General features: G+C 35.7%; 122 protein-coding genes and 1 tRNA gene (2 of these 123 only partly in view). 68 read left to right on the forward strand and 55 right to left on the reverse strand.

Translation table 11 applies throughout. From position 1 onward, the window contains the following. From carA to PRO_RS03710, 7 genes are all read left to right on the forward strand, one after another. Nucleotides 1–372, forward strand: partial view of a glutamine-hydrolyzing carbamoyl-phosphate synthase small subunit gene (carA, locus tag PRO_RS03680; RefSeq protein ID WP_011124897.1) — the 3' end only. The gene continues 774 nt to the left of window position 1, outside the view; 372 of the gene's 1,146 nt are visible here — the last part of the coding sequence; its start codon lies beyond the left edge, outside the window; its stop codon occupies nucleotides 370–372. A gap of 22 nt (nucleotides 373–394) precedes the next feature. Further along, nucleotides 395–802 carry an STAS domain-containing protein gene (locus PRO_RS03685; RefSeq protein WP_413315675.1) on the forward strand — a complete coding sequence of 136 codons (408 nt, stop codon included), beginning with the start codon at nucleotides 395–397 and terminating at the stop codon, nucleotides 800–802. Next, nucleotides 799–1,212 (forward strand): Mini-ribonuclease 3, encoded by a 414-nt coding sequence (locus tag PRO_RS03690; protein ID WP_011124899.1) that lies wholly within the window; start codon nucleotides 799–801, stop codon nucleotides 1,210–1,212. Before PRO_RS03685 ends, PRO_RS03690 begins: the two co-directional genes overlap by 4 nt. A 4-nt stretch (nucleotides 1,213–1,216) precedes the next feature. After that, entirely contained in the window at nucleotides 1,217–2,473 is a 1,257-nt protein-coding gene (gene rlmB / locus PRO_RS03695) for a 23S rRNA (guanosine(2251)-2'-O)-methyltransferase RlmB (RefSeq protein WP_011124900.1), read from the forward strand. 147 nt (nucleotides 2,474–2,620) lie between these two features. Next, entirely contained in the window at nucleotides 2,621–2,851 is a 231-nt protein-coding gene (locus tag PRO_RS03700; RefSeq protein ID WP_011124901.1) for a DUF1816 domain-containing protein, read from the forward strand. Nucleotides 2,852–2,901: 50 nt separating this feature from the next. Further along, nucleotides 2,902–4,362, forward strand: a complete 1,461-nt coding sequence (gene gatA, locus PRO_RS03705) for an Asp-tRNA(Asn)/Glu-tRNA(Gln) amidotransferase subunit GatA (RefSeq protein WP_011124902.1) — start codon at nucleotides 2,902–2,904, stop codon at nucleotides 4,360–4,362. A 242-nt stretch (nucleotides 4,363–4,604) separates the two neighbouring features. Then, nucleotides 4,605–8,111 carry a DNA polymerase III subunit alpha gene (locus tag PRO_RS03710; protein WP_011124903.1) on the forward strand — a complete coding sequence of 1,169 codons (3,507 nt, stop codon included), beginning with the start codon at nucleotides 4,605–4,607 and terminating at the stop codon, nucleotides 8,109–8,111. Between the two features lie 5 nt (nucleotides 8,112–8,116). Here the strand turns inward: PRO_RS03710 and PRO_RS03715 are convergent, their stop codons facing one another. From PRO_RS03715 to PRO_RS03735, 5 genes are all read right to left on the reverse strand, one after another. Further along, nucleotides 8,117–8,494 carry a PAM68 family protein gene (locus tag PRO_RS03715; RefSeq protein ID WP_011124904.1) on the reverse strand — a complete coding sequence of 126 codons (378 nt, stop codon included), beginning with the start codon at nucleotides 8,492–8,494 and terminating at the stop codon, nucleotides 8,117–8,119. A gap of 34 nt (nucleotides 8,495–8,528) precedes the next feature. Continuing rightward, the gene (gene rpsO, locus PRO_RS03720; RefSeq protein ID WP_011124905.1) at nucleotides 8,529–8,798 is read right to left on the reverse strand and encodes a 30S ribosomal protein S15; all 270 of its coding nucleotides are present in this window, start codon (nucleotides 8,796–8,798) and stop codon (nucleotides 8,529–8,531) included. A gap of 68 nt (nucleotides 8,799–8,866) precedes the next feature. Further along, nucleotides 8,867–9,535: a Holliday junction branch migration protein RuvA gene (ruvA, locus tag PRO_RS03725; RefSeq protein WP_011124906.1), complete on the reverse strand. Its 669-nt coding sequence runs from the start codon at nucleotides 9,533–9,535 to the stop codon at nucleotides 8,867–8,869. 25 nt (nucleotides 9,536–9,560) lie between these two features. After that, the gene (locus PRO_RS03730) at nucleotides 9,561–9,950 is read right to left on the reverse strand and encodes a hypothetical protein (protein ID WP_011124907.1); all 390 of its coding nucleotides are present in this window, start codon (nucleotides 9,948–9,950) and stop codon (nucleotides 9,561–9,563) included. A 25-nt stretch (nucleotides 9,951–9,975) separates the two neighbouring features. Beyond that, a complete protein-coding gene (locus PRO_RS03735) occupies nucleotides 9,976–10,863 on the reverse strand; it encodes a DMT family transporter (RefSeq protein ID WP_011124908.1) in 888 nt (295 codons plus the stop codon). Between the two features lie 127 nt (nucleotides 10,864–10,990). Here PRO_RS03735 and dnaG point away from each other — a divergent pair, with 127 nt between their 5' ends. Further along, nucleotides 10,991–13,051 (forward strand): DNA primase, encoded by a 2,061-nt coding sequence (gene dnaG / locus PRO_RS03740; protein ID WP_011124909.1) that lies wholly within the window; start codon nucleotides 10,991–10,993, stop codon nucleotides 13,049–13,051. 49 nt (nucleotides 13,052–13,100) lie between these two features. On the opposite strand, the gene PRO_RS03745 is transcribed toward dnaG, so the two are convergent. The 5 genes from PRO_RS03745 to PRO_RS03765 form a co-directional block, all read right to left on the reverse strand. Beyond that, the gene (locus PRO_RS03745; protein ID WP_225866404.1) at nucleotides 13,101–13,574 is read right to left on the reverse strand and encodes a serine hydroxymethyltransferase; all 474 of its coding nucleotides are present in this window, start codon (nucleotides 13,572–13,574) and stop codon (nucleotides 13,101–13,103) included. A gap of 63 nt (nucleotides 13,575–13,637) precedes the next feature. Continuing rightward, entirely contained in the window at nucleotides 13,638–14,909 is a 1,272-nt protein-coding gene (locus tag PRO_RS03750) for a Y-family DNA polymerase (protein ID WP_011124911.1), read from the reverse strand. An 11-nt stretch (nucleotides 14,910–14,920) separates the two neighbouring features. Continuing rightward, nucleotides 14,921–15,352 (reverse strand): LexA family protein, encoded by a 432-nt coding sequence (locus tag PRO_RS03755; protein ID WP_011124912.1) that lies wholly within the window; start codon nucleotides 15,350–15,352, stop codon nucleotides 14,921–14,923. A gap of 70 nt (nucleotides 15,353–15,422) precedes the next feature. Next, nucleotides 15,423–15,860, reverse strand: a complete 438-nt coding sequence (locus PRO_RS03760; protein ID WP_011124913.1) for a 23S rRNA (pseudouridine(1915)-N(3))-methyltransferase RlmH — start codon at nucleotides 15,858–15,860, stop codon at nucleotides 15,423–15,425. A 30-nt stretch (nucleotides 15,861–15,890) separates the two neighbouring features. Next, on the reverse strand, nucleotides 15,891–16,274 hold the full coding sequence (locus PRO_RS03765; protein WP_011124914.1) for a hypothetical protein: 384 nt from the start codon (nucleotides 16,272–16,274) through the stop codon (nucleotides 15,891–15,893). A gap of 139 nt (nucleotides 16,275–16,413) precedes the next feature. On the opposite strand from PRO_RS03765, the gene rsmA reads away from it, so the two are divergent. The 6 genes from rsmA (at nucleotide 16,414) to secF (ending at nucleotide 22,216) form a co-directional block, all read left to right on the forward strand. Then, nucleotides 16,414–17,253 (forward strand): 16S rRNA (adenine(1518)-N(6)/adenine(1519)-N(6))-dimethyltransferase RsmA, encoded by an 840-nt coding sequence (rsmA, locus tag PRO_RS03770; protein WP_011124915.1) that lies wholly within the window; start codon nucleotides 16,414–16,416, stop codon nucleotides 17,251–17,253. Then, complete coding sequence (gene ispE / locus PRO_RS03775; protein ID WP_011124916.1) at nucleotides 17,250–18,209, forward strand: 4-(cytidine 5'-diphospho)-2-C-methyl-D-erythritol kinase; 960 nt, start codon at nucleotides 17,250–17,252, stop codon at nucleotides 18,207–18,209. Before rsmA ends, ispE begins: the two co-directional genes overlap by 4 nt. Next, nucleotides 18,206–18,562 (forward strand): DUF3082 domain-containing protein, encoded by a 357-nt coding sequence (locus PRO_RS03780; protein ID WP_011124917.1) that lies wholly within the window; start codon nucleotides 18,206–18,208, stop codon nucleotides 18,560–18,562. Before ispE ends, PRO_RS03780 begins: the two co-directional genes overlap by 4 nt. 207 nt (nucleotides 18,563–18,769) lie before the next feature. Further along, nucleotides 18,770–19,753 (forward strand): pyruvate dehydrogenase complex E1 component subunit beta, encoded by a 984-nt coding sequence (locus tag PRO_RS03785; protein WP_011124918.1) that lies wholly within the window; start codon nucleotides 18,770–18,772, stop codon nucleotides 19,751–19,753. Between the two features lie 3 nt (nucleotides 19,754–19,756). Continuing rightward, nucleotides 19,757–21,241, forward strand: a complete 1,485-nt coding sequence (gene secD / locus PRO_RS03790; RefSeq protein ID WP_011124919.1) for a protein translocase subunit SecD — start codon at nucleotides 19,757–19,759, stop codon at nucleotides 21,239–21,241. 9 nt (nucleotides 21,242–21,250) lie between these two features. Further along, a complete protein-coding gene (gene secF / locus PRO_RS03795; protein WP_011124920.1) occupies nucleotides 21,251–22,216 on the forward strand; it encodes a protein translocase subunit SecF in 966 nt (321 codons plus the stop codon). 241 nt (nucleotides 22,217–22,457) lie between these two features. Here the strand turns inward: secF and PRO_RS03800 are convergent, their stop codons facing one another. From PRO_RS03800 to mnmH, 3 genes are all read right to left on the reverse strand, one after another. Then, nucleotides 22,458–23,543 carry an AI-2E family transporter gene (locus PRO_RS03800; RefSeq protein WP_036892200.1) on the reverse strand — a complete coding sequence of 362 codons (1,086 nt, stop codon included), beginning with the start codon at nucleotides 23,541–23,543 and terminating at the stop codon, nucleotides 22,458–22,460. A gap of 5 nt (nucleotides 23,544–23,548) precedes the next feature. Further along, nucleotides 23,549–23,902, reverse strand: coding sequence for a photosystem II reaction center protein Psb28 (psb28, locus tag PRO_RS03805; RefSeq protein ID WP_011124923.1), 354 nt, complete (start codon nucleotides 23,900–23,902; stop codon nucleotides 23,549–23,551). A gap of 63 nt (nucleotides 23,903–23,965) precedes the next feature. Then, nucleotides 23,966–25,009: a tRNA 2-selenouridine(34) synthase MnmH gene (mnmH, locus tag PRO_RS03810; protein WP_011124924.1), complete on the reverse strand. Its 1,044-nt coding sequence runs from the start codon at nucleotides 25,007–25,009 to the stop codon at nucleotides 23,966–23,968. Nucleotides 25,010–25,046: 37 nt separating this feature from the next. On the opposite strand from mnmH, the gene PRO_RS03815 reads away from it, so the two are divergent. After that, nucleotides 25,047–25,772, forward strand: a complete 726-nt coding sequence (locus PRO_RS03815; protein ID WP_011124925.1) for a GUN4 domain-containing protein — start codon at nucleotides 25,047–25,049, stop codon at nucleotides 25,770–25,772. Nucleotides 25,773–25,885: 113 nt separating this feature from the next. Next, entirely contained in the window at nucleotides 25,886–26,329 is a 444-nt protein-coding gene (locus PRO_RS03820; protein ID WP_011124926.1) for an ATP-binding protein, read from the forward strand. Here the strand turns inward: PRO_RS03820 and PRO_RS03825 are convergent. Together PRO_RS03825 and PRO_RS03830 are read right to left on the reverse strand one after the other, a co-directional pair. Continuing rightward, nucleotides 26,279–26,515, reverse strand: a complete 237-nt coding sequence (locus PRO_RS03825) for a DUF6439 family protein (protein WP_011124927.1) — start codon at nucleotides 26,513–26,515, stop codon at nucleotides 26,279–26,281. The genes PRO_RS03820 and PRO_RS03825 overlap by 51 nt on opposite strands. A 21-nt stretch (nucleotides 26,516–26,536) precedes the next feature. Continuing rightward, nucleotides 26,537–27,268 carry a DUF1350 family protein gene (locus PRO_RS03830; RefSeq protein ID WP_011124928.1) on the reverse strand — a complete coding sequence of 244 codons (732 nt, stop codon included), beginning with the start codon at nucleotides 27,266–27,268 and terminating at the stop codon, nucleotides 26,537–26,539. Nucleotides 27,269–27,399: 131 nt separating this feature from the next. Here PRO_RS03830 and PRO_RS03835 point away from each other — a divergent pair, with 131 nt between their 5' ends. The 8 genes from PRO_RS03835 (at nucleotide 27,400) to PRO_RS03870 (ending at nucleotide 34,438) form a co-directional block, all read left to right on the forward strand. Beyond that, nucleotides 27,400–28,137: a 3'-5' exonuclease gene (locus PRO_RS03835; protein ID WP_036892203.1), complete on the forward strand. Its 738-nt coding sequence runs from the start codon at nucleotides 27,400–27,402 to the stop codon at nucleotides 28,135–28,137. Nucleotides 28,138–28,267: 130 nt separating this feature from the next. Then, the gene (locus PRO_RS03840) at nucleotides 28,268–28,507 is read left to right on the forward strand and encodes a hypothetical protein (protein ID WP_011124930.1); all 240 of its coding nucleotides are present in this window, start codon (nucleotides 28,268–28,270) and stop codon (nucleotides 28,505–28,507) included. Between the two features lie 144 nt (nucleotides 28,508–28,651). Then, nucleotides 28,652–29,917 carry a histidine--tRNA ligase gene (gene hisS / locus PRO_RS03845; protein ID WP_011124931.1) on the forward strand — a complete coding sequence of 422 codons (1,266 nt, stop codon included), beginning with the start codon at nucleotides 28,652–28,654 and terminating at the stop codon, nucleotides 29,915–29,917. 291 nt (nucleotides 29,918–30,208) lie between these two features. After that, nucleotides 30,209–30,547 carry a TIGR02450 family Trp-rich protein gene (locus PRO_RS03850; RefSeq protein WP_011124933.1) on the forward strand — a complete coding sequence of 113 codons (339 nt, stop codon included), beginning with the start codon at nucleotides 30,209–30,211 and terminating at the stop codon, nucleotides 30,545–30,547. 106 nt (nucleotides 30,548–30,653) lie between these two features. Next, nucleotides 30,654–30,893, forward strand: a complete 240-nt coding sequence (locus tag PRO_RS03855) for a hypothetical protein (protein ID WP_036892205.1) — start codon at nucleotides 30,654–30,656, stop codon at nucleotides 30,891–30,893. 619 nt (nucleotides 30,894–31,512) lie between these two features. After that, complete coding sequence (locus PRO_RS03860) at nucleotides 31,513–32,568, forward strand: chlorophyll a/b binding light-harvesting protein (RefSeq protein WP_011124935.1); 1,056 nt, start codon at nucleotides 31,513–31,515, stop codon at nucleotides 32,566–32,568. Between the two features lie 164 nt (nucleotides 32,569–32,732). Continuing rightward, nucleotides 32,733–34,115: a sodium/glutamate symporter gene (locus PRO_RS03865; protein ID WP_011124936.1), complete on the forward strand. Its 1,383-nt coding sequence runs from the start codon at nucleotides 32,733–32,735 to the stop codon at nucleotides 34,113–34,115. Between the two features lie 65 nt (nucleotides 34,116–34,180). Beyond that, on the forward strand, nucleotides 34,181–34,438 hold the full coding sequence (locus PRO_RS03870) for a hypothetical protein (RefSeq protein ID WP_011124937.1): 258 nt from the start codon (nucleotides 34,181–34,183) through the stop codon (nucleotides 34,436–34,438). A gap of 29 nt (nucleotides 34,439–34,467) precedes the next feature. Here PRO_RS03870 and PRO_RS03875 read toward each other — a convergent pair whose 3' ends face one another. Further along, nucleotides 34,468–35,199, reverse strand: coding sequence for a glutathione S-transferase (locus tag PRO_RS03875; RefSeq protein ID WP_164923225.1), 732 nt, complete (start codon nucleotides 35,197–35,199; stop codon nucleotides 34,468–34,470). A gap of 65 nt (nucleotides 35,200–35,264) precedes the next feature. Here PRO_RS03875 and PRO_RS03880 point away from each other — a divergent pair, with 65 nt between their 5' ends. Next, nucleotides 35,265–35,822, forward strand: a complete 558-nt coding sequence (locus PRO_RS03880; RefSeq protein ID WP_011124939.1) for a hypothetical protein — start codon at nucleotides 35,265–35,267, stop codon at nucleotides 35,820–35,822. 390 nt (nucleotides 35,823–36,212) lie between these two features. Here PRO_RS03880 and PRO_RS03885 read toward each other — a convergent pair whose 3' ends face one another. Beyond that, entirely contained in the window at nucleotides 36,213–36,923 is a 711-nt protein-coding gene (locus PRO_RS03885) for an SDR family NAD(P)-dependent oxidoreductase (protein ID WP_011124941.1), read from the reverse strand. Nucleotides 36,924–36,927: 4 nt separating this feature from the next. Then, complete coding sequence (gene crtL, locus PRO_RS03890) at nucleotides 36,928–38,214, reverse strand: lycopene beta cyclase (protein ID WP_011124942.1); 1,287 nt, start codon at nucleotides 38,212–38,214, stop codon at nucleotides 36,928–36,930. Nucleotides 38,215–38,483: 269 nt separating this feature from the next. Between crtL and PRO_RS03895 the strand changes: the two genes are divergently transcribed. Further along, nucleotides 38,484–39,488, forward strand: a complete 1,005-nt coding sequence (locus tag PRO_RS03895) for an SDR family NAD(P)-dependent oxidoreductase (RefSeq protein WP_011124943.1) — start codon at nucleotides 38,484–38,486, stop codon at nucleotides 39,486–39,488. Nucleotides 39,489–39,504: 16 nt separating this feature from the next. Here PRO_RS03895 and PRO_RS03900 read toward each other — a convergent pair whose 3' ends face one another. Together PRO_RS03900 and PRO_RS03905 are read right to left on the reverse strand one after the other, a co-directional pair. Further along, entirely contained in the window at nucleotides 39,505–40,521 is a 1,017-nt protein-coding gene (locus tag PRO_RS03900) for a mechanosensitive ion channel family protein (RefSeq protein ID WP_011124944.1), read from the reverse strand. Nucleotides 40,522–40,670: 149 nt separating this feature from the next. Next, entirely contained in the window at nucleotides 40,671–41,225 is a 555-nt protein-coding gene (locus PRO_RS03905) for an isochorismatase family protein (protein WP_011124945.1), read from the reverse strand. A gap of 203 nt (nucleotides 41,226–41,428) precedes the next feature. Between PRO_RS03905 and PRO_RS03910 the strand changes: the two genes are divergently transcribed. Next, the gene (locus PRO_RS03910) at nucleotides 41,429–41,881 is read left to right on the forward strand and encodes a Fur family transcriptional regulator (protein WP_036892330.1); all 453 of its coding nucleotides are present in this window, start codon (nucleotides 41,429–41,431) and stop codon (nucleotides 41,879–41,881) included. A 20-nt stretch (nucleotides 41,882–41,901) separates the two neighbouring features. Here PRO_RS03910 and arsS read toward each other — a convergent pair whose 3' ends face one another. Then, nucleotides 41,902–42,831 carry an arsenosugar biosynthesis radical SAM (seleno)protein ArsS gene (gene arsS / locus PRO_RS03915; RefSeq protein WP_011124947.1) on the reverse strand — a complete coding sequence of 310 codons (930 nt, stop codon included), beginning with the start codon at nucleotides 42,829–42,831 and terminating at the stop codon, nucleotides 41,902–41,904. A gap of 47 nt (nucleotides 42,832–42,878) precedes the next feature. Further along, a complete protein-coding gene (gene stpA / locus PRO_RS03920; protein WP_011124948.1) occupies nucleotides 42,879–44,108 on the reverse strand; it encodes a glucosylglycerol 3-phosphatase in 1,230 nt (409 codons plus the stop codon). Nucleotides 44,109–44,293: 185 nt separating this feature from the next. On the opposite strand from stpA, the gene PRO_RS03925 reads away from it, so the two are divergent. The 6 genes from PRO_RS03925 to PRO_RS03950 all read left to right on the forward strand — a co-directional run bounded on the left by PRO_RS03925 (nucleotide 44,294) and on the right by PRO_RS03950 (nucleotide 50,697). Further along, a complete protein-coding gene (locus PRO_RS03925) occupies nucleotides 44,294–45,826 on the forward strand; it encodes a hypothetical protein (RefSeq protein WP_011124949.1) in 1,533 nt (510 codons plus the stop codon). Between the two features lie 99 nt (nucleotides 45,827–45,925). Beyond that, nucleotides 45,926–47,077 (forward strand): phosphotransferase enzyme family protein, encoded by a 1,152-nt coding sequence (locus PRO_RS03930; protein WP_011124950.1) that lies wholly within the window; start codon nucleotides 45,926–45,928, stop codon nucleotides 47,075–47,077. A 78-nt stretch (nucleotides 47,078–47,155) separates the two neighbouring features. Next, nucleotides 47,156–47,860, forward strand: a complete 705-nt coding sequence (locus tag PRO_RS03935; protein ID WP_011124951.1) for a hypothetical protein — start codon at nucleotides 47,156–47,158, stop codon at nucleotides 47,858–47,860. Nucleotides 47,861–47,893: 33 nt separating this feature from the next. After that, nucleotides 47,894–49,222, forward strand: a complete 1,329-nt coding sequence (locus tag PRO_RS03940) for an O-acetylhomoserine aminocarboxypropyltransferase/cysteine synthase family protein (protein WP_011124952.1) — start codon at nucleotides 47,894–47,896, stop codon at nucleotides 49,220–49,222. Nucleotides 49,223–49,237: 15 nt separating this feature from the next. Next, the gene (locus PRO_RS03945; RefSeq protein ID WP_011124953.1) at nucleotides 49,238–50,131 is read left to right on the forward strand and encodes a homoserine O-succinyltransferase; all 894 of its coding nucleotides are present in this window, start codon (nucleotides 49,238–49,240) and stop codon (nucleotides 50,129–50,131) included. A 2-nt stretch (nucleotides 50,132–50,133) separates the two neighbouring features. Next, the gene (locus PRO_RS03950) at nucleotides 50,134–50,697 is read left to right on the forward strand and encodes an alpha-ketoglutarate-dependent dioxygenase AlkB family protein (RefSeq protein WP_011124954.1); all 564 of its coding nucleotides are present in this window, start codon (nucleotides 50,134–50,136) and stop codon (nucleotides 50,695–50,697) included. A 27-nt stretch (nucleotides 50,698–50,724) separates the two neighbouring features. Here PRO_RS03950 and PRO_RS03955 read toward each other — a convergent pair whose 3' ends face one another. From PRO_RS03955 to PRO_RS03965, 3 genes are all read right to left on the reverse strand, one after another. Beyond that, the gene (locus PRO_RS03955) at nucleotides 50,725–51,006 is read right to left on the reverse strand and encodes a hypothetical protein (RefSeq protein ID WP_011124955.1); all 282 of its coding nucleotides are present in this window, start codon (nucleotides 51,004–51,006) and stop codon (nucleotides 50,725–50,727) included. Between the two features lie 147 nt (nucleotides 51,007–51,153). Then, entirely contained in the window at nucleotides 51,154–52,731 is a 1,578-nt protein-coding gene (locus PRO_RS03960; RefSeq protein WP_011124956.1) for a SulP family inorganic anion transporter, read from the reverse strand. A 32-nt stretch (nucleotides 52,732–52,763) separates the two neighbouring features. Then, nucleotides 52,764–54,050: an FAD-binding oxidoreductase gene (locus tag PRO_RS03965; RefSeq protein ID WP_011124957.1), complete on the reverse strand. Its 1,287-nt coding sequence runs from the start codon at nucleotides 54,048–54,050 to the stop codon at nucleotides 52,764–52,766. Between the two features lie 86 nt (nucleotides 54,051–54,136). Here PRO_RS03965 and PRO_RS03970 point away from each other — a divergent pair, with 86 nt between their 5' ends. After that, nucleotides 54,137–55,186 (forward strand): sirohydrochlorin chelatase, encoded by a 1,050-nt coding sequence (locus PRO_RS03970; RefSeq protein WP_011124958.1) that lies wholly within the window; start codon nucleotides 54,137–54,139, stop codon nucleotides 55,184–55,186. A gap of 392 nt (nucleotides 55,187–55,578) precedes the next feature. Continuing rightward, a complete protein-coding gene (locus tag PRO_RS03975; RefSeq protein ID WP_011124959.1) occupies nucleotides 55,579–55,836 on the forward strand; it encodes a DUF2811 domain-containing protein in 258 nt (85 codons plus the stop codon). Here the strand turns inward: PRO_RS03975 and PRO_RS03980 are convergent. After that, the gene (locus tag PRO_RS03980; RefSeq protein WP_011124960.1) at nucleotides 55,820–57,460 is read right to left on the reverse strand and encodes a GMC oxidoreductase; all 1,641 of its coding nucleotides are present in this window, start codon (nucleotides 57,458–57,460) and stop codon (nucleotides 55,820–55,822) included. The genes PRO_RS03975 and PRO_RS03980 overlap by 17 nt on opposite strands. A 69-nt stretch (nucleotides 57,461–57,529) precedes the next feature. Further along, a complete protein-coding gene (locus tag PRO_RS03985) occupies nucleotides 57,530–57,832 on the reverse strand; it encodes a hypothetical protein (protein WP_011124961.1) in 303 nt (100 codons plus the stop codon). Between the two features lie 164 nt (nucleotides 57,833–57,996). On the opposite strand from PRO_RS03985, the gene PRO_RS03990 reads away from it, so the two are divergent. Then, the gene (locus PRO_RS03990; protein ID WP_011124962.1) at nucleotides 57,997–58,473 is read left to right on the forward strand and encodes a pentapeptide repeat-containing protein; all 477 of its coding nucleotides are present in this window, start codon (nucleotides 57,997–57,999) and stop codon (nucleotides 58,471–58,473) included. 4 nt (nucleotides 58,474–58,477) lie between these two features. Here PRO_RS03990 and PRO_RS03995 read toward each other — a convergent pair whose 3' ends face one another. From PRO_RS03995 to PRO_RS04005, 3 genes are all read right to left on the reverse strand, one after another. Next, a complete protein-coding gene (locus PRO_RS03995) occupies nucleotides 58,478–58,843 on the reverse strand; it encodes a hypothetical protein (RefSeq protein WP_011124963.1) in 366 nt (121 codons plus the stop codon). A gap of 2 nt (nucleotides 58,844–58,845) precedes the next feature. Beyond that, complete coding sequence (locus tag PRO_RS04000) at nucleotides 58,846–59,355, reverse strand: hypothetical protein (protein ID WP_011124964.1); 510 nt, start codon at nucleotides 59,353–59,355, stop codon at nucleotides 58,846–58,848. A 323-nt stretch (nucleotides 59,356–59,678) separates the two neighbouring features. Then, a tRNA-Ser gene (locus tag PRO_RS04005) sits at nucleotides 59,679–59,765 on the reverse strand. Nucleotides 59,766–59,951: 186 nt separating this feature from the next. Here PRO_RS04005 and PRO_RS04010 point away from each other — a divergent pair. Continuing rightward, a complete protein-coding gene (locus tag PRO_RS04010; protein ID WP_011124965.1) occupies nucleotides 59,952–60,146 on the forward strand; it encodes a hypothetical protein in 195 nt (64 codons plus the stop codon). A gap of 52 nt (nucleotides 60,147–60,198) precedes the next feature. On the opposite strand, the gene PRO_RS04015 is transcribed toward PRO_RS04010, so the two are convergent. Both PRO_RS04015 and nrdJ read right to left on the reverse strand, forming a co-directional pair. Continuing rightward, complete coding sequence (locus tag PRO_RS04015; protein ID WP_011124966.1) at nucleotides 60,199–60,465, reverse strand: hypothetical protein; 267 nt, start codon at nucleotides 60,463–60,465, stop codon at nucleotides 60,199–60,201. Nucleotides 60,466–60,690: 225 nt separating this feature from the next. Continuing rightward, nucleotides 60,691–63,069: a ribonucleoside-triphosphate reductase, adenosylcobalamin-dependent gene (nrdJ, locus tag PRO_RS04020; protein ID WP_413315188.1), complete on the reverse strand. Its 2,379-nt coding sequence runs from the start codon at nucleotides 63,067–63,069 to the stop codon at nucleotides 60,691–60,693. 75 nt (nucleotides 63,070–63,144) lie between these two features. Here nrdJ and PRO_RS04025 point away from each other — a divergent pair, with 75 nt between their 5' ends. Beyond that, complete coding sequence (locus PRO_RS04025) at nucleotides 63,145–63,837, forward strand: class I SAM-dependent methyltransferase (RefSeq protein ID WP_011124968.1); 693 nt, start codon at nucleotides 63,145–63,147, stop codon at nucleotides 63,835–63,837. A 72-nt stretch (nucleotides 63,838–63,909) separates the two neighbouring features. Here the strand turns inward: PRO_RS04025 and PRO_RS04030 are convergent, their stop codons facing one another. Both PRO_RS04030 and PRO_RS04035 read right to left on the reverse strand, forming a co-directional pair. Continuing rightward, the gene (locus PRO_RS04030) at nucleotides 63,910–65,163 is read right to left on the reverse strand and encodes a M16 family metallopeptidase (protein ID WP_011124969.1); all 1,254 of its coding nucleotides are present in this window, start codon (nucleotides 65,161–65,163) and stop codon (nucleotides 63,910–63,912) included. Then, complete coding sequence (locus tag PRO_RS04035; RefSeq protein WP_011124970.1) at nucleotides 65,164–66,441, reverse strand: M16 family metallopeptidase; 1,278 nt, start codon at nucleotides 66,439–66,441, stop codon at nucleotides 65,164–65,166. A 51-nt stretch (nucleotides 66,442–66,492) separates the two neighbouring features. On the opposite strand from PRO_RS04035, the gene PRO_RS04040 reads away from it, so the two are divergent. The 11 genes from PRO_RS04040 to PRO_RS04085 all read left to right on the forward strand — a co-directional run bounded on the left by PRO_RS04040 (nucleotide 66,493) and on the right by PRO_RS04085 (nucleotide 77,322). Further along, nucleotides 66,493–67,236 (forward strand): phycocyanobilin:ferredoxin oxidoreductase, encoded by a 744-nt coding sequence (locus tag PRO_RS04040; RefSeq protein ID WP_011124971.1) that lies wholly within the window; start codon nucleotides 66,493–66,495, stop codon nucleotides 67,234–67,236. Nucleotides 67,237–67,268: 32 nt separating this feature from the next. After that, a complete protein-coding gene (locus PRO_RS04045; RefSeq protein WP_011124972.1) occupies nucleotides 67,269–68,123 on the forward strand; it encodes an ABC exporter membrane fusion protein in 855 nt (284 codons plus the stop codon). Continuing rightward, complete coding sequence (gene devC, locus PRO_RS04050; protein WP_011124973.1) at nucleotides 68,123–69,295, forward strand: ABC transporter permease DevC; 1,173 nt, start codon at nucleotides 68,123–68,125, stop codon at nucleotides 69,293–69,295. The genes PRO_RS04045 and devC overlap by 1 nt, the downstream gene beginning before the upstream one ends. Nucleotides 69,296–69,309: 14 nt before the next feature. Then, nucleotides 69,310–70,020 carry a DevA family ABC transporter ATP-binding protein gene (locus PRO_RS04055; RefSeq protein ID WP_011124974.1) on the forward strand — a complete coding sequence of 237 codons (711 nt, stop codon included), beginning with the start codon at nucleotides 69,310–69,312 and terminating at the stop codon, nucleotides 70,018–70,020. 29 nt (nucleotides 70,021–70,049) lie between these two features. After that, complete coding sequence (locus PRO_RS09375) at nucleotides 70,050–70,199, forward strand: hypothetical protein (protein WP_011124975.1); 150 nt, start codon at nucleotides 70,050–70,052, stop codon at nucleotides 70,197–70,199. Nucleotides 70,200–70,297: 98 nt separating this feature from the next. Further along, on the forward strand, nucleotides 70,298–71,230 hold the full coding sequence (locus PRO_RS04060; RefSeq protein ID WP_011124976.1) for a glycosyltransferase family 2 protein: 933 nt from the start codon (nucleotides 70,298–70,300) through the stop codon (nucleotides 71,228–71,230). 135 nt (nucleotides 71,231–71,365) lie between these two features. Further along, complete coding sequence (rpsB, locus tag PRO_RS04065; RefSeq protein ID WP_011124977.1) at nucleotides 71,366–72,082, forward strand: 30S ribosomal protein S2; 717 nt, start codon at nucleotides 71,366–71,368, stop codon at nucleotides 72,080–72,082. A 76-nt stretch (nucleotides 72,083–72,158) separates the two neighbouring features. Continuing rightward, nucleotides 72,159–72,812, forward strand: coding sequence for a translation elongation factor Ts (gene tsf, locus PRO_RS04070; RefSeq protein WP_011124978.1), 654 nt, complete (start codon nucleotides 72,159–72,161; stop codon nucleotides 72,810–72,812). A 5-nt stretch (nucleotides 72,813–72,817) separates the two neighbouring features. Continuing rightward, nucleotides 72,818–74,014 (forward strand): hypothetical protein, encoded by a 1,197-nt coding sequence (locus PRO_RS04075; protein ID WP_011124979.1) that lies wholly within the window; start codon nucleotides 72,818–72,820, stop codon nucleotides 74,012–74,014. Further along, complete coding sequence (recG, locus tag PRO_RS04080) at nucleotides 73,972–76,497, forward strand: ATP-dependent DNA helicase RecG (protein WP_011124980.1); 2,526 nt, start codon at nucleotides 73,972–73,974, stop codon at nucleotides 76,495–76,497. Before PRO_RS04075 ends, recG begins: the two co-directional genes overlap by 43 nt. A 147-nt stretch (nucleotides 76,498–76,644) precedes the next feature. Next, nucleotides 76,645–77,322 carry a M15 family metallopeptidase gene (locus PRO_RS04085; RefSeq protein WP_011124981.1) on the forward strand — a complete coding sequence of 226 codons (678 nt, stop codon included), beginning with the start codon at nucleotides 76,645–76,647 and terminating at the stop codon, nucleotides 77,320–77,322. Here the strand turns inward: PRO_RS04085 and PRO_RS04090 are convergent. Then, nucleotides 77,277–79,073 carry an NADPH-dependent assimilatory sulfite reductase hemoprotein subunit gene (locus tag PRO_RS04090; RefSeq protein ID WP_011124982.1) on the reverse strand — a complete coding sequence of 599 codons (1,797 nt, stop codon included), beginning with the start codon at nucleotides 79,071–79,073 and terminating at the stop codon, nucleotides 77,277–77,279. The two genes, PRO_RS04085 and PRO_RS04090, sit on opposite strands and share 46 nt — an antisense overlap. Nucleotides 79,074–79,161: 88 nt before the next feature. Here PRO_RS04090 and glyS point away from each other — a divergent pair, with 88 nt between their 5' ends. Next, a complete protein-coding gene (glyS, locus tag PRO_RS04095; RefSeq protein WP_011124983.1) occupies nucleotides 79,162–81,327 on the forward strand; it encodes a glycine--tRNA ligase subunit beta in 2,166 nt (721 codons plus the stop codon). A 9-nt stretch (nucleotides 81,328–81,336) separates the two neighbouring features. Here glyS and chlP read toward each other — a convergent pair whose 3' ends face one another. After that, nucleotides 81,337–82,680, reverse strand: coding sequence for a geranylgeranyl reductase (gene chlP / locus PRO_RS04100; protein ID WP_011124984.1), 1,344 nt, complete (start codon nucleotides 82,678–82,680; stop codon nucleotides 81,337–81,339). Nucleotides 82,681–82,791: 111 nt separating this feature from the next. Here chlP and PRO_RS04105 point away from each other — a divergent pair, with 111 nt between their 5' ends. The 6 genes from PRO_RS04105 to ccsB all read left to right on the forward strand — a co-directional run bounded on the left by PRO_RS04105 (nucleotide 82,792) and on the right by ccsB (nucleotide 88,919). After that, nucleotides 82,792–83,550, forward strand: coding sequence for a M15 family metallopeptidase (locus PRO_RS04105; protein ID WP_011124985.1), 759 nt, complete (start codon nucleotides 82,792–82,794; stop codon nucleotides 83,548–83,550). An 86-nt stretch (nucleotides 83,551–83,636) separates the two neighbouring features. Then, nucleotides 83,637–85,439, forward strand: coding sequence for a translational GTPase TypA (gene typA / locus PRO_RS04110; protein WP_011124986.1), 1,803 nt, complete (start codon nucleotides 83,637–83,639; stop codon nucleotides 85,437–85,439). Between the two features lie 23 nt (nucleotides 85,440–85,462). Beyond that, nucleotides 85,463–85,816 carry a DUF309 domain-containing protein gene (locus tag PRO_RS04115; protein WP_011124987.1) on the forward strand — a complete coding sequence of 118 codons (354 nt, stop codon included), beginning with the start codon at nucleotides 85,463–85,465 and terminating at the stop codon, nucleotides 85,814–85,816. A 198-nt stretch (nucleotides 85,817–86,014) separates the two neighbouring features. After that, complete coding sequence (gene lptB, locus PRO_RS04120) at nucleotides 86,015–86,743, forward strand: LPS export ABC transporter ATP-binding protein (protein ID WP_011124988.1); 729 nt, start codon at nucleotides 86,015–86,017, stop codon at nucleotides 86,741–86,743. An 80-nt stretch (nucleotides 86,744–86,823) separates the two neighbouring features. After that, a complete protein-coding gene (locus tag PRO_RS04125; RefSeq protein ID WP_164923226.1) occupies nucleotides 86,824–87,951 on the forward strand; it encodes an LptF/LptG family permease in 1,128 nt (375 codons plus the stop codon). Between the two features lie 32 nt (nucleotides 87,952–87,983). Then, complete coding sequence (gene ccsB / locus PRO_RS04130) at nucleotides 87,984–88,919, forward strand: c-type cytochrome biogenesis protein CcsB (protein WP_165438633.1); 936 nt, start codon at nucleotides 87,984–87,986, stop codon at nucleotides 88,917–88,919. A 14-nt stretch (nucleotides 88,920–88,933) separates the two neighbouring features. On the opposite strand, the gene rpe is transcribed toward ccsB, so the two are convergent. Next, complete coding sequence (gene rpe / locus PRO_RS04135; protein ID WP_011124991.1) at nucleotides 88,934–89,677, reverse strand: ribulose-phosphate 3-epimerase; 744 nt, start codon at nucleotides 89,675–89,677, stop codon at nucleotides 88,934–88,936. A gap of 208 nt (nucleotides 89,678–89,885) precedes the next feature. On the opposite strand from rpe, the gene glpX reads away from it, so the two are divergent. The 7 genes from glpX (at nucleotide 89,886) to PRO_RS04170 (ending at nucleotide 96,963) form a co-directional block, all read left to right on the forward strand. After that, nucleotides 89,886–90,890 (forward strand): class II fructose-bisphosphatase, encoded by a 1,005-nt coding sequence (gene glpX / locus PRO_RS04140; RefSeq protein ID WP_011124992.1) that lies wholly within the window; start codon nucleotides 89,886–89,888, stop codon nucleotides 90,888–90,890. A 32-nt stretch (nucleotides 90,891–90,922) separates the two neighbouring features. Beyond that, a complete protein-coding gene (locus PRO_RS04145; RefSeq protein ID WP_011124993.1) occupies nucleotides 90,923–92,236 on the forward strand; it encodes a glutamyl-tRNA reductase in 1,314 nt (437 codons plus the stop codon). A gap of 113 nt (nucleotides 92,237–92,349) precedes the next feature. Continuing rightward, nucleotides 92,350–93,645, forward strand: a complete 1,296-nt coding sequence (locus tag PRO_RS04150; RefSeq protein ID WP_011124994.1) for a glucose-1-phosphate adenylyltransferase — start codon at nucleotides 92,350–92,352, stop codon at nucleotides 93,643–93,645. A gap of 155 nt (nucleotides 93,646–93,800) precedes the next feature. Then, nucleotides 93,801–95,219: an NADP-dependent phosphogluconate dehydrogenase gene (gene gndA, locus PRO_RS04155; protein ID WP_011124995.1), complete on the forward strand. Its 1,419-nt coding sequence runs from the start codon at nucleotides 93,801–93,803 to the stop codon at nucleotides 95,217–95,219. 7 nt (nucleotides 95,220–95,226) lie between these two features. Next, on the forward strand, nucleotides 95,227–95,940 hold the full coding sequence (gene pgl / locus PRO_RS04160) for a 6-phosphogluconolactonase (protein WP_011124996.1): 714 nt from the start codon (nucleotides 95,227–95,229) through the stop codon (nucleotides 95,938–95,940). Nucleotides 95,941–96,014: 74 nt separating this feature from the next. Further along, nucleotides 96,015–96,569: a CIA30 family protein gene (locus PRO_RS04165; RefSeq protein ID WP_011124997.1), complete on the forward strand. Its 555-nt coding sequence runs from the start codon at nucleotides 96,015–96,017 to the stop codon at nucleotides 96,567–96,569. After that, entirely contained in the window at nucleotides 96,556–96,963 is a 408-nt protein-coding gene (locus PRO_RS04170; protein ID WP_011124998.1) for a hypothetical protein, read from the forward strand. Before PRO_RS04165 ends, PRO_RS04170 begins: the two co-directional genes overlap by 14 nt. On the opposite strand, the gene ilvD is transcribed toward PRO_RS04170, so the two are convergent. From ilvD to PRO_RS04185, 3 genes are read right to left on the reverse strand one after another with little or no spacing between them, the layout of a single operon-like run. After that, nucleotides 96,964–98,640 carry a dihydroxy-acid dehydratase gene (ilvD, locus tag PRO_RS04175; RefSeq protein ID WP_011124999.1) on the reverse strand — a complete coding sequence of 559 codons (1,677 nt, stop codon included), beginning with the start codon at nucleotides 98,638–98,640 and terminating at the stop codon, nucleotides 96,964–96,966. 40 nt (nucleotides 98,641–98,680) lie between these two features. Further along, nucleotides 98,681–98,980, reverse strand: coding sequence for a membrane protein (locus PRO_RS04180; protein ID WP_011125000.1), 300 nt, complete (start codon nucleotides 98,978–98,980; stop codon nucleotides 98,681–98,683). 24 nt (nucleotides 98,981–99,004) lie between these two features. Continuing rightward, the gene (locus PRO_RS04185; RefSeq protein ID WP_011125001.1) at nucleotides 99,005–99,622 is read right to left on the reverse strand and encodes a uracil phosphoribosyltransferase; all 618 of its coding nucleotides are present in this window, start codon (nucleotides 99,620–99,622) and stop codon (nucleotides 99,005–99,007) included. A gap of 68 nt (nucleotides 99,623–99,690) precedes the next feature. On the opposite strand from PRO_RS04185, the gene PRO_RS04190 reads away from it, so the two are divergent. The 5 genes from PRO_RS04190 (at nucleotide 99,691) to purQ (ending at nucleotide 102,655) form a co-directional block, all read left to right on the forward strand. Continuing rightward, nucleotides 99,691–100,203 carry a pentapeptide repeat-containing protein gene (locus tag PRO_RS04190; RefSeq protein ID WP_011125002.1) on the forward strand — a complete coding sequence of 171 codons (513 nt, stop codon included), beginning with the start codon at nucleotides 99,691–99,693 and terminating at the stop codon, nucleotides 100,201–100,203. Between the two features lie 30 nt (nucleotides 100,204–100,233). Further along, on the forward strand, nucleotides 100,234–101,307 hold the full coding sequence (cobW, locus tag PRO_RS04195; protein ID WP_011125003.1) for a cobalamin biosynthesis protein CobW: 1,074 nt from the start codon (nucleotides 100,234–100,236) through the stop codon (nucleotides 101,305–101,307). Between the two features lie 99 nt (nucleotides 101,308–101,406). Continuing rightward, nucleotides 101,407–101,598, forward strand: coding sequence for a Zn-ribbon protein (locus tag PRO_RS04200; RefSeq protein ID WP_011125004.1), 192 nt, complete (start codon nucleotides 101,407–101,409; stop codon nucleotides 101,596–101,598). Nucleotides 101,599–101,713: 115 nt separating this feature from the next. Beyond that, the gene (gene purS / locus PRO_RS04205; protein WP_011125005.1) at nucleotides 101,714–101,986 is read left to right on the forward strand and encodes a phosphoribosylformylglycinamidine synthase subunit PurS; all 273 of its coding nucleotides are present in this window, start codon (nucleotides 101,714–101,716) and stop codon (nucleotides 101,984–101,986) included. A 12-nt stretch (nucleotides 101,987–101,998) separates the two neighbouring features. Further along, nucleotides 101,999–102,655, forward strand: coding sequence for a phosphoribosylformylglycinamidine synthase subunit PurQ (purQ, locus tag PRO_RS04210; RefSeq protein WP_011125006.1), 657 nt, complete (start codon nucleotides 101,999–102,001; stop codon nucleotides 102,653–102,655). A 56-nt stretch (nucleotides 102,656–102,711) separates the two neighbouring features. Here the strand turns inward: purQ and fba are convergent, their stop codons facing one another. The 15 genes from fba to PRO_RS04285 form a co-directional block, all read right to left on the reverse strand. Then, nucleotides 102,712–103,785, reverse strand: coding sequence for a class II fructose-bisphosphate aldolase (gene fba, locus PRO_RS04215; RefSeq protein WP_011125007.1), 1,074 nt, complete (start codon nucleotides 103,783–103,785; stop codon nucleotides 102,712–102,714). A gap of 150 nt (nucleotides 103,786–103,935) precedes the next feature. After that, complete coding sequence (locus PRO_RS04220; protein WP_011125008.1) at nucleotides 103,936–105,003, reverse strand: class I fructose-bisphosphate aldolase; 1,068 nt, start codon at nucleotides 105,001–105,003, stop codon at nucleotides 103,936–103,938. A gap of 148 nt (nucleotides 105,004–105,151) precedes the next feature. Then, nucleotides 105,152–106,264 carry a Gfo/Idh/MocA family protein gene (locus PRO_RS04225; RefSeq protein ID WP_011125009.1) on the reverse strand — a complete coding sequence of 371 codons (1,113 nt, stop codon included), beginning with the start codon at nucleotides 106,262–106,264 and terminating at the stop codon, nucleotides 105,152–105,154. 8 nt (nucleotides 106,265–106,272) lie between these two features. Then, nucleotides 106,273–106,659, reverse strand: coding sequence for a hypothetical protein (locus tag PRO_RS04230; RefSeq protein ID WP_036892224.1), 387 nt, complete (start codon nucleotides 106,657–106,659; stop codon nucleotides 106,273–106,275). A 5-nt stretch (nucleotides 106,660–106,664) separates the two neighbouring features. Further along, a complete protein-coding gene (gene accD, locus PRO_RS04235) occupies nucleotides 106,665–107,543 on the reverse strand; it encodes an acetyl-CoA carboxylase, carboxyltransferase subunit beta (protein ID WP_011125011.1) in 879 nt (292 codons plus the stop codon). A gap of 33 nt (nucleotides 107,544–107,576) precedes the next feature. Then, a complete protein-coding gene (locus PRO_RS04240; RefSeq protein WP_052044448.1) occupies nucleotides 107,577–108,104 on the reverse strand; it encodes a prepilin peptidase in 528 nt (175 codons plus the stop codon). Nucleotides 108,105–108,240: 136 nt separating this feature from the next. After that, nucleotides 108,241–109,140 (reverse strand): phosphoribulokinase, encoded by a 900-nt coding sequence (locus PRO_RS04245; protein WP_011125013.1) that lies wholly within the window; start codon nucleotides 109,138–109,140, stop codon nucleotides 108,241–108,243. A gap of 90 nt (nucleotides 109,141–109,230) precedes the next feature. Beyond that, a complete protein-coding gene (gene leuB / locus PRO_RS04250; RefSeq protein WP_011125014.1) occupies nucleotides 109,231–110,319 on the reverse strand; it encodes a 3-isopropylmalate dehydrogenase in 1,089 nt (362 codons plus the stop codon). 39 nt (nucleotides 110,320–110,358) lie between these two features. After that, complete coding sequence (gene lpxD, locus PRO_RS04255; protein WP_011125015.1) at nucleotides 110,359–111,396, reverse strand: UDP-3-O-(3-hydroxymyristoyl)glucosamine N-acyltransferase; 1,038 nt, start codon at nucleotides 111,394–111,396, stop codon at nucleotides 110,359–110,361. A 32-nt stretch (nucleotides 111,397–111,428) separates the two neighbouring features. Further along, a complete protein-coding gene (gene proB, locus PRO_RS04260; protein WP_011125016.1) occupies nucleotides 111,429–112,523 on the reverse strand; it encodes a glutamate 5-kinase in 1,095 nt (364 codons plus the stop codon). After that, nucleotides 112,520–113,032 (reverse strand): YqeG family HAD IIIA-type phosphatase, encoded by a 513-nt coding sequence (locus PRO_RS04265; RefSeq protein WP_011125017.1) that lies wholly within the window; start codon nucleotides 113,030–113,032, stop codon nucleotides 112,520–112,522. Before PRO_RS04265 ends, proB begins: the two co-directional genes overlap by 4 nt. 5 nt (nucleotides 113,033–113,037) lie before the next feature. Further along, entirely contained in the window at nucleotides 113,038–113,574 is a 537-nt protein-coding gene (locus PRO_RS04270) for a DUF3727 domain-containing protein (RefSeq protein WP_011125018.1), read from the reverse strand. A gap of 30 nt (nucleotides 113,575–113,604) precedes the next feature. Continuing rightward, nucleotides 113,605–114,066 (reverse strand): Holliday junction resolvase RuvX, encoded by a 462-nt coding sequence (gene ruvX, locus PRO_RS04275; RefSeq protein ID WP_011125019.1) that lies wholly within the window; start codon nucleotides 114,064–114,066, stop codon nucleotides 113,605–113,607. After that, on the reverse strand, nucleotides 114,059–114,961 hold the full coding sequence (locus PRO_RS04280; protein ID WP_164923227.1) for a hypothetical protein: 903 nt from the start codon (nucleotides 114,959–114,961) through the stop codon (nucleotides 114,059–114,061). The genes ruvX and PRO_RS04280 overlap by 8 nt, the downstream gene beginning before the upstream one ends. Nucleotides 114,962–115,183: 222 nt before the next feature. Then, on the reverse strand, nucleotides 115,184–115,343 hold the end of the coding sequence (locus PRO_RS04285) for a hypothetical protein (RefSeq protein ID WP_011125021.1). It continues 1,010 nt past the right edge of the window; the window shows 160 of its 1,170 coding nt (coding positions 1,011–1,170); its start codon lies beyond the right edge, outside the window; it ends in the stop codon at nucleotides 115,184–115,186.

A 115,343-nucleotide genomic window follows, 5' to 3' on the forward strand; every position in this document is an offset into this window, starting at 1 on the left:
AAGCGTTTAATAGAAGAGGTAGATGTACCTATGTTTGGAATTTGTTTAGGCCATCAAATTCTAGGATTGGCCCTTGGAGGAAAGACTTTTAAACTTGCATATGGTCATAGAGGTTTAAATCATCCATGCGGTAAAACAGGGCGAATAGAAATAACAAGTCAGAATCATGGCTTTGCTTTGGATGCCTTGTCTTTAGATAAAGATGTTGTTGAGATAACACATTTGAACCTGAATGATGGAACTGTTGCAGGCATCGCAATGTGTAACAGGCCAATCTTTGGCATCCAATATCACCCAGAAGCCAGTCCAGGCCCTCATGATGCGGATCACCATTTTTCCCGTTTTGTTGATCTAATGTCAGAACGTCGTTGAAGCGTGGTTGAGTTGCTTTTTGATCACTAATATTCTTTTGAGAAGTATTAGGGGGTTTGGTCCCATAACCGAATTACAACGATTGACCGTTTCTTTACGGGGTGGATTTGAAAGAAAAAAAGGCTGTTTAGTTTTTTATTTCACTGGACAGCTAGATGCTTACTCAGAGAAACAGTTTACAGATTTTGTAAATGATGTCCTTAGCTCCAACAAATTGCCGATTGTGCTTGATCTAACAAAAATAGATTTTATTGATTCTTCTGGCTTAGGAGCAATGGTGCATTCCGCCAAAAAATGCAAAAAGGATAAGAGATCTTTTGTTGTCGTGGGCAATCCAAGAGTTATTCAAACTATCAAGCTTGTTCGTTTAGAGGATTTTCTTCATGTAGCAGCTGATTTGAACGCAGCTCTCACTCAATTAGCAGCTTGACTGATTGGATTCGTCTCTTGAAACCATCTGGGAGCCCAGATGCTTTGGGCACTTTGCAATTAGCTTGGTTGGGAGATGCTATTTGGGAAATGCATCAGAGACTTCGTCTTTGTGAAAAGCCAGCTAAAAGTAAAGACCTTCATTTTTCTGTTGTTTCACTAGTAAGAGCTGAGGCTCAGGCTGCAGCCTTAGAAAATCTTGATTATTATTTGACAGATTTAGAGAGAAAATTCGTCAGAAAAGGACGTAATCGTGTTGGCCGTGGTTCTCGTAAGGTAAATATTGCTATTTATGGTAAGGCTACTGGCTTCGAAACACTTATTGGATGGTTGTTTTTGAAAGACCCCAATCGCCTTGCTCAGCTACTAGATCGATTAGATCAAATCGAATCTGATAAAAAAAAGGATTAAAAAAATGAGTTCTAATGATCGCCGTGGAGGCAATTTTTCTAGAGATTTTTCTTCTAAAGAAAGAAAGAATAATAAGAGAGGTTCCTCTGCTTCAATGAGATGGAAAAAAGGTAATAAATCAGAATGGAATCAAAGCGATCATAAAAAAGATTCTCCATATCGCAGAGATACGGAGAAAGTTAATTTTGATAGAGGTAATCAGAAGAAAAGAAATTTTGATAATGCAAGAGATTCTTCTGCTTCTAATAAAGCATCATTTAATTCAAAGAGAGCTTGGAGGAGTATTAATTCAGAAGAAACCCAAAACAGATCATCTAGTAACAAAAGACAGCCGAATCTTGTTCAAAGTAGAAGATTTACTTCTTTTTCAAGAAATAATCAAAATGATTTTAGTCAGAGTACACAAGAAATAGAGAAACCTAAGCAGAACTTTGTTTTTGAGAGTGAGTCAAATGATATTTTTTGGGGTAGACATTCAACTCAAGCAATTCTTGAGTCAGGTCGAGCAATTCATAGAATTTGGTGTACATCTGAGATAAGAAGTTCACCGCGCTTTTTTCAACTTCTAAAGGATGCAAAAGCCTTAGGTGTTCTTGTTGAAGAAGTTTCATGGGCAAGATTGGGACATGTTACGACTGGAGGAGTTCATCAAGGTATAGCCCTACAAACAGCAGCCTCGGAGACTTTTGATTTGAAAACACTTATTGAAGGCTGCCAATCTATAGATGAATCTCCTGTTTTAATAGCTTTAGATGGCCTTACAGATCCTCAAAATTTAGGAGCGATAGTTCGCTCTGCTGAAGCATTGGGGGCTCATGGATTGATTCTTCCGCAAAGACGAAGTGCTGGATTGACAGGTTCTGTTGCGAAAGTTGCCGCAGGAGCTTTGGAACATTTACCTGTTGCAAGAGTTGTTAATTTGAACCGATCTTTAGAAGAACTTAAAAAATCTGGATATACAATAATTGGCCTTGCAGGAGAAGGAGACAAAACAATTAATGAAATTACTTTTGATGGTCCATTGGTATTGGCAATAGGTTCAGAGGAAAAAGGCTTGTCTCTCCTTACTAGAAGGCACTGTGATTTCCTAGTGAAAATTCCTCTTAGAGGAGTTACAACTAGCTTAAATGCCTCAGTAGCAACCTCAGTGGTTTTGTATGAAGTAGCTAGACAAGGCTGGATGAAAGGGATTGCAGGGCAAGATCCTTCCCCTAAATTAGTAAGAGCAAAATTGGAAACTAAACCTTTTCAAACCAATTAAAGAAATCTAATCACATGATCTCAGTTTTTGAACAACTTATATTTTCAAATAAAATGGTTGATTGAACATTTAAGTCAAAAGAATCCAAGTAGGCGTTAGTTTTTTTTATACATAAGTACTAATATTGTAAAAGATCATTAATTAACTATGGGCCCATTTAGGGCGATTCGCGTTTTAGGTAACAGTTTTGGCTTCGCTTGGTGGGCTAAGATTGAGACTCAAAACCCTAATACCACTTATTGGTTTGGTCCTTTTTTAACGCAAAGAAGTCTTAGAAATAACGTGCCTATTTTCTTGGATGATTTGACAAGTGAAGGTATTGAATCTATAACCCATGATTTTGTTCGTTGTAGACGCATAGAGCCTTTAACCCTTTGACCCTTTTTTACTTAGTGCGATAGCTTCTTATATAAGTACACCAAATAATAATGTCCATAGCTAAATGGCGACAGAAATTAAACAAAGGAGAGGTTTCTTCTCTTGAGTTGATAAATCAACAAATCAATCGTATAGAAGAAGTTGAAAATACCCTTCATTCCTATCTGTATTTGAATCATGAAAAGGCTAGAGCTTCAGCCATCAAAATTGATGAGGCTAGAGCTGCGGGGGAAGAGCTGCCTCCTTTAGCAGGAGTTCCTTTTGCAATAAAAGATAATCTTTGTACAAAAGGTATACCTACGACTTGTTCAAGCAAGATGTTGGAGGAATTTATTCCACCTTATGAATCTACTGTTACGCAAAGACTCTGGAAGGCTGGAGGAATACTTTTAGGGAAAACAAATCTAGATGAATTTGCTATGGGAAGTTCAACCGAAACGTCAGCATTTGGCCCTACGAAAAATCCTTGGGACATAACAAGAGTCCCCGGAGGCAGTTCTGGAGGTAGTGCTGCTGCTGTTGCTTCAGGGTTATGTACAGCGGCTTTAGGCTCTGACACAGGCGGGTCTATAAGACAACCTGCTTCTTTTTGTGGTGTGGTAGGTCTAAAACCTACATATGGACGTGTAAGTAGATGGGGACTCATTGCTTTTGCTAGCTCTTTAGACCAGGTTGGACCTTTTTCTACAAATGTTTCTGATGCTGCTGAAATTTTACAGGTAATAGCTGGACATGACCCAAGAGATTCAACTTGTTTAGACGTACCAGTTCCAAAATATTCAGATCACATTTCTGAATCTATTTCTGGCCTTCGGATTGGGTTGATAAAAGAATGTTTTGATCAAGAAGGCTTGGATTTAGAAGTAAAGAAGTCGGTTCTTAAAGCAGCTGATCAGCTCCAATCTCTTGGAGCTGAATTAATAGAAGTCTCATGTCCTAGATTTACTGATGGAATAGCTACTTATTATGTGATAGCTCCTTCTGAAGCTTCTGCAAATTTGGCAAGGTATGATGGAGTTAAATATGGATACAGAGCTAAAGAGGTAGATAATTTATCAGACATGACGGCTTTTACTCGAGCTAGAGGTTTTGGCAGCGAAGTCCAAAGAAGAATCTTGATAGGTACATATGCATTGTCTGCAGGATATGTAGATGCCTACTACAGAAAAGCTCAACAAGTTAGAACACTTATTCGCAGAGATTTTGAAAATGCATTTAAAAATGTTGATATTCTTTTGACTCCCACTTCTCCTACAACAGCTTTTAAATCAGGTGCTCATCAAAATGATCCCTTGGCAATGTATTTGTCGGATTTATTGACTATTCCAGCAAATTTAGCAGGACTTCCTTCTATAAGCCTACCTTGTGGATTCGATGAAAAGGCTTTGCCTATTGGATTGCAATTAATAGCCAATGTATTAGATGAAACACGCTTGTTGCAAGTTGCGCATCAATATGAGCAGGCTGCAGAAATTATGAATTCAGCACCTGAAAGCAGCTTAATCAATTAGTAACTGTGAAGCACTTAAAGGCCTCAAGTTGAGGATTAATTGTTTCTCTACCCTTATGCTCATTTCTTGTTGAATTTTTTCTATCAGATTGATATTGCCCTGGCTTCCAAATCTCTTTTGACTCCACTTTCTTTTTCTTGTTTCACCACAAGGAGGCAGTGAGCATTGTTATTTCTCTATATGTAGCGTATATATTTTTTGAGCCACTGTATATTGAGTGCCTGACTAGCGAGAACAAGTTAATGGGGTTCGTTCCGTTACACAATCACAGTGATTACAGCCTGCTAGATGGAGCAAGTCAGCTTCCCTTAATGGTTGCCAGGGCAAAGGAGTTAGGGTTCCCTGCCCTAGCTTTAACTGATCATGGAGTCATGTATGGAGCAATAGAACTTTTGAAGTTGTGCAAGAAAGAAGGGATAAAGCCGATTATTGGTAATGAAATGTACGTCATAAATGGATCTATTTCTGATCCACAACCAAAAAAAGAAAAACGTTATCATCTTGTTATTCTTGCAAAGAATTCTACTGGATATAAAAACTTAGTTAAATTAACAACGATTAGTCATCTGAAAGGGATGCGTGGCAGAGGAATATTCTCAAGAGCTTGTATTGATAAAGACTTGCTTAAGAAATACTCCGAAGGACTAATAATTTCTACAGCATGTCTTGGTGGTGAAATTCCACAAGCTATTCTTCGAGGACGTTTAGATGTAGCTAAGGAAGTTGCTAATTGGTATAAGAATGTTTTTGGGGAAGACTTTTATTTGGAAATACAAGATCATGGCTCTATAGAAGATAGGATTGTCAATGTTGCTATTTCAAAAATAGCTAATGAATTAAATATTGAATTAGTTGCAACAAATGATGCTCATTATCTTACAGAAAATGATGTAGAAGCCCATGATGCATTGCTTTGTGTTCTTACTGGTAAGCTTGTAAAAGATGAGAAAAGATTGCGTTATACAGGAACGGAGTATTTAAAATCTGAGAGTCAAATGAAGAACCTATTTGTTGACCATCTAGATGAAGAAGTTGTTACTAAAGCGATCAAAAATACACTTATGGTAGCAAGCAAAGTTGAAGAGTATTCTATACTTGGTAATTATAAGATGCCTAAATTTCCAGTTCCCGAAGGTAATACGCCTATTGAATACTTAGAATCAGTAAGTGTAAATGGTCTGCTGGAAAAACTAAAACTAGATTCTATTGATCTTATTGATAATGAATATTCAGAAAGATTATCTACTGAAATTAAAATAATTGAAGAAATGGGTTTCCCTACATATTTTCTTGTCGTATGGGATTATATAAAGTTCGCAAGGGAACAATCAATTCCTGTAGGTCCAGGCAGAGGATCTGCGGCAGGATCTTTAGTTGCTTATTCATTAGGAATTACAAATATTGACCCAGTAAAGAATGGACTTTTGTTTGAAAGATTTTTAAACCCCGAGAGAAAGTCTATGCCTGATATTGATACCGATTTCTGCATTGAACGCAGAAATGAAGTTATTGATTATGTTACTAGAATGTATGGAGAAGATAAAGTTGCTCAAATAATTACATTCAATAGGATGACCTCAAAGGCTGTTCTTAAAGATGTTGCAAGAGTTTTAGACATTCCATATAGGGAGGCTGATCAACTAGCAAAATTAATTCCAGTAGTCAGGGGAAAACCGGCCAAATTAGATGCAATGATTTCTAAGAACTCACCAAGTAGTGAATTTAGAGATAAATATGAGAAAGATCCTTTAGTTAAAAAATGGATAGATATGGCTATTCGTATTGAAGGAACTAATAAGACTTTTGGTGTGCATGCGGCAGGTGTCGTTATTGCATCAGACCCATTGGATGAATTAGTCCCTTTGCAGAAAAATAATGATGGCCAAGTTATTACTCAATATTTTATGGAGGATATTGAATCTTTGGGCTTATTGAAAATGGATTTCTTAGGACTTAAGAATCTTACAATGCTCGAACGTACAGTGAATCTTGTCGAGAAATCTATAGGTGAACGAGTTGATTTAGATGAATTAAGTCTTGAGGATAAGAAAACATATGAGCTTTTATCTAGAGGAGATTTAGAAGGCATTTTTCAACTGGAATCTAGTGGAATGAGACAAATAGTAAGAGATTTGCAGCCTTCATCATTAGAAGATATTTCATCAATATTAGCTTTATATAGACCGGGTCCACTTGATGCAGGGTTGATTCCAAAATTTATCAATAGGAAGCATGGTCGCGAGGCAATTGATTTCCCTCATGCTTCTTTGGCTCCAATACTTGGTGAGACATACGGGATAATGATTTATCAAGAACAAATTATGAAGATAGCTCAAGATCTTGCTGGATATTCCTTGGGACAAGCAGATTTATTAAGACGTGCAATGGGTAAAAAAAAGGTTTCTGAGATGCAAAAGCACAGAGGATTTTTTATTGATGGAGCGAAGAAGAAAGGCGTAGATTCAAAGATCGCTAGTGAACTATTTGATCAAATGGTTCTTTTTGCTGAGTATTGCTTTAACAAGAGTCATTCAACTGCTTATGGAGCTGTCACTTATCAAACTGCATATTTAAAGGCTCATTACCCTGTTGCATATATGGCGGCATTGTTAACTGTCAATTCCAGTTCAACTGACAAGATTCAACGATATATTTCTAATTGCAATTCCATGGGTATTGAAGTTATGCCTCCAGATATCAATTCCTCTGGAATTGATTTTACTCCTCTTGAAAATAGAATTCTTTTTGGATTATCAGCAGTAAGAAATCTTGGAGATGGTGTTATTAGGCAGTTAATAAAAGCTCGAGTTAATGATGGCCTCTTTTTATCTTTAGCAGATCTTTGTGACAGAATCCCTTCTAATATTTTAAATAGAAGAAGTTTAGAATCGCTAATTCATTGTGGAGCACTTGATGCTTTTCATCCAGAGTCTAATCGTGCGCAATTGGTAAAAGACCTTGATTTGATTATTGATTGGGCTGGTGCGCGTGCCAGAGATCGAGCTAGCGGTCAGGGAAACCTTTTTGACTTATCCTCTGAGAAAGAAGAAAAAAGTGATATTTCATCAGCTCCTCAAGGCCCTATTGTTAAAGATTACCATCCCACTGAAAAACTTAAACTAGAGAAAGAGTTGTTAGGATTTTATTTATCCGACCATCCTTTAAAGCAGCTTTCAGAGCCGGCAAAGCTTATTGCTCCTATAAGTTTAATAAATTTAGATGATCAAAGAGATAAATCTAAAGTGAGTGTTATCGCGATGATAAAAGAGATGCGTATTGTTAATACTCGCAAGGGAGATAAAATGTCCATTTTACAAATTGAGGATTTAACTGGTTCATGCGAGGCAGTAGTTTTCCCAAAAAGTTTTTATAGGTTGTCTGATCATTTGCTAACAGAAACACGCCTTCTTTTTTGGGCTTCTGTTGACCGTAGAGATGAGAAAGTTCAATTAATAGTAGATGATTGCCGCTCAATTGATGACATGAGATTTGTCTTGATTGATCTATTGCCAGAGCAAATTAATAAGATTGAATACCAACACCGCCTTAGAGAATGTCTCTTCAAGCATAGACCTGGTAAAGACGAACTTGGAGTCAAAGTTCCTGTTGTTGCTTCTATCAAAGGTATTAATAGTATTAGATATGTTCGCCTAGGACATCAATTTTGTGTAAAAGATGCTAATGCTTTGGTTGAATCTTTAAAGGAGATTTCGTTCAATGCAAGTTGCAGCAAAAGTTTAGTTAAGTAATTAACTTATTCTTCTTTCGAAGTTATAGGTCTGAAGGCACTGCGCATTTTTTCTATATTAGGCCTTATATTTTCCAACCCTAAAATACTGCCTGGTATGTCTTCCCAGCTTGCTGAAAGTATTCCGTAACTTAATCCTAAAAGACCAATTAAAAAACATATTGCAGAACTTAATAGGGTGATAGAAGGAGGAACATCTGTTATCCCTTTTATGATGAGTAAATAACTCACTATAAAAACACCCATTCCTGATAGCGTTGGTATACCAGTAGTAATAGCAATCCTTCTTGCCATGCGGTTTGCTACTGGTTTTGGTATAAAAGATTCTCTCTTTCTTTTATCCTTTCTATTTTTTAATTTATATTTTTTTGAGGAGTCTTTCATATGAATAAGTTTATATTTTCAAATAGTTTGATTATTAGCCTCTAATGCCAAGTTTAGTAACTAGTGAACTGTATCTACTTTCGCTTTGCTTTTTAACGTAATTAAGCAATCGCTTCCTTTGACCAATCATTTTAAGAAGACCTTGTCTGGAAGAGAAATCATGATTATTACTTTGAAGATGTTTGCTTAGTTGGTTTATCCTTTCGCTTAACATCGCTACTTGTACTTCAACCGAGCCTGTGTCGGTTCCATGTGTTTGGTGCTTGTTGATGATTTTTTGTTTTGCTTCAGTATTTAGCGTCATGTTTGTTAAGGGGAATGCCTGGGGAGAAAGCTTAGATGATTTCTTAATCTAACTTGTCGAGTTGCTTCTTAACCACTTTCTGTATTTATTCTAATGAGAGTTTCTTTGAGGAGAGTTTCAAAATCAAGACCTTTGCTAACTTCAAAACTCTCTTGAGCTTTAGATCTAATTGATTTGGAACTTGTTTCAAACTCTAGAAAAGCTTTTTCAATTTCAGAATTCTTGTAGTCAAGATTAAGTAAAGTGCTTCTCACTTCATCTGCAACGTTCGTTTCATACTCTAGTTCTAAGTGATTGTTGGTTTTTTTTAGACTTGAGCCAATTAAATCAGAAAGCTTGTTTTGGAGTTCGATTACTAATCTTTCAGCAGTCTTTTTCCCTACGCCTGGACAACTAGTTAGTTGAGCAATCTTTTTTTTAGTTATTGCAGAAATAAGTTGTTCTGCTGGATTCTTTTCAAGTAGTGAAATTGCAAGTTGAGGACCTACGCCACTAACACTTATTAATTTGCGAAATAAGTCTCGTTCTAATTTGTTCAGAAAGCCTATTAATTGAGATCCATCTTCTCTATGTACTTCGTGAACCCAAAGTATTAATTCTTTTGACGTATTTAATAGCTGAAGGCTTCTACTCAAGAGTTGTACTTCATAGCCAACACCAGAGCATGAAATTAATACTCCTTTTCGAGTTCCGTTTTCCCAGATTTCTATTTTTAGACCATTTAACCAGCTAATCATGAGGGTATTTTATGCAGAGATCTACTTAACCTCCATCGATTGAACAACCAATCATTGCTCCAGCTGCGCCACCAGCAGGCACGGCCCACCATCTGTCTTTACCCCTTGTCCCTGACATTGTTATACCAGCACCAAGCAATCCTCCAATAAGTGAACCTTCCTTGCAATCATTAGTATCTTCTTCTTTAAGGACTGATCCTGTACGCTTAGCTGAACGTTTTGTCTTACAAGGTACTTCTGTTGTTTCAGTCCAGTGATTTACATAGCCTGGAGATTCTTGTGTGCCAGGAAAGTATTCTTCTCTATATTCGGTCTTTGTGCATGTTCTAGATCTTGAGTATCCAGCTTGATAATCATCAGCATTTGCAGTTGAAGAGAAGCTTAGTGCAAAGATTAATGTGAGCAAGAATTTCATGATGACAATCTTTTTACTAATTTTATTAGAAATTTGGTAAATCGCTAAGAGAAATTAATGTCGCGAGTAAAACGCATGTTGCTCCTACAAGTATATAAAACGTTAATGGTTCAGAAAAAATCAGCCATCCCCATAAAGTTGCAAATATAACTTGGGTGTAACTTATTGAACCTGCATATCCTGCAGGCAGGAGGCTAAGACCATTAGTAATTAGCAACTGCCCTAATTGAGTGAATATACCTATTCCTATAAGCCATGCCCATTCTGTTCCTATAGGTAAAACTGATTGATGAATTAAGAATGGCAAAGTTATTGGAATGGAAACTAATGGAAAATAAAAGACAATAACTAGTTGATGTTCTTGTTTAGATAACTTGCGAACTATTACGTAAGCAAGAGCAGTGAGCATAGCTCCACTCAAAGCAACTATTACCGATGGGAACGCTAGTTGTTGATGTGAACTGTTTTCCCATAGCGTATGTACTACAGCTTGAACCCCCAGCCATCCAAGAATTATTGCTAGAAAGATTCGCTTCCGTAATTCTTCATTAAGTATTAACCAAGCTAAAAAAGCAATAAAAGTAGGATAAGTGTATTGAATTATTGTTGCGGCGCCTAAAGGTAAAGAATCAATTGCTTTGAAAACACAAAATAAAGCGCTTGTACCAATTAAGCCTCTTGCTATAAGTAATCTCTTGTTAATACCCCAAGGGTATACTCCTGCATTCCTCATCATTAACCTTGTTGTCAATAAGCTGAATACAGATCTAAAAAAAACAAGCTCTGCAACTGGTATACGTCCCCTAAGATGTTTGATACAGACCGTCATAAGACTGAAAGCCAAGGCGCTTCCAACTAATGTTATAAATCCGTGTGTGTATTTTTTCTGTTTATTCCATAGCGTCCAGTTCATAGGATGTTTATGATTTCGTTCTTAGTAAGGCAATCCTTTAGTTTCATTTGATACATGAATTTTCTTAAGAACTTAAGACTCCTAACTAGAACTATTCCAATCACTTTATGTCCTTCATAATTAAATAATGGTTAATCCTAGGCTTCATCCACGCACTTTAGATGCCGTTAAGGAAAAAGCGGACATAGTCGATGTTGTCGGAGAGCATGTTGTTTTAAAGAAAAAAGGTAAGGAATTTGTTGGAATTTGTCCTTTTCATGATGACAACAGACCTTCTATGACAGTTTCACCTGCGAAGCAATTTTATTTTTGCTTTTCATGCGGGGCTGGAGGAAATTCAATCAAGTTCCTTATGGAGCTTCAACGTCAAAGCTTTGGTGAAGTTGTACTTGAATTAGCAAGAAAGTACCAATTGCCTGTTGAGACTTTAGATGGACCTCAGCAGGAACGTTTTCGTCAAGAACTTTCTCGTAAAGATAGATTGCTTCGGGTTTTATCTCTTGCGAAAAGCTGGTTCCAAGATCAATTGAGAAGTTCTGTGGGAGTTGAGGCGTTGAATTATCTAATGAAGACTCGTCAACTCAATAAGGGGACTATTGATTCCTTTGAGCTTGGTTATGCGCCTCAGAGTTGGGATGGACTTATTACATATATGAATCATGTAGAGAGTATCTCTTCTGAGTTGTTAGTGGAAGCTGGTCTTGTTGTTCCACGTAAGAGTGAGAATGGTTTTTATGATCGATTTAGGAACCGCTTAATTGTTCCAATTAATGACCGTCAGGGCCGTGTAATAGGTTTTGGGGGACGAAGCCTTGATGGATCTGATCCAAAGTATCTAAATTCACCAGAAACCGAACTTTTTGAGAAAGGAAAACATCTTTTTGGTTTAGATAAAGCTGCTAATGCTATTCGTAAGGCGGACAAGGCTATAGTTGTTGAGGGGTATTTTGATGTAATAGCTCTTCATTCAGCTGGTATAAATAATTCTGTTGCAGCATTAGGAACTGCTCTTAGTAGTCAACAAATTAAACAGCTATGTAGATGTAGTGATAGTAAACGCATAATTCTTAATTTTGATACGGATAGTGCGGGTATTCGTGCTGCTAATAGGGCTATTGGTGAGGTAGAGCATCTAGCGATGCAGGGGCAATTGGAGCTAAGGATTTTACAACTGCCTTCCAGTAAAGATCCAGATGAATATCTTCAAGATCATTCGGATTTAGATTACAAAGTTCTTGCAGACAATTCCCCTCTTTGGCTTGACTGGCAAATTGATCAGATTTTGAAGGATAGTGATTTAAGCAAAGCTGATCATTTTCAACGTGCTGTTAGTGGCTTGGTGCAATTGCTTGGAAAGCTGCCTCAGTCGGCATTACGCTCTCATTATCTTCAAAAAGTAGCTGAGTTGCTCAGTGGAGGACAGGCTCGCTTAGCATTGCAGTTGGAAGAAGATCTTCGAAATCAGATTAAAGGACAGCGATGGCATGGACGCTCTAGTCGCTTTGCACTTCCTAGCGAGACAAGTTTAAGAGAACGACTTGAGGCTCAGATCCTTCGTCTTTACCTCCATTTTCCTAATCACCGAGCCTGTATTCGCAATGAATTGAGGCAGAGAGAGCTTGAAGATTTTGCGTTGCATCACCATCGATTGCTTTGGATTGCTATTAGTGAATTAGAAGAGAAACATATCGGCGCAACACTTTTGGAATCTATTAGCCGGGGCGAGAGTAATTCTCAGCAGTTGTCAGAAATAGAACTTTCTAAGATTCTTTTGGATAAATTGGTTGCAGACAATGATGATTCACTTAGCTCTACGCTTACGCGGCTTTTGGAACCTGATGAGTTTCAGTTGGCTTTGATTAAAGAACCTCTTCTTGAATTAAGAGGAACACTTGCTGTCTTAGAGCGTCAGAAAGCTCTAAAGCGTTGTAGACATCTAATTGAGGCTTGGAGTGGACAGAGATTAGAAACCCTTGAAACTTGTATCTCTGCACTTATTGAGCAAGAACAGAAACACCCTAATGAGAAATATGATATGGAACTTAGGATTGATAAAATGTTTGAGCAGCTTAATATAGAAGCTCTAAACTTCCAAGAGTTATATTATGCAGAGCGTAAGCATATTCTTTATTTAGATCAACAACGATGCGCATTATCCAATGCAGGGAATGAAACATTAACGGCATAATTTTTCTTCCTGACATTTAGGTTAAAGATTTATAGACTAGTTATCTCTCTTAATTAACAAAGCAGAATTTCTTTAGGGCTGATATTATTTTTTTTGGATTGTCCTCCATAGCATAAGCTTCATACTCTTTATCTAGTTCCCCTGTCAGTTCAGTAGATGCTCTTAATGCTTCGAGTTTATACGGACTTATTTTTAATTTCTTCTTATCAAATATATTAATTAACTTACCATTATTGCATTCTTGAGCTATATGTACTGATTCATGTCTTAGGGCTCTTCTTATCATAAGACCTGTTTTAAATGATCCACCTGTAGATTTATCTTTTATAAAATTATAGCCACCATATCTTTTTGCATTTTCTGTACATATAACAACTTTTCTTTGTTGCTTTTTTAGAAATCCAAAGAATTTCTGCCCTATAAGACATAATGGCGTATTCTCTTCTACTTGATAGTTTGCTTTTTGTACTAAATCTAAGATTTTCTTTTCTGATGCGTCAAGAAATAGGATGAATTCCAACATATTATTTTTTAAATAATTTTTAGAGAACCACTCATTAGGTCAGTCAGATTTTACCTTAGGAGTTTAGGCTTTTACAATAGGGATTTCTTTGAAAAGTGTTGTTGCTGAAGGACTTAAGTTTCTTCGGCACATTTCCCATTCTTGTTGATTGATGCCACAAACAGCCCATTGTATTGTGTCCTTACCATATCGCGTATTTAGGTAGTCAATTGATTTCATTAAGCTTTTGTGTCTGGATATTTCCTTGGGATTAGTTAGTGAAAATAAAGATAGTTGAAGATAGTCTTCGTTTACAAGTCCTTGCATAATTACACCTGCTTTTATTAATAAACAATTGGAGCAGAATATTTTTTCTGTTAAAGAGAGAGTTGTTGAAAGAATAACTCTAGTATTATTACTAGGTAAACTTAGACGCTGTGTCGCTGATTGGCTATAAAAAGGTGACGTATATAAACTAGTACGAGTAAATACTGTAACTGCAGTAGCATGTTGATGCTGTTTGCGTAATTTTTCACTTGCACGTACTGCATGATTTGCTATTGCTTGTCGCAGCTCTTCTATGTTACTTACAGGACGGCTAAAGCTTCTGCTGACGCATGTTTCTTTTTTGGGAATAGATTTTATTAAGAGGTTGAGACATTTTTCCCCTCTTAATTCATGTTGTAAACGTATGCCTGTAACACCGAATTTTTGCCTTAGTTCATTACTGGGAGTGTCTCGTAATTGTCGAGCATTATTAATTCCGTGCATTCGACACCAGTAGGCTAATTTTCTTCCAATGCCCCAAACGTTTTCTATTGCAACTTGCTTAAGCCAATGGTCTTGATCATCGGAGGCTTCGAAATCAAAGATCCCTGCATGGCTTGCTGTTGTTTTTGCTAAGTGGTTAGCAAGCTTTGATTGGCTTTTGGTAGTTCCAATTCCAATAGCAATTGGTAAGCTTAGACTTTGATATATTGTTGTGCGTAGTCGATATGCCCAGGGATTGAGATCGTAGTCATGAGGACGGTTGATTTTTACGAATGCTTCGTCAATAGAATAAATTTCCAGCTCTTCACAGTTTGCTTCTATGAGACTCATTAAGCGCCGACTCATGTCAGCATAAAGTGCGTAGTTTGAACTTCGTATTTTTACTCCAAGATCTTTTAGCTTGCGACGTACCTTGAAATAGGGTTGTCCCATAGCGATCCCAAGGGCCTTGGCTTCTGCGTTACGAGCTATAACGCAACCATCGTTATTAGAAAGCACTATTAAAGGATGATTCCTTATGGAAGGATCCATGCTCTCTTCGCATGAAGCATAAAAATTATTACTATCAATTAGAGCTATAGACATAATTAGGTCTTTTATTTTCTACGGGGTAGCGTATGAATTGAATATATTGCGACCCCCCAGATTTGTACGGCTCCATATCGACGTAGATCGATTATTGGGTAGTTGTGATTCGCTGCTTCTAAATAAGGAATGTTTTTACGGTAAGTTAATTTTTTTAAAGTGAAGGCCCCATCAAGTATGGCGACAACGATATTGCCTGGTTTTGCGTCTAGGCTACGGTCAACAATTAGTAAGTCTCCGTCTAGTATTCCTGCATTGCTCATAGAGTCCCCTTTTACACGTAGAAAAAAAGTGCTTGCCGGGCGATGTATTAACTCTTCATTTAGGTCAATGTTATCTTCCACATAGTTATCAGCAGGAGAGGGGAAACCTGCTGTTACGGATTCACTCGGCAAAGGCAGCAGTAGATTTGAAGGATTGGGATGAGCACCATGTAAACGCAAAACAAAAAGATGGCAGATAGTACAAATGTACCATAACCATTGCGGCTATTAAGGTCGTTCTAGGGTGGATTTACTCTCTATGGTAAGGGCTCCCTTTAGCGATAGAGATTGCTCTATATAATTGTTCTGCCAGAATAAGCCTAGCCATTTCATGTGGAAAAGTTAGAGCTGAGAGACTAATGCATAAATCAGCACTAGTTTTTACTTCTTGAGATAGCCCATTGGTACCTCCAATAGCGAAAACAATGCGACTTGAACCCAAGTTTTGCAGCCAATGAGAAAAATCCATAGAAGTAAATTTCTCACCTTCTTCACAAAGAGCTATTAGTAACTCATCTTTTTTTATTGAGGAAATAATAGCTCTTGATTCTTTTTTTATATCACCATCACGTATTTCAGTGATTGATAATCCTGGAAGCCTTTTTCTATATACCTCTAGACCATTTTGTATCCATGATTTACGGACTTTCCCTATAGCAAGTATTCTAAATCTAGATGGATTAAGCACTGGTTTCTTGCTTTGAGCTATTAAAGAAAATCAATCTTCTTCTTCGAGCAATAATCGCTTGAAAGAAATATACATATCATTATTTTCATTATCGTATTTTGCTTCGGACTTAGTTTTATTCTTTGATGAGGACTGAGAAGAAGACTCTAGGAGAGTGTGTTTTTTGTTATGAGATTGTTTCTCTAAGTCAAAGTATTCAGCTTCTTTAAGGCGATCAATTAAATGAGAGGGGATTTTTCCGTCTGGGCTGGCTTTAATTAATTCTTCAAAAAGTTTTTTGGGATTTGATTCAGTTTCAATAGGATGAAGGTTTGAGCTTGGTGCTTGATTAGGTTTGGAAGGAGTGGGTAGTGATTTAGGAAGCTTTCGACCTAACTCTCGTAGACGTTCCAGGCTGTGGGAATCAAAGCTCATTGTTAAAAAGAAATATACTTTTAAAGAAGATTTTGATTAATACATACTCTATTTGAAAATGTTGATTGTATGAGATGCTTTTTTGCGATTTGATAGATGTATTGAGTTATTAGAGAATTACAAAAGGAGAAAATATAATATGCCATTTTCAGGACACGTTCCACGTAAGCGTTTTGGGCAACATTGGCTTCGTGATGATTCCATTCTAGAAAAAATTTTGCTAGCAGCAGATCTTCAAGAAGAGGATCGTATTTTAGAAATTGGGCCTGGACGAGGAGCTCTTACTGAGAAATTGCTTGAATCAAACGTAAAGTTAGTTCATGGGGTTGAATTAGATGCAGAATTGATTGTTGGGTTGAAACAACGTTTTGCTGGACAATCTAGATTTACTTTGCAAGAGGGAGATGCTCTTTCCGTGTCGTTATTGCCTCATGATGGTATTGCGGCAAATAAAGTTGTTGCGAATATTCCATACAACATTACGGGTCCTCTTCTAGAAAGATTGATTGGGAGGTTAGGACGTTCTTCTGAAGTAAAGTATCAGCGTTTGGTTTTGCTAGTGCAGAAAGAAGTTGCCAAAAGAATTTTGGCGTTACCTGGTCAGAGTAGTTTTAGTGCAATGAGTGTAAGACTTCAATTATTAGCAAAATGTCAAAGTGTTTGTGAGGTCCATCCCAGTTCATTTAGTCCGCAACCAAAAGTTTATTCAGAGGTAATTATTTTAGATCCATTGGAGAAAGATGAACGGCTTGACTTTTTAGTTGAAAGAAGAGTGGCATCCATTGTGCAAATAGCTTTTTTATCTAGACGAAAAAAATTAAGAAATACATTGACGAAGATATGTCCTTTAGATGAGTTGGAACCATTAGCTTACAGACAAGGTATTAATCTTAATCAAAGACCTCAAGAGTTAGCACCTATGATTTGGGTTCAATTAGCAAGGGAGTTGGAAAGATGGGATCGATCGAAAAAGAAATGAATATTAATTATTCTGAGCTGAGTTCATCAAGATCTTTAAGTGTAATTGCACCTGCAAAGATCAATTTGCATTTAGAAGTTCTTGGTTTTCGTAAGGATGGTTTTCATGAATTGGCAATGTTAATGCAGAGTATTAATTTGTTTGATGAAATTGATTTTTTAAAAACTGATAATGGTGAAATAACGCTGACATCTGACGACCCTAACTTAAGTACAGGCGATGACAATTTAATTTTAAAGGCTGCACAATTGATACAGACTTGCTCTAGTGATAAAAATGTGGGTGCCGAGATTCATTTGAAGAAGAATATTCCTATTGGAGCAGGTCTAGCAGGTGGTTCTAGTGATGCAGCGGCAACTTTAGTCGGTCTTAATTCCCTATGGGGGATAGGGTCTTCTGAAAAACAATTGGAAAAATTAGGATCTGAACTTGGCTCTGATGTCCCTTTTTGCTTAAGGGGGGGAACTCAATTTTGCTTTGGTCGAGGAGAATCTCTGGAAATGATCCCTGAGATAAAACAATCTATGGCTGTTGTTCTGGTTAAAGACCCTTTAGTTGAAGTCTCTACTCCTTGGGCTTATTCAAAATTCAAGGAGATATATGGCAATGATTATTTAAAGATGGAAGAAGATTTTGAAAAGAGGCGTCAATCACTTAGAGACGCGTCATGGTTGAATCCATTGAATTGTACAAATCCACCACCTTTGCAAAATGACCTTCAGAAGGTCATCGAACCCATTACTCCAGCGGTAAGAAATGCTTTGGAGTTTCTTTCTTCTCTTGAAGGGGTACTTTCACTTGCTATGAGTGGATCAGGACCAAGCTGTTTTGGTATTTTTGCTGATCTTAATGGAGCACAAATAGCATTAGAAGAAAATAGAAATAAACTAAAATTGTCAGGATTGGATGCGTGGTGTTGTGCATTTAAATCGTCAGGAGTTTCTTTAAGATTGTGATTGAACCTAATAAAGACTCTTCAAAAACATCTTCGGAATCTAGTTCAAAGATCATTAGTCAAGAGGGCTCTGAAACAGTTAAGAAAGGGCCGTTGAGCTTTTTGTCAGGAGCAATTTCAAGCATTTTTTTTTCATGGCTTTGTTTTTCGCTTAGTAAGAAGGTTATTGTTTATTTCGCTTTGCACTCGCCTCAGTACTCATCACAGATTGCTCAAAGTATTTCTTCGGCCATCAAAACATTGGCAATAGGGATGTGTTTTTTGGCTACCTTTACATTTGCGTTCATTGGACTGGGCCTAACAATTGTATTTATTCGCAGTTTGTTCACTGTCAGAAGCCCAAGAGATGATTAGTGTTTGGGTATTAAATCTGTTGTTTTTATTACATAAAGGAGGAATTAGATGACTCTTCATGACCTTGGATTGCTAGTTCTTTTGCTATGTCCGGGGATGTTGCTTTCGGTGCTTATTCTTTCTACATTTGCAGCAGGCGGATAATAGGGCACACTTTGTTATAGCTTGGCTTAGTTAAGTCGGTTCATCTGGGACTCCAAGAAAACTGTGGCAGGTACTCTTCTTTTCAATGCTCTTCGTGAAGCCATAGATGAAGAAATGGCTAGAGATCCTCATGTTTGTGTTATGGGCGAGGATGTTGGTCAATATGGTGGCTCTTATAAGGTCACCAAAGATTTATATGAAAAATATGGAGAGCTAAGAGTTTTAGATACTCCTATTGCAGAAAATAGTTTTACAGGTATGGCAGTAGGTGCTGCTATGACAGGGTTGCGCCCAATAGTTGAAGGAATGAATATGGGGTTCTTGCTTTTAGCGTTTAATCAGATTTCTAATAATATGGGAATGCTTCGATATACCAGTGGGGGCAACTTCAAAATCCCGACTGTTGTTCGTGGCCCAGGTGGTGTTGGAAGACAGCTTGGAGCTGAACATAGCCAGAGGTTGGAAGCTTATTTTCATGCAGTTCCTGGAATTAAAATAGTTGCATGTAGTACACCAACCAATGCAAAAGGTTTAATGAAGGCTGCTATAAGAGATGACAATCCAGTTTTATTTTTTGAACATGTTCTTCTTTACAATCTCACAGAAGAGTTGCCTGAAGGTGATTATTTATGTTCGCTTGATCAAGCTGATCTAGTTAGAGAAGGTAAAGATGTGACAATACTTACATATTCACGAATGCGTCATCATTGTTTAAAAGCAGTTGAACAATTGACAAAGAAAGATATTGATGTTGAGTTGATTGATTTGATCAGTCTTAAACCATTTGATATTAAAACTATTTGTAATTCAATAAGAAAAACTCATAGAGTAATTATTGTTGAGGAATGTATGAAAACAGGAGGGATTGGAGCTGAGTTGATGGCTTTAATTAATGAACACTGTTTTGATGATCTGGATTGTCGTCCAATAAGACTTTCTAGTCAAGATATCCCTACACCTTATAATGGTCAGCTTGAAAATTTAACCATAATTCAGCCTCATCAAATTGTTGAGACTGTAGAACAAGTGGTTAATTTAGGAGTTTAATTAATGGCACGTCAACAAGGTTGGTTTGCCCTTTTAATTGCATTAGTAATTTCTGCTTTTTTACTTTGTATTAATTTACCTTTTCAATTAGGATTAGATCTTCGAGGTGGAAGCCAATTAACACTTGAAGTTCAGGCTCTGAACCCTAATGAACAGATCAAGTCAGAACAATTAGAGGCAGTTCAGTCGGTATTAGATAGACGTGTAAATGGATTAGGAGTAGCAGAGTCATCACTTCGAACGATTGGAACAAATCAATTGATTTTGGAATTGCCTGGGGAACAAGAACCATCAAAAGCAGCTAGGGTTCTTGGCAAAACAGCATTGCTTGAATTTCGCAAACAGAAAATTAATACAAAATCAGAAATGCAAAGACTACAAAGGATTCGAAGTCAGGTTAATAATATTGATTTATACAAAAAAGCTTCTAAGGATAATAAATCAGAGTTAATAGAAAATAAAAAGATAGGAGAACAGGTTAATGATTTGAGAGTGGCTTTAGGCTTAGCCAATAGTTCATTAAATGAGCATGATCAGATTGATCAAATTAGACAAAAAGTAAATAGTGAAATAGTTGAATTGTTTGAACCTTCTTCTTTAACAGGAAGTGATTTGGTAAGCGCAGGTAGACGTCAAGAGCAGAATCTTACCTCTTGGGAAGTTACGCTTGCTTTCAATCAAGATGGTGGCGAGAAGTTTGCAAGTTTAACTAAGTCAATAGCTGGTTCAGATAGATTGCTTGGGATTATTTTAGATGGTGAATCAATTAGCGAGGCAAGTGTTGGTGAGCAATTTAAGGTAGCAGGTATTACAGGTGGTTCGGCGACTATAAGTGGTAATTTCACTGCCGAGTCTGCTAGAGAACTTGAAGTTCAACTTAGGGGAGGCTCTTTGCCTTTACCTGTAAGCATTGTTCAAGTAAGAACAATAGGTCCAACTTTAGGAGTTGATAATATTAGAAGAAGTTTAATTGCAGCACTCCTTGGATTGTCTTTAGTAGCAATATTTATGGTCAGTTTTTATCGACTTGCTGGCTTCATTGCTATCTTTGCGCTTTCTTTTTATGCTTTGTTTAACATTGCGATATATGCCTTAATTCCAGTTACTCTTACATTGCCAGGTGTTGCTGGTTTTGTATTAAGTATCGGCATGGCTGTTGATGCAAATGTTCTTATTTTTGAAAGAGTTAAAGATGAGCTAAGAAGAGGGAATACATTGATTAGATCTATAGAGACTGGCTTTTCCCAGGCTTTCTCTTCTATTATAGATGGTCATATAACTACATTGATTAGCTGCATATCTCTTTTCTATTTGGGGACAGGTTTTGTCAAGGGATTTGCTGCTACTTTAGGTATTGGTGTATTTATTAGTTTATTTACAGCTTTAAGTTGTACTAGAGTTCTTCTGAGATTTTTCATGAGTTATAAATCTCTGAGGAAAACAACTAACTTTTTGTCTGAAAATCAACTCCCCAAACAATTAACTTAAATAAAAACTGTGTCTTTTACACCTAAAAATCTCAATGTTAAATATACATTTAATGTATCCCGTAATCGAAGCAAGGTTTGGTTGATATCAGGCTTTGCGGTTTTAATAAGCTTTCTTGGTTTCTTCTTTTCTTGGACTAATCAATCAATAGGTTTCCCTTTAAGACCAGGTTTTGATTTTACAGGTGGTACTCAAATTATACTTGAAAGAAAATGTGATAGTGAATGTAATAAAATAACTACCATAAATATAAGTGAAGCCTTTAATAATGCTAAATTTTCAAATCAAGAGACTTCTCAAAAACTCTTTGATGCAAGAATACAATTTCTTGATGGGTATAAATCATTATTAATAAGATCACCAGAATTATCACCATCAGAAAGTAAAGAAGTAATTGAATCAATTGAGTTCGTGGCGGGTCCCCTTGAAGATGGTGGGCAATCAGTCGAAAGTATTGGCCCAACATTAGGGGCAAAATTACTTCAAACTACTTTAATATCACTTTTAGTAGCTTTCTCATGCGTTGCAATCTACATATCTATAAGATTTGATCGAATGTTTTCGTTATATGCACTTTTAGCCTTATTTCATGATGTTCTAATTGTATGTGGTGTTTTTTCATGGCTTGGAATAATAAATGAAGTCGAAGTAAATAGTTTGTTTGCTGTCGCATTGCTTACAATTGCTGGGTATTCTGTAAATGATACGGTTGTTGTTTTTGACAGAATTCGTGAGATCAATAAACAAGAAAGCAGGATGAATTTTAAGCAGAAAGTTGATTTTGCGGTTTCAGCTACGTTAACTCGAACTCTTTACACCAGTGGAACAACCTTATTGCCTTTAATTGCGTTAATATTTTTTGGAGGTACAACTTTGTATTGGTTCGCTATTGCTTTAGCATTGGGTGTAGTAGTAGGGAGCTGGTCAAGTATTGCTTTAGTACCTTCTTTACTTACACTTAGGAAAGAGAATTGAGCGTCAATAATAACAATAATTTGCTTCCAGAAAAGTCTCTTTTCTGGTCTAAGCCTAGGCAATTTATAAGATCTTTCGGCGTCCCAATAGGACTTGTTTTGTTATCACTATGGGATCTTAGAGTTGATTTAAGATTGCTATTTGAAAACTTTACATTTATAGCTCTAGCTTTTGCTGTTTACAAACATCCTCTTGCTATCTTTACCTTACTAATTGTACCTAGATTTTTATCTAGAAGAATTTAGTAGCTTCTTGCCGGTTTGCTTTTCAATCGTTTATCTAGAATATCATTAATTATAATTTCTTTTATTAAAACTTGTATTACTACTGCTAAAGGCAATGAAAGCAACAAACCTAGGGGACCAAAAATAACTGTAAATATAAATTGAGCAGTTAGAGTTAGTGCAGGCAATAGTTTTACTCTGGAATGCATAACCGAAGGTGTTATAAGATAACTCTCTAAGTTTTGTATTGTTATATATGAAACAAGTATTGCTATTGATTTCCAAGGTGCATCTAACAATGCAACTGAAATCGGAAAGATTGTACTTATTGTAGGACCTATGTTTGGAATTATATTTAAGGCGCCAGCAATTAATGCATTTGCTACAACTAGTTTTATCCCAAGAAGATATAAGGAAAGGCCAGCGAGTAATGCAACAAAAGAAGAACTTATAATTACTCCGACCATCCAATTGCTAAGAGCATTTCCACATTTTGCAAGAATTTTTCTTGCTCTTTTTCTGTACAAAGAAGGAGTTAACTGAATAATAATTTCTTTATATGAGTCTGGTTGAACTGCAATCATTAAGCCAATTGATAGTACAAATATAGTTTGTACTATGCCAGCTCCTAAATCACCAGCTATATCTAAAAGTCTTTTGAGACTATCCGTAATTCCATTTGCTAATGCCACACCATCGGGTAATGGTGCAAGATCTTTAAAAACAAGTCCTTCGGATGATAGTAAACTAGCATTTTCACCGTAAAAAATCTTAGTTATTTTCTCTATAGCGACTGTTATTATTCCCCAAAGTGCTTTTGCAGATGAAGGAAGTTGTATTATTAGTTGTTGGAATTCCTGGGTAAATTGTGGAATTACTATTACTAAAGATAAGCTCAGTATTAAAAGAACACTTACAAGGGTTATTAGAAGACAGATTTCTCTTTTTACAGGCAATATATTTTTTATTTTGCCTGTAATAGTGCAAAGTGCCATTGCTATTATAAACCCTGCAAAAATTAGAATAATTATTTCCCTTAAGCTCCAAAATAGAAAGCCAGTAGTGATTAAAAAAAATAGGTTTACCCAGTTATAAAATTTCAATTTAATTATTTCTCTGAATAGCCCATCCCATTACTAGAAGCATATCTCTTAGCAAATCGCATGAAGCGTTGAAAATCTGATTCGCTTTTCCAAACATAAGTAGCTTCCAAAGCACTTGGCGTCCCATTTACAAAACGAGCTTTTACTTCTCTGGTTTTAAGTTCACCTTCTTCATCGAACATACTCATTCCTTGAATCGACCCGTCTTTTACTGCTGATAAAGCTTGGGGCTCTTCGAAAGTAAAAAATGCTTGACCAGTTCTTCCATCACGACTTCTTGTTAAGCGTATCTCTGGTATAGATGTTTCATCAATACCTTCTAAAAACCTAATTGTCGCGTTTTTCTTTAATTCAGCCATGGTTTTTCGCGACTTGTATTAGATAGTACTTAAAATGTCATTCAAAACGCGAGAAATTAATTGTTAGTACACATGGCCTAGTTGTATTAGTTTTTCGGCAGAATGCTTATTGCTTAGGCCTGAAAGATCAATAGATGATTTTCTTATCACCTTTTCCAGCTCGTATTCATAGCATTTGTCATAGTAATCAAGCATTGCAAGACAAGCCTCTCTCCAATTGCCTTTATGAATTGATTCCAATGCTTTTTTTGTCCTTTGCGGGCCTAGGCGTTTGCTAATTCTTAAGGTTGCATTTTTAAGATCTTCATTTTTATGAGGGCTGTATTCATCTACGAGTCTGGTAATTCTTTCTTCTTTAGTTCTTATTACTTCTAGTAACGGAGCTTTTTTCATTTGTCTAATTATTGGGTTTGGAATTCTGCATTTTCCGAGATTGGGACTCTCTGCCTCTACCCAAATGCCTTTAGAAGGAAATTTTTTTGAATTATCTAAGGCTTCAGCTAGAAAATTTTCAAATTGCTCTGAACTCGGCTGAGGAGGTAGTCCAATGCCTCCAAAACTACTTCCTTTATGCATTGCAATGCCTTCTAAATCAATTATTGAGATTCCCCTTTTTGCTAGTTCTAAAAGCAAAGAAGTTTTGCCAGTGCCAGTTTTACCTCCAAGAAGTCTTAATGGCCATTCTTTTTCAAATTGATTTAAGGTCCATTTTCTATAGTTTTTATATCCACCACTTAATAAAATAGGATTCAAGTTTAGAATATTTGCCAACCACCCTAAGCTTGAAGATCTTAGGCCACCTCTCCAACAATAGATTCTGAGAAAAGAGTTTTCTTCGGTTACTTTTTCTTGCAATAGTTTTTCGACTAGATCTTTAAGCTTGGCTGTAGTAATTTCAAGTCCCAAATTAATTGCTTTTTGTTTTCCTTTTTTCTTATATGTAGTGCCAATTAAAGCTCTTTCTTCGTTGTTAAATAAAGGAATGTTCTTTGCTCCTGGCAAATGCCCCTGATTGAACTCTTTTGGACTTCTGATGTCAATTAATGGACCATTTGTATTTCTGAACTTATTGAGCGAATATGAAGCAGGTATTCCGATGCCTGACATAGTGGAATAAAGGTGACTAAGAGACCGTTTTCTAGTTATGCCATCTGACACATCAGCATCAGCCAATATAGCTATTGAAGAGTTGCTTGAAAAATTTTCAAGTGGCACATTGCGTCAAAGACGTCGGCTTGTTGATGAAGTTGAATCTAGATCTGATGAATTAAAAGGACTTGGATCAAAATTATTTGAAACCCTTCCAAAAGAATCTGATGATTGGTCAAAAGGTTGGATTTTACAAGTATTAAATAGGCATCACAATGATTATTTGAAAGACTTGCTTGCAAAAGATTCATCAATATTGTTTGATGTTCCTTCTTCTTCAGATATTGATTATGGCCCTTTACAGCAAAGTCTTATTGAAGAACGTTTTGAAGAGGCTGATCGTATTACTAGTGAAACCTTGAGGTGTCTTGCGGGCCCAAGTTCATTGGAACGAGGATATGTATATTTTAGCGAGGTTGAGGCAATGAGCGAAGTTGATTTGATTAGTTTAGATCTTTTATGGAACGCATTCTCTCAGGACAAATTTGGCTTTTCCGTTCAAGCACGTCTGCTGGAGTCTCTTGGCGGTCGTTATGACAAGCTCTGGTCTAGAATTGGTTGGAAGGTGGATGGAACCTGGACAAGGTACCCAATTGCTTTTACATGGTCACTGAAGGCACCGGAAGGGCATATGCCTTTAGTTAATCAACTGCGAGGTGTGCGATTAATGGACGCGTACCTAAATCACCCTTTTTTGAAATCTCGTCTTAAGAAAAGTTAGTTGCAGGTAAAAAAGTTAGATTAAAGCCCTAAGCTTTTTAAGCTTTTGACTTAAAAGGTTTTCTTTGGCAGCATCTTATTTGTCATTGAGTTTAAACATTCCTTTTTACTCTTTTGCGCTTATTTCGATGGACTGATTTTACTCTCCCTTCAACTCTGCAACTTAAATATTTTGTGAGTCTTTTGATAGAGCCAGTTGGTTCTCAGAAGAGAGAGAGTATTGAATTAGGATTGCATGAAGCCCTTGTTAATGCAGTTATACATGGGAATTCATCTGATCCTGATAAGTCATTAAGAGTGCGCAGAATTATTACCCCCAATTGGCTTGTTTGGCAGATTCAGGATGAGGGCTTTGGTTTAAAAGAAGCGAAAAGAGTATTTTGCTTGCCGTCCGATGCTGACGCTGAAAGTGGCAGAGGTCTGTTTTTAATTCATGAATGCTTTGATGATGTTCGCTGGAGCCCTAGAGGGAATAGACTTCAAGTAGCTACTCGTAGGCAAAAGCAATTAATGAGAAGGACATCCGGGATCTTTGATTTCACCTCGGATCCATTTTAGTGACTGCTCAATAAGATCTTCAATATCTGACTTTTCACCATTATTAACTATTTGTGATAACGCACTTGAAAGCATTTCTGCAGCTCTTAGTGATTTATTGGCTTTGAATTTATGCCAATCCTTATCATTTAAAGTTAATTCAGAATGTAGCTCTTTAATCAATTTTTTTGTATTAGAGGTCCACATGGATTCTTTTTATTATTTGATTCATTGGGAAGCGTACTTAGATATTAGGGCTATTAATTGCTCCAGGTTATTATTTTCATGAGAATTAGCATTAATTTGATTTAATAATATACTTTTAATTCCTGTATTCATAGGAGTTAGATGGTTGCCATTGCACTTTATCAATTGCGATTCATCATCTCCTCTTGCTTTTAAATGTTCTAAAAGCAATTCAGATTGATCTATATTGTCAGAGTTAAATTTAATTAATAGGTTTCTTTTTTGCATGTAATTCTTAGTAATTAAGTTCATTGTTTCTTTTGGGCTAGGACTAAATTCACTTTGTATTTTTAATTTCTGTTTAATTTTGCCAAGCATTGGTATTGATTTATCAGCTTTATAATTATTGAAGCACAATCCAATAAATGAATGACTTTTTCTTCCACCATCAGGTGCGAGTAAATGTAATTTACAGCCTAAGCTATGTCCTATCCTAATTGGCTCAAGGTTATTGCATCCAATTCTTGATTCAAGTTTGATTCTGCATTTTCTTAGGGCTTTCCAAGCTTGATTGGCTTGAGCTTGATGATCGAATCCAGGGACATAACTCCATGCATGAATTGCGAAATTTTCTTTTAAAAGCCTACCAAGAAGTTTTGAATAACTTAAATGAGGAGTAGCAGCTATATAGCTACCTCCAACCATCTCTATTAATGCTTTTGGCTTGGATGGCCAAGCACACCAGATTTGATCTATTTTCCTCCAGTTATTCATTGCAAAATACAGCTAGTTAAGTATTTAAAGAAGATGCTTGTTCATTGAAATTAATAAAATCAATATGTTTATAGGTATTGAGCGGAGATAATTGTATTGATTAACTATAATAGGCTTGGATCTTTTTAAGGATGCAAAAGGAACTAGATTTTTTGAATATGCCATTGTCTAGCGAGAAGAGCACTTCTCTTGAGACTTTGTTGATTGTTGATACTGAGACTACAGGACTAGATCCTGAGAAAGACCAATGTATTGAAGTAGGGGCAATTCTTTTTCATATTGAGAAGAGATCAATTTTGGCTCAGAATTCCTTTTTGATACCAGCTGCAAATAATCCTGCTGAAGCAATTAATAAGATTTCTCCTGACTTAACAAGATTTGCTCAACCTTGGGAAGAAGGAGTGAAATATTTTCTGGCATTAGTTGATATAGCAGATGTTCTAATAGCTCATAATGCAGAATTTGATCGACAATGGTTTGGAATACCGCCGCTCCCTGAGATCTCTAAGCCTTGGGTTTGTTCAATGGAAGATATTTCGTGGCCATCAACACTTAATCTTAAAGGTAGACCCTCCGTAAGAGACCTTGCTCTAGCCTTCGAAGTCCCAGTTTGGAGTGCTCATCGTGCGTTGACTGATTGCATTTATTTAGTAGAAATATTTCGCCGCTGCTCTGATTTAGAAGAGCTGCTAGAGCAAGGCCTAGAGCCCAGAAGATTGATGAGAGCAGAAGTTTCTTATGATGAAAGGCATTTAGCTAAGAATGCAGGATTTCGTTGGAATGAACCTGTTCGAGGTGCTTGGACACGTCGCCTAAGCGAAAGAGAGATTCGTGAACTATCTTTCCCTGTTGTAAGTGTGCAACTTTAATTAGTAATCAGTAATTTTGGATTTTTCATATATTTCCTTTAGATCTTTGAAGTGACTAGGTTGATTTCTTGTAAAGGATCTTTTTTGTGTCAGTCTAAAAAAACTAACTTATTTTTAATTTAAATAAGATATGCCAATAGAGAGACATAAAATAAGAAGAAGCTTGCGACATTGGCAACAAGTAAGAAGTTGGGCGAGATTAATCAGAGAAGCAGAGATCCTTTGGCAAGTAGATCAGAAGGAACTAAAAAGACTTGGTGCTTTAGAACTATCTCAATTAATCAACGAAATCCCACCTTCTTATCATCGGAGAGTAAACCTTTGGCTTATTAAATTCTCAGTTGCTACAAGATTCGACTGTAAGAATTAAGAAGATTGATTTAATTATTTGTTGTGGATCTTCTATCGCATCCATAAAACTTCAATTGCATGAACCTCTTACTATTAGAATTGAATTACTTGATTTGTAAATGAAAATGTCAAAGCAAGAACAGCATTCTCTGAGAAGATTTGATTGACTAATCTTAAAACTCTACGAGGAATGGTTGATCTTTTGCCATCGCATTCAGCGCGATGGCAAAAAGTAGAAACCTTGGCAATCAAAAATTTTGAACGAGCAGGTATTAAAGAAATCAGGACCCCAATTCTTGAACTTACTGAATTGTTTTCTAGAGGTATTGGCGAAGCTACTGATGTTGTAGGTAAGGAAATGTACTCTTTTGAAGATCGAGGAGGTAGGTCTTGTACTCTTAGGCCGGAAGGTACAGCTTCAGTAGCTAGAGCCGTTATTCAAAATGGACTTCTAAAACAAGGGCCTCAACGCCTTTGGTATGGGGGACCAATGTTTAGGTATGAACGCCCTCAGGCTGGAAGACAAAGACAGTTTCATCAGATAGGAGTGGAATTCTTTGGATTGTCTTCTGTTAGGAGTGATGCTGAGTTGATAAGCATTGCTTGGGACTTCTTAAATGAACTTGGTCTAAGGAATTTAAAACTTCAAATAAATACTTTAGGAACTTCCGAAGATCGCAAAAACTATCGATCTAAATTAATCTCTTGGCTCGAAAACTTCCCAGAGTTATTAGGCGAAGATTCTTTGAATCAATTGAAGAAAAACCCTTTGCGGATATTAGATAGTAAAAACTCTAATATTCAAAAGCTTATTAATGATGCTCCTTTGCTTGGAGATCATCTTAATCAAAGTAGTATCAATAGATTTGAAAGCTTACAAAAAGTCTTGAATACATTAAAAATCCCTTTTAGTGTCAATCAAAGATTAGTAAGAGGTCTTGATTATTATTGCCATACAGCATTTGAGATTATTAGTGATGATTTAGGTGCTCAAGCAACTGTTTGTGGTGGTGGTAGGTACGACGGCCTTGTTGAACAACTTGGGGGGCCTCATGCGCCTGCTATTGGATTTGCTGTTGGAATGGAGAGGTTGCTAATTCTTATTGGAGATCGACTTGCTAATGAGATTCACCCAGATGTTTACCTAATTAATAAAGGAGAAAAGGCAGAGGCAGAAGCACTTCTTCTTGCTAGACAGCTTAGATTACAGGATTTTATAGTTGAGTTAGATGATTCTGGTGCTGCGTTTGCTAAGCAATTTAAAAGAGCAAATAGAGTAGGTGCAACTTGGGCAATAGTCATTGGAGACGAAGAAATTAACAAAGGAGAAATTCGTTTAAAACGTATGAAAGTTTTAAATAAAGACAAAAACGAGATTTTGCTTAAAAAATCAGATTCCTTAGAATTAAGAAAGATACTAGAGACATGATATATTTTTCCATGAAGATTCTTTTTATTTTTTTATGAGAATAGACTTGTTAATCATTATATTTAGCACTTTGCTAGTTGTTGCTAGTTTAATATTTAAGTCTTTTATAAATAAAAAGAAAAGATTAATAAAAAGCAACAATATATATAAGTGGATGGATATGGATAAGAAGAAACGCAGATTACTTGACCAAAAAGAAAAGGAAACAGTTTGGAATAAAAAGAAAAGCTTACTCAATAGTATTAGGAAAGAGTATATAAATCATAAGAAATCCAGAATTAATAAGAGTTAATGATTAAATGGCCCCCTGTTAAAGCTTGGACAAGTATTAACCCAATACAAGGGGAAAGGCATTTTGTGGCAATTAATTATGACGTAAGTAATCATAATCTGTGGGTTAATATGGTTTCTGTTCTTGATGGGAAATTATATTTTCGTGTAACTTTTGAAGAACTTAATGATAATTCAATGTGGCTGCCAGGCTGGAAAGATTTGAAAATTAAAAAAGACCACAAAAAGACAAATGTCAATCATGATTTAAATAATGAAGCGTGCCTTCATCCTTCTATTGATTCTGGTATTGCTATAACTTCCAAAAGGCTAAATCTTAGAGACTGGTTCCCTGAATGAAGGCCTAATGACTTCTAACAAAATTACCTTTGTTTAGGGTCTCTGGATTTACCCCTTACGCATTTCTTTTTTTGCGTTACCAATGAAGGGATATTCTTGATTTTAGATGTCCTTAAACCAATGGTTGTTTGAAGAAGATGCATCTCAGCATCTAGGAGTAAGTAAAAAAACCTTGGAATACTGGAGAGAGGTTGGATACCTCAAGCCAGGAACTCATTGGCGAAGTGCTCCAAGTAAAGACTCTATGCCTTGGAAACCAAAAGTTATATACCATCTAAGCTGGTGCAAAGAAATAATCGAATATTGGCGTGAAAAAGACGTCCCTATGACAGATTTAGTTGCCTAAGGACTTTTTATAACTTCTAAATTTCAAGAAAGCTTTTAGGAGTATGGTTTATTTTTATACTTTCAGGTTCTAATTGATGTAGAAAATTATCATTATAAATGAAATGATTTATAGGATTTCTTCTCAGGAATAACTTTTAGGATCCTTTTGAATAAATAGTTTTATCACCTTAACTTGGAAAATTTTCAGGTAAATTAGGTATGAATTTTTTAAAAAAAGTTATTAGAAACCATAAAATCAAAATATTGCCAAACATAGCAAGTGCGAATCTGACTCTCATATCTTTCACCAAAGGAAGAATTACCTCCCATAATTTTAGAAACATACTTTTTCTCTCAATAAAGAATTATTCTAATAAACGATCTAAAACTACTCGGTTTTTTTACCGAACCTTTACTTTATTTTTCTTAAGTTGCTTCTTCAATAAAAGGCCTGTTACAGACCCTCTGAATTCAGGTGAAACATGTCTATGAAACGATTCTTAAGCTATTTTGAGTGCCTGATTTTAATTAGTTTTATCTTTAAAAGACTTACACAATGTAAAAGGTATTGAAATTAGTCCCCTTATTTTCGCTCTTTTCGTTAGTGTTTATGCGCTTTCCCACCTTATTGCACTCTAATGCAGACCTATGGAAATCCAGACGTCACCTACGGGTGGTGGGCTGGTAATTCTGGGGTCACCAACCGCTCAGGAAAATTCATTGCAGCTCATGCCGCTCATACCGGTTTGATTGCTTTTTGGGCTGGTGCCTTCACACTTTTTGAATTAGCTCGTTTTGACCCTTCAGTACCTATGGGTCATCAACCTTTAATTGCTCTTCCTCACTTAGCTACTCTTGGTATTGGCTTTGATGAGGCTGGAACTTTTGTCGGTGGAACCACTGTTACTGCAATAGCAATTGTTCACTTGGTCTTGTCAATGGTCTATGGAGCAGGAGGTCTCTTGCACTCCCTGACTTTCCCTGGTGATATGCAAGATTCAGAGGTACTTCAGGCAAGAAAATTCAAGCTTGAATGGGACAACCCAGATAATCAGACCTTCATTTTGGGACATCATCTTATTTTCTTAGGTGTGGCCAATATTCAGTTTGTTGAATGGGCAAGAATTCATGGAATATGGGATGCCGCTGCTGGCAGTATTCGTCAAGTTGAGTACAATCTCAACCTTTCTTCCATTTGGAATCATCAGTTTGATTTCCTTACAATAAACAACCTTGAAGACGTTATGGGGGGCCATGCATTCCTAGCTTTCTTCATGATTACTGGAGGTGCATTCCACATAGCCACAAAGCAAGTTGGCGAATACACCAAATTTAAAGGTTCAGGTTTGCTTTCAGCAGAAGCTATCCTTTCTTGGTCCCTGGCTGGTATTGGCTGGATGGCTATTGTTGCTGCTTTCTGGTGTGCAACAAACACAACTGTTTATCCAGTTGACTTTTTTGGAGAGGTTCTAGACCTTAAGTTTGGAATTGCTCCTTATTGGGTTGATACTGTTGACCTACCTAATGGTGCTCATACATCTCGTGCTTGGTTAACAAATGTCCATTACTTCCTTGGTTTCTTTTATATTCAAGGACATTTATGGCATGCTTTACGTGCAATGGGATTTGACTTCAAACGTGTATCAAGTGCTGTAAGTAATATTGGTACTGCATCTGTAACTTTGAATGATTGATATTCATCTGATCTCTCTGATATCTTTCGGAGAATTAGATTAAATGTAAAAAAGGCTCGCCATATTTGGTGGGCCTTTTTTATATTTAAATCTGATTATTAAATGATCGTTTTTTTCGCTTTATTTTATTCTCTCTTTAAAAAAATATATTATGGCAAAGTTATATGACCTGGTTTAAACATTTTCTAGAATCTTCGCTCTCTCCAGAATCATTCTTGGGCTTAATTATTGCTTTAGGAATACTTGTTATAATTGCGATTTTGTTGATTATAGGAAGAAGATTTGAATCAGCTTTAAATTTAGAGAGACTAGGAATTCCAATATCAATTTTATTTGGATTATTTGCGCTTTTAATAGGTCCGCATGGTCCTTCTCCACTTTTACCAGAATTAATAACTGATACTTTTATCAGATTGCCTTCTCCTTTGCTTACCTTGGTATTTGCAACGTTGATGTTGGGCAGGCCAATACCAAAAGCCAGTGGAATATGGCAGCCAGTAGCTTCTCAAGCTTTATTAGCTCTTTTATTAGGTTTTGGTCAGTACCTAGTAGGTGGTGTAGCAGTCTTACTTATTCTTATTCCATTCTTAGGGGTTGATCCATTAATGGGTTGTTTGATAGAAGTAGGATTCGAGGGTGGCCATGGTGCGGCATCAGTTATGGGGCAAAGCTTTGAGAAAATAGGCTTTTCTCAGGGACTTGATCTTGGCTTAGCTATGGCAACAGTAGGTCTTTTGGCTTCAACGTTACTTGGTAGTGGATTAGTTGTTATAGGGAAAGGTTTTGGTTGGATTAATAATGAAGAAGATAAAATAATAAATAGGGTTGTTTCAGAGGAAAAATTTTCTATTTGCGAAAAAGTTAGTCAATTATTATTAAATCTTGGTTTTGCTGGACTTGCTGTTCTTTTTGGTATAACTCTTCTCTCATTAATAAAATTAATTGGACTTTTTATTGGTGGAACTTTTTATGAAGTAATCTCTGTATTCCCTGTTTTTCCACTCGCTTTGTTGGGATCTCTTTTTATAAGATTCTTGTTAGAAAAAGTTGAGAAAACAGAATTTGTTTCTGAGATTCTTCAGAGAGAGATAGGCATTCTTTCTACTGATCTTCTTATTACAACAGCAATGGCTGGGCTTAATTTGCCACTTCTGCTTAAAGATTGGAAACCATTAACTATTTTAGCTTTAAGCGGCTTATTATGGAATCTTCTGGGGATGTTTTTTTTCTCGAGAATTATCTTCAGGAAGCAATGGTTTGAGAGGTCAATAATTGAATTTGGGAACGCAACAGGTGTTGCTGCAAGTGGAATCTTGCTTCTACGTTTAGCTGATCCAAGAGATCAAACCAACACATTACCAATATTTTCGATAAAGCAATTATTTGTACAACCTTTACTTTCTGGCGGAGTAATAACAGTTATTGCACCTTTAGCAATAATGAAATTTGGACTGACTGGATGGACTGCTTTTTGTGGCATTATGACAGCAATATTTGTTGTGATTGCATTCTTAGTTCTAAATAAACTTGATGATCAATTAGTATAAATCAGCTTAATATACTAAACTAAAACAATATAAAAATAAACCATTATTTTCCCACGGAGATTTTAATGAGCCATAGCAATTTTAATGATATTCCACCTCAAGAATCACGAGAGAAATGGTTTAAAAGCCATTTATTAGCAAGGGAAATTGAGCTTAAGGAACTATACGAGATGCCACAACAAGAATTAGATTTATTAATGGCAGAAACAGCAGAATTAAGAAGTGATTTAGGAAATAGAGATAGAAATATTGGGAAATACTGTACTGCAGGTTATTTTCTAGAATTGGCTAGAATTATAGATAAAAGACGTATTGAAAGTTAAATATAATTATTAACAACTTGTTCTGGTTCTCAGGCATGCGTACTTATACCATCATAAGGACTTTTCCAAAAGCTCAATTTTTTCATTATTTTAGAGTATGATTTGCTGTTTAAGTAAGATTCTAGCCATCTGCGCAGATTAATAAGTTCTTTGTCTTTATCAAATCTTACTGAATCGATTAAACGATATTGACGTACAAATGGCCAAATACTCCAATCAGCGATTGTTTCTGAATCATTAAATAAATTCAAGTTGACAGAATATTTTATTCTTTTATCCCAATCCTTTAAAATTTCCTTTGCTTTCTTTCGATGCTCTTCTGCTTCAATGCCTTCATATCTATTAGGATACTTATATCTATCTAGATGAAATTTAAAGCTATTGTCATTTTGATCAATTAATAACTTTATATTTTTATCATTAAAGCCCTTTAATAATTTCTTATTCGAATTATCATCTGAAGTTCTTATTGCCCAATGCATGATCTCTAGGCTTTCATCAATTACTTGACCATTCTCTCTAATTAATACAGGAACAGTTCCTTTGGGAGATGCTCTTAGTAGTTCTATTGGTTTATTATTAAGTCGAACTTCTCTAAATTCAACTTGCTTACCACATAAAAATAGGGCCCATCTAGCTCTAATTGCATAAGGACATCTTCTAAATGTGTAGAGGATACTTTTGCTGCCTTTACGTAATTCTGAATTTTCAACTGAAATAATTCCCTCCATTATCTTTATTTGACTTTGTAGATCTTGCAATTATAATCAAAGATAGTTAATTGGTTTTAACTAAATTCAAGCAGTATTATTCATTAATAATGTTTATGGCAGAGTATGTTTACTTAGTAAGGAAAGAAGGATTCTTTTTGATCGGAAGTTCCAGGGATTTAGATAATCTCACCAGAAAAATACGCCCAGATGAGATTATTGAAACCCTAAGACTAGATCATCCCCAAGCTTTCAAGGCCAGGTTATTAAATAGATACAGAAATTCAAGACTTCCAGGATCTGGATATTTTCAGTTTTCAGAGAAACAATTGCTAGATTGCAAAAAACAGTTTGGAATAAAAAGCAAAATCCCCAAGACAATATCAGAAGAATTTACAATTGCATTAACTGGTTCTATTGTTTTATTGGTCATAACAGCTTTGTTTTTCCGTAGCATTAATATTTTGCCATTAATGTCCTTTGCGTTGTCTCTAGCTTTTTCATCATTACCAATGTGGCTTTTATTGTTTCTAGGTAATTTTGGAGGATATGATTGTAGCGATTTAAAGCCCTTCTCTTCTTGGTTTAATAGAATTAGAGCCCTAATCCTAGCTTCTTTATTGTCGGTATTTTCTTTTTTGATATTCCGTCTCGCACTTTTACAAAATTTATGACCGTCTTTAATAATAACTATTAACTAAAGCTTGCATTATTTTAGTTTGATATGACTATGAAGACAAATAACTTATTTTAATTTTAACTTACCCACTTTTTTATATGAATTATACAAATTACCTTAAGCTCTTGGATCCACTTCAGCAGCAACTCTCTGGTGTATATTCAACTGCCACACTTATAATTTCAATATTATTATTGCTATGGGCTGTGAATTTTATTTTGGGCTTGATTAGTAAAATATTTGTCTTAGGGAAATCAGTTGGAACTTTCTATAGAAGTTTTATTCATAGGTACATAAGAATATTAATATATAGTTTTTTAGGACTCTTTACAAATAAGAGTTTAAGAGAGAAAGCTTAAATAAACTTGTAAGATATATGACCCTTCTAGGTTTCTAGATTGCAATTAATAGGGATTTCAAAAGGAATACAGCTATTAGGCAACTCTAATATTGTTGAAACAATAGAAGCTATATCTTCTGGTTGAGTCATTGCCTCTTTGCTAATAGTTACTATTGAATTTGACATTTCTGTATTAACCCAGCTAGGACATATAGCGCTTACTCTTATACCTTTCTCCCATCCTTCATTTCTAATAGTTTGACAGAGCCCCATTAGGGCAAACTTAGTAGCGGTATATCCAGCAAGCTGACCTTTTGACCTTTTCCCACTCATTGAGACGAGAACTATTATCCGTGAAGTTTTGCTTTTGCAAAGATATGGCCATGCAGCTCTTGTAAGCAGCCATGGACCCATAACATTTACTTGCCATAAATCTTTTATATCCGCCTCTTCTCCTTTTTCAAAGATTAGATTGGTCTTTTTAAATATTCCAGCGCAATGTATCAATGTATCTATTTCTCCAAAATAATTAATTGCTTCATCTACCCATAAATTTGCATCTAGATTATTTATTGCATCATATTTACTTATCAAAATATTTTTCTTAAATTTGTTTAATTCTCCTTCAACTTTAGATCCTTTAATAGAATTAACATCCCTTAACCCTAAACCCACTCGATGTCCATTATCAATTGCTAGCTCTGCAATTCGCTTACCTATACCTCTTGAACCTCCTGTTATTAGAATCGTTCTCAATTTTTTAGATGCTAGGTTTTACAAAATCCCATAATAACTTTAATTCTCTACCTTTCATTTCCATTAACCCCCACTTTACGTTTAATGGAGCTTTTTTGAACATAGTCCACATTGCGGCTACTAATTGATTTAAGGTTAATGTATTTGTTAAAAAGCCGTACCACTGATTGTTAGATAAACTAAAGAAACTTTTAAAGAAATATCTTAATTGAGATTCTGGAAATCTCATTAATTTTTCTAATCCAAATTGATAAAGAGCTTGTTTCCTCCTTAGTTCTTTTGGCCAAAGTGTCTCCCAACCTTGTTTTGCAATTTCAGAAGGAGACTTATTTGAATCTTTTATTGCCGATGCTAATTCTTTTGCGAGGGAGGGAGCTCTTCGAAGAAGAGCTCCAACTAAATACCCTGAAGCTGGATGGACCATGCCAGCAGCACCTCCAAATCCTAAAATAGATTGATTTAAATCAGGAATAGGAATATTCATTGGTAGGAAGACGCCATTTTCTTCATGATCTATTTTTTTTATTTCTATTTTTCTTTGCTTTAGCCTTGCATGAAGTCTTGCTTTAAGAGTTTCTAGTTTTACTGGAGGGGCTAAACCTAGGGAGGTTTCTTCTAAGAAATATTTACCATTTCCCATATCCATTGCATATAAAAATGTAGGAGGCTCTTCTTTCTCTTCTTGACTCAAGTGGTTACTTCTATAATCCATTAAGACGAATTGGTTTTTTTCAACAGGTGGTTCACTAAACTCTCCCACTATTCCATAACATGTTTGAACAGCTATTTCTCCATTTTTTGGAACATTAAGAAATACAGGCTCGTAACCTGTGGCATCTATTATTAATTTCGCAATTATTCTTTCTCCTTGAATAGTTTTTACTGAACTAGTAATATTGTCAATTTCTAAATTATATGCTTCTCCTCTAAACCATTTTATAGCGCCCTCATTACATTGGTCGATCCAGTGCTTTTGTAGTTTATTTTTGTCAAAGAGTCCATAATCACGATTATGTTTAATTGCATTGTTTTTAGGTGAATTTTGATCTGTTGAACCATCCCCTAGATAGCTAACTGTCTTAGACCATCGATGTTTTAATAGTCCTTCTAAGCCCAATTGATCAACTTCTTCTCCCCATATCCCATAAGTAAACGGCCAAGGATCAGATGGTTCATTAATAGAAAGAACTCCAACTCTAAGCTTCTCTTGTCCTAAAGCAGCTGCAATTGCTAGCGCTCCAGGGCCTGAACCAAGAACTAATACGTCCATAGGAGGATCATTAGTACTCATGCAAAGACCTGTTTACTTGAAATGTAAAACTTAACTTTAGTTATTAAGTTATACTCTCTAGAAATCACTTTAGACTCCTCCTAGCTTTTTCAATTTTTATACAATAGCCTTATTCGAACCTGCAACTGAAATTTTAAAACTTTTATTTACTAGATGTTGTTATTATATTGTTAGAATTTTTAGTGAAGCATTGAAGGAGTAAATTCTAAGCAAAACCAAAAAATATTTAAGATTGCTCTATTATTTAGATTGTAATATTGCATTTTAAAATGGCTAGTAGGATATTTATAACCGGAGCCACTTCTGGTATAGGCTATCAGTGTTCCCTGAGATTGATCAAGGCAGGCCATCAGCTTATTATTCCTTGTAGAGATATAGATAGAAGAGAATTTGTATTAAGGTCTTTTGCTAGAGATCAAATAAATATATCTGAAGTTGAAGAATTAGTTTCACTACCTATATTGGACCTTGGTGATCTTAATAATATTGAAAAATTTGCTAATGAATTCGTTTCTAATAACAGCAGGATTGATACTATTATTCTAAATGCAGGCCTTCAATATACAGGAGATAAGCAGATACGTAGATCTTCTCAAGGGATTGAATTAACTTTTGCTGTTAATCATCTCAGTCATCAATATTTGATACAAGCTTTGTTAGACATATTATTAAAATCTGATTTTCCTAGGGTTGTTATTACATCATCTGAAGTTCATAATCCAGACTCTCCTGGAGGTAAGATCGGAGAATCAGCGAGTCTTGGTAATTTAGAAGGAATAAAAGCATCTAGATACTTTAAAATGATAGATGGATCTTATACATTTAGTGCTGATAAGACATACAAAGATAGTAAGTTATGTAATATTCTCTTTGCTAAAGAGCTTAATAGAAGATTAACTTTAAGAAATTTATCTATGCCAGTTATATGTTGGGCACCGGGTCTTGTTATTCCTCGTACACAAGAAGGATTCTTTAGATATAGTAGAAAAAATAATGAATTAGGTCAAAGATTATTTGCGCTATTTGCTAGAGATATATTTCGTATTACAGAAAGCCCTGAAAGGGCTGGTGAAATTCTTAAGAATCTTGCCATATCAGATAGATATCTTACTAATGGATTTAATTACTACTCAAATAAGATACAAGGTTTTTCTAGAATGAAATTTGAAAATACTAATGTAAGTGAAGAAGCCAATGAGGAGATTAAAGCTAAAGAACTCTGGGAACTTTCTAATAAAATTATTTTAAACTCTGTTAACCTTAATACTATATAGATAATAATATTATATATTACTTAGAAACATGTATAGTTTGAGTAGGAAATGCAAACTCTATTCCTTCCCTTTCAAATACCCTCATTATTTCTAGATTTATCCTTTGTTGAGCATTCATAGCTGATAAATAATTATTAGTAGGTATGTAATAAACCAATTCAAAATCTAAACTACTTTCACCAAATTCTATAAAATGACATCTATCAAAGATTGCATCATTAGTTTCTTCAACTATAGATTTAATAATATTAGGTATAGATTCCATCTGCGAATACTTAGTATTATAAACGACACCAATTTTGTGAACTAACCTTCTACTTTCCATCTCAGCATAGTTAGAAATAACGCCATTAGTTAAACTACTGTTACTCATAACTATTATTTCACCATTGATACTTCTCATTCTTGTAGATCTAACTCCTACTCTTTCAACTCTTGCCCAGACACCATCTATATGAATAAACTGACCATTCTGAAATGGCTTATCTAATAAAATAGTTATATATTCGAAAAATTCTTGAACAGGTTCCTTTAAGGCTAGACCTGCTCCAATTCCTCCAGCGCTAAGTAGAGCCCATATTGCTGCCATTTGTACACCCATATTATTAAGGTAAAAAACAACACCAATGCACCATATAAGGGCTCTTACCATTGGACTCAATGATCTAAGCATTGTACTTACTGCAGGATCATTTATTTTTTGGGCCCAACTAGTAATTAATCTAATTAATACTCTATTAATTAATCTTACGATAAGGAATAATAGGATTAGTTTAAATACGCCTGCTATGGTTCCATTCACAAAAGGTATATTTACTTTGATCGCTAATACTCTCCAAGCTGCAAATGTGCTTATAGCTATTCCTAAAGGCTTAATTGTTTCAACTATTAATCTAAGTATATAGTCATCTGTATCACTCTTAGTTCGCAAGGCAAGCTTGCTAAACATACTTGAGATTATTTTCGTGCCAACGAGAGTAGCAATGTAGCCGACAACTAAAATAAAAGCCGATACAATAAATCTGCTATACATTCGATTTCTAAGTTAATCTTATGTCAATTATGACATTATTTCCTTTAGAAAGCTATGAAATAATTTGACTTATTGATTTAAACTATATTAAATAAGCAAATAGCAAATATTTTAATATAAATATTGATATTTAGACTATTATTATTTTGCTATATTTTACTAGGATTAGAGTTCTTTATTAACTTACTAATTGCTTTGAATTTGTTACTTTTAGATGTGCGGCATAATTCAAAAATAGTAGTTTCAACTGTGCTTATTTGTATCCCAAATTGCCTCAGGCGTAACAGTGCAATTTCTTGATCTAATAGATTTCTGCTTTTTGTAGCATCTGCTATAACATGAATATTGAATCCAGCCTTAGCAAGATCTAACGAACTTTGCAGTACACAAACGTGAGTTTCGATACCACAAATTATAAGATGCTGTATTTTTTTCTTTTTAATACTTTTCAGTAAATCATTACAACCAAGTACTGAAAAATCCATTTTTGAGAATTTTATTACTTCTAGCCCCCTTGTTATTTCTTCGAGTGTGACTCCTAACTTAGTTGGATTTTGTTCTGTAAAAAATATATTAATATCTAAAATCTTAAACCCTTCAATCAACTTTTTTATATTTACTAATAAATCAGCATTTTCGGGAATAGCTTTAGTCAACCTCTCCTGTACATCTATTACTATCAAAGCTGTTTCTGAAGGATTCATTGTTTGATTCCTATTCCCCTTCTTCCATAATTGGTTGATTAGTTTTTTAAGAATCATTTTGGGGCTTCTTTAGTATCAGATTAGGTAAATTACATCGTAATAATAGTGGAAAGGCAGTTGCTTTTTATACGAATGTTTACCTATAGCACTTGCTTCAGCCTCTCTCATTAGCTATCATTATTGAGAATAACGTCTTGGCCGATATGACTCTAAATGTTGGTTACGGATCGCGCTCTTCTCCCCTCGAATTAGGATTACACAAAAATGGTCGACGTTTAACCCCTCAGAGAAAAAAAATACTTGATTTGTTTCAGCGTATTGGGAGTGGAATACATCTAAGTGCAGAAGAAGTTCATGCTCATTTGCTTCAGAATAAAACCCGTGTTTCGTTGGCTACCATTTATCGAACTTTACGACTTTTGGTCAGAATGGGGTTTTTACACGAATTAGAATTGAGCGAAGGTGGCCATAGATTTGAGATACTTAGTAAAGATAATCCAGATCATCATCATTTAGTTTGCATCAATTGCGGAAGGACTGAGGAATTTGAAAGTGAGGAGGTTGTAACTGCAGGCCGTAAGGCATCTGAAAGTAAGGGGTTTAAATTAATAGAATCAACATTAAATGTTAGAGCCATTTGCCCTGAATGTATTTAAATTGAACTCCCTCTAAATTGTTATGTAAGTGCTCCACCACAACTAGAACCGCAACCCGCAGTACAACCAAAGCAGTGTTCGGCAACAGTTATCTTCTTCCCCTCAAATAATATGTTTCCACTTGCTAGATCTTTAAGAGTATTTGGGTGCAAATATTCATTTATACCTAATTGTTGATTGAAATCACAATCGAACAAATTGCCCTCCCAATTTACACTAATTGTATCTCTGCACATAACGGATTCTAGGTTAGCTTCATTATGACTTTCTTGAAGGAGAGATTGATATTCATTTAGTTTACCTTGTTGTTTAAGGAATGATGAGAACCTCTTAATTGGCATATTCGCCAGCACTAGCAAGTTATCAAATTCAACATTATAATTAGTTTTGAGTACATCTTTATACTTCTTCTCTAGTTCATATTGAGATGGGGGTAAATTAGCTCCAATAGGGTTAAAAACAAGATCAAGTTCCAATTTTTTATCTCCTTTACCATACCCTAATTCATTCAACATCTTCAATACTTTAATACTTTTTTTAAACACATCCTTACCTCTTTGAAAATCTACATTTTTTTCCTCATAGCAGGGCAATGACGCTATAATAGTTACTTCGTTATCAGCCAAGTAATTAGCAAGACTAAGGTATCCAGGTTCTGTTAGTATTGTTAGGTTAGATCGGTCGATTATCTTTACATTTAATTTTGATACTTTATGGATTAGCTCTTTGAAAAGCGGATGCATCTCTGGAGCCCCGCCCGTTATATCAAGTGTCTTTATTCTATAAGTTTTTAACACTTCCGGTATCAGAGATATGTTATATTCATTCATCATTTCAGTTCTACTAGGGCTTGCATCAACATGACAATGAACACAAGCTTGATTACATTTGTAACCTAAGTTTACTTGTAATGTATTAACTTTCTTCCTTCTTATGACAGGAAAATCCATATTGCAATATTAGATACTCTAAGTCTAGCTTATATAAAGATTTAGCGCTATATTGACTCTCTTGTTTCCTTAATAGATTTCCTTCTGGTAGCAAACTCTTTTAGCCATGCTTTATACTCTATAGGGCCACCTTTCATTATTAAATCAAAATTTAGATCGTCATTATCATCAGTTATACCATTAAGAGTACCATCTCTTGTAGATGGTCTATAAACCTCACCATGACTACTATCGACGAAAATTAATTTATTTTGCTTTTTATATTCCATTCCTAGTTTTTGTATGAGAGTTAGGAACCCTCTGTCACTACCACCTCTTAACCATTTGCCTGAAGTATTGTGTTTATTGGAAGTTACAGTGTCTCCTACTCCAACTAAAATTGGCATTTCATCATATGTTATATTTTCTTTGCACAATGTTATCAACCCTTTTACTGATTTTGGAGCTTCTCTAACATTAAAATTTTCACCAAAAGGACAGTAACCATTTTTATTTAATATATATTTATTGATTAATACTAATAAACCTGCTTCTTTTAACGCACCATTAATTATGAATTGAATATCTGTTGTACCTATATCATACTTTGTAGCATATTTAATAAGCTCTAAACCATTTTCTTTCCCTAGATTTGGTGATATATGTAGATAAAATGAATCTTTTAGTTCACGTGAACTTGCTATTTCTTTAATTTTAAGCATTACTCTATGAATTGCTTTTTGCAATTCTATTTTTTTGAGCACACTATGCTTAAATATATTAAAGAGTGAATTTAAATTAATAGCTGGGGAATAACGTGTATCGCAGACAGCTATATTGACTTGATCTTCAATTTCTTGCTCTGAGAGCGATTTAAGTATTTCCCTTAATTCTTTAGCTAATAATTCTTTCATCAATATTGGCACTTCGTTAATGAATTGAATCTCTCTTTTCTCCACGCCTAGAAGTTCAATATTACCAAAATTATCTTGAAATTCTATTCCACATGCTGCTAATCCAGGAAGATATAGACCTTTATTGCCCACGTAGCCTTTAGAATCAAATGCTTTTTCTATTATTCTATTTACACCTCTTTTACCTTCATGTTCACCACAAGTTAGAACGTAAAACTCATTTCTAAGATTAGAGACTGTTTTTACATAATCTTTATCTATCTTTCTGTCAAGAGGGTCTTTGAATAATGGAATGCAGACACCATCTATATCTTGAACTATAAGTAATTTTTTGCTATTAAGTAATATATCTGTACATTTATTGTAGTTAGACTCACTATACATACCTTCCAATACTCTTTATTTATTTTATTATACTAGCCTCTTCTTTCTATTTGTACGTTTACTTAACCTTTAATATGTAAGTCTTGTTGCCCACACAAATACCTTTGTTAGAATTATTTTATTATGATTATGTTTTATTTTTAAAATATATGTTGTTATCTCAAAAATCGTAAATTGCTAAACAGATGAATAATGATTTTTTTGTTAACTCTAAAAGCAAGGCCTCTATAGCTTCGAGGCTTAGGCAACTAAAAGAAGGGAAAGTAGGGTTTTATAGTATTGGACTTTACCCAGCTTCATTGGCATACAACTGTGCTATGCACACAAAAGTGGATAATTTACTATTGGCACCAAGACCTGGACGAGAATTGCTAGGAGCATTTTCAGATCAATTGAAATCGGAACTAAATCCAGAATGCGTAAAAAAAATGTATAAAATGTCTTTATTCCGGATCGGAAGCAGGACATCTACTTATCAACTTACTGATTTACTTGAAAAATGCGAACTTGTTATTTTAAGTGCCAATAGTAACCACATAGAGAATGATCTAAATCAAGCATGTGAATTAAGGGAACGATTAGGCCGACAAAATGTAGTATTAGCATGTTTTGTAGGTTCATTTACTTATGATGAGAATACAAAATTAATTTCCCTTTTATGTCAGAAATACTCTAATTTAGCTTTCTTCTCTGGTTTTCACCGTCATGGGGCTTTAAGAAATAAGCTTGATAGCTTTACTGCTAATTTCTGTCATCCAGATCCTTTCATTTCTCTAATAGGTGCACGACTATTAGATCGATTATCTCCTAACATACAAGTATCAGCTGGAGTACATAATGTAGAAGGTCAATATATTAAAGCAGCTAAGAATATCTCGTCAATTTTTGCAGGCTTTGGTCATACTTTTCATCAAAATAATCCAGGATTACTACCTACGATACTTACTTTACTTCTTAATCAATGCTTAGATCAAGCAGCTACAGTTTCCATGAGTAGGGATGATAGAGATAAGTTTTATTCAGAATCTTTTCTACCACTTACTGAAATAGGTTATGGAGTGCAGTGCATTGAAGCAGCTCTTTCTAAAAAAGGTAAATTGCAAAAAGTTAGAGATCATACCTTTACTCAATTAACAGCTATGATCGCAGATGTAAAGGGCAGTATGATGCTCCCAGTAAGTGGAGAACCTACCAGGAATTTTCAAGTTGGTCAGATTCTTGCGAGAAATATGTATAAGTTAAAGCGTTGCCCATTAGATATTCAAGAACTTATAGGTTGGTGTGAAAAAGAAGGTTTACCTTTAGGAGCACTTGAAGGTATTAATTCATTACAATACTGGCCACAAATTATAAAAAAGTATTCTATTCCATTCCATGATACATCAATGATAAATTTATTATATATGTCTATATTCGCAACTGATGAAATAAAAGTCCATATTTTTAAGATCATGACTAATAGCCGTGAATTAACAAAGTTCTGTCAGGAATCTGTACTTCCAGACTCCTCACTTAAAATGAATGAACTTTTAAATAATATTGATATTAATGAGGTTTTGGATTTTATTACTACTTCATTATCTTCAAATAAACTAGATCAAGTAAAGTTAGAAAATGTATTAGAAGTGATTATGAATAGAACTTCTAATAGTCCTTTCTATAAATCTTCTTATGAAGAAATAAAATATATCTTTAATACTATTTTATATGATTTATAAAGTTATTTAATGTACTTATCTAACGAATTCAATTTTTTATTTAACTTGTTTAGACCTATAATATTATTTATTATTATTCTAATTATTTATAACAAGTAATTGGCATATTTTAAACATCATTCAAAATTAGAATTAGAAGAATTGGCTTATTCTTTTATGCCTAATAAATTTAAGCTTATTATTCAACCAATTAACTCTGGTCTTATCAATCAGACTTTTCTTATAGTACCTTTGATTTTATGTGAATTTAAACCATTTTTATTGCAGAGAATAAATAAGGAGGTATTTGCTAAACCAAGAGATATAATTTCTAATTATTTGTTTTTACAGCATCAACTTATTACTAAACAACAAAATGTAAATAGAAGCAAAGCAACTTTAAAGATCCCTAAATTATTAATAAACCAAATCAATAATAAATATTATACAGAACTTAAAGGAAATTTCTGGCGAGCTTTTGAATATATTCCTAATTCTATAACTTATAATTCATTACCTTCTGATTCTTCATTTGATAATCTTTTTAGAGCCCTAGCAAACTTTCATTATTCAACTACAGATATACCTTTAGGCAAATTTAAGATTACATTACCAAATTTCCATAATACTTCTTTTTATATCGCAGAATATAAAAAAGCATTAGACATATTTATTGCCAATAATGATCAAAGGGAAGGTATTCCGCAGTCTGTAAATTCTATTTTTTCATATGCCAACGACAATATTTCGGAAGGGCTTCTTTTGGAAGAGGCAAAATCAAAAAATATACTTTCCTTTAATATAATTCATGGTGACCCTAAAGTTAATAATTTCCTTTTTGAATCTACAAGCAATGATGTTTTAGCTATAATCGATTTAGATACATTGCAGGATGGTTATTTAATATATGATATATCGGATTGTCTTCGTTCCTCCTGCAATTTATTAGGAGAGGAATCTAAAGCATTGAATGATATAAGATTTGATTTGACCTCTTTTAAATTATCACTCTCATCTTATTTTAATTCAGGGTTTAATACTCTTAACAAATCAGACATTTACTTTCTTCCTTATTGTATTAGGGTTATTACATATGAGTTAGGAATTAGATTCCTAACAGATTATCTTTTAGGCGACAATTACTTTAAAACTTCTTATAAACAGCATAATCTTACCAGATCAAAAGTACAGTTTAAACTATTAAATAGTATAAAGGAAAACTGGAATGACATAGTCGATATAACCAATAATCTTTATACCTCTAGAATATAAGCATTTACAATTATTAGCCCAATGAATTGCAGTTGCTTTATTTCCTATTATTCTTTATATATAAAATGACTTTTTAATGTGTCTAAGGAATTAACTCATCGAGCAGAAGAGCTGAAAGATCTTGGGTGGTCTGAGCATGACCTAGCACGCTACATAGAACTCTGGGATTACAGACAACGTTGGGGAGCTATTAATTTAGAACGAGATGACCGCCAATTCCTAAGGAAGGCAGAAGCAGCTTTGCCAGAGATAAAGACATTAAAAAGCTCTGTCAAAAAACCTATCAAAGAAAAATCTTATTACTGCAGGTTAGTGTTTTTCCTGGAAGAGATGGCTAAAGCAGAAACCTCTTTTGATTCCAAGCCTTCATCAAAAGGACTTTGGCCGATTCTTTTGGAAGAGGAGTTAAGACTTTTGGATTATTTTCAGCCAGTCTTAGGACTACCAGACACCTTGAAATCTAAGGCTCTTATACCTTTTAGAGAAAATATTATTTCTTCGTTAATTGAGAAGCATAAGGAGAATATTCAAACTTTTGACTTCGATTTCAACTCTTCATTGGAGACTTATAATTCCAGTGAGAATAAGAATTGGAAGCCTTTAAGAGATGGTATTACAAAGGATCTAACTGTCTATGCAATAGTTGATCAAGCACATATTTCTGATTGTAGAAACCTTATAAGACAAAAACTTATTCCTACAATTAGGGATTGTTTCCCTTCTCTCGTAGATATGGATAAATCCAATCCTTCAGATGATTGGATTCCAGAATCCCAATCTTGAGCTAAAAGTATAAATAGATAATTTATAAATCTTTTGACTTCTCATCGCTTCGAAACTCTGCAATTACATGCTGGTCAAGAACCTGACCCTTCAACTAATTCAAGAGCTGTACCCATATATCAGACAAGTTCATATGTCTTCAACGATGCAGAGCATGGTGCGAATTTATTTGGTTTAAAGGAGTTTGGGAATATTTACACAAGGTTAATGAATCCCACTACAGATGTCTTCGAGAAAAGAGTTGCAGCTCTAGAAGGTGGTGTAGCAGCGCTAGCTACTGCTTCAGGCCAGTCAGCTCAGTTCCTTGCAGTTTCAAATTGTATGCAAGCTGGAGATAATTTTGTTTCTACTTCGTTCCTTTATGGTGGTACTTATAATCAATTTAAAGTTCAATTCCCTCGATTAGGAATTAATGTCAAATTTGCAGATGGTGATCATATTGATAGCTTTGCTTCTCAAATAGATTCTCAGACAAAGGCTATTTATATTGAATCAATGGGTAACCCTAGATTCAATATTCCAGATTTCTCAGCCCTTTCTGATTTAGCAAAAGCAAATAAGATCCCTTTAATTGTAGATAATACATTGGGTGCAGCTGGTGCTTTAATTAGACCATTGGAGCATGGTGCTGACATAGTTGTTCAAAGTGCTACTAAATGGATAGGCGGACATGGAACAAGCTTGGGGGGTGTAATTGTTGATGGAGGAACCTTTGATTGGGGAAATGGTAAATTTCCTTTAATGTCTCAACCAAGTGCGGCATATCATGGATTAATTCATTGGGATGCTTTTGGATTTGGTAGTGATATTTGTAAAATGCTTGGGGTTCCAGATAATCGAAACATTGCATTTGCTTTAAGGGCACGTCTTGAATGTTTAAGAGATTGGGGACCTGCTTTAAGCCCTTTCAATTCCTTTTTATTACTCCAAGGATTAGAAACATTAAGTTTAAGAATTGAGCGACATTGTTTTAATGCATCAGAGCTAGCAAAGTGGCTCAAAAGTCATCCAAAGATTGCAAGTGTTAACTTCCCTGGTTTACCAGAGGATCCATATCACAAAAGGGCTAAACAATATCTTTCGGGAAGAGGTATGGGGTGTATGTTGATGTTTTCATTAAAAGGTGGGTTTGATGATGCTGTCTCTTTTATTAATGCGTTAAAATTATCAAGTCATCTAGCTAATGTTGGAGATTCTAAAACACTGGTCATTCATCCAGCATCTACAACGCATCAACAACTTTCTGAAGACGAACAAAAATCTGCGGGTGTATCACCTACAATGGTAAGAGTTTCAGTTGGCCTAGAACATATTGATGATATCAAGTCAGATTTTGAACAAGCTTTAGATCAAATTACTTAGAAGAGGAGAAGTTCTATGGCTTTAATCCTTCCACGTGGTTATCACAAGATTTCTGCAGTGGAGCGAAATCATATTTCTTGGATAGAGCCTGAACTTGCAGAGAGACAGGATATTAGACCTTTAAGAATAGGGATATTAAATATTATGCCTTTAGGAAAACAATACGAGTTTAATCTTCTTCACCCATTGGGTCTTTCCCCTCTGCAAATCGAACCAATATGGATTCGATTAAATTCACATAGCTATAAAACTTGGGATTTAGATCATTTAACTAATCACTATGTTAGTTGGGAAAAAGCAATGCATCCCTTCCCTTTAGATGGTTTGATTATTACAGGTGCACCAGTCGAACATTTGCCTTTCGAAGATGTTAATTATTGGCCTGAATTAGTAGATTTGATTAAAGAAGCCCGTGAAAGTTGTGCAAGTACGTTGGGCTTATGTTGGGCAGGATTTGCGTTAGCATATTTAGCTGGTGTAAATAAAAAAGTATTTGATAAAAAGCTTTTTGGATTATTCCCTATGAAGAGTCTCATTCCAGCACATCCAATAATGGGTACTCAAGATGATACTTTTTATTGCCCACAGAGTAGACATGCAGGCTTGCCTGATGAAGAGATGGAAGCGGCTCAAAGCCAAGGTAGGTTGAGATTACTTTCATATGGAGAAAAAGTTGGTTATACAATATTTGAAACAACTGATCAACGCCAACTTATGCATCTGGGTCATCCTGAATATAATGTAGCAAGATTAATATCTGAGATGGAAAGAGATAAAAAAAGAGGGGATGTGCCACCTCCAGAGAATTTTAGCCCTAATAATCCTCAGACGGCATGGAGGTCGCATAGAAATTTAATGTTTCAACAATGGCTTTGGTTTTGTTATCAACGAGTAAGTTTAAGTAATTAGTTTTGGATAAACTACCATTTACATTAATTAGAAAATGGATTAAGCCAATAAGTGCAGATAAGCTGACTGAGGTAATTATAGAGAATATTGATTGGGAACAACCAACTTTAAAGATTTATGGAAAAAAGCATCTTGTTCCCAGATTGACAAAGTTTTTAGGAGATAGTGGAATTCACTATAAATATAGTGGCATAGAACACATTGGAAAAGGTTGGCCAGGTTGGTTCCTACCAATATTAAAGAGTGTTAGCGATTACTGTAAGGTTGATTACAATGGTTGCCTTCTTAATTTATATCGTAATGGTGATGATTGCATGGGTTGGCATTCTGATAATGAAAAGGAATTGGATCATAAAAAACCTATTTCATCATTATCATTAGGAGCCTCAAGAGATTTTTTTTTAAAAAATAGAAGCAATAGCTCTAAAAAAGAAACTTTAATTCTCAGGAATGGAGACTTATTGATAATGGATCCATCTTGCCAGTCCAATTGGATTCATTCAATTCCTAGAAGGAAGAGAAATCAAGAACTAAGACTGAATTTAACGTTCAGAAAGTATATATAAAAAGGAGAATTTATTGTGCCTACTTTTCTAATTAGGCGCCTGATCTGGTGCTGAATCGGCTGATAATGATTCCGAAGCGGCTTTTTGAGCTGCAATTTGTTCTGCAGCAGCTTTCTTTTCAGCAGCTGCTTGATCTGCCTCAGCTTTCAATTTTGCCGCTGCCATAGCAGCTGCCTTGTCTTTTGCTTTAGTAGCTTCCTTGGAGTTATGAAGCTTAAGGCTTTTGCTATCTAAAAACTTTAATGCTGTAATGAGAATTGGCACGTGAGCCACTCCTCCAGCTAAAACTAATGCCTGACTGTAAGCCATTTGCGTAGATATAGCTAATTAGTACTCTTACATTCAAAGATCCTTATTTAAATCATTAGTTATATATTGTCTTAATTAACTACTTTTATTTTTTTATAGGACAGCTCAAACTATTTCGAAATGGTGGCGTTAATAAACACTATTACTTTAACCGTGTGACGGTTCTTGTCCCCCTAACCTATCAAAAAGATCAAGACTTTCCTTGTTTAGCCCTATTACTTCTACGTTTGATCCGCCAAGACTAAGCTTTCTTATTATTTGGTCAAGAGCTGTTACTCCACTTTGATCCCATATGTGTGCTTCAGACATATCTATTTTTATTGTTTTGGGGTGGTCATGAGTATCAAATCCTTGAAGGAAATATATTTTGCTAACGAAAAATAACTGACCTGAAACCTCATAAATTATTTCATTATTATCATTCTTATATGATGTTACGCGTATAACTTTAGCGACTTTCCTACTAAATAATATTCCAGCTAAAGCAACACCTGCTATAACTCCTAATGCAAGATTATGTGGCGTAGTTAACATTGTCACCGAGAAAGTCATAATCATCACTGCAGTATCACTTCTAGGTATCTTTGATATATTTTTTAGTCCATTAGTATCAGCTGTGCTTATAGCAATAGTAATCATTACTGCAACCAATGCTGCCATTGGGATCTGCTCTAACCATTGCTTACATAATAAAATCATTATTAGAAGACTTATACCGGAAGAAAATGTTGAAAGTCTAGATCTGCCTCCATTCTCTGCATTCATAACTGATTGGCCTACTAATGCACATCCAGCCATGCCCCCAAATAGAGATGAAACAATGTTGGCAATTCCTTGCCCTCGGGCCTCAGTATTTTTGTTTGAGTTTGTATCTGTAATATCATCAATAATATCCTGAGTTAAAAAAGTCTCCATTAATCCAACTAGAGATATCGCTAATGCTGTTGGAAGGACAATGCCAAAAGTTTCTAAGTTAAATGGTACTTTCCCATCAGCAATAGAACCGAAAGGCAATTCAAAACTAGGTAGGCCTATTGGTAATTGCCCTAAGTCTTTGACTGTTGGAATATCAATAGGAAGCTGAATGGAAATTATTGTAATTATTAGAATTGCAACTAACTGGGAAGGTATAACTTTAGTTATTTTAGGTAATCCATAAATAATTAATAAACCTAAAGCTATTAATAGCCATACAATTGGAATTTGAATTCCTACAGGTAAAACTTGTTCAGCCTGGCCTTTAGCAATTTCTTCTCCATAGTGAAAATTCAGCCCCATTTGTGGAAGTTGAGCCTGAAATATAAGTAAAGCTAGAGCATTTACAAAACCACTTAATACGCCAGTTGGGACAAACCGCATTTGATAAGCAAGACGTAAATAGCCCCATATGATTTGGAAAATTCCAGTTAATAAACCAGCAGCAATTAAATAAGAAAGACCTAGACCATTACCTTGTGCATTACCTGTTGCTACAACACCAGTCATTAAAAGAGCTGTGGAACCTGTTGCTGATGTGATCATGCCCATTCTTCCGCCGATGAGCGCGATTGTTATGGAAAGGCAAAAGGCTCCAAAGAGCCCTACTTGTGGATCCACTCCAGCTATACCTGAGAATGCTATGGCCTCAGGAATCATTGCAAATGCAACTACAAGGCCAGATAAAATATCTTTTCTTGGATTAGAAAACCATTCTTCTAAAACAGTTGACTTTGTTTTAATCAGCATTGATTAATAAAACTCCTTCTGAGGACAGTATCTCAAAGAGGTGGCAAAATACCTTTTGGATCATATTCTGATTTGAATTGCCTTAACTTTGGAAGCCATTCTTTAAAGGCAGCATTGATTTCTTTTTGGTGCCAGTTTAAGTGAGGGTGAAGTTGTGCTAAATGAACTCCAGGGAAATAATCTTTAAGTGAATCCCATGAATTCTCGATCCATAAAAGGCTTTTCTCTTTACTTTTAATATCATTTGCTTTCCATGAACCAGTAATCCAAGGCTTCCAGATTGCATCTTTGTGAACAAATGAGCTTAACTCTTTTGTTGAATATTTAGTAGCACCTCCTAGCTGTTGGGCACAAATGTAAGAATTTTCATTTGGTCGTTTATTCATTATTTCTTCTATTACATTCAAAACATCTGAAGCTTTTTTATTTATTGATGGGCCAAGTAGTCCAAGAACTTCTGAATATTGTTTTTCGTAAAGTGATTGACCAATAAGCTGTGGCTTCAATCTCTTTAAATGATTAAGATTTTTTGCATTAGATATATTAAAATCTTTTGATTTAGGTATTTGATTTAATATTTTTGTGAAACTTTCATGATTATTTTCTCCGTCAAACTCGCATACTCCATAAGCTTTTATTGTATTGCCCCAAATCCAATATAGGCTTGCTGAATTAGGCCATTTCTCGGCCATTTCTATTGTTTCAGCAAGTTGCTTAGAGGATAATGTCGACTCCCATAAACCTAATGGTTTTAATTTATAAGTTTTAAGCTTTAAATGAGTAATTATTGCAACAAATGGTGCTGCTCCACAAAGAACTTTCCATTTTAACTTTTCTTGATCACTTGAACTTGAATTAGGCTTAGATAAAGCAAACTTATTACCATTTCCCCAGTAGCCATGTATCTCAAGAACTTGATCTATAGCTAATCCATATTTTCTGCTCAATGGACTAATTCCTCCTGTCAAAATATATCCAAGGCCAGTAACTCCGGATATTCCTATAGGGAAAGTCCTATTAAAGTCTGACAGTTTTTCAATAAGGTTTTCCATTCTTACGCCTGCTTCTATAACAACCTGATTGTTTGAGGTGTCTAATTTAATGGCTTGAAATCTATGACGGAAATCAAGTGTCCAATGACCTTTGGCCGCACATTGGCTTGATGTGCCTCCTCCACATATCATTAATGGTTTTGGATGTAGTAGATCATTTTTTATCATTTCTAATAGTTCTGAATTTATGTCCTTATAAATTCCAGCAATATTAAAATCCTGTGCCTGAGTATTTTGGAATATCAGATCGTTATCAATATTGTTCACGATTGTTGTTATATGAGATTAATTAGCTTTTCTATTAGATTTTGTGCCCCTTATCACGATATGGTTTTTAAAAGCGCCATAAAGTTTTGATTTCAGGGCTTTTTGATAAATTAGATTCCAACATAGGAATACTTATTATTGGCCATGGGAGCAGAAACTCGCATGCAACAGATGAATTTGCAACATTAGCTGAGCGTATAAAAGCTTCATTATCCAATATTCCTGTTGAATACGGTTACTTAGAGTTTTCTTGCCCAACAATTGCAAATGCTTTAGATACTCTTAGAGGAAATTCAGTTAAAAAGGTTATTGCCTTACCTGCAATGTTATTTGCTGCAGGTCATGCTAAGAATGATATCCCGGCTGTATTAAATGATTATTCTCTGAAAACTGGATTGGAAATAATTTATGGCAGAGAACTTGGTATAGATAACTCTATGGTATGTGCTGCTGGAGAAAGAATAAAAGAATCAATTAATTCTAAATCTGAATTTCCTTTGAATAAAACATTATTAGTTGTTGTAGGAAGAGGTTCTTCAGACCCTGATGCTAATTCTAACGTTTCTAAGTTAACAAGAATGCTTGTAGAATCCTTTGGATTTGCCTGGGGTGAAACTGTTTATTCGGGTGTTACCTTCCCTCTTGTTGAGCCTGGGTTGAGGAAATTGGTTAAATTAGGATTCAGTAGAATAGTTGTTTTCCCTTATTTTTTATTCTCGGGAGTGCTAGTTAGCAGAATACGCAAATATGTTCAGTTAGTTGCTCTTGATAACCCTGATATTGAATTTATAAATGCTGGTTATTTGGGGAATCATTCAAAAGTAAGAGAGACATTTATATCAAGGATTAGTGAGGCTTTTACTGGAGAGAACACAATGAATTGCTCACTATGTAAATACAGATCAAATTTGTTGGGCTTTGAGAGTGAGGTTGGATTACCGCAAGTTAGCCATCACAACCATGTAGAAGGATTAATGCAATCATGCAATTTGTGCGAAATTGAATGTACTGGAGAATGTGACTCTCAAGAAAAAACCTCTTTAAATGAGCATGAGCATGAGCATGAGCATCCAATCTATCCTCACTCTCAGCATCCTTTTGGCCCAGTCACGCTTCGCAATTCAAAAAGAACTTAAATCTAAAATAAATAGCTAATAATCCCTGGCTCAACTGTCTCTTTCTTACGGTAGACTCATTAGACTTGAGAACCATAAGCAAGACTTATCAATAAGCCTTTTTTGTTTTCCCCAAGGTCTTCCACAGATTAAAGGATAGTTTTCCACCTATATTTCCTCCGATTGGTATAAATACTTACTTTTGTGGTTTTCTCTGAGAAAAAGAAATTATATTTTATAGATCATGCGAGCTTCGCGAACCTTTTGTTTTTTAATTGTATTTGCGCTATTAGACTGCAGCAGAATGAGTCTTAGCTTGTCTCGCTAATAGGTATCAAATTTTCTTTTGCTTTGACGATTAAGTGAAATTTGTGGATATTGGTCATTGAAAACAACACGCCTTTAATTAAATAATGGACATTGCTCAATTTTCAATAAATGAACTAACTACAGAGAATGTTGCTTGCGAAACATCCTCTGTAAGCCTTGAGGCAGAAATACCTGAAGCTCTTTATAAAGGAATGAAAGACTTTATAGGGGCAAACCCAAATTGGGATCAATATCGTTTAATGAGCTCAGCATTGGCTAATTTTCTTTTTCAAAATGGATGTGATGATAGGGCTGTGACAGAAAGATATTTAAATGATTTGTTTGCTATGACTGATTCTTGATTGATTCAATACATGCTCGTCTAGTTATTGCCATCATCGTAAGAGTAGGGCTCTGCCAAGAAGAAGTTGGCCAGCAAGAACCATCTACTACAAGAATATTTTTGCATTGCCATAGCCTATTCCATTTATCTAGAACACTATTTTCCTGCCTTGTTCCCATAGGTGCTCCGCCCACTTCGTGGACGTAATAACCTGGTGGTGGAGGCGAATCTTGAAGAGCTAGGGCTTTTTGGGAAATTTCTTTTAAAAATGGAATCCTTATAAGATCATGAATGGGTTCTACTTCACCACCGCTTGCTTTTATACAATTTTCTATTGAAATATTCATATGATTAACCATTCTTAGTTCATTATCTTTCCACCTAAAGTCAATATTAGGTATAGGTATTTCCCACTTGTCTAATTGCTTAGAGAGACTCACTTTGTTTTCTTCATAAGGTAAAACTTCACCATGACCTATTAGAAATCCTGTTTTTGTTTTAGTTTTTGTTTTAATAAAATCTGGAGGCTCGAAACGGTCAATGCCCCCCCAAATTCCATAGCCACGGAGAAAATCAACTTTAATATTGGTATCTAGATTTTTTCCAAATGGTATAAAGAAACTACCTGCTCCAGTTAATTTATGAAGCTTTGTTTTTTCTTGCTCTTGATCATTTTTTATTGAGAAAAAACGGCATGTTGATATATGGTCCATTAAATAAGAACCTAATTTACCTGAAGGGTCAATTAGTCCCTTACTCCTTATATTTTCAGATGAGTTCAGCAATATTTTAAGACTTTGAATAGTTGAAGCACATAATATTATTAATTTACAATCAAGTTTTTCTCTTTCCTTGGTTTGTATATTTATAACATGTAAACCATTTGCTAACTTTTGTGAGCTATCCAATGAAATATATTCAACAATATGATTTGTTAGAAGCTCAACTTTACCTGTTTTAATGGCTTGTTTAAGTGTACTACCAACACTGCTATATCTAGGCCATAGACCATCTTTAATTATATCATGACCTCCAAAACCTCTCGAATGAATCATTGGATAGTTCAATGACTTAGTTAGATTATTTTTAAAAATCTGCTCAGAGGCTGTAAAAGGTAAGCTCTTTAAATAATGACCATCCGGTAATTGCTCCAGTCCATCTCTATTGCCGTGTACTTTTAATAATTTCTCTAAGTATGAGTAATGCTTTTCAAGATCCATATAATTTATTGGCCATTCTGGGCCAAAATTATCTATTTTTGCTGAACAAAAATCAGATTCTGAAAGCCTTAAAGTAATTCCTCCCCAAGTTAAACTTCTTCCTCCAACCTGTCGTCCTTGAGTCCATATAAATTCATTGTTTTTAGGTGTTATGTATTGATTATCCTTTTCATTAATATATAAGGAAGGATTGTTTTTCCAATATCCTGGATGTTGAGCTTGTACCTTCACTTCTCCACATATTATTCTATTTATCCTTTTAAAAGTATTTTGAGGCTCTGAACCTAATGCTTCCTTTGATGTTAATTCTGGTCCTGCCTCAATAACTAGAACACGCAAGCCTATTTGTGCAAGAGTAAGAGCGGCGACCCCACCCGTTGCGCCAGAGCCAATTACAACTGCTTCAAATGGATGTCTGAGCACTTTTTGTAGTCCTTGTTGATTTTGTCTTAAGCAGTTAAGAGATACATAGCAGTCTAAAAATGAAGCTTTTTAGCTTCTTGCTACCCATGAAGGTGCTCCAGAGAACCAGCTTCCAAGTTCATCTGGATCTGGTTTTTGCATTGAAATTGGTTCTGAGGTACCTAAGTCAAGGTTGTGTAGTAACTCATCTACTGCATCTGGATTTTTCTTGCCAAATTGAATTCGCGTTGCTTTTGTAAGCCAAGAGTTTACTTTCTGATCTTGGTCAGCAGCTTTTTGAATATATAGTCTTTCGTTAAAGCTTACTTGTTCCCCTTTAGATACTCTTGTGAGTATCTCTTTAATATGCTCTATGGTTATCGAGGAGAACATAACGAGAACTTAACTAATTACTTTCTAGCTAAATTTTCTCCGATGTTGTCGAACACTTTACAAACATTTTATTAAATTTTATAAGATAGATAAATGACCACTTAAATCTAATCCTAAAATAGCTTTTAGGCGTAGTTATTTTCTGAGCTTAATGCATTAATTCTATGATTTCTAGACTCCTATCATTATGGATCATTTTCTTGATTTTATTTGCCCCTACACAATCTAGCTTTGCTTCTATTGATTACGGTAAGCAAACATTAGTTGGAGAAGATTTCTCTAAATTAGACTTAAAAGGTGCTACTTTCTATTTAACAAATCTCCAAGATGCAGATCTTTCTGGTAGTGATTTGGAAGGAGCCAGTTTATTTGGAGCCAAATTGCTAAATTCTAATTTGTCAAATGCCAACCTTCATAATGCAACTCTGGATTCTGCGGTCTTTGAAGGAACTAATTTAGAAAATGCAGTTTTAGAAGATGCATTTGTATTTAATGCAAGATTTAGCGATGTTAATATTCAAGGAAGTGATTTTACTAATGTAATTCTTAGAAATCAAGATTTATCTTATTTATGCTCAATAGCAAATGGTACAAACCCTGTAACCAAGAGAAAAACAAAAGATACCCTACAATGTAATTAGTATTTTAAAATTTCTTCTTTATATTAAGTCTTATAGAATCATCTAGGAAACCAAGCATATTTAATTGTTTTTTTATCCTTGAAATAGTAAGATCTTCTAAGAAATTATTATTTATAATTTCTTTTAAAGTTATCTTAATAAGATTAAGTTCTCTTTTGGAACCTAATTTTCCACCTATTGATTTGTATCCTTCTCTTTTATAGTAATTAAGGCATTCTTTGTTATTTGCAACCTTTATTGCACTGTCTGAGTCCCTAAATAATATATAAATATAATCCTTTGGAGTATCTTCGATCTTTATTCTCTTTGAAATAAATTCTTTCTTGAGAGATATAGTATAAAATTTTTTATTTAATGATTTATATTTCATAATTAACTAGAAGATGATTTTACGGTTAATCCTTCATATTCCTCCCAAATATTATTAACTTCAGCAAGAGCTATTCTTTTTTTGCAAGCAACATCGTATCTCTCTAAAGCAGCTGAAGGTATCGACCCCTTGCTTTTCATTGTTCTTAGACCAATTTCTAGACATTGCAATGCCACGCTTGAAAGATCTCTGCCTTCAGCAGCAGCCCATGCTTTCATTAAGTAATTAAGACTAGAAGGAACTGATACTTGGAGTTTTGCAGAGTTTGTTGTGTTAAGAGTTAAATCATCGAGACTATTTTCTTTTTCTAAGATGTGACTTTTTATTGATTTCTTAAGAAGCCTTAGTTTCTCATCAAGCTCAGTGAAAGAATCTTTTTTAGCGATTTTTTGAATTTCATATATATCTTCTTCGCTTTTATTGATTGATTCAATTGCCCATGATGCTGCCTCCTCAGTTAAAGAAGTCTTCCTGAGCCACGCGTCCCTAATTTCGTTCCAAGTCTTTTCCATGCTTTGACTATGTTGCCTTTATTATAATATATCTAGATAGCATGTCTATAGACCCTGAATAGAGTCTATGTGGATATATTACTGATAAGTCTCTTTGGTTTTATGCTTGGCAAGCGTTTTCAAAGTGAATTTATTTACTCGAAATTTCCTAACTCATAAAGAAACAGGACTACTTTCCTTTTTCAAAGGATCCCTCTAGCTAATGGTGTTAGTGCATTGAGGTGTATTGGTATTACTAATGACTATTTGAATTTTTGCCTTTTTATTTAATTAGTAATGAATGTAAAATATTTTCAAATGTTCGAGGTCACCCTCCTATAGAACGGAGAGTGGGGGATTCGAACCCCCGAAGGACTTGCACCCTTGCTAGTTTTCAAGACTAGAGCCATAAACCACTCGACCAACTCTCCACTTTCGATTATACATTTCATAAAATCAAAGAATTCAATTTTTAGCCCATTTTACTTTCCTTTTATAGAGTGCGAATTACTTTTATACTGACGAACTGATAAGAATTTCTCTGAGTAACAAGCTAAATCCTTTGAGGCAATTCGATCTTAATTTATGGCATAATCATTGCGTATATAAGATTTTTCATGGCCAGCTCAAAGAGTAATCAATCCCGTTTCCTAGGTGATTTGCCTATGCAGGGTGAAATATCTGAAAAGGAGAAAGTTCGTTATATTTCTCATTTAATGTTTTTCATAGGCTGTGCCCTCTTTTCTTTTGGTATTTGGGCTCTAACAGGATTTACAGCATCTAGTGGTTCTACAGGTCCATTCCCTTTCTAAGAGTTAGTTAGTTACAACTGATTTGAAAATATTAATTTAATTGTTTCTAAAACTATATATCTCGATCAAGGCTATTTAGCTTTTCATCTCTGCTTTTTAGTAAGGTTTCAAACCATTTTGAAGCTGTGCACCTAGAAATAGATCTATTCCTAAGTAGATCACATATAACTGTGTAAAGAGGACCTACATTAACTGTGTTATCAAACCACTTCTCAAATGCCAATATTTCGGAGGGAGTATTACATGCACGCAACTGATCAATAATTGCATCATGAGTACTTTTACTTAAGATTTCGGTTTGTTTGTGTGCGATAGTCATTTGAAATTTTCTTAAATCATTTATTCCCCTTCTATACCATTAGCTCTTTATGGGCCTTCTTGCATCATTTTTTTCTTTTTATAAATAACTCATATTATTTTTAATATGCCTTAAGCAACTAGAAAAATAATGCTATGGAAAATATAAGATTTATTTATCTACTCTAAATATAGTCAGGAGAAGCCTTGTTAATGAGGCCCTTCACTTATTAATCCAATAGGAGAATTATTTCTGTGGCTTGGCTAGTGGGAGCAAGCACTTGTCAGAATCGCAACCGGCGGGACCGGCTTCTGTTAATTCACCTTGGTCATAAAGACTAAGAGCTTCAAAGAAATCATTGCTGACTCTTCTTTGAATTACTTCTGATTGAAGCCTTTCATATGTTTTTGAATCTATGGGCTCAAAAGGCAATCGAGGGAAAGTAGCATTTGCGTCGAATCTTGCAAGTAATGCTGCTGAGATATAACCCTTGTTGGCCTTTATTGAGTTGTAAATAGCCTCTGATAAAGGACCTATTTCGTTTTCTCTGAATTCTATTGTTGCAGAGGTGTTGTGATCGGTGTAATGACTTTGAACTTGCATATAAAAATCAAATTGAGCTAGGGCTGAGAAATTGTTGATCTCAATCTCATCTGCTCCAGGTATGTTTGCCCAACTGACTTCTGTAGGTATTTCAACTAGCCATTCAGTACATCTCGGATCAAATGGATTATCTAATAGCCTGCCATTTTCGTCTTTGTCAGATTGGGAAGGAACGATTGTATAGCCATAGTCCATACATGCCATTGCTACTGGGTCACTTTTTCGAAAAGTAATTCTTCTAATAAATCTTTGAGCTTTTGGCGGATGCCATCCAGGCGCTGCGCCTGTTAATAGACTTTTTGTGCCTGCTGGCTGGACTGTTGTGCATCTATTAGGTCTACGTAAATTATGTTTATCGCAATAATCCCATACTGTTTGGTTAACAATGTTCTTCCATCTTTTTAAATAATCTGCTTCTTGCTTTTTGAAGCTTTCACCCTGTTCTGAGTTGGGTCTTCCTTTTTCCCACCATTTGAGCCAAGGAGTACCAAAGGCGTGAACAAAAAAGTCAAATAAACCTGTAAAGCTAACTCCAACAATTGGATCTAAAGCTCGACTTTCTCTATAACGATCGACTTCAAAACGATGATTAAGTAGGCATGCTACAGATAGGCCTGCGGCTTTGAATGCTTTTTCTTGACCTTCTTTATCAGAAGGACTGATTTGATTTAGATGTACTTCAGCAAGATTACAGTGAAAATCCGCCCCAAGGATTTCGCCACATGGATTAAGTCCATACCTTCCTAGGCGGTGTTCCATTTCCGCTGAATTTATAGGCCCATAATTATCTTGTAACCATTTTGAGGCCTCTACTCGTCCTTGCTCGCAATAGATTTCAATGAATTCTTCACGAAGCTCTTTTGTTGTAAGAATATCGGCATTTGAACGAGCTATAGCTTCCGGCGCAAATTGAATAGCGCCTTCTCCTGAATGAAATTGCTTTACAACTGCATCATTGATTTCCTTAAGTGTTGGACGCGTGTGATAAACACGAGTATGGTTTGCCATCCTAAGAGCATCTCTTTCAGGATCTATCCTCCAGTTTCCATCTGAATCTTGTTCCCATAGATTTTCTTTTGCAGAAGTAGCAAGAGAATCATTTGATGAAAATTGACGCATTCCTGCGCTTCTACGAATATTTCCAGCAACTATCGTCACCGCTGCTTCGTCAATAAGTAGGCAGCATTCAACAGAAGTCAGTTGTCTGCCTAGGCCTCTGGAAAGAATTCCTGCAACACGAGGATATAAATCCTTTAACTTTACTGGGTTTGCCATTCCTCCAAAGCCTTTTAGAGATTCACCTGCAGGCCTAACATCATTTAAATCAATAGTCACCTCAACTGTTTCACCTTTGAATTGAGGGTCGCTACTTATTTGCAATAGGGCTTGATAGCTATCTACCCATCCTCTTCTGCTATCTCCTACTTTAATTAATACGTTGTTCCCTTTGACAGTAGAACTTGTTTTCTCTTTTCTGTTTTCTGCTTCTGTAATTCCTATCTCTGATACAGATTTTATGTTTATTGGATTAAGAATGATGGGCAGTTTATTGATTAAATGAGGTTCAATTATGGCGCCTGTACCACATCCCATCATCGCTAAATCCATCATCAGGCCAAAGGCTTCCCAATCAACAAGATTGGTTGAAGTGCAATTGTATGCACCTGAGAAATTTTTCTCTTTATTAATCCAATCAGTTCCGCCAATCCAAAGCCAACGTCCAGATGGAAGGGCTTTTTTTTCGGTTTGCATTTGAGCCATCAAAGCCACTTCTTCATTTGTCAGGCTTCCAAGTCGAAGAAGTCCTTGAAGATTTCTTGAACTTACCTGTTCCCAGCTTTCTCTACCAGAAGGGGTTTTGCGACTGTAAGTCCTATAGAAAACAGGGTTGGCAGCAGGAGCTGTTGCTGGAAAAGCTTGAGTAACATCTGGGTCAATTGAAGAATTGCGTTCAATTTTTTGTTTGCTAGCAGCTAGTGACAAAATCTTTATGTCTGTAAGTATTACGCAGGCTAACGCCATCGCTAGCGCAAGCAAGTTTTATTTACCACCATTGACAGTGTCTATTCAAACAACACTAGAAATCCGGCAATTCTTGTGCAACGTGTTACAGAACCAGAGCTGATGTTGGCTCCAGATCAAGTTCAAGCTTATGCAGAAGCTGACTTTTCTTCCTCTGAGGCAAGCATGCTCTCAGAAGTTGATTTGTTAATAAGAGATAGAGGTATGCATATAGATAGAAAGAAATTGATAGTTGACCTTGGTTGCGGTCCAGGGAACATAACGCAAAGGCTTGCTGATCAGTGGCCTGAAGCCAAGGTATTAGGACTTGACGATTCTCCTGAAATGCTGATGTATGCAAGGAAAAAGCAAAAAGAAAAGATTTCTTTCTTAGAAAGGATTACTTATAAAAAAATTAATATATCTCAAATTGCCAATGGTGATTTTCCTTTTAGAGAATGTGCTGATTTGGTTGTAAGTAATAGTCTTATTCATCACATACATGACCCTCTGATTTTTATTAAAGCCTTGAAAAATATTTCTAAACATGGAGCAATTCACTTTCACCGTGATTTACGACGGCCGTCAAGTTTAGAAGAGGCTTTAGCTATAAAGCAAAAACATCTTCCAACAGCACCTTCGGTTATGGAAAAAGATTTTATAGCATCTTTAAAGGCCGCATATACATCAAGAGAAATTAGCCAATACTTGAAGGATTCAGAGCTAAATAGTTTTAAGGTTGTTGAAGTAGATGATAGATATCTAGATGTATTTGGCGTAATAATTTAACTGCAAATATTAGATGCTCAATTTTACGATTTGCGGTAAATAATATTTAAGCTATATATTTCTAAATGAATTTTATATTCCTAGATGTTGAGATATATTATTCAAAGTATCTTTAGGACCTGATAAGCTTATTAGGGGATCCTTAAAGTATATAGAGGCTACACGAAGTATTTCTTTTTCAGTTATTGAATTTATTTTCTCTTTTACTTGTATGTCATGATCCTCTTTCATATTTATACCTAGGAGATAAGCCATTCTCTCTGCTCTTTGAGATATACTTTGAGAATTATGAGCCAAATTTCCTATAAACTTTGCTTTCGCTAGATTTAATTCTTCTTTAGAGATACATTTAGTCTGGATATCCTCCCAGCATTGATTAATAAGTTTAAGAGTTAGCATGCTTTTATCTACAGTAGAGGAGGCATGTATCAAGAATGGGACTTCTAACTCTTTTATAGGATGGTAAACACCAATATCATATGTTAATCCGTTCTTTTCCCTTAGTTTCTTAAACAATAAACTTGACATGCCTGATCCCAAATGGCAGCTGATAATACGAAGCGCTAGATCATCAACATGTGAATGAGGAATTGTTACATTGCCAAACATTATCACAACTTGATTTGTGTTTTGGTAATTAAGTATGACTGATTCATTATTAAACCTATTCTTAGACCTGTTAATAGTTTTATCAATAGTTAAAGTTTCTTTATTTGAGTTTGAGAATGATTTATTAGTTCTGAGAGTTTGAAAATAGTTTTCTACATTTTCTGGTATCGAACCTGAGATTACAATTGTTTTCTTCCTGGAAATTAACGTTTTAGAAAGTGTGCAAATGTCATTAAGACTTATATCCTCTAGATTATTTATAGTCCCTATTGAATCATACTTATAAACATGATTAGGATAAGCTATCTTTTTCCAATTGTTAAATGTTATATAGAAAAGGCTCTCCTTTTGTCTGCTAAGCAATTGAATAGTTAATTTTTTTTCAAGAAGAAACTGATCTTCTTTTAGTAAAGGTTCTGTAACCATAAGACTTATTAGTGGTAGAAGTTCAGGAGATTTATGTTCAGTACATTTTAGTGAAATCATTATCCCATCTTCATAGCTTTCACATTGAAGTTCTGCTCCACATCCTTCAATAAGATCAGAAATATCACAACTGTTATATGGACCACAACCTCTAGTCAATAAAGCAGCCAATAAATTATGAATACCTTTTTTGTTAATTGGATCAGCTCTACTTCCTCCTCTTATCCACAACTTTGTTGATAATATTCCAATTGATCTATAAGGATCTAGTAAAATTTTAGGTGAATCCATTTATTCAGACTTATCCCTCCCTGGCCTAGCAATTAAAGTGAAGCTATTCTTTTGTTGGAGATGAGCAAAAAATACTTTTTGAATATTAGAACTATTCCAATTCTCTAGATATTTTAAAGGTTCTAATAAAGCTTGATGTCGATCCCAAAGGGCTTGCGATGCAGAGATGCCTGCAATTTGAGAAGGTAGCTCTAATCCAAAACAAAGTGCATTTTTTACTAGTTCTTTAGCTCGTTTCATTTCTTTATCAGTTGGCTCATTTCTCAGACAATTTGTAAGCAGGAAAATGATTTCTTTTTCTACTCTTTCTAAATCTTTTTCCAAACATGTAATTTCTAGTAAAAATAAGCTAGCTTTTTCAAGAACTGTTATTTCCATATCCACTGATTCAACAATCTGTAGATTTTCTCGTAAATGCTGCACTAGTCGACTTCTTCGACCTTCTGCAAGAATTGATGTTGCTATATCAGCGCCTACTATCATAAATTGATTATTTGCAGCTGATAAGGGCCAGGCCATTGTTAGACGTGCTGATTCTAGCCTGGGTACTTTTATTTCTTCACGACCTGTTTTAAACGAAGGTGGCAATAATGTTTTTAGATTGAATTCTTTTTGATTTGCTGTGCTTCTTTGTTTTGTTAAATCACTTTTATTCAGTAGAACTTCTAGGTTGCCTGGAATAAAGCCTGCTATTGATAGGGAAAGATTACTTGGTTGATATTGCCTATTATGAAAACTTCTCATGTCTTCGGGAGTAATTGATTTCAATGATTTTTCGATACCTAAGATTGGGCGACCATAAGAATGATTTGGCCAACAATTTCTGAGAAGCGATTGAAAAACTTGTTCTTCTGGTAGGTCTTTATGTTGTGCAATTTCTTCCAAAACAACTTCTCTTTCTAATTGAAACTGATGCTTTGGCAATTTTGGGCTTAAAACTAGGTTTAGTAATAGCTCAATTCCCGTTGTTACTGCTTTGGGTGGGACAAGAACATAATAATGAACATCATCAAGACCTGTAGCTGCATTACTGCTTCCTCCAAGAGCTTCTATCTTTTGATCAAATTCACCTTCTTTTAGCTTGCTGCTGCCTTTGAAAATCATGTGCTCAAGAAAATGGGCTATCCCTTCTTCTCCTTTTTTTTCAAAAGAGCTTCCTCCCTTACACCAGAGATCGATACAGGTTAAGGGTGCCTCGGGAAGATTCGCGATAATGCAGCTTGCTTTGTTTTGAAGACCCAGATAAATAATTTGGGGAGCTTGGATTGATTTCTCCAGAGTTGAATATCAAAGTTCCATTGTGATCCTTTTTCGCATAGTGTTGTATAAATGTTCGCAAAATCTTTTCCTCTGAATCCTTTTTTAGAGTCAGTTGCAGATCGAATTAGGGAACGGGTTAAGGGCTTGACTGGAGTTGAGTCATTAGAGCTAGCCCCTGATTTAAAGAATATTTATGGAAAAACAGATGGTGAAGATTTCTTCATCTTCAATGAATTACACCAATCCAGAGGTTTTCGAAAATTACATATAGAAACGGCAGTATTTGAACCTTCTTTAGAAATACTCCACGTTGTATTTTTCCCAGATCCAGCTTTTGACTTACCCATATTTGGCGTTGATCTAATAGCCGTACCCCAAGGGATCTCAGCAGCAATAGTTGATTTATCTCCTGTGAGGGACAAGTTGCCTAGAACTATTGAAAATCAATTAGCGCAAATAGAAATACCATCTTTTGAGAAGGTTCGGAAATTACCTGATTGGGGTGACATCTTTTCTTCTCATGTTCAATTTATAACCCCAATAGGTGCAGAAGAAAATGGATTTTTCTTGGACTTAGTTGATAAGTTCTTAACCATTCTTATTGACTATTCAGAATCTATTGAACCTGATTTAGATGACTCACCTTTTACAATTGAAAGAATTGAAGGTCAAATGTATTATTGTCTGCAGCAAAAGCAGAACGACAAAACTCGTAATGTTTTGGCTAAGGCGTTTAGTCCTAATTGGGCTAATCAGTACATTGAAATGGTTCTTTTTGATATGCCAGTTCATACTAAAAATTTAGACAATTGAAGTATTTCTTTTATACTGGATTGGGCTTTTTAGTGATATTAATTACCCTTGCCTCATTGCGTAAAGCTCCTGTTTCAAAAGAAATTTCTTCTAGAACTAATATTGTTAGAAGCATAGAAGCAGTAGCAGCTTTAGGTCAATTATCACCTTCTGGTGAAATAAGATCATTGGCTGCTCCAACAAGTGGTTTTGGTGGAACTCCTCGCATAAAAACTATATTAATTAGTGAAGGAGATAAGGTTCAAAAAGGACAAATACTTGCAATATTTGATAACCAGCCTAAGATTACTGCGGATTTAGATTTGAGCCAGGCACGTTTAAATAAAATAAATAAAAAGATAATTTCTCAAAAAAGAGAGGTCGCTAGATATAAAGAATCTGTTTCTGAAGGCGCCACTCCTAGAATGATTTTTGATCGGGAAAATGATTATTTAACTGAGTTATTGGGTGAGAGAAATGAAATTCTTGCAGAAATTAAAGGCCTAGAAGTAGATCTTTTAGATACTCAATTAAAAAGCCCTATAAACGGGATAGTTCTAAAGATTAATTCTAGAGAAGGGGAAAGGCCTAGTTCAGAAGGAGTCCTTAAGGTAGGGTCTAGTCAACTTATGGAAGCTTTGATTGAGGTATATGAATCTGATATAAACAGAATCAGATTAGGTCAAAATGTTTCACTCATTAGTGAAAATGGAGGCTTTAGTGGAACGCTTTTAGGCCAAGTAAAAAGAATCAGTCCTCAGGTAAGACAACGAAGAGTTTTGACCACAGATCCAACTGGAGATGCAGACGCAAGAGTTGTAGAAGTCCGAATTACTTTAAATCCTAATTCTGTTTTAAAAGTTGAAAGATATACAGGTATGAAAGTTATAGCTAGGTTTGAACCATAGTGAAGATTTCTTTCTGGCATAGAAGGGGTATTCCTTTGGCTTGGCTATTGCTAACAAGGCAACCTCTTCGTTTATTAGTTGCAATAGCAGGAATATGTTTTGCTGGAATACTTATGTTTATGCAATTGGGTTTTAGGGACGGCTTATTTGATGCAAGTGTTACTGTGCATAAGTTATTTGATGCTGATTTAGTTTTAATAAGTCCTCGGTCTATGAGCTCAATAAGTATGAGTGCTTTCCCAAGGCGAAGACTTGTCCAAACAATGGCTCATAAAGATGTAATTGGGACTACACCTGTCAATTGGAATTTCTTACTTTGGCGCAATCCGGAAACACTTTCTACAAGGTCAATACTTGCTTTAGGTTTTGAGCCAACTGATCCTCTTTTAATAGATCCTGGCTTTCCTCTTAAAGCAGAAGTCCTAAAGAATTCAGGCCGAGTTTTGTTTGATGTCCTTTCTAGAGAAGAATTTGGTCCAGTTGAGAAATGGATCTCTGAAGGGAAAATTGTTGAAACTGAAGTAGGAGGTAAGAGAGTTCGTGTAGCAGGACTAGTAAGCCTTGGCCCTTCTTTTGGCGCTGATGGAAATTTGATCACTAGTAGAGAAACTTTCCTTAAATTATTACCAACTTCATCTGTAGGCAGTATAGAGATAGGACTTGTTCGTTTAAGAACAGAAGCAAATTCAGAAGACGTTATTAGATCTTTAAAGGCTAGTTTGCCTAATGATGTAAAGGTTTTAAGTAGGAATGAATTTATAGATTTTGAGAAGAATTATTGGCGGAATAGCACTTCTATAGGATTTATTTTCACCCTAGGAGCAGCTATGGGCTTTGTGGTTGGATGTGTGATTGTTTATCAGATTTTATATAGCGATGTGAGTGATCATCTTGCTGAATATGCAACCTTGATGGCTATGGGCTACCAATTGAGAACTTTATTTGGTGTAGTTGCTAGAGAAGGAATTTTTCTTGCGGTCATGGGATATCTTCCTGCATATGTTTCAGGGCAAGCTTTATATGCTTTGGTAAGGAGTTCAACTAAATTACCTGTGGCTATGGATCCTCAAAGAGCAGTTCTTGTTTTTTTCTTAATCTTATTTATGTGCATGGCTTCTGCTTCCTTTGCAATGAGAAGACTAATTGATGCAGATCCTGCAGAAATTTTTTAAACCTTTCATGCATAATGAACCAAAACGATAATTCATACAAATTAAATTCAACTGTTCAAATTAAAGGTTTAAATTATTGGTATGGAAATGGGTTAACAAGAAAACAGGTCCTTTATTCAATATCAATGAAGATCGATCCCGGCGAGGTCATTTTATTGACCGGCCCTTCGGGATGTGGAAAAACTACATTGCTTACTCTGATAGGAGCTTTGCGCAAAACACAGCAAGGAGAATTATTTGTTCTTGGTCATCAACTTCATGGATCTGAAAGAAAAACTCGTCAAATCGTTAGAAAGAACATTGGAATGATTTTTCAGGGGCATAATCTCCTTAGATGCCTCACTGCTGAACAAAATGTTCAAATGGGCTCAGATTTGTTACAAAGACTTTCTTATCAGGCACGTAGAGATAATTCAAGAGAATGGTTGAGAGCAGTAGGTCTAGCAGATCAAATGAATAAGCTTCCTCATGATCTTTCTGGGGGACAAAAACAAAGAGTTGCTATTGCGAGAGCATTATCTGCACGTCCAAAATTATTATTAGCAGATGAACCAACTTCTGCTCTCGATAGCGTTACTGGTAGAGAAATTGTTTCTTTACTTAAACGACTTGCAATTGAGCAGAATTGTTCAGTACTAATGGTCACACATGATCCACGCATTCTTGATGTGGCAGATCGTCTTTTAAATATGGAAGATGGCAGATTACTGCCTATTGTTCAGTAGGCTGTATAAATAATATAAATTCTAAAGACATGTCTAAGCGAAGAAATCTAAAGAAAGAGAAACAAGAAAGGAATAGAGCTTATGCAAGAAAGTTTAAAAAACGTAAGCTTCGTTCAGATGGAGCTGGTGCTGGCAATGGAGTTACTGGTACAGCAAATAATGGCGGAGCTGCAGATTAGAGCAATTAATTCTTCGTTTGATTTCTAATGAATTTTATAAGATTGTCTTTTTTATAAAAATGAACTTACTTTTTATCTAAAACTAAGGAGTTATTCGAATGTTCATAAGTGTTGTGATACCAACATATAACCGCTTGCCGATTTTGTTGAAGTGTTTAAAAGCTTTGGAAGTTCAGAGGGTATCTAGTCAGATTCAAGGTTATGAAATAGTAGTTGTTGATGATGGTTCAAGTGATGGCACTTACTCATGGTTAGAAAAGAATTGTGAGCTATTTCCTCATGTCGTATTGATCAAGCAAAACCATGGAGGACCAGGCTTAGGAAGAAATAACGGAGTGCAGCAATCTAGAGGTGATGTGATTATTTTTATTGACAGTGATTTAGTGGTCACAGAAACTTTCATTGAAAGCCATATCACTAGCCTTCGCAAGGCTTGGAGGAGAAGAGGAGACAAGCTTTGTTTTACTTATGGAGCAGTTATAAATACTGCTAATTTTGATAGCCCAATTTCCGAACCTCATAAATTGACAGACCTTTCATGGGCTTATTTTGCTACAGGGAATGTTGCTATTGAAAAAACAATATTGGAGGAATCCGGTCTTTTTGACCCCGCTTTTAAGTTATATGGATGGGAAGATTTAGAACTTGGTGAGCGACTTAGGCAAATGGGTGTAGAGCTAATTAAATGTCCTAATGCAGTTGGGTATCATTGGCATCCAGCTTTTAGTATTAATCAAATTCCATCTTTGAAGCAAGTTGAACGTGAGAGAGCAAAGATGGCAATTATTTTCTATAGAAAACACCCAACTTTGCGAGTGCGTTTTATTATTCAATTTACTTTATTTCATAGAATTCTCTGGGAAAGCTTGACTTTAGGTGGACTTATAAATGATGTAACTATTAGACCGTTGTTGAAATTTCTTATACGTATAAATCGACCAGGATTGGCAATGCAAGTTTTAAGAGTACCTTTAAATCTTGTTGGAGTTAGAGAGATTTTTCGAGAAGCAACACTTAACGGCCTTCATTGATTTCGTCTTTTGGTAGATTAGTGAAGTAATAAAAACTCCGCACATCTGACTGTTTCGGGTGATCAAAGTAAATTAATTATTTATTAAGCACTTTGTATCCCTGTCAGGTGGAGGCTAACCCGAAACCCTAATCAAATGGCTGTTGTAACTCTTTCTGAGATGATGGAAGCTGGTGCTCATTTTGGGCACCAGACTCGTAGATGGAATCCAAAGATGTCTCGCTACATTTATTGTGCGAGAAATGGTGTACACATCATTGATCTAGTTAAAACTGCTGTATGTATGAATAATGCATACAAGTGGACAAGAAATGCTGCGAAAAGTGGAAAAAGATTTTTATTTGTTGGAACAAAGAAGCAGGCTTCAGAAGTTGTAGCTCAAGAAGCTGCAAGATGTGGTGCTTCTTATGTGAATCAACGTTGGCTTGGAGGGATGCTAACTAATTGGACAACAATGAAAGCTCGCATTGATCGACTAAAGGATTTGGAGCGAATGGAATCTAGTGGAGCTATTGCTATGAGGCCTAAGAAAGAGGCTTCTGTTTTGAGGCATGAACTAGAAAGATTGCAAAAATATCTTGGAGGCTTGAAGGGTATGAAGCGTTTGCCTGATGTCGTAGTTTTAGTTGATCAAAGAAGAGAAACTAATGCTGTTTTAGAAGCAAGGAAATTAGATATTCCCTTGGTGTCAATGTTGGACACCAATTGTGATCCCGATCTATGTGAAGTTCCAATCCCATGTAATGACGATGCTGTTAGATCTGTTCAGCTGGTTCTTGGAAGAATTGCAGACGCAATAAATGAAGGGCGTCATGGATCTAATGATCAGCGAGCGCGCCAGAAATATTCATAATAATTTTTAGGGATTTAATTTTGCTGTTGCCCTAATTCAAAAACTAACGGTATTTTTAACTCACACACTAAAGAAAATGTCATCTATTACAGCAAAGCTTGTAAAAGATCTTAGAGATAAGACAGGTGCAGGAATGATGGATTGTAAGAAAGCATTAGCAGAGACAAGTGGTGATATTTCTAAGGCTGTTGAATGGTTACGCCAAAAAGGTATAGCTAGTGCAGAAAAAAAATCAGGAAGAGTTGCAGCTGAAGGCGCTATTGGTAGTTATATTCATACTGGCTCTAGGGTTGGAGTTCTAATTGAACTGAATTGTGAAACAGATTTTGTTGCTCGTGGAGAATTATTTCAGGGTCTTTTAAGAGATGTTTCGATGCAAGTAGCTGCTTGCCCTAATGTTGAATATGTAGCTGTTGATGATATTCCAAAAGATATTGTCGATAAGGAGAAGAATATAGAAATGGGTAGAGATGATTTAGCTGGAAAACCAGAGCAAATCAAAACTAAGATTGTTGAGGGAAGAATAGGAAAAAGGTTAAAAGAACTGGCATTGATAGAACAACCATTTATTCGTGATAGTTCAATTACTGTAGAGCAACTTGTAAAACAGGTTGCAGGTCAAATAGGGGAGAATGTAAAGGTTCGTAGATTTACTCGTTATACCCTTGGAGAGGGAATTGAAGTAGAAGAGTCTGATTTTGCTGCAGAAGTAGCTTCAATGTCTTCCTAGAGATTTTGACTTCTGATCCGAAAATTCATTCTGCTTTTGACCCTATTAAGCAGCTTGAGCTGCTTAATAGGAAATGTGAATCTTTAAGCTCAGAGATATATAAAATCAATGCTTTCTATTTAAAACTTGTTAGATCAGTCTTGCCAGATGTTGTTAAAGAGGCAATTTATCAGTTAATTTTGTCGAATAATAATAGTCTAAGTAATATTTCATTAGATAAAAACGGTGAATCATTTCAAGAAAATATAAAATCTAGTTTATCTGAATGTATATCATTACTAACAATAGAGAATCTCATGATATTTTCTAGGACATTAGAAAAAGAAAATATCAAAGTGAATAAGGATTCAGAATCTTTGTTTAAGGAAATGGTAAGTCAGACAGATCTTGAACCTAAACTAAGTGTTGAAAATAACCTTGGCTCTTTAGAATTAAGTTTATCGTTGCCTACTGAGAATCAAATTGATATAAATAGTTGGGATATTTCCAATAGCAATTTTAACTCTTATGATGCTGATTATGGAATTAATGAAGATATTAATGAAGATATTAATGAAGATATTAATGAAGATATTAATGAAGATATTAATGATTCTAGTTCAGTTAATAATCAAAACGATAAAGATATCATAAAGTCTATTTTCATGATGGCTGGAAAATTAATTAATCAAAAAGTTGACTCTTCTAAAAGTAAAGAAGACCTTGATAATATCGAGAATGAAGATGATAAGATTATCTTAAATGATACTTTGTTACCACAAACTCCAGAAGAACTTTATAGATGGTCTATTTCAATTGAAACAGCTCTTACTCGAAGATTGAGAAATCTTTCCCATTTAATAAATATTGAGTTAATTAGATTAGGTGTAATTAATAGTTTTATACCAATAAATCTTCTAGATGCAGTTATTTCAGGACAGGTTCCGTCTGTTAATGCTCCTTCAAATATTCTTAAACTTCTATTGCCAACGTCATCTGCTTACAATAATGAGATTGATATCACTTGCCTGTTAATCCGTTTATCTGAACTAGAGTTCGATAACTTGCGTCTTAGACAATGTAGACAGGAAATCACTAAACAAAGAAATAGCTTGACTAAGATGATTCGCCAACAACGTTATTGGCAAAGCAAATCTCTCGCTAAAGAAATTAAAGAACATTGGTGGAACAATACAAAGACAGAAAAAAACAAAACTCTTTAGAGTTAAGAGATCAACAGATTAATGCGCTAAATAATTGGGTAAGACTTTTACAAAAGGCTTTAACAGTTGAAGCTGAGAATGGCTTCAAAAATATTCATGGTAGGGCTGAACACTTTAATTCTTTCCTTTCTAGAGAAATAAAAGAATTCAAGTCTCCCCTTTTATCTAATGAAATAGACAAAAAACTAACTTTATTTGCAAAATCGTTTGATGACTACCCAACTTCTGATCTCCCAATTAAAAGACGTTTGATTATTGATGCTAGACAACTACTTTACCGTTTGAGTAAGGAGTATCAGATTAAAGATATTCCTTCTCCTCCAAAGTTAAGGATGTCAGATAGTCAATCAACTGCGAATGATATTAGACAACACCTACGCATAGATAGTCCTCTTGGAGAAGTTAAGGGTGTAGGCACTAAAATGTGCGAATGTTTTGCGGCTTTGAACCTTTTTGTAATTAAAGACCTTCTTTTCCATTATCCGAGAGATTATGTTGATTATTCATCGCTTAAAAGAATTTTTTCATTAGTACCTGGAGAAACTACTACTATAATAGCTACTATAAGGCGTAGTAATTCCTATACAAGTCCACGCAATCAAAATTTATCTATACTTGAATTACATCTTGAAGACATGACAGGTCGTATAAAAATAAGTAAATTCTTTATAGGTAGAAGGTTTAGTAAACGCTCTTTTCTGAAGAAGCAGGAATCTTTATATCCAAAAGGTACAATTGTAGCTGTAAGTGGTTTGGTCAAAGGAAATAGTTATGGCAAGTCGTTTAACGATCCATTGATTGAAGTCCTTGAACATAAGCAAGCACTTCTTAAATCTCAAACGATAGGAAGGATCTTGCCTATATACCAGTTAACAGATGGATTAAAAGCAGATCGTCTAAGGCAAATTGTTCATTCAGTTATACCTTTGGCATTAGACTTGGAAGACCCCTTGCCTGTTAATACACGTGAATCTCTTTCTCTTTTAGATAAAGGTGAAGCTATTAAACAGATACATAGACCTAGAAATCAGGAGTATCTAAAGAAAGCAAAAAGGAGACTTGTTTTTGATGAATTTTTGTTTTTACAACTTGGCCTACTGAAGCGTCGATTAGAACTCGGAAAATGTAAAGCCCCTTCGTTATTTATTAACAAGGAAAGAGAGGGTTTTACAGAGCAGTTTTTAAAACTCCTTCCTTTTGCATTGACTAATTCTCAGCAACAAGTTTTGACACAGATTGAATCCGACATTGCTATGTCTAAGCCTATGTCTAGATTAGTTCAAGGTGATGTGGGATGTGGTAAGACTGTTGTTGCAATAGCTGCACTTTTGAGAGCAGTTGAGTCAGGTTGGCAAGGTGCATTCATGGCTCCCACTGAGGTCCTTGCTCAACAGCATTATTTAACACTTTGCAAGTGGCTACCTCAACTACATGTCACTGTTGAATTGCTTACAGGTTCTACTGCTGCAAAGGAAAGAAAACGAATTTTTGCTGATCTTTCTAACGGGAATTTGAAAATAATTGTTGGAACACATGCCCTTATTGAAGAATCTGTTTCATTTCGCCGTCTGGGTTTAGTAGTTGTTGATGAACAACATCGGTTTGGTGTTAATCAGAGAAACTTATTGCTGAATAAAGGTCTTCACCCTCACCTTTTAACTATGACCGCGACTCCTATTCCAAGGACCTTAGCCCTTTCTATACATGGTGATTTAGACGTGAGTCAAATTAATGAATTGCCTCCAGGGAGGACTCCCATAGAAACACAACTTATGCCAAGTTCTGAAAGGTATCAAGCATATGAAGCTATTAAGGAACAACTTGATATTGGGAGTCAGGCCTATGTAGTTCTTCCTTTAGTTGATGAATCAGAAAAATTAGAATTACGTTCAGCAATAGACGTATACCATGAATTATCCTCAGAAATATTGAGCGAATATAAAGTAGGTTTATTACATGGACGTATGCATAGCAGTGAGAAAAAGGGCATTATTAATAAATTTGTAAATAAGGAAATAGAAGTACTTGTTTCAACGACTGTAGTTGAGGTTGGGGTAGATGTCCCTGAAGCTACGATGATGGTAATTGATCATGCCGATAGATTTGGATTAGCCCAATTACATCAATTGCGCGGACGAGTGGGTAGAGGAACTAAAGATTCTAAATGTATACTCATTGACACAGCTAAATCATTGGCTTCTAAAAATAGACTTGAAGTATTGGTTAATTCACATGATGGTTTTGAAATATCTGAAATTGATCTTCGTTTACGAGGACCTGGACAAGTTTTAGGAACAAGACAGTCGGGTCTCCCTGATTTTGCTTTGGCTAATTTAGTTAATGATGAAACAATTCTGGAATCTGCTAGAGAAGAAGCAGAAAAAATCTTGAAGAGTGATCCTGATTTGATTCAAAACAAGTTGTTGAAAATAATGTTAGATGACTATTGGAATAGATTGGTTACTAAAACACAACTTAATTAAATAATTTTCTATCATTAAATTTACTAATCATATAATCAAGTACACAAGTAAATTCCTTTGATTAGGTAAATTATTTTTCATGTATTTGCAGTGTTGAGACCTTGGAACAAGATACCTATTCTCCATTCAAAGGAGCCTTTGATTTGCTTGCCTGAGGAACTCTATTGTTTGAAGCCCCATGCTTATCAGTCACTAGGAGCCCCTTATGGTGATTTAGCCTCTCCTTGGATGTTAAGACAAGATGTTATACGTCGTTTATTAATTGCCCAAGGTTATCTCCAGAAGATTGAACCACAGTTTTGCCTAGCTTTATTTGATTGTTGGCGACCAATCAGGGTTCAGAAGTTCATGTATGAATACGCAATAAACCAGGAATGTATTTCAAGAGGTATAGATAGATTTGAAAGTGCAGGCTCTTCTGAATTAAAGGATGTAATTGAATCTGTTGCTACCTTTTGGGCCTTGCCAAGCTTAGACAAGTCAATGCCTCCACCTCATAGTACGGGAGGCGCTGTAGATCTTACCATTGCTACTAAAGATGGTGTGTCCCTAGAGATGGGAGGGCAGATTGATTGTATGGGACCAATATCACGTCCAGATTATTATTTTGAAGCTGCACATTCTAATCGTGATTCTTCAGCTCATTTGTGGCATTCAAGGAGAATGATCCTTTTAGATGTAATGAAACGTTCTGGATTTGTTCAACATCCTCATGAGTGGTGGCATTTCAGTTACGGTGATCAGCTTTGGGCTTGGTCTAATAATTCTCAAGCAGGGTTTTATGGAGCTGTAGATGAATCTGATAGCAAATCCATTATTAACTGATCAGACAATGATGAAATATAATCTCCAAAACTAGTTTCAAGAGAATTCTGCTTCCAGTTAATGAATAATGGTTCAAGTGTTGCCTCTAATTTATCTATATGCATTTTCTGAAGATATGGCTTTGCCAATCTTTGCAGGTTAGGACTCCCCCCTAGCCACAATTGATATTGATTAACTCCACTACCTACTAAGGCCAATTCAGCCATGTAAGGTCTTGCACATCCATTTGGACAACCTGTCATTCTTAACAAAATTGATTTTTGGATTTTTAGCTTTTTTAATTGAATATCAATACGGTTAATTAGTTCAGGAAGGAATCGCTCGGCTTCTGTAATAGCTAATCCACATAAAGGTAATGCCGGACAAGCTATAGCATGTCTAGATATATCATTCATAGAGGATGGGGCAGGTATGTTTATGCCTGCTAATTCTTTTTTGATTGACGAAACTTGATAGTTTCCAATATTGCAAAGTAATAGGTCTTGATTTGGAGTTAACCTAATTTCAAGTTGATATTTTTCAACAACACATCTTATTATCTCCTTAATATCTCCACTAAGTCGGCCTGATATTAGTGGTATACCTACAAAGTAAAGTCCTTTGCTTTGTTTGTTCCATCCCAAGTAATCTTTAAGTCTTGTAGTGGGTTCTGGATGAATCTCTTGCAATCCTTTAAAAAAGTATTTACTTATAAGCTTATTTTTAAACCATTTAAGACCTTTGTTATGAAGTAAATATTTCATCCTTGCATTCTTCCTAAGTTTCCTGTTGCCGAAATCTCGTTGAAGAGTGAGTATTGACTGAACTAAGCTCAGTACATCTTTAGCATCTATATAACCAAGTGGATCAGCAATACGTGCAAAGGTTGTTTCAGTATTATGTATTCTCCCCATACCTCCCCCTACATAGACATTACAACCTTTTAATTCACCATTGTTTTTTGTAAAAGCTACTAAACCAATATCATGAGTTAACAGATCAACCGAGTTGTCTCCAGGGACAGTAACTGCACATTTAAATTTGCGAGGTAAGTATGTTGACCCATAAAGTGGCTCTTGTGAGTCACCACTAAATAAACCTTTAGAAAATTGTTGTTTCCTTGTATCTTGAACTTTTTTTGAGGGGCAAATTTTATAAGTTAAATCACCATCAGCCCAAAGCTCTAGATAAGTACCTTCAGCTGTTAAAGGTATTAGCAAATCAGCGATTTCATTTGCTAATTTGCGAGCAGCTGGGTATCCACCCTTGTTATAAGGTGCTGCAGGTGCCATAACATTTCTATTAATGTCACCGCATGCAGCAAGTGTCGAGCCCATTGATTTTACAATTGTACTTATAACTTCTTTAAGATTTTCTTTTCGTATACCGTGCATTTGAAAGGCTTGCCTTGTTGTAGCTCTAAGTGTTTTGTTCCCAAATCGATTAGATAAATCATCTAATGCAACAAACAATTCGGCGGGAATATATCCACCTGGACTGCGAAGGCGAAGCATCATTTGCCAGTCTTTATCTAAACCCTTTTTTCGATTCTCTCGATTGTCTTGCTGATAACTACCGTGAAATTTCAGTAGCTGAACAGCGTCGTTTGAAAAATGATTGGATTCGTTTTTTAATTCTGAGGCCAGAGGTTCTTTTAAATAGTTGCTGTCTGCCTTAAACTGCTCAAACTTGGACCGATCTTGACCATTAGCAATACATGGGAACAACTCTGGATCCTTTATATCTTCAGATTGGATGTTTTCTGTTGTCACGAATTGGGTTTTTTGACCAAATTACTTAAAACAATCATACTTTTTAATTGTATCTTCAATAAAGTGTTATTGAATATTTAGTATTTTTGTGTCTAACTTCTTACTTGAGATTGGCACTGAGGAACTCCCTGCAGATTTTGCCAGACTGGCAATTTCTCAACTTGAAGAATTAGTCCAAAATGATCTTAAGCAAAATCGAATTCAGTATGAATTGATTCGATGTTCTAGTACACCAAGACGGATTTTTGTAATTGTAAATAATTTGGCAAGTTCTTCAGATGATTTTGTAGAAGAACGAAAGGGGCCTCCAGCAACAAAAGCTTTTAAGAATGGATGCCCAACACCTGCAGCTGAAGGTTTTGCAAAACGCTATGGTCTTTTAGTTGAAGACTTAGAAATAAGGGAAACAGTTAAAGGACCATTCGTTTTTGGGAAGGTTGTTGAAAAAGGAGGACCTTCTAAAGATCTGCTTGTTGATTTGATTCCTAACTGGATCAATAGTATTCAAGGTAAACGTTTTATGCGTTGGGGAAGTGGAGATAGTAGGTTTTCTCGCCCAGTTAGGTGGCTGGTTGCATTATTAGATGACAATGAGATAAAAGTAAAACTTCCAGATACCGATCCTGAGATATTGTCTGGCCGTTTAAGTAGAGGACATCGTCTTGTTAGTAATGAAATTTTGATTGAATCTTCTGGCGAATATTTTGAAATTTTGCGAGGAGCTGGTGTAATAGTAGATAGAGAAGAACGATTGGATTTAATCAAGTCTTTAGTTGAAAAGTCTTCGCTTGAAGTTAATGCAACAGCTGATTTAACTAGCAAATTGCTCAATGAATTGACTGATTTGGTTGAATTACCATATTTGATTCGTGGAGAATTCAATGAGTCATTTCTTGAACTCCCAGCAGAAGTTTTAAGCACTGTTATGCAGGTTCATCAACGATATATTCCTCTCTATAAAAATGATGATGAAGTTGACCCACTTGCTCTTGAAGCCAAAGGCATATTGACACCCTTTTTTCTTTGTATTTGTAATGGCTTGCCGCAATCTAAGGATCTTATTAAAGAAGGTAATGAACGAGTTTTAAAAGCTAGATTTGCTGATGCAAAATTTTTCATAAACGCAGATCGAGGTTTGTCTAGCACCTCCCGTACAGATCAATTGAAAAATGTAACTTTTGCAGATGGACTTGGTTCTTTGTATGACCGTGTAAAAAGAATTGAGTGGCTGGCAGAACTTTTTATTAAAACTGTAAATTTCCCCGAAGGTAATTCTAATTTTCTAAGAAAAGCGTCTTCGCTTTGTAAGCATGATCTTGTAAGTCATATGGTTGGAGAGTTCCCAGAGCTTCAGGGAATAATTGGGGCTAAATATCTTCTTGCTGAAGGTGAATCACGAGAAGTTGCTTTGGCTGTGCTAGAGCAGTATTTACCACGTGGATATGCAGACAAGTTGCCAGAATCTTTTGTGGGTTCAGCACTTGCTTTAATCGAACGAATAGAGCTTCTGTTAAGCATATATTCTAAAGGAGAAAGACCTAGTGGATCTTCAGACCCTTATGCTTTGAGGAGAGCAGGGAATGGGGTTTTGCAAATTATTTGGAACAAAGAATGGAAAATAAATTTATTGGAATTGCTTACTATTTCTTCTTCTTATTGGCTTAAGTTGTTTCCTTCTTTCAAGGTTGATGAGGAAAATTTGCTTAGCGATCTTTTGGATTTCTTTCATCAAAGGATAGTTAGCCTTCTAGAGGAATCTTCTATTGATGTAGATATTATTCAAGCTGTTGCAGGAGAGACAATCCCTCATGAACGTCTACTTGCTGACCCTACTGATGTTTTTGAACGTGTAACCTTGTTGCAACAAATGAGAACATCAAAGAAACTATCAGCTGTGCAATCAGTTGTTAATAGAGCTTCTAAATTAGCTGAGAAAGGCACTTTGAACACAGATGTCCTTAGTGCTTCTAATGTGGTAGATCCAAGTTTGTTTGAGAGTCAAAGTGAGAACTCTATGTTGGAGGTTATTAATTCTCTTGAACCAATCGCAATTAGTAATTCACCAGACCGCTATATGAAATTAGCCGAGGGTTTAGCCTTTGGATCCAAAGCATTGGCTGAGTTTTTTGATGGTGAACAGAGTGTCATGGTTATGACTACAAACAAAAGCATCCGAGAAAATAGATTAAACTTATTGTCGGTACTAAGGAATCAAGCTCAGTTAATTGCAGACTTTAATTTAATAACCCATTAACTACTTATTTTATTTTACTTTCTTTTTTCCTACTTTTATACCGCCTTTAATTGTGCTAACGGCTAGCATTTTGTTTACTTCTTCATCCCCTCTTACAGTGCTTGGCACAGGCTTATAACTCTTCGGCGCCAGGGCACGGCCTCTTAAGACAGATCCTAGAGTCATGAATGTTAGCTTTAATTGTTGTAATGGTTTCATGGCTACTACAGTTTTGTATAGATAGCTATCAAACGTAAGTCGTTGTACATCTATATCATCACACATTTCTACAAACGCTTCACGCGCTCCATCGTTGGAATAAAAGATATTCTGTAGTATTTCTAGTACTTTGTACGTTGCGCCATATTTTTTATCCCATTTTTTTATATATTTTTTCAGATCATCTTCGGTAGGAATTTTACTTCCACCTTGACTGGCACTTACTATTTCTTCTGCACACATCCTGCCACTTTTGGCAGCGAAATATATACCTTCTCCTGAGCTCTTAGTTACATACCCCGCGGCATCACCAACTAAGGCCATCCTTCCAACCACACGTCTTGGCCTTGGGTGTTCAGGGATTGGATGCGCTTCTACTTTTATCACTTCTCCATTTACTAGTCTTTTTTGTGCACGTTCTCTTACCCCTTCTTGTAGGTCTTTAATAAGAGCTTGGTTTTTTTGCATTGTGCCTGTTCCTACTGCTACATGGTCGAATTTAGGGAATACCCAACCATAGAAATCAGGGGAGACATCAGTGCCTACATACATTTCAGCCAGATCTTCGTAATAAGACATCTCTTTTTCTGGTAGCTTAATTCTCTCTTGAAAAGCAATGGCTACGTTGTAATCACCTGCATCCATTGCTTTTGCTACTCGACTATTGGCACCATCAGCACCAACGATCAAGTCAACTTCTAATGTTTTGGCTTCACCCTTTGCATCTCCACTGGAATAATCTGAGTAATTGAGAGTATATGGCCCTTGTCGATTAGTACCAGTTTCAATTTTTGTCACTAGTCCATTTACAAGAATTGCTCCTAATTCAGCAGCACGATTCCTCATAAATGCATCCATGACTTCTCTTCTACACATTCCTATGTATTCGTTTTCTGTTTCTCCATAAACTTTGTCCAGACTAATATCTACTTCTCTATTGGAAGGTGAAATCATTCGCATGTTTCTGACTTTTCTATCAATTATTGAATCAGGAAGCTCAAACTCTGAAACCATGCATAACGGAATTGCTCCACCACATGGTTTTGCATTGTCTAGCTTTCTTTCGAAAATCCATGTTTTAATACCTGCCTTGGCAAGGATTTCAGCTGTACAGGAACCACTTGGGCCTCCTCCGATTACTGCAACACGCAACATCTTTAGTTCAATTTTTTATATTCTTATTTTAAAACCTACATCAATAAGAATTACTCTATGAAGTAGTTAGCTAAGACCGTTACGATCGAAACAAGTTTCAGTGTTATTTCTATGAGTGGTGGAGAAAGCTCTGGAAGTAATAATAGTAGTGAGATCCCTCTCGCAAGAAGGTTTAAGCCTGTAAGGGGGGTGTCGTCAGCAAGATATAGATACTTGATGTTCGGATCGATTTTCTTAACTTTATTTTCAGTTTTTATTACTATTAAACTAAAGCCTGTTGTGAAAAACTCAGCAGTTCTAACGGAGGGGCAAGCAAATAATAATCTTTCACAAGAAGAACTTTTGTTAGGACACTTCCCTTATCCTGAAGCTCTTATAACTGACTTAATTGCTGTTTATCCTGGGCTTAAGGTTCATAAAGATACATATTCAGCATTGAAAAAAATGAGGGCTGCTGCAGCTGCTGATGGGATTTATTTGACTGCATTAAGTGGTTTTCGCTCAATAGATTTGCAAAGAGAGATTTTTTATGAAAATAAATCTATACGAAATCAAATTGCTATTGAGAGGGCAAAGGTTTCAGCTCCTCCAGGTTATTCAGAGCACAGCACAGGTTATGCAATTGACCTTGGAGATGGGGATATGCGAGAGACTGATTTTGAGGTCAGTTTTGAAGAAACCCCTGCTTTTTCTTGGCTACAAAGGAATGCTGCGAAATATCACTTTGTTCTTTCTTTTCCTAAAGGCAATACTCAAGGAGTTAGTTATGAGCCTTGGCATTGGAGATTTGAAGGAACTGTTGAGGCCTTAAGAGCTTTTGAAGCAGCTAATAAAAGAATGCGGCTAGAAAAAAACCTTAAAAGTAAATAGATCTTTTTCGAAAAAGTAACTCATATTGAGATATTCTTCCTTCTTATGCATAAAAGCTCTTTCATTTTTAAAGAGCTTTGTTTTTCATGATTTCTAATCAACAAGCTCTTCGGAATATAGCAATCGTTGCTCATGTTGATCATGGAAAAACGACGCTTGTCGATGCTCTGCTTGGTCAATCAGGAATATTCAGGGATAACGAAGCTGTTCCTACATGCGTAATGGATTCAAATGATTTGGAACGTGAAAGAGGTATAACCATACTTTCAAAAAACACTGCAGTTATATATAACGATACGAGGATCAATATTGTAGATACCCCTGGGCATGCTGATTTCGGAGGAGAAGTAGAACGAGTGCTTGGAATGGTTGATGGTTGCTTGTTGATTGTTGATGCTAACGAAGGCCCAATGCCTCAAACACGTTTTGTACTTAAAAAGGCGCTTGAGCAAGGTTTAAGACCAATTGTTTTTGTTAATAAAATTGATAGAGCAAGAGTTGAACCAGAAACGGCTGTCGACAAGGTTTTAGATCTCTTCCTTGAACTTGGAGCTGATGACGATCAATGTGACTTTCCTTATTTGTTTGGGAGTGGATTAGGAGGTTTTGCTAAGCCGGACATGCAAACGGAAAGTGAGAATATGAAGCCTCTTTTTGATGCGATTATTAGGCATGTTCCACCTCCAATTGGAGATCAGACGAAACCATTGCAATTACAAATTACTTCATTAGATTATTCTGATTTTCTTGGGCGAATAATTATAGGGAGAGTTCACAATGGTGTTATTCGAAGCGGACAAAGGGCTTCATTAATAAAAGAAAGTGGGAAATTAAAACAAGGTAGGATCTCTAAATTAATGGGTTTCGAAGGCCTTCAAAGAATAGATATTGAGGAAGCATATGCAGGAAATATAGTTGCAGTCTCTGGCTTTGATGATGTGAATATTGGGGAGACTATTGCTTGCCCAGATGAGCCTAAAGCTTTACCACTTATTAAAGTTGATGAACCTACTCTGCAGATGACATTTGTTGTCAATGATTCTCCTTTTGCTGGTAAAGAAGGAAAATTTGTAACAAGCAGGCAATTAAGAGAAAGACTATTTAAAGAATTGCTTACCAATGTTGCTTTACGTGTTGAAGAAACAGATTCTCCTGATCGCTTTGCTGTTTGTGGTAGAGGAGAGCTGCATTTAGGAATATTAATTGAAACCATGCGAAGAGAAGGCTATGAATTTCAGGTTTCTCAACCTCAAGTGATTTTCCGTACGATTGAAGATACCCTCTGTGAACCATTAGAAACTTTGGTCTTAGATGTACCAGAAATATCAGTTGGGACATGTATAGAAAAGCTTGGTTCTAGAAGAAGTGAAATGCAAAATATGATAAATACAAATGATGGAAGAACTCAATTGGAATTTCTTATTCCATCAAGAGGTTTAATTGGTTTCAGAGGAGAATTTATAAGAGCCACTAGAGGAGAAGGGATTATGAGCCATTCGTTTTTTGAATATCGACCAATGGTGGGGGAGTTTGAGTCCAGAAGAAATGGCGTATTAATTTCTTTTGAGGAAGGAGTCTCAACCTTTTATGCCTTGAAAAACGCAGAGGATAGAGGGCAATTCTTTATTGAACCCGGAACAAAGGTTTATAAAGGAATGATTATTGGTGAACATAATAGACAGCAAGATCTAGAAATTAATATATGCAAATCAAAGCAACTTACTAACATGAGATCTGCTGGAGCTGAAGAGCTAGATACTTTGCAGTCACCGATTGATATAACATTAGAAAGAGCATTGGAATATATAGGCCCTGGTGAAATGTTAGAAGTAACCCCAGAATCAATAAGATTAAGAAAGATGCCTAGCAAGAAATATAATAAACGTTAGTATTTTATGGATAGATAGAAGCTTTGTTGGAAAACGAACTAGAGTTTAAAAACGCAATTGATTTGTTTAATGATCATGAGTGGTATTTAGCTCATGATGCTTTAGAGGAGATTTGGCATAATACTATTGGTAGAGAAAGAATAACTATTCAAGCGATATTGCAAATAGCTGTAGCACAGGTTCACCTTTCTAATGATAATTTAAAAGGAGCAACTATTCTTTATGGTGAAGGATTAGGGAGACTTAAAAGTACTGGTATTCCAACTTTAGGATTAGATATTGAGAACTTAACAGAAATTGTAGAACAAAGATTGAAAATACTACAAGAAGGAAGAGATGTATTTAACGTTTCAGAACCAAAGCTTTTAAAAAGATAGTTCGTATGGATAATAGTGTTAATTTAAAGATGGATGTCGTTATGACCGAATTTTTTTTCTTTTCCTGTAGAGTTAAATGTAATTTTATAATTTCTATTTAAAGATTAAATTTCTACCTTAAACACTTATTTTTATCCTAGAAACAATGCCTGTTATATCTGTTCAAAGGAAAAGAACTAAGATTATGAGTTCTTAGTTATGAGTTTAGTACTAGATCAAGTGTCTTTGATGATTCAAGGGAAGTCCCTTGTTAGTGATATCTGTTTACAAGTTAACCCTGGGGAAATAGTAGGTCTCCTTGGGCCAAATGGAGCAGGTAAAACAACTACTTTCAACCTTTCTATTGGCCAGCTTTCCCCGCAAGAGGGAAATGTCCTTTTGGACAATAGAGTGGTGACAAATTTATCTATGACTTATAGAGCAAGGTTTGGCATTGGTTATCTCCCTCAAGAGGCAAGTGTTTTTAGAAATCTGACTGTTAGGGAAAATCTAGATATAGCGCTCTCGCAAAGTTTTGCGAATTCATCTCAACGTACATTACGCAGAAATCAAATTGTTGATGAATTTAATTTAAGTCCTTTTTTAGATCGTACCGGATATAAACTTTCAGGTGGAGAGAGACGTCGTTGTGAGGTCGCAAGAGCATTGGCCTTAGGACGTTCAGGTCCAAAATATTTGCTTCTTGATGAACCTTTTGCAGGTGTAGATCCTATGGCAGTTGTTGATCTTCAGAATTTAGTTCAGAAATTAAGAATGGCAGGAATGGGTATTTTGATAACTGATCACAATGTCCGTGAAACACTTGCAATTACAGACCGCTCATACATCCTAAGTAATGGAAAGATTTTGGCATCAGGATCTTCTTCAGAAATTTCTAACGATCCCTTAGTAAAAACTCACTATTTAGGAGAGGGTTTTCAGCTTTGAGTAATTATTTCTACCATCAATTCTTTAGCGGATTGTACTTTTTTAGCAAGGTAAGTAAGTTTATTTCTTCAAAATGGAGAATGATTCCACTTTTGGATCGATGGTTGTTTAGAGAATTATTACCACCTTTCTTTTTTGCAATATCAGCCTTCACGGTTGTTTCTTTATCAGTTGGAGTAATGTTTGATTTGGTAAGAAAGATTGTTGAATCAGGACTCGCTTTAAAGTTTGCATTGCAAGTTTTTTTCTTAAAGTTACCTAGTTTTCTTGTTATATCTTTTCCTATGGCCATTCTTATGGCAACATTATTAACTTTTAGCAGACTGTCATCAAATAGTGAAGTAAAGGCTCTTAAAAGTATTGGCATATCAACTAAACGAATGATTGTTGCTGCAATTACTTTAGGTCTTTTAATGACAGGAATTACATTTATATTTAATGATTTAATTGTACCTTCTGCAAATAAAAGTGCTGAAGCTACTTTGCGTAGAGGATTAGGTGTTTCAATGCATTCAGATTATGTAACTGATATTATGTATTCTCGTTTTGGTAAAATTGTTGATCCTTCTTCTAATATTTCAAGAGATGGAATGACGCATTTATTCTATGCAAAAGAATTTCAGAATAAAACAATGATTGATGTAACACTTTTAGATTTTTCTCGATTGGGTTATAAACAAATGTTAGTTGCGAAAAAGGGATACTGGAATAATTTAGAAGCTAATTGGGAATTTCATGATGGCAATATACTTACAATAGCCCCAAATGGAGGCTCAACTTCTATTAGTTTTGAAAATTATGTATATCCTTTAGATTCAGGCCCGAAAAAAATAGCTAAGATACCTAAAGATGCTAACTATATGACTCTTTCAGATGCATATAAAGCCAAAGATTTATATAAATTATCAGGCAACCTTAAAGAAGTTAGAAGAATGGAAGTACGTATACAAGAAAAATTTACACTACCCATGGCATGCGTTGTGTTTAGCTTGATTGGAAGTTCCCTTGCCTGTAGTCCTAATACACGATCAACTCAAGGGCAAGGCTTTGCGCTTAGTATTGTTTTAATATTAGCTTATTACATTCTAAGCTTTGTATTTAGCTCATTAGGAGTTTCTGGAGCATTGAGTCCATTCGTTGGAGCATGGTCTCCAGTGATTATATCTCTTTCGGGAGGTCTTTATTTGCTTAATAAAGCAGATGATTAGCTGCCAAATTTGATCGCATGAATTTGATTCTAATGATTAATTTGTTTTTGTATATTAATGGTTTAGATCCTGTTCTGACTTTGGGATCTTTAGCATTTGTCTTGATTTTAATTTCTTTACCATTCTCTTTTTGGAATGTTGGCGAGAATTCAAATTCTTCCATTGTGAGAATATTAATAGCGTCTGCCAATATCCTACTTGCAATACAATTAGTTTTTCGCTGGATACAATCTGGACACTTCCCTATCAGTAATCTTTATGAATCGCTTTGCTTCCTTACCTGGGGGTTAACTTTTATACAACTTCTAATAGAAAGAACTTTTCCATATCCATTAATTCAAGCAGCACTTACACCTATATCTTTACTATCAATAGCTTTCGCTAGCTTTGTCTTACCAGATGAACTTAAAGCATCTTCTTCTTTAGTACCGGCTTTGAAATCTAATTGGTTAGTAATGCATGTAAGTGTGATTATGTGCAGTTATGCAGCATTGCTCATTGGTTCATTATTATCACTTGTAGTTCTTTTAAGTAGTAGTCGGGAAACATTACAGATCCGCAGCAATTCTATGGGAATTGGAGGCTTTAAAAATAAATCTGAGAATCTAAATATAGTTAAAAGTATAGACGAATTAATACCTATTACTTTTTCTAAATCGGAAGAATTAGACAATTTAAGTTATCGAACTATAACGTTTGGATTCCTTCTTCTTACTTTTGGTCTTATTAGCGGTGCTGTTTGGGCTAACGAGGCTTGGGGAAGCTGGTGGAGTTGGGATCCTAAGGAAACCTGGGCATTTATTTCATGGCTAATTTATGCAGCATATTTACATACAAGATTAAGTAGAGGATGGCAAGGTAAAAGACCCGCAATTATTGCAATTATAGGTTTATTTATAATATTAATATGTTATATAGGGGTTAACTTTCTGGGTATTGGATTACATAGCTATGGTTGGTTTCTTTAGGCTTAAATATACTTCTAGCTCTTTTCAAGTAGTTTCCCGTTTTGAGCATCTTTGGCTACTGATCTTAATGCATCACAACCTTCTTTTAAGGATGGATAGGCAAACATACCACTGCCAGCAATGAAACAATTAGCACCTGCAGCACAGCACTGTGAGATCGTCCAGTCAGCTTTAATCCCTCCATCTACTTCGATATCTATATCATAGTTATTTTCAACAATTACTTCTCTTAAACTCTTAATTTTATTGAGCATTGTAGGTATATAAGCTTGACCTCCAAAGCCTGGATTGACTGTCATTACAAGAACATGATCGACCATGTCCAGAACATCTTTGACCATCTCCATTGGAGTATGAGGATTTAATGCTACGGATGGAGAACCACCTAATTGACGGATTTTTCCAAGTATTCGGTGCAAATGAACATTTGCTTCCACATGAGCAATAACGACCCCTGGCTCGCCATTAGGTCCCTTGCTTGCTTCAACATATGCTTCAAGCATAGTTTCACAGTTATATTGACTAACCATTAGTTGAGTTTCAAATGGAACGTTGCAGTATTTTCTGCAGGCTGAAATCATTTCTGGTCCAAAAGTCAGATTAGGAACAAAATTCCCATCCATTACATCAAATTGGATACGATCCACTCCAGCTTCTTCAAGGTCTTTGACGCATTGCCCCATGTTTGCCCAGTCAGCTGGTAAAACAGATGGAATGATCTGAATTGGTCGATTTGATGAAGTAAATGCTGAACTCATCTGTTTTTAATTGAATGTCATAGATTCTATTAATTGAAGGTGCAACTAGAAAGGTAATTCCTTCCACTGATACAGTTGACACCGCTAAGCAAACCAGAAGCACCTCAGCAGAGGTCACTCCTTTTGATTAGACACATTCGTTTATCATCTGTAGTCAAGCTATTCTGGCTTCTTTTTCTCTAAAAACTTATCAAACGAAATTAAGCTAGTGGACCGCACTCTCATTCAAGAAATTCTCGAAGTTGTCGAACAGGCAGCTATAGCCTCAGCCGAGCTAACAGGTTTAGGACAGAAAGACGAAGCTGATGCAGCTGCCGTAGAGGCTATGCGTAAAAGGATGGGATCCATTCAAATGCAGGGAAGGATAGTTATAGGAGAAGGCGAAAGAGATGAGGCTCCTATGCTTTATATAGGTGAAGAGGTTGGGAGTGGTTCAGGACCAGGAGTTGACTTTGCTGTAGATCCATGTGAAGGAACCAATCTTTGTGCTAATAATCAGCGAGGCTCTATGGCTGTATTGGCTGCTTCTGATCGTGGTGGTTTATTTAATGCACCAGATTTTTACATGAAGAAACTGGCAGCTCCTCCTGCTGCAAAAGGTAAAGTTGATATTAGGAAATCTGCTACAGAAAATATAAATATTCTTAGCAGTTGTCTTGGCATGGCTGTGAGTGAACTGACAATTGTAGTTATGGATAGAGCTAGGCATAAAGATTTAATAGCAGAAATCCGTTCTACTGGCGCAAGAGTTCAACCTATTTCAGATGGTGATGTTCAAGCTGCTATTGCATGTGGCTTTGCAGGCACAGGGACTCATTGTCTAATGGGAATTGGAGCTGCTCCAGAGGGGGTTATTTCGGCAGCAGCAATGCGAGCTCTAGGAGGCCATTTTCAAGGGCAGTTGGTTTACGATCCTGCAATAGCTATGACTAAAGAGTGGGCTGATTACACTAAAGAAGGAAATATTGCTCGACTCAATGAAATGGGGATAACAGATGGTGACAAGATTTATGAAGCAGATGAATTAGCTTCTGGAGAAAATGTTGTTTTTGCTGGAAGTGGTATTACAGATGGTTTGTTATTTAATGGAGTTAAATTTGAAAAGGACTGTACACGTACAAGCAGTCTTGTAATAAGCACTCTTGATAGTACAGCTCGTTTTACAAATACAGTTCATATTAAGGATGGTGCAAAGAGCATATCTTTGAGCTGAAGAGGGTTTACTATCACTTACAAAATTGAGTTATGAATATTGCTGTCGTTGGGCTTAGTCATAGGACAGCACCTGTTGAAGTCCGAGAGAAGTTAAGTATCTCTGATGAACATATAGAGAAATCTTTTTGTTCTTTGAACGCGACTGAACAAGTCCTTGAAGTTTCTATTCTTAGTACATGTAATCGGCTTGAGATATATGCGTTAGTTAAGAATCAAGAATTAGGAGTTTCTGCCATAAAGGAATTCTTGATTGATCATTCTGGTTTAAGTAAAGAAGATTTATTCCCTCATTTATTTACTTTTAATCAAGCAGAAGCTGTTAATCATTTAATGAGGGTTTCAGGTGGTTTAGATAGCTTGGTATTAGGAGAAGGCCAGATACTATCTCAAGTCAAAAAAATGGTGAGACTTGGGCAAGACTATAAATCTATTGGACCAATATTAAATCGATTACTTACCCAGGCTGTGAGTACAGGGAAAAAAGTTCGTTCAGATACTAATTTAGGAACTGGGGCAGTCTCTATAAGTTCAGCAGCAGTTGAACTCGCTCAATTGAAGCTTGGTCAATCGTTAGGGAAAGATCAATTGATGACACTTCAGTCTGAAAAAGTTGCAGTTATTGGCGCGGGACGAATGAGTCGATTGCTTATTCAGCATTTACAGTCAAAAGGTTGTTCAAAATTAACCCTTTTGAATAGAACTTTGAATAGAGCTGAGTCTCTTGCTAAGGATTTCCCTGATTTAGATGTTAAATGTGGGCTTTTAGATGATCTTGATAAATGTATTGAGTTTTCTACCTTGATTTTTACAAGTACTGCTTCCAATACGCCAATAATTAATTCAGAACTTTTGAGTGGATTCAAAAGAAACAATAATTTATTGAGGTTAATAGATATAGGTGTTCCAAGAAATATTGCTTCAGATGTATCAGGTTTGCCTGGTTTTGAAGCTTATGATGTAGATGATCTTCAAGAAGTTGTTGCTCGTAATCAAGATGCAAGACAACAGATAGCTATTGAAGCTCAGAACTTGATAGATGAGGAAGCAAGAGTCTTTTTAGAATGGTGGGCAAGTTTGGAAGCTGTACCCACTATTAATCGTTTAAGGTCTAACCTGGAATCGATAAGAAAAGAAGAGTTACAAAAAGCTTTAAGTAGAATGGGACCGGATTTTTCTGCTAGGGAACGCAAAGTTGTCGAAGCATTAAGTAAAGGAATTATTAATAAGATCCTTCATACACCTGTAACAAATCTAAGAGCTCCTCAGCCAAGCTCGCAAAGAAAGGAATCCTTGAAAATTGTTGAATCCCTTTTTGAGTTAGGTGTTTCAGAAAATGATCAATAACATCTTTAAGGACTTCAGATGATGATTCATAGAACTCTTAATTCAACTGTCTATCAAATTGCTTTTCTTAGACCATCATCAAGTAGGTTTGCAAAGCCTATTTTCAAGGCGATATGAAGAGAGTACTGGCGATCATTCTTGGGGGGGGCAAAGGTTCCCGCCTTTATCCCTTAACTAAAATGAGGGCTAAACCTGCTGTACCTTTAGCGGGCAAATATCGCTTGATAGATATTCCAATAAGCAATTGTATTAATTCGAATATCACCAAGATGTACGTCTTGACTCAGTTCAACAGTGCTTCTCTTAATAGGCATCTTGCTCAGACATATAATCTTAGTTCTCCTTTTGCGCAAGGTTTTGTAGAAGTTTTAGCCGCGCAACAGACTCCCGAAAGTCCTTCATGGTTTGAAGGCACAGCCGATGCTGTAAGGAAATATCAATGGTTATTTCAAGAGTGGGATGTTGATGAGTATCTAATACTTTCTGGTGATCAACTTTATCGGATGGATTACAGTTTATTCGTAGAGCATCATCGTGAAACAGGCGCAGATTTAACAGTTGCAGCACTTCCAGTAGATGGAGCACAGGCAGAGGGTTTTGGGTTAATGCGAACTGACAATGATGGAAACATAAGAGAGTTTAAGGAGAAACCCTCTGGAGAAGCTCTTAAAGCAATGGCTGTAGATACTTCACGTTTTGGACTTTCTCCAGATTCTGCAAAAGAAAGACCATATCTTGCTTCTATGGGTATTTATGTCTTTAGCCGCTCTACGCTTTTTGATTTACTTAATAAGTACCCATCTTATAAAGACTTTGGGAAGGAAGTTATCCCAGAAGCCTTAAGTAGGGGTGATGCTCTAAAAAGCTATGTTTTTGATGCTTATTGGGAAGATATTGGGACTATTGGAGCCTTCTATGAATCTAATTTGGCTTTAACTCAACAGCCGACGCCTCCTTTCAGTTTCTATGATGAAAAATTCCCTATATATACTCGGGCAAGATATTTACCTCCTTCAAAATTAGTTGATGCTCAAATAACAGATTCCATTGTGGGAGAAGGATCTATTCTCAAATCTTGCAGTATTCATCATTGCGTTTTAGGCGTTAGAAGCAGAATTGAGAGTGATGTAGTTCTCGAAGATTCACTTGTTATGGGTTCAGATTTCTATGAATCAGCTGAAGAAAGAATTGCTTTAAGAAAAGGAGGTGGAATTCCTCTTGGAGTAGGTCAGGGAACGACCGTCAAAAGGGCGATTTTGGATAAGAATACACGAATTGGAGAGAATGTCACAATCATAAATAAAGATCGCATTGAGGAAGCTGATCGAGCTGATCAGGGCTTCTATATTCGCAATGGAATAGTTGTTGTTGTTAAAAACGCCAGCATTCTTGATGGAACGATTATCTAGGTTCCTTTGTTATTGCTTATTGATTTTTTCCAGAAACATACCATTTTTCAAAATTTTGACTGCCTTAAGAATGGGACATCCCTGACATTCCTCAAAAAATCCCACATAACCACGGCCCCTTAGTCACACTTGTCAAAGTTAATAAATGCATTGATATGTCCAAGGCACATTTTGGTTTGGTTGGTCTTGGAGTAATGGGAGAAAATCTCGTCCTTAATGCTGAAAGGAATGGGTTCTCTAGCGTTGTTTATAATCGAACTTATTCAAAAACCGAGGCTTTTTTAAATGGTAAAGGCTTAGGGAAAAAAATATCTGGCGCCAGTGATCTTCAGGATTTTGTTAACAAATTAGAGAGGCCTAGAAGGATTTTGATGATGGTAAAAGCAGGAGCGGCGACCGATGCTGTTATCGAACAAATATCACCTTATTTGCAAGAAGATGACCTATTGATTGATGGAGGGAATGCATTGTTTTCAGATACTGAAAGAAGAGTCTTAGAACTTGAGAGTAAAAGTTTTGGTTATATAGGAATGGGTGTTTCAGGAGGGGCAAAGGGAGCCTTGGAAGGACCAAGCATGATGCCTGGTGGAACAAAAGCTTCTTATAAAGCAATAGAAAATCTTTTGAACAAAATGGCAGCTCAAGTAGATGATGGACCTTGTGTTACTTATATAGGTCCACGAGGTTCGGGCCATTTTGTTAAAACAGTACACAATGGAATTGAATATGGAATAGAACAGATACTTTCTGAAGGCTATGACTTGATGAAACGAGTCTGCAAAATGAATTGTGATGAGATTTCTGACGTTTTTGGTATTTGGAATAAAACAGAAGAATTATCTTCCTATCTTGTTGAAATTACAGAAATTTGTTTACGAACTAAGGATCCAACCGACGGAGCTGATCTTGTTGAGAAAATAATGGACAAAGCAGGTCAAAAAGGAACTGGATTATGGACAGTTGTAAGTGCCTTACAACTGGGGGCCTCGGTCCCTACCATTTACGCTTCTCTGAATGGGCGTGTAATGAGTTCTATGAAATCTGAGAGAGTCAAGGCGGAAAAAGTATTTGGCAAGCTATCTATCGAAAGAACTGACCTTGGCTCACCATCAAATGGAATGTCTCCAATAATGGATGCGGTTGTTTTGTCTACGATTGCGAGTTATGCACAAGGTATGGAAATTCTTCGTTTAGCTTCTGAAGAATATAAATATGATCTTCATATGCCTTCTATTGCTCAAATTTGGAAAGGAGGCTGCATCATACGTTCCACACTCTTGCAAAGAATACAAGATGCTTTTAATAACGAACCACAATTAACAAATCTACTAATGGATCCATGGTTTGCCGAACAAATTAAAAATAGATTGCCAGGGCTTACAAAAACAGTGGCTGTTGCCGCGCAGACTGGAGTTCCAGTTCCATGTTTTAGTAGCACTTTGGATTATATAAATAGTTATAGAACTGCTAGGTTGCCACAAAATCTAGTTCAGGCTATGCGTGATTGCTTTGGATCACATACTTATGAACGTATAGATAAAGAAGGTTCGTTTCATACTGAATGGATTAATTAAAAAGATTATGACTGTTTTCAATATTCATAGAGCTAAAGATCAAGTCACACTGGCTCAACTGACTAGTGAATATGTTAGTAAAACTATTATTGCTGAGCTTAAAACAAAGGAACGTTTCCAAATTGCTCTTTCTGGTGGCTCTACTCCATGTATGGCTTATTCACTTTTACGAGAAGAGAACTTACCTTGGAATCTTGTAGATGTGGTTTTGGGAGATGAGAGATGGGTCTCTCATCAAGATGAATCAAGCAATGCATTAATGCTTCGTAGAACATTAATGGCTTCTGGGCCAGGAGCGAAAGCTTGTTTTCATCCAATTCCAACGACAGAACTTAACACACCTGAAGATAGTGTTAGTGAATTCTCCAAAGTAATCAACCACTTATGCGAAGGGGATCCTCCTAGATTTGATTTAATACTCCTTGGCCTTGGTGAAGATGGACACACAGCTTCTTTGTTCCCAAATTCTCAATCTTTATATGTAAAAGGTGCTTATGCAACTATTGGTCAGGGGAAAGGGCAGCAACGTATATCACTTACAGCTGAAGTGCTTTGTTCTGCCGCAAAAGTTATATTTTTAGTTAGTGGAGAATCGAAGCAAATAGCTTTAAAGCGGTTATTGGATCCTTTAGAGTCATTTGAAAGAACTCCAGCACGACTAGTCAAGCCTGATTCTGAAGTGATAATTTTTACTGATGAAGCTGCAGCAAAACTTATTTGAACTATTTGTATAAATAGGAGTTTTTGTTTCCCTAACGATTTAAGTTTTTAATGATCAAATGGTGCTTGCTCTAAATGGTTGCAGATGCTTTGTTGATTGCTAGTTCTGATGAGTTCTCTAATTGGATGACCATCAATGACACTATTATGGGTGGTTCAAGTACAGCAGTATGTCAAGTCACTTCTAAAGGGCTTAGCCTTGAAGGGGATTTGATTGAAGAGAATGGCGGTTTTGTTAGTTGTCGTTCCCCAGCGTTATCACCACCTTTAGATCTTTCTGCTTTTCTTGGCATACAACTAGATGTTGAAGGTCAGGGAAGAACATTGAAATTCGCTATTTCATGTGGTGATGGTTTTACGCGAGTTACAGATTATTTATCTGGAGGACTTAGATGGGTCGCTGAGTTCAAGACATTGAAGTCTGGGATTACTCAAGCAAAGATACCTTTTGACTCTTTTAAACCTACTATCAGGGCAAGACCTGTTCGATTGCCAATAAAGTTTAGTGCTAATTCAATTAGTCAGTTTCAACTTCTCCATTCTAAGTTTGGTGCTGATGGGAACTCAAACTTGGGATTTAGAGCTGGTAAATTTTTAATTCTTATTCATTCTATTAGTGCATATTCTTGATTCCGACAATGATTTAATCACAGAAATTGCTAAGGCTTGTGATTTATGCATGAAGCCATGGAGACATTCTGTTGTAGATAACTCACCAAAATCGACACCTTCTTCTGAGGATGATTTTCTTGATATGACTCTACGAGTCGAATGTAGAGATGAAGATGGTGAACGTTTACCTGAAAATGATTTGGAGCTTGAAATCTTCAAGAGTGGTGATGATTTAAGTATTACTCTGGCTTGGCTTTCTTTTCCTGATAGGCAGATACTGTGGCATGGCAAACATTCGATATGGATGGATTCGGAAAGTGGAAAACGTTCCACAATGCCGAATGGGGGCTCTTGTTTAGAAGCATTAGCTAGAAGGATTAGAGCTTTGTTTGATTTTGAAAGCGAGTATTAATTAACAGTTCTGATCAGTTACAGCACCTTTGCTTGAACTACTAACCAAAGTTGCATATTTCCCAAGAACTCCTGAATTGTATTTGGGCTTTGGCTTAACCCAAAGTGAACGTCGTCTTTTTAATTCTGCTTCTTCGATATTTACTTGAATGAGTTTTTGAATAGCATCAACAGTTATGCTGTCACCATCTTGAATTAGAGCAATATTCCCTCCAACGGCTGCTTCTGGTGCGACATGACCAACTACTAGTCCATATGTTCCGCCACTAAAACGTCCGTCAGTAATTAAAGCAACTTTTTCACCAAGACCTTGACCAACAATTGCAGATGTTGGAGCGAGCATTTCTCTCATCCCTGGCCCACCAACTGGGCCTTCATTTCTTATGACTACTACATCACCTGAGTGAATTTGTTCAGTAAGTATTGCTTTTAAGCAATCTTCTTCACTTTCAAATACTTTTGCTGGACCTGTAAGGATTGGTTCTTTTATACCACTGATTTTTGCAACGCTTCCCTCAGTTGCAAGATTTCCTTTGAGAATTGCTAAATGACCTTTTTTATAGACCGGCGAATCGAAAGGCCGAATAACATCCTGATCTGATGGGGGCTCTGCGGGAACATCGAGCAGCATTTCCTTGATTGTTTTGTTTTCTATTGTTCTACAATTTTCATTAATCAATCCTGCTTCAAGAAGTATTTTCATGACTTGTGGAATGCCTCCTGCTTTGTGTAGGTCAACAGTCACATATTTACCACTGGGCTTTAAATCACAAAGTACCGGAACTCGTTGACGTATCTTTTCAAATTCGTCAAGAGAAAGTTCAACTCCCGATGAATGAGCAATTGCTAAAAGATGAAGCACAGCATTTGTAGAGCCCCCAACTGCCATTACTACACTTATTGCATTCTCGAATGCTTGCTTGGTTAATAAATCTAATGGGCGAATATTTTCCTTGATAGCTTTAATAAGAACCTCGGCACTTTTTTGAGTACTTTTTATTTTTTCTTGATCCTCAGCAGCCATGGTTGAACTGTGAGGAAGACTTAGTCCCATAGCTTCAATGGCTGCTGACATTGTGTTTGCTGTAAACATACCTCCACAACTACCAGCCCCTGGAATGCAATGTTTTTCAACCTCAATCAATTTTTCTTTTGTTATTTTCCCACTAGTTAATTGCCCCACAGCTTCAAATGCACTTACAACTGTCAAATCCTCGCCATTTAATTTTCCTGGTTTGATCGTTCCCCCATAAACAAATATCCCTGGAATATTCATTCTTGCCATGGCTAGCATTGCACCAGGCATGTTTTTATCGCAACCACCTATTGCTAACACTCCATCCATGCTTTGAGCATTGCATGCAGTTTCTATTGAATCGGCTATTACTTCTCTAGAGACCAAGGAGTATTTCATCCCTTCAGTCCCCATAGATATTCCATCACTAACAGTAATTGTTCCAAACATTTGAGGCATACCATCCCAATCCTTTATTGCTTTTTCTGCTTGTTTTGCCAAATCATTTAGCCCAATATTACAAGGCGTGATAGTGCTATACCCATTTGCAATACCTATTATTGGTTTGTTGAAATCATCGTCTTCAAACCCAACAGCACGAAGCATTGCTCTGTTTGGCGATCTCTGTACGCCTTGAGTTATTGCGCTTGATCTAAGCTTCATTTACTGAATAAATAATAAAATCGTAAAGGTGAAAGTAAGATTAATCTTTTTCACCAAGGTCTTCTAGTTGTTTCCTAACGTCAGCAATAGCTGCATTTAATTTTTCAACACGTTGTTCTAATTTTTCACTTTTCTTGTCTTGATTGGTTACCGAAGCGCTCTCGAAAGCTTCTGATCCATCTTGAATCCTTGGAGCATATAGCATTGCTTTTTGCTTTCTAGTTTGCTGTCTTTTTTCAGCTTCTGAAAAAAGCCATAAAGCAAGACCTGCGGCTCCTAAAATGGCACCACTTATAAGAGAACCTAAGCTGCCAGTTGTTGAGTCTCGATATTGATCCATAGAATTTTTTTTCTTTCCTTAATACTAATGCGATGGAGTAATTATTGTATTAAGTCGAAGTGATGGATTACCTATTCCAGGAATAATCTCGCCATTTTCAGAAAGTGTTGGATCAACAGATGCCGCATATATTTTTAAATCTGGGAAATTCTCTCCTATCTCTTTCAATCCATAAGTTGAGGCCAATGCAGTTATTATTCTTATTCGAGGTGATTCAACTCCTAATGTTTTCAGCCTCTCAAGATTCTGTAAAAGGTTTTTGCCGGAATCTATTTGGTCGCAATAGACAATAATCCCAGCATTCCTTTCTATTGTCTGTGGTATACATCCCAGACATAAAGAGGCGTTTGGTAGTATTTCTCTGGCTCCTTGCCACATTTGCAACCCTCCTGGTAAGTTTGGAATGATTATTAAAGGGATTTGCGTTTCAATTAATATTCCTTCGGTTTTGCCTTGTTTAGTATTAATTTCTCTTTTTGAATTAGGCAACCAATCTCTTAACGCTTCATAGGTAAGCCATTTACCTAATTGCTCTAATGCAGTTGAGTAGATTGGAGAAGGTGTTGATTCAATTCGAAGAATTGATAGCCAATGCCCAATTAAAGGATGTGGTGGAATTACAACACGCAATGTCATGGCCATGATGATTTTTTTGTATTTGCAATAACGTGAATAAATAAATTACTAGTTTTTTGCTTTAATTAGATTCTATGGCAAAAATTATTTCTCTTTTATCTCGTTTTAAAACCATTATTTTAATGGGTGTTTTAATTGCCCTTCTTTTTGCAGGAGTTCCTGAGAGTTGGGCAAAAAGACCTCCTGAAATAAGAAATCAAGATGACTTAAACATTACTCAGGATATGCATGGTCAAGATCTAAGCGGCTATGAATTTGTGAAGTTTGATTTGAGAGGTATTAATTTCAGAGATTCAAATCTGACTGGAGCAGTTTTTAATAACAGCAAATTAAATGGGGCAGATTTGCATGGAGCTAATCTTAAAGATGCTTTGGCATATGCAAGCGATTTCGAGGATGCTGATTTGACAGATTCAAATCTTAGTAACGCATTATTAATGGAAAGCAGTTTTAATAATGCAATAATAGAGGGGGCTGATTTTACTGATGCTGTATTAAGTCGAATACAACAAAAACAGTTATGTTCCATAGCAGATGGAACGAATTCATCTACAGGAATATCTACTAGTTATAGTCTCGGCTGTTGATTATGGAATAATTTTAAATAGCTTTTACCTATGTCTAGTCGTATACCAGTCACTGTAATTACAGGCTTCCTAGGTGCTGGTAAGACTACTCTTTTGCGCAATCTTCTTAAAAATAGTAATCAACGTTTAGCTGTAATAGTTAATGAATTTGGGAGTGTTGGTTTAGATGGTGATCTCATTCGCAGTTGTGGATTTTGTCCAGAAGATGATATGGAAGGCAGGCTTGTTGAATTAAATAATGGATGCTTATGCTGCACCGTTCAAGATGATTTCTTGCCTACTATGGAGAAATTATTATCTCGTTCTGAAAGCTTGGATGGAATCGTAATTGAAACAAGCGGCCTTGCTTTGCCTAAGCCTCTTCTTCAGGCTATTGAATGGCCACAAATTAGATCAAAAGTTTTTATTAATGGAGTTGTAACTTTAGTAGATAGTCAAGCTTTATCTCTTGGTAGTCCAGTAGGAGACGTTAAGGCTCTAGAAGAACAACGTAAGCTAGATGAAAGTATTGATCATATTACGCCAATTAAAGATCTTTTCTCTGATCAACTTACTTGTGCGGATCTTGTTTTATTAAGTAGATCGGATTTGGTGGATTCCAATGTAGTTGAATCAATAAAAATTGATATTTCTAGCGGATTAAGAGAGGGGACAGCTATTCTTCCAATCTCTTATGGTGAAATAAACCCTTCTTTAATTCTTGGGCTTCGAAACGATAAGGATTCACATAGCTCATTTTTCTCAAATAAAATTTCATCTAAACATGAACATGAACATGAACATGAACATGAACATGAACATTTAGAGGTCATTAGTACTTCTATTTGTTTTGAAGCAAATATTACTCAATCAGAAATAAAGAATGTGCTAATGCCTTTGGTTCAAAATTTTCAAATTCTAAGGCTTAAGGGACGTTTTTGGCTCCCTGACAAACCTTTACCTCTTCAGGTTCAAATGGTTGGCCCAAGAATGTCTACTTGGTTTGAAAAAGCTCCTGAAGATGTTTGGAGGCCAGAGCAAGGAGGTCTTGAACTGGTAGCTCTATCTCTTAAAGAAGGACTTGAAAATGAAATTCAATTGGGTTTTAATAAAAGGTTTTCTTAATCTCTAAATGGAAATTTATATAACTATCTGCTTGTTTAATCATTAACTAGCAGCGAAAATTAAATAAATCAACTTTTTTCTTCATTTTCACTTGTTAACGTGAGTTTAGAATTGCTCAAATCTTCTTTGGAAAAAGAAGACAAAGAAAATACTCCTTCAGTATCGGGAAGACCGGTTGAACATTTGTTATGTCAACATTGTGGAGGTAATGGATACATGAAAAGCAGTCCAAACTGTTATCACACTTGTCTTCATTGCCTTGGAAGAGGACAAATGAAAATAGCTTCATAGTTAATTTATTAAAGATATTGATAATTTTTGCTTTAGCTCTTACCTTAATTTTAACTCCAAGGAATACTTCTAATTCTATTGAAGCTAGTCCTTTAAAATCCATTGAACAAGTAAAGTGCCCAATTTCAAAGCTAAGGTTCAGGTTAGTTTAAGACCTTCGGTTTTAGACCCAGCTGGAGAGGCTGCAAAATCAGCCGCTATAAAACTTGGGGTTAAAGGTATAAGTAAAGTGAGGATTGGTAAAGCCATAGATATCGAAATTGAAGCGCCTAATAAACAAGATGCAATAGAGCAAGTTGAAATACTTAGTGACAGATTGCTTTCTAATCCTGTCATAGAGAATTGGAGCTTACAGCTTGATTCTGCTTATTCATCCAATCATGATTAAAGAGCTCATTCAATGACTATTGGTATTGTTGTTTTCCCAGGATCTAATTGTGACAGAGATGTGCATTGGGCTACACAAGGATGCCTTGGAATGTCAACACGCTTCCTTTGGCATGAATCAACTGATCTAAATGGTTTAGAAGCAGTCGTGCTTCCTGGAGGTTTTAGCTACGGAGATTATTTGAGATGTGGAGCCATAGCAAGATTTGCCCCGGTCCTTTCTTCTCTTCTTGAATTTGTTAATAAGGGGGGGAAAGTTCTCGGAATATGTAATGGTTTTCAAATACTTACAGAGCTTGGATTATTGCCGGGAGCTTTAACTCGCAATCAAGAACTACATTTTATTTGTGATACCGTTCCATTGTTAATTTCTAGTCAAAGGACGCAATGGTTTAAAAATTATAATCAAAGTAAGAATATATTCCTTCCAATTGCTCATGGCGAAGGACGTTATCAGTGCAGTGAATCAATACTTAAAAAGCTTCAAGATGAGGATTCAATTGCCCTTAAGTATAAAAATAATCCTAATGGTTCAATAAATGATATTGCTGCAATTACTAATAAATCAGGTAATGTTTTAGGTATGATGCCTCACCCTGAGAGGGCTGCCGATAAAGATATAGGAGGGATTGATGGTATAAAAATTTTGCAAGCCCTTTTGTCTAATTGAGATTATTAATAAAAAGAGTAGTTAACTTTCTTTTTATTAATAATCTCTAATTTGATTTATACAGCAACTGCAGCTTTAGGATCTAAAGTACCTTTTGCGTATAAGCCAGAATAGTAATTTGTACTTTCTTGTTTAATCTTACTTGCCTGTCCAGCACACCAAAATTGTTGATAGCGGTCAAGACAAACCTGCTTCATATATTTTCTAGCTGGTTTGTTGAAATGCCTTGGATCAAAATTGGTTGGATCAGCTGCTGCAGCTTCCCTAACAGCTGCAGTAAATGCAAGACGGTTATCAGTGTCGATGTTTACTTTCCTTACCCCATTTCTTATTCCTTCTTGTATTTCTTCGACAGGAACTCCATATGTTTCAGGAATTGCACCACCAAATTTGTTGATCATGTCTAACCATTCTTGAGGAACAGAGCTTGATCCATGCATTACAAGGTGAGTGTTTGGTATTGCTTTATGAATTTCTGCAATTCTACTAATTGCAAGAACTTCACCGGTTGGCTTCCTTGTGAATTTATAGGCACCGTGACTTGTTCCAATCGCTATCGCAAGAGCATCGACTTTGGTTTTTGCAACAAAATCAGAAGCTTCTGAAGGATCAGTTAGCAACATGTCTTTTGAAAGCTCGCCTTCAAAGCCATGGCCATCCTCTGCTTCTCCTTTGCCTGTTTCTAGAGATCCAAGGCAACCTAGTTCGCCTTCAACACTCACTCCAACTGAATGAGCAAAATCAACAACCTTTTTAGTTACAGCAACATTGTATTCATAACTTGATGGTGTTTTTGCATCAGCTTCTAAAGAGCCATCCATCATCACAGATGTAAATCCATTTATTGCTGCTGAATAGCATGTTGAAGGATCATTCCCATGATCTTGGTGCATTACAACAGGTATGTTTGGGTATGTTTCTGTGGCCGCAATAATTAGGTGACGAAGAAAAATTTCACCTGCATAAGTCCGAGCACCTCTAGAAGCCTGAAGAATTACTGGACTATCAGTTTCTGAGGCTGCCTCCATAATTGCCTGAACTTGCTCCAGATTATTTACGTTAAAAGCAGGAATGCCATAGCCATTTTCAGCGGCATGGTCAAGGAGGAGTCTTAGTGGAACAAGAGCCATTGGTTTCTCAGAAATATCATTGGGCCTAGGCAAAAAAAAGTCCTAGGCCAAAGGACCAGGACTTTAGAAGATAAAGGTATGAAATGTCACGTCATTCAGACACAAAATTACCTTTTTTGAGTAAAACTTATTTTTTGGACAGTAAAAAATTTAATATTTGTACCCTGCAACGAACAGAGCTTCATCAGATGATGGTTGAGACCCTGCTACATAAATCCCTTTTGACGCCTCGGAATTTGCTTGAGCTCTAGCCAGCAGAGCTTTCTGTCCAGCTTCTAAATTTTTGCCACCCCATTCTTTAAGACATGAGTGCTGAAGAGCCCTCCCATAAGAAAAACCTACATTCCAATTTGCTTTTCTTGGCTGTTTGTTCATTAAGTTCAAGTAAATAGAAGCAGCTTCTTCACTTAATCCTCCAGAGAGGAAAACAATCCCAGGCACAGATGCTGGTACACATCTTTCCATAGTCCTAATTGTTAATTCAGAGATCTTTTGAGGATCTGCTTTGTCTTTACAATCAGCTCCCTGAACTGTCATTGAAGGTTTTAAAAGAGTACCTTCTAAAAAAACACCATTAAGCTGACACGCCATATAAACCTCTTTTATTACCTCTTCTTGCACTTCGGCAGTTTTGTTTATGCTGTGAGAACCATCCATAAGTATCTCTGGTTCAATTATAGGAACCAATCCAGATTCTTGAACTGATCTCGCATAACGTGCTAGGCCCCAAGCATTTTCCTTTATAGATAGTTTTGATGGAGAACCATTATTTGTTATTTGTAGCACTGCTCTCCATTTAGCAAAACGAGCACCTTGTGCGTAATAGTCAGAAGACCTTTCCACAAGACCATCTAAGCCAGAACAAAATGTTTCAACATCATTACCACCCGCTAATGGGCGTAAGCCTTTATCAACTTTAATTCCTGGAATAACACCTAGTTTCTCAAGTTTCTTGACCATTGGTTCTCCATCAGGATGTGCCTGAAAAAGAGTCTCCTCAAAAAGGATTGCTCCACTTATGTATTCTCCTAGTCCCTCAGTGGTAAAGAGTAATCCTCTATAGGCTTTTCTATTTTCTTCTGTATTTTCTACATTGATAGATGCAAGCCTTTTCCCAATTGTTTTTGTAGATTCGTCTACTGCAAGTATCCCTTTGCCTGATGTGGCAAGAGAAGAAGCAGTCTTCTTTAATTCTTCTTTGTAATAACTAAGAGCCATTTTAATTTAGTGAAAATAAAGTTAGTAAATTTTTTCAGATCATGGGCTTAAGGTTTTCATTTAATACTCACTTCCAAGTATCAAAAAATACCTGCAAATAGATCAATTCTTCAATTAGTTTCTTTTTGAACGCGCTGATTAAGTGGACTTAGATAGTTAGTCTCATTCCAGATTTGTATGATTGATCAACCTTTTCACATACTCTTTGGCTTAATAAACCTTCCGTTAAGCCAGGAATTACTGGATTCCCTTTATTTATACTTTCAGCCCACCAATTTTGAATTCTTGCAACTGGAGCAATACGTCCATCTTCCCAAGTCCTATCAAAAGCAAGATTACTTACTGGTGTAATGGGACAAACCTTTTTACCTTTTTCACCAAACCATAATCCAAACCCATGAACATAATCTTTTTGATTATCGCTACCGAGTATTAAAGTGCCTTTGTTTCCATAAATCTCAAGCCAGAATCCTCTTCCATACCTTGAAACGGCTGAAAGTGTAACTTGTGCAGGAATTGGTTGCTGTGATTTGAAATTAGAAAGTTCTAATTGAGCCAAGCAGATATCTTCACTTGTCACATTTTCTAGTTTTTTGCTTTTGATAGAAGGTCTTTTTTGGATAGATGTTGATGTTAGTCCGTTTATGTTTTTAGTAGGACCAAAAAACCAATGTAATAAGTCAAAAGCATGAGTTCCAAGAGCACCAATGACGCCTCCTCCGCTTTGTTTTTCGGAATACCAATTCCAAGCTCTACTTTCATCAGCACGACTACTCATAAGCCAGTCAAGTTTTATTAACCAAGGTGTTCCTATAAGGTCATCATCTATCATTTGCTTTGCTTGCATGAAAAGAGGTACAGCTCTGTATTCAAAGTCAACAGCTACAGAAAGCTTTTTTTTAATTGATAAGCTCTGGAGCTCTAATATCTCTTCGCTATTTAAAGCAACTGGTTTTTCTAGTAGAAGATGTTTCCCTGCTTGAAGTGCGTCATACGCAAGTTTAAAACGAGGTTCTGGAGGAGTGGCAATTATTACTGCATCTATATCGGCATTATTAAGTAGGGCTGACCAATTGTCGTATCCCTTAAGATCATGAGTTTTACAAGCGTCATTTAAACGATCTGGTCGTGGATGCCATAGTGCAATTGGTTCCAGATCTTGACTTGAAAATAATCCTGGTAAATGTACTTTTTCTCCAAAACCTAACCCTGCCAATCCAACACCTATTTTTGATTTTTTATTTATGTTTGTAGATTGCATTTATTTAACTAGTAAGAGCAGGCTGATTCGATTGTCTCATCAATAAGTAAATCACCCTCTGAATTTTTCCAATTTTTTGTAAATTGATTAATTCCATCAATTGATTCATCAAAATAAAGCTTATTTAAGCAATCTATATTCATTATATAATCAATATCTTCAAGATTAGCTTTATTTTTACTACTATGAGGTCTAAAACGAGTGTGGATTGAGATCTTGGTTTCTGTGATTTTGTTTAGACTATCTTTATCCAACCATTGTTGACCAGCTTTTGAAGGAATAACTTCTATCCATTTAGAATCTAAAGCTAATACACTGTTATTTCTTTGTGGAGTGATTAATATACCTGAGATTAACAATAAGTAGATCCCGATTCTGATGATTAATTTAAACATTCAAGTTAGGTACTTATAGTTATTTTTTGGAATCCATGAAGACGTAATAGTTTCCCAAGTGTTTTTCTGAGTTCTGTGCGAGGTATGATTTTATCTACAAAACCATGCTCAAGTAGATATTCAGCTGTTTGGAAATTTTCTGGTAATTTTTCTCTGAGTGTCTGTTCGATTACTCTTCTTCCTGCAAAACCAATTAATGCTTTAGGTTCTGCAAGTATTAAATCGCCTAGCATTGCAAAACTCGCAGTTACACCTCCAGTGGTTGGGTGAGTAAGTAATGGCATATATAAAAGATTTGCTTCTCTATGACGTTCTAAGGCACCTGATATTTTTGCCATTTGCATCAGACTTAGCATTCCTTCTTGCATTCGTGCCCCTCCTGATGCGCAGACAATTAATAAAGGAAGCTTTTTTGATGTAGCTTTTTCTATTAGACGAGTAATTTTTTCACCAACAACAGATCCCATTGATCCGCCCATAAATCTAAAATCCATTACTGCTAGAGCTAAAGGTATTTCTTCTACTCTGCAGACACCTGTTGTTACACCATCCTTTAGACCAGTACTGGCTTGACTTTCTCTTAGCCTATCGGCATATGCGCGTCTATCTTTAAATCCTAGAGGGTCTATAGGAGCAAGATTCTTGTCTAGAGCAATAAAACTACCTTGATCAACTATTAATTTGATTCTCTCCTCGCTATTTATTCTGCTGTGATGCCCACAATTGCTACATACGTTTGCGTTGGTGAGAAGGTCTTTTCTATAAACAACTTGGCCACATTCAGGACATTTGCCCCATAACCCATCACTTTCCTCAGTTTCTTGGATGACTTTCCCAACGAACTGATCTTTTCTTCTTGCGGCAAACCAATCGAATAAAGACACAAGCTAAAGGATTCCTAGGTCTGTATGACTTTATTATCTTACAAATCCATCAACAAGCCAAAAGTCATTGCCAAGAATCCATACACTTTGAATGCCTATACAAATAAAAGGTGCAAATGGGAAAGGCTGCCATCTCTTTAGCAACCCAGTCAGTTGACCTACGACGGAGAATATTCCAGCAGCAATAAAGGCAAAGGCAATAGCAGTCCAGATACCATTTAATCCTAAAATTGCGCCTCCTAGTGACGCTAACTTTGCGTCACCTGATCCAAGCAATGTTTTATTTGTTGTTTTATGCGAAATAATGGAAATTAATTGCATTACTCCAAAAGAAGTAATGGAAGCAATCACATGCTTAATAATAAGCTCTTGATTAATATTTAATGGCCTTAGTATGCATGTTAAAATAATATTTAGTATACATATCTCTACAAGAAATTTAGGTATTCTTTGATTGAATATATCGTAAATAGAGATATAAAAAAGTATTCCCGCGATCGTGACATTTAGTTGAATTGAGGAATTGATAAATGTATTACTTGCAGTAAAAGATAATTGCATGTAGATGCAAATAGTTATTAATGTATATACTATAGAAAATAAAATTTTCATATACATTTTACAATCTACTTGCTAAACTTATAGAACTGATTAAGCAAAGTAAATTTATTATTGTAAATATAGTAATTAATTTAATCTATGCTGATTTCTTTTCTTCGATCATACGATGAATAATTGGCGTAAGTATTAGCTCCATAGCAAAACCCATTTTGCCTCCATTTACAACAATACTTGTTGGACTTGACATAAAAGAATCATTTATCATGCCTAAAAGGTATTGAAAGTCTATTCCCCATTTTTCTCTAGCTCCTTTACGAAAGTGAATAATAACAAAACTTTCATCTGGAGTTGGTATGTTTCTACATATAAATGGATTTGAGGTGTCAATAGTTGGAACTCGTTGAAAGTTTATATCAGTACGACTAAATTGAGGGCAAATATGATTAATATAATCAGGCATTCTTCTCAAGATTGTTTCTACAATTGTTTCTGCTGAATATCCCCTTTCAGCATTGTCACGATGAATTTTTTGAATCCATTCTAGATTAGTTATTGGAACTACTCCTACTAATAGATCAGCATACTTAGCAACATCATAATTATCTCCAACAACACCACCATGTAAACCTTCGTAGAAAAGTACATCAGTACCTTTGGGAATTTCTTCCCATGGAGTGAACTGACCGGGGATTAATTTTGTCCCTAGTCTTGAATTATGCTCTTCAGCTTCTTCTGGACTATGTAAATAGTATCTTTTTTTGCCACCTCCATTTTGTCCATATGTTTGGAAGAGTTCCTCGAGCTTGTCAAACAAATTTGCTTCAGGACCAAAATGAGAGAAATTTTCCCCTTTTGCAAGAGCCTCAGCCATTGCTTCTTTCATAGGACTTCTTTCAAATCTGTGATAACTATCCCCCTCTACAACAGCAGGTATTATTTCTTCCCGAGCAAAAATATGCTCAAAGGCTCTTTTTACGGTACTTGTACCAGCTCCTGATGAACCTGTAACAGCAACTACTGGATGGCGCTTCGACATCTCTGCTCTGTCTTTAAAAATTACTTATAGATTTTCGCAGGTCATAGTATTAGTTTTGGATTGTTCGAGACACTTTCTTAATCTTGTAATTTATATTCCATTAATTGCTTTGATGATTTGGTCTCCCATTTCCCTGCAACCTAATTTTGTATTTGATTGATCTCTATTTAAATCAATTGTTCTAAATCCTTTTCCCAGAACCTTATCAATGGCATTCTCTAGATCTGTAGCTGCTTTATATTCCATCAAACCTGTTCTCAGCATCATTGCTGTTGAAAGAATCATTGCAATCGGATTGGCTAAGTTTTTGTGAGCGATATCAGGTGCTGAACCATGTACAGGTTCAAAAACGCCAGGACCATCTTCTCCAAGAGATGCTGATGGGAGCATTCCTATTGAGCCAGTAAGCATTGCGGCTTCATCACTAATAATGTCCCCAAAAAGATTGCTTGTAAGTATTACGTCAAACTGAGCTGGTTCTCTAACTAATTGCATTGCTGCATTGTCTACATACTGATGAGTTAATTCGATATTGGGATATTGTTCTTGAGCCTTTATAACTCTTTCTCTCCAGAGTTGGCTTACTTCCAGTACATTTGCTTTGTCGATAGAACATATCTTTTTTCTTCTAGTTTCTGATAAATCAAATGCTATTTTAGCGATTCTGTCTATTTCATAATCTGAATAAGTCATAGTATTAAAAGCCCTTTCACCTGCTTCTTCAGTAGAAATTCTTCCTTTTGGTTGGCCAAAATATATACCACCAGTTAATTCTCTTACGACGACTAGATCAACATCTTTGATTATTTCACTTTTCAATGAACTTGAACTTATTAAGGCTTGACGTATTTTTATTGGTCTTATATTTGCAAATAGGTTTAGGCCTGCTCTTAAGTTAAGAAGGCCAGTTTCAGGCCTGAGATCCCTGGGAAGATCGTCATATTTCGGATCTCCTATAGCTGCTAGGAGTACGGCATCACTTGCTTTACATGAATTTAGAGTATCTTCAGGTAGTGGTTTCCCTGTTAATTCAATAGCTTGACCACCAAATGGTTTCTCTTCAATGGTGAAAGTAATACTATGTTTTTCACTTAAGGCAGCAAGTATTTTTTTTGCAACAATTGAGATTTCAGGACCAATCCCATCGCCAGTTAAAAGGGTTATTTTGTGAGAGGCCATTAGGTGACTTTTCGGCTTTTATTTTTCAATTCTCTAATCTTAAACAGAACCATTAAGTTTCTTAATTACTTTTGCCAGTTCAGGCAGCTTTTTGAAATTTGCTGCACATCTTAACCAAAGCTTATTTGGGATAGCAGGAAATCCGCTAACTACTTGCTCAGGTTCGATATCAGTATGAATACCGCACTTGGAGCTTGCTATTACATTTGAGCCTACCTTTACACGATTTCCTACTCCAACTTGGCCTGCAAGAATAACCCCATCTCCTATTTTTGCCCCACCTGCGATACCTACTTGAGAAGCCATTGCACAATGGTTGCCAATTTGAACACCATGTCCAACTTGAACTAGGTTGTCTATTTTTGTCCCTGAACCAATGACAGTGTCACCAACAGCAGGTCTGTCTACAGTTGAACAAGAACCTATTTCAACATTATCTCCTAATATTACTTTTCCTGTTTGAGGCATCTTTCTCCAGCCTCTTTTTGTTGGAATAAACCCAAACCCTTCTGACCCAATAACTGCATTTGAGTTGATTATACAATTATCTCCTAGATTTGAATATTGATGAATAACGCAATTTGCATGTAACTCGTTATTTTTACCTATAACAACATTTTCATAAATCACTACCCCTGAGTGAATAATTGAATTATCACCAATTCTGGTATTTGAATCAATGCATACATTTGCACCAATATATATGTTTTTTCCTATCTTTACATTATTACCTATGACAGCAGATGGATGAATACTTTCAGGGAAAACTTTTGTAGGATTAATTTCTTCTAATATTTCTGCAAAAGCAATTCTAGGGTTTTTAACTGTTACCCAAGCAATATTCTTTAAATCTAATTTTTCTGTTATGTCAACCTTTTCTCCAAGAATTAGTGCTGAAGCTTTAGTTTGATTGATTTCATTAAAAAGATAGCTCGCATTCTCAATAAAACTAATTTGATTTACTTCTGCTTTCTCGAGAGAAGCTGCTGAATTAATTTCAGGATTAGATGATAAATTATGATCTATTAGACCAGAATCTCCATTATTTAGAATTTCTATTAATTTACTAAATTCCATAATTAAATAAATAATAAGAAGCTGATAATTTGTTAAATAAGTAATTCACTAGAAAGTACTAGAACATCTCTGTGAACAACAACAGGGTATTGAGTTGATTTTATACGATTATTTATAAAACGCCTAATTGACTCACTGCTTATTGAACTTATTCCTTTAGCTATTTCTATTCCTTCAAGATTAACTATTTTTACAGGTTGGTTTTTTGCAAAATCCCCATCAATATTAATTATGCCAACAATAAGAAGAGACGCCCCTTTATTTTGAATTGCATTATAAGCACCATCATCTACATGAAGTGTCCCTTGAGGATATAAGGCATGGGCAAGCCAGCTCTTCATTGTGCCTATTGGTTTTGGATTTGGATGAAATACTGTTCCTCCGCGAGAACCTTTTAAAATGTCTTTTAGAATTTTTGGCTCTCTCCCATCAGCAAGATGAACTGTTATTCCATTTTTGGTGGCAATTTGAGCAGCTGTTAACTTAGTTTTTATCCCACCCGTACCCCAATTATTAGATTCATTTGAATTGCTTTGTATTTGTATTATTTCATTTGAACTATGTACATCAGTTATAGGCTTTGCATCTTTATCAAATTTAGGGTCAGATGAATATAATTTATCTATATCAGTTAGTAAAACTAATTGATCTGCTGATATAGCAGTAGAAACTAAAGCAGATAATGTATCGTTATCGCCATACCTCAATTCTTCATTAGCAATTGAATCATTTTCATTGATAATTGGCAACACTTTCCAATCAAGAAGTTTTTTTATAGTTAAGGAAGCATTTTTAAAACATCTTTTGGATTCGAAATCAGAACGTGTTAGAAGTATTTGCGCTACATTGTATCCATATTTCTTCATAGCACTTTCATAAAGTGACATCAGATAACCTTGCCCTACTGCAGCTGCTGCTTGTAGGGAATTCAGGTCGTTTGGTCTAACCTTTAATCCAAGTCGATTGCATCCCAGGCCAACAGCACCACTAGATACAATAATTACTTGGTCACCTTTAGCTTTAGATTCAGCTATAAATCCACAGTATGTTTCTATTATTTTATTAGTACTAAATTCTTTATTACCTCTTAAAAGGCTTGTGCCTATTTTTATTGTCCATAACGTCATCTCTTACTAACTCCCATAATTAATTTAGCAAGACTTTTTTCTATGAATTGAACATAATTAATATTTTTAGATTTTCCATTTGACCCGATTGCTTTTACTAAGATTGTATATATACCAACTCTATTACCTCCTAATATATCAGTAAAGATTCTATCACCTATTATTGCTATTTGTGAATTTTCTAAGTCTATCTTATTTAGACAGTTTAATAGCTTTTTTTTTCTAGGTTTTCCGGCTCCAAACGTAAAGTTAATATCTAACTGTGATGCAATCCTTTTGATTCTATTTCTAGAAGGGTTATTGCTAATAAGATGAATAGAACAATGTGTTTTAGTATTCATAATCCATTCCTTGACTGAAGTATGAACAAGTTCTTCACTTCTAGGAAGAAGTGTACCGTCTACATCTATCAAAAGAGCTTTTATTCCCTCTTCTCTTATTCTATTCTGAGGAATATTTGTTATAGGAATCCCACTATCCCAATTTGCCTTTAATAATTTATTATACATTTCCTTTAGAAATCTCTTTTTTCAAGTTCTGCTTCAATTAGTGGTTGAATTTTGTCAAATTCTTCACCTTCTAATACAGTGGCATTACCATCAATTATTTTCCCAACAATAAAGAAAGGATCTAAAGGTATATAAAGACCATATTCATCATCTTTAACTTTGAAATTTACAAGTAATTCATATAGTTCTGAATCTTCATCAAAATCTTTTTCCTCTAGTTCTTCTGGTTCTGGCTCATCAAGTTCACCTGTAATTGTAAGGGTTACGGCTGATCTGATTAATTTCAAATCATATTCCTGAAGTACAACATCTGCTACTTCAAGAATAGGTTCCTTCTTTTCTATTGTTTTAATAAGTTCAGGATCATTGTCTTCTCTAAGTCTAAATAAAGAGACTGGTGTATCTACCGGTGTCAAAAGTACATATTCTACATCTGATAAAGGCACGATTTGTTCTAGAAAACAAAGCAGCTCATCGCCCTTGCTATCTACAACGAGAAGGGTTGGGACTTCATTATTTTTTGGTGATTGAGAATCTGACATAATTTGCGGAATGTTGTGGAGTTTTGGTTCTCAAAATTTGATTCTTGGAGAGTCGAGCTTTGAAACAGGTTGAAGTTCTGGTCCTTCTCTTAACCACTGTTCAAGTAGAAGAGCAGCGACTGCGCTATCAAGCTTTCCTGTACGATCATTTTGGAGATTGTACTTTTGCCCAGCATCCCAACTGCTGCTGTGTTCATTCACCCAAGCTAATGGTAAATCAAGTTCCTTTGCAATTTTTATTCCATAGTTTTGGCAATGAATTGATTGAACAGTGTTTTGTCCACTTTCATCGAGAGGTAATCCTACAATCAGACCCTTGATTTCCCTTTCTATACATAGTGATTTGATTAGCGTTAGATCCTTTTGAAATGAGATTCTATGTATTGGAGATAGCGCAGTAACTGTTATCCCAAGAGGATCACACCCAGCCAATCCGATCCTCTTATGACCATAATCAAAACTAAGAACTGAAGTTGGTTTAGGTCTAACCAATTTTTATCGGGGGGGTGATTGAAGGGGAAGGAAGTGGAGAATTTCCTGGGTTTAGTTCGCCTAGCATTCCTTCTATGGTCTTAAAATTTGATGAAAACGCTGTTTTATTTTTTCTTCTTAAATTACTTTTACCGAGAATAATATTTTCAATGTTAGGCTCTAATCCAATTGACTTCAGTATATTATTTACATAATCATCCTTACTATTTGTCTCGATAATAATCTCGTTTTGATTTATGCAAATAGTTTTTAATATTTCAGGTATAGCATAAGTTAAACGAGAATCCCAAACTAAATCCCTAATTAGCTTTAGAGTTGTTTGATCTTCAGGGAAATCTTGTGGAATCAGTCCAGCTATGACATTGAGATCAGTCCCTTCTTTTGATATTAAGACCCCACTAAATTTATTTGCTTTTTCTATAAGATCTGTTGATTGACGATCAATAATTTCTCTATAGTTAACTGACTCACCTGCCAATTCTATTTTCCAAAGTAGACGAGCATTATCTTTATTTATCTTTTCCCAACGAAATGAATTTGGTAATTCTGCTTTTGAATATGAGAGTACCCTGTCCTTGTTATCGAGGTTTATAGACCAACTCCGGATCATTTTTTGGGGTTGAAATCCAAGTTCTCTTAAAATTGAAAGTTCTTCTATATAAGAAGAGGGACATTTTATTAACCAGTTCTGAATTGATTTTGGCTCAAGTTCTAAAGATGCTTTTATAAGCCTTAATTTGATTTCTCTAGGTGTATTCCATTTTGGCTCAGAAAAACATTTAGGTAGCGAAAAAGACCAGCTAGTGCCCCTCTTGTTAATCGGTTTGATATTAATAGACGCTATTAGCTCATTATTCTCAACAGCTACTAAACAAATTGGCTGTTTCTTTGACATTAAAAAGGCTGGAAGGATATCTTCTGCACGAGAAAGCCAATTTTTCAGAAGCAGTAAGTGTAAAGAGGCTAATCTATTAGGTTGCTTTTTCAGAGCGAGAAAATATAGGTGGCTAATGCGAAGATAATCCACCTTGATAGCTCTTCTACTTAGCTTTTGCAAAGGGGAAAGTAATGCCTATCCCAAATGTATCTATATTTTTGATCTTTTGACTTAATTGTATTACGAAGGCCTAACTATCACTATGGGCGTTTGTTGATCTGCATTTCCTGCTGGATTTGAATGTAATGCTTGCTTTAGAAGTGATAAATCGACACCCTTGCTTGATGCCAAGACTTTCACTTTCCCTAAGTCATTTACATCTACAACCGCAACATGAACT

This window comes from Prochlorococcus marinus subsp. marinus str. CCMP1375 (assembly GCF_000007925.1).
GTDB lineage: Bacteria > Cyanobacteriota > Cyanobacteriia > PCC-6307 > Cyanobiaceae > Prochlorococcus_E > Prochlorococcus_E marinus.

Bases quoted from the DNA above. Each gene is read 5' to 3' on its own strand.
- rlmB (WP_011124900.1), top strand. From the start codon at position 1,217: ATGAGTTCTAATGATCGCCGTGGAGGCAATTTTTCTAGAGATTTTTCT.
- PRO_RS03700 (WP_011124901.1), top strand. From the start codon at position 2,621: ATGGGCCCATTTAGGGCGATTCGCGTTTTAGGTAACAGTTTTGGCTTC.
- gatA (WP_011124902.1), top strand. From the start codon at position 2,902: ATGTCCATAGCTAAATGGCGACAGAAATTAAACAAAGGAGAGGTTTCT.
- PRO_RS03710 (WP_011124903.1), top strand. From the start codon at position 4,605: ATGGGGTTCGTTCCGTTACACAATCACAGTGATTACAGCCTGCTAGAT.
- PRO_RS03715 (WP_011124904.1), bottom strand. From the start codon at position 8,494: ATGAAAGACTCCTCAAAAAAATATAAATTAAAAAATAGAAAGGATAAA.
- rpsO (WP_011124905.1), bottom strand. From the start codon at position 8,798: ATGACGCTAAATACTGAAGCAAAACAAAAAATCATCAACAAGCACCAA.
- ruvA (WP_011124906.1), bottom strand. From the start codon at position 9,535: ATGATTAGCTGGTTAAATGGTCTAAAAATAGAAATCTGGGAAAACGGA.
- PRO_RS03730 (WP_011124907.1), bottom strand. From the start codon at position 9,950: ATGAAATTCTTGCTCACATTAATCTTTGCACTAAGCTTCTCTTCAACT.
- PRO_RS03735 (WP_011124908.1), bottom strand. From the start codon at position 10,863: ATGAACTGGACGCTATGGAATAAACAGAAAAAATACACACACGGATTT.
- dnaG (WP_011124909.1), top strand. From the start codon at position 10,991: ATGGTTAATCCTAGGCTTCATCCACGCACTTTAGATGCCGTTAAGGAA.
- PRO_RS03745 (WP_225866404.1), bottom strand. From the start codon at position 13,574: ATGTTGGAATTCATCCTATTTCTTGACGCATCAGAAAAGAAAATCTTA.
- PRO_RS03750 (WP_011124911.1), bottom strand. From the start codon at position 14,909: ATGTCTATAGCTCTAATTGATAGTAATAATTTTTATGCTTCATGCGAA.
- PRO_RS03765 (WP_011124914.1), bottom strand. From the start codon at position 16,274: ATGAGCTTTGATTCCCACAGCCTGGAACGTCTACGAGAGTTAGGTCGA.
- rsmA (WP_011124915.1), top strand. From the start codon at position 16,414: ATGCCATTTTCAGGACACGTTCCACGTAAGCGTTTTGGGCAACATTGG.
- ispE (WP_011124916.1), top strand. From the start codon at position 17,250: ATGAATATTAATTATTCTGAGCTGAGTTCATCAAGATCTTTAAGTGTA.
- secD (WP_011124919.1), top strand. From the start codon at position 19,757: ATGGCACGTCAACAAGGTTGGTTTGCCCTTTTAATTGCATTAGTAATT.
- psb28 (WP_011124923.1), bottom strand. From the start codon at position 23,902: ATGGCTGAATTAAAGAAAAACGCGACAATTAGGTTTTTAGAAGGTATT.
- mnmH (WP_011124924.1), bottom strand. From the start codon at position 25,009: ATGTCAGGCATCGGAATACCTGCTTCATATTCGCTCAATAAGTTCAGA.
- PRO_RS03815 (WP_011124925.1), top strand. From the start codon at position 25,047: ATGCCATCTGACACATCAGCATCAGCCAATATAGCTATTGAAGAGTTG.
- PRO_RS03825 (WP_011124927.1), bottom strand. From the start codon at position 26,515: ATGTGGACCTCTAATACAAAAAAATTGATTAAAGAGCTACATTCTGAA.
- PRO_RS03830 (WP_011124928.1), bottom strand. From the start codon at position 27,268: ATGAATAACTGGAGGAAAATAGATCAAATCTGGTGTGCTTGGCCATCC.
- PRO_RS03835 (WP_036892203.1), top strand. From the start codon at position 27,400: ATGCAAAAGGAACTAGATTTTTTGAATATGCCATTGTCTAGCGAGAAG.
- PRO_RS03840 (WP_011124930.1), top strand. From the start codon at position 28,268: ATGCCAATAGAGAGACATAAAATAAGAAGAAGCTTGCGACATTGGCAA.
- PRO_RS03850 (WP_011124933.1), top strand. From the start codon at position 30,209: ATGATTAAATGGCCCCCTGTTAAAGCTTGGACAAGTATTAACCCAATA.
- PRO_RS03855 (WP_036892205.1), top strand. From the start codon at position 30,654: ATGTCCTTAAACCAATGGTTGTTTGAAGAAGATGCATCTCAGCATCTA.
- PRO_RS03860 (WP_011124935.1), top strand. From the start codon at position 31,513: ATGCAGACCTATGGAAATCCAGACGTCACCTACGGGTGGTGGGCTGGT.
- PRO_RS03865 (WP_011124936.1), top strand. From the start codon at position 32,733: ATGACCTGGTTTAAACATTTTCTAGAATCTTCGCTCTCTCCAGAATCA.
- PRO_RS03870 (WP_011124937.1), top strand. From the start codon at position 34,181: ATGAGCCATAGCAATTTTAATGATATTCCACCTCAAGAATCACGAGAG.
- PRO_RS03880 (WP_011124939.1), top strand. From the start codon at position 35,265: ATGGCAGAGTATGTTTACTTAGTAAGGAAAGAAGGATTCTTTTTGATC.
- crtL (WP_011124942.1), bottom strand. From the start codon at position 38,214: ATGAGTACTAATGATCCTCCTATGGACGTATTAGTTCTTGGTTCAGGC.
- PRO_RS03895 (WP_011124943.1), top strand. From the start codon at position 38,484: ATGGCTAGTAGGATATTTATAACCGGAGCCACTTCTGGTATAGGCTAT.
- PRO_RS03900 (WP_011124944.1), bottom strand. From the start codon at position 40,521: ATGTATAGCAGATTTATTGTATCGGCTTTTATTTTAGTTGTCGGCTAC.
- PRO_RS03905 (WP_011124945.1), bottom strand. From the start codon at position 41,225: ATGAATCCTTCAGAAACAGCTTTGATAGTAATAGATGTACAGGAGAGG.
- PRO_RS03910 (WP_036892330.1), top strand. From the start codon at position 41,429: ATGACTCTAAATGTTGGTTACGGATCGCGCTCTTCTCCCCTCGAATTA.
- arsS (WP_011124947.1), bottom strand. From the start codon at position 42,831: ATGGATTTTCCTGTCATAAGAAGGAAGAAAGTTAATACATTACAAGTA.
- stpA (WP_011124948.1), bottom strand. From the start codon at position 44,108: ATGTATAGTGAGTCTAACTACAATAAATGTACAGATATATTACTTAAT.
- PRO_RS03925 (WP_011124949.1), top strand. From the start codon at position 44,294: ATGAATAATGATTTTTTTGTTAACTCTAAAAGCAAGGCCTCTATAGCT.
- PRO_RS03945 (WP_011124953.1), top strand. From the start codon at position 49,238: ATGGCTTTAATCCTTCCACGTGGTTATCACAAGATTTCTGCAGTGGAG.
- PRO_RS03955 (WP_011124955.1), bottom strand. From the start codon at position 51,006: ATGGCTTACAGTCAGGCATTAGTTTTAGCTGGAGGAGTGGCTCACGTG.
- PRO_RS03960 (WP_011124956.1), bottom strand. From the start codon at position 52,731: ATGCTGATTAAAACAAAGTCAACTGTTTTAGAAGAATGGTTTTCTAAT.
- PRO_RS03975 (WP_011124959.1), top strand. From the start codon at position 55,579: ATGGACATTGCTCAATTTTCAATAAATGAACTAACTACAGAGAATGTT.
- PRO_RS03985 (WP_011124961.1), bottom strand. From the start codon at position 57,832: ATGTTCTCCTCGATAACCATAGAGCATATTAAAGAGATACTCACAAGA.
- PRO_RS03990 (WP_011124962.1), top strand. From the start codon at position 57,997: ATGATTTCTAGACTCCTATCATTATGGATCATTTTCTTGATTTTATTT.
- PRO_RS03995 (WP_011124963.1), bottom strand. From the start codon at position 58,843: ATGAAATATAAATCATTAAATAAAAAATTTTATACTATATCTCTCAAG.
- PRO_RS04000 (WP_011124964.1), bottom strand. From the start codon at position 59,355: ATGGAAAAGACTTGGAACGAAATTAGGGACGCGTGGCTCAGGAAGACT.
- PRO_RS04010 (WP_011124965.1), top strand. From the start codon at position 59,952: ATGGCCAGCTCAAAGAGTAATCAATCCCGTTTCCTAGGTGATTTGCCT.
- PRO_RS04015 (WP_011124966.1), bottom strand. From the start codon at position 60,465: ATGACTATCGCACACAAACAAACCGAAATCTTAAGTAAAAGTACTCAT.
- nrdJ (WP_413315188.1), bottom strand. From the start codon at position 63,069: ATGGCGTTAGCCTGCGTAATACTTACAGACATAAAGATTTTGTCACTA.
- PRO_RS04030 (WP_011124969.1), bottom strand. From the start codon at position 65,163: ATGGATTCACCTAAAATTTTACTAGATCCTTATAGATCAATTGGAATA.
- PRO_RS04040 (WP_011124971.1), top strand. From the start codon at position 66,493: ATGTTCGCAAAATCTTTTCCTCTGAATCCTTTTTTAGAGTCAGTTGCA.
- PRO_RS04055 (WP_011124974.1), top strand. From the start codon at position 69,310: ATGAACCAAAACGATAATTCATACAAATTAAATTCAACTGTTCAAATT.
- PRO_RS09375 (WP_011124975.1), top strand. From the start codon at position 70,050: ATGTCTAAGCGAAGAAATCTAAAGAAAGAGAAACAAGAAAGGAATAGA.
- PRO_RS04060 (WP_011124976.1), top strand. From the start codon at position 70,298: ATGTTCATAAGTGTTGTGATACCAACATATAACCGCTTGCCGATTTTG.
- rpsB (WP_011124977.1), top strand. From the start codon at position 71,366: ATGGCTGTTGTAACTCTTTCTGAGATGATGGAAGCTGGTGCTCATTTT.
- tsf (WP_011124978.1), top strand. From the start codon at position 72,159: ATGTCATCTATTACAGCAAAGCTTGTAAAAGATCTTAGAGATAAGACA.
- chlP (WP_011124984.1), bottom strand. From the start codon at position 82,680: ATGTTGCGTGTTGCAGTAATCGGAGGAGGCCCAAGTGGTTCCTGTACA.
- PRO_RS04105 (WP_011124985.1), top strand. From the start codon at position 82,792: ATGAGTGGTGGAGAAAGCTCTGGAAGTAATAATAGTAGTGAGATCCCT.
- typA (WP_011124986.1), top strand. From the start codon at position 83,637: ATGATTTCTAATCAACAAGCTCTTCGGAATATAGCAATCGTTGCTCAT.
- lptB (WP_011124988.1), top strand. From the start codon at position 86,015: ATGAGTTTAGTACTAGATCAAGTGTCTTTGATGATTCAAGGGAAGTCC.
- PRO_RS04125 (WP_164923226.1), top strand. From the start codon at position 86,824: ATGATTCCACTTTTGGATCGATGGTTGTTTAGAGAATTATTACCACCT.
- ccsB (WP_165438633.1), top strand. From the start codon at position 87,984: ATGATTAATTTGTTTTTGTATATTAATGGTTTAGATCCTGTTCTGACT.
- rpe (WP_011124991.1), bottom strand. From the start codon at position 89,677: ATGAGTTCAGCATTTACTTCATCAAATCGACCAATTCAGATCATTCCA.
- PRO_RS04145 (WP_011124993.1), top strand. From the start codon at position 90,923: ATGAATATTGCTGTCGTTGGGCTTAGTCATAGGACAGCACCTGTTGAA.
- PRO_RS04150 (WP_011124994.1), top strand. From the start codon at position 92,350: ATGAAGAGAGTACTGGCGATCATTCTTGGGGGGGGCAAAGGTTCCCGC.
- gndA (WP_011124995.1), top strand. From the start codon at position 93,801: ATGTCCAAGGCACATTTTGGTTTGGTTGGTCTTGGAGTAATGGGAGAA.
- pgl (WP_011124996.1), top strand. From the start codon at position 95,227: ATGACTGTTTTCAATATTCATAGAGCTAAAGATCAAGTCACACTGGCT.
- PRO_RS04165 (WP_011124997.1), top strand. From the start codon at position 96,015: ATGGTTGCAGATGCTTTGTTGATTGCTAGTTCTGATGAGTTCTCTAAT.
- ilvD (WP_011124999.1), bottom strand. From the start codon at position 98,640: ATGAAGCTTAGATCAAGCGCAATAACTCAAGGCGTACAGAGATCGCCA.
- PRO_RS04180 (WP_011125000.1), bottom strand. From the start codon at position 98,980: ATGGATCAATATCGAGACTCAACAACTGGCAGCTTAGGTTCTCTTATA.
- PRO_RS04185 (WP_011125001.1), bottom strand. From the start codon at position 99,622: ATGGCCATGACATTGCGTGTTGTAATTCCACCACATCCTTTAATTGGG.
- PRO_RS04190 (WP_011125002.1), top strand. From the start codon at position 99,691: ATGGCAAAAATTATTTCTCTTTTATCTCGTTTTAAAACCATTATTTTA.
- cobW (WP_011125003.1), top strand. From the start codon at position 100,234: ATGTCTAGTCGTATACCAGTCACTGTAATTACAGGCTTCCTAGGTGCT.
- purQ (WP_011125006.1), top strand. From the start codon at position 101,999: ATGACTATTGGTATTGTTGTTTTCCCAGGATCTAATTGTGACAGAGAT.
- fba (WP_011125007.1), bottom strand. From the start codon at position 103,785: ATGGCTCTTGTTCCACTAAGACTCCTCCTTGACCATGCCGCTGAAAAT.
- PRO_RS04220 (WP_011125008.1), bottom strand. From the start codon at position 105,003: ATGGCTCTTAGTTATTACAAAGAAGAATTAAAGAAGACTGCTTCTTCT.
- PRO_RS04225 (WP_011125009.1), bottom strand. From the start codon at position 106,264: ATGCAATCTACAAACATAAATAAAAAATCAAAAATAGGTGTTGGATTG.
- PRO_RS04230 (WP_036892224.1), bottom strand. From the start codon at position 106,659: ATGTTTAAATTAATCATCAGAATCGGGATCTACTTATTGTTAATCTCA.
- PRO_RS04240 (WP_052044448.1), bottom strand. From the start codon at position 108,104: ATGCAATTATCTTTTACTGCAAGTAATACATTTATCAATTCCTCAATT.
- PRO_RS04245 (WP_011125013.1), bottom strand. From the start codon at position 109,140: ATGTCGAAGCGCCATCCAGTAGTTGCTGTTACAGGTTCATCAGGAGCT.
- leuB (WP_011125014.1), bottom strand. From the start codon at position 110,319: ATGGCCTCTCACAAAATAACCCTTTTAACTGGCGATGGGATTGGTCCT.
- lpxD (WP_011125015.1), bottom strand. From the start codon at position 111,396: ATGGAATTTAGTAAATTAATAGAAATTCTAAATAATGGAGATTCTGGT.
- proB (WP_011125016.1), bottom strand. From the start codon at position 112,523: ATGACGTTATGGACAATAAAAATAGGCACAAGCCTTTTAAGAGGTAAT.
- PRO_RS04265 (WP_011125017.1), bottom strand. From the start codon at position 113,032: ATGTATAATAAATTATTAAAGGCAAATTGGGATAGTGGGATTCCTATA.
- PRO_RS04270 (WP_011125018.1), bottom strand. From the start codon at position 113,574: ATGTCAGATTCTCAATCACCAAAAAATAATGAAGTCCCAACCCTTCTC.
- PRO_RS04280 (WP_164923227.1), bottom strand. From the start codon at position 114,961: ATGTCAAAGAAACAGCCAATTTGTTTAGTAGCTGTTGAGAATAATGAG.